Raw genomic sequence first — 114460 nt, 5'->3', positions numbered from 1 at the left:
GCAGGAGGTCGACCCGGAGGCGCTCACCGCCGACCTGGAGCGACTGGCCAGCGAGATCCTGGTCGACATCTCCCTGGTCGACTAGCCCGAACCGGGCACGAAAGAGGGCCCAGGGAGCGGACCAAGCCGCGCCCCGAGCCCCGTCTTCGGGCGGCCTACTTGGCCGCGGTCTCCAGGTGAGCCCGGACGAACCACTGGAACTTCTCCAGCGCCCCGGTCTGCCCGATCAGCAGATCCTGGGTGACCAGATCGGCGTCCTCCAGGGCGTCCATCGCTGCCCGGTTGTCGGCGATGACCCGATCGTACTCGCGGTCGATCGCGGCCAGATGGTCGGGAACCAGCGCGCGGCCCAGCGGGTAGTCGGCCCAATCACGGGTCTTGGTGATGGCACCGACGGTTCCGCGCGGCGAGCCGCCCAGGGTGGCGATCCGCTCAGCCACGGCGTCCGCGCTGAGCCGGACCCGATCGACCTCGGGATCGATCATCTCGTGCACTCCGATGAAGCTCGGGCCGACAACATTCCAATGCACGTGCTTCAAGGTCAGATGCAGATCGTTGTAGGCGTTGAGCCGTTCCTGCAGGATCTCGATCACGGTGGCTGCGTCCTCGGCGCTCAGACCGGACGGACGCTCAGTGCTCTTCGTCTTCGTTGCCATCAACTCTCCTGATTGTGGTGGCCCGGGCTCTGGTTCGCCCGAGCGCTGCGTTCACTTGTGGTGTCACCAGGGACAACCACCTGGCCGTCCGGGGCATTCCGGCCCGAAGCCCGGCCCGGCACTACCCCATTACCCAGTCGGGGCCCAGTTGTGGCTAGGGTGCAGAACGTGAACGGACTTCGCCTGGCCCTGGGTTTGCTGACGCTGATTCCGGTGCCCGCACCGGACGGGGTCGACCGGGACGCGGCTCGGCGCGCCATGCTGCTGGCACCGCTGGCGCTGCTGCCGATCAGCCTGGCGGCCGCACTGGCCGGTTGGGGCTGTCTGCTGCTGGGCCTGCCCGGCTTGGTGGCCGGGATCGTGACCGTGGCGGTCGGGCTGCTGGCCACCGGTGCCCTGCACGCGGACGGCCTGGCCGACACCGCAGACGGACTGGGCAGCCGCCGCGATCCACAGACCTCGCTGGCCATCATGAAGCGCGGCGACGTCGGGCCGATGGGCGCGGTCGCGCTGGCGCTGGTCTACCTGGCCCAGGCGGCTGCGGTGCCGGTGCTGCTGGCGCGTCCCTGGGGCTGGCTGCAGGTCGCGTTGTTGCTGGCCGGCGCCCGGGTGGCGCTGGCCGTGCTCACCCGGCGCGGTCAGGCTCCGGCTCGTCCCGGTGGCCTCGGCGCCCTGGTGCTGGGGACGGTTCCGGTACCGTCCGCCCTGGTCGCGGTCCTGGTGGCCTGGCTGATCACGGCCGCCACCGGCTGGCTGACCGGACATCTGATCGGTGCCATCGTGGCGCTGCCGCTCGCTCTGGCGGCCGTCCTCTGGCTGTCTCGGACGGCTCGGCGCCGACTCGGCGGTCTCACCGGTGACGTCTTGGGCGCCGGGGTGGAACTCGCGGCCACCGTGATGCTGATTGTGGCCTCGATCGCCTGGTAGTCGGCCGGCCGATCGGTGAAACCAGCCCTACGACCTGAACGGCATTGGGGACGGTTCCCGTACCGTCCACCCTTGTCAGGGGAGTTGGCAGGAACCGTCCCCGGGCTGCCCAAGACCGCCTGCGGAACCGGACTCGAAGGTGTGTCCCAAATCGGGGCGCCGGTGCGTTGTATGGGTGTGGGCAGCCGTCCACCTAGACACCGAGGGACGAGGCGTGAGCGAATACGCTGTGCAGGTGGCGGTCACACCGACGACCAGCTTTGAGAGTTTCGTGGCCAGCAACGGTTCGTCGCTGGCCGGCTTCGCGCTCATGGTCACCGGGAATCGCCAGGACGCGCAGGACATCGTCCAAGACGCCCTGATCGCGGTCTACCCGCGCTGGCAACGCCTCAGCGAAAGCGGAGACCCGCTGGCCTACGTCCGTCGTTCCATCGTGAACCGACAGATCTCCCTTCGCCGCAAGTTGTACCGCTTGGTGGCCCTGGGCGATCGCGAGCCGGCCAGCGCTGACCCGACTGTGCGCCTCGCGGACGCCGACTGGGCGCTCAGCCTGGTCGGGCGGTTGCCCGATCGTCAGCGGATCGCGGTGATCCTTCGCGTGATGGAGGACCGCAGCTTCGCCGAGGTCGCCGAACTGCTCGGAGTCAGCGAAGCGAACGCCCGAAAACTCGTCTCCCGTGGAGTGGCTGCCCTGCGGACGCATCTGAGTGAGGGAGAACTGTGATGACCGACCCGATGGACGAGCTTCGACGCAATCTGCAGGACACGGCCGACGCCTTCCGTCCTGCTCTCGATCCGGCCGACCTGGCCGCCACCAGTCGGCGCCGCCGGCGCACATCGGGCGTGGTCAGTGGCGTTGCTGCCGCGGCGGTCCTCGCGTGCGCCGTCTTCGTCGTCCCGGGCTGGACGCATTCGGCCGCGGTGATCGCCACACCGGCGTCGACCCCACCTCGCCCGTACACGTTCGAGCCGATGAACGACTGGAAGCTCTTTGTGTCGAAGGAATACCCGATCACTTTCGGCATCCCCAAGGACTGGTCGATCAGTGGCCTGATCGGGCGCACCGCCGGCTGCTCTATGTCTGGGTGCGAGTTGACCTTGCTGCCGCCGAAGGGGAGTTCGATGACTCCGGTGGTTCTCGCCCGCAACGGTTTCGAAGCCACGGACAGCGTGGCGGATAGCTCACATCGGTCTCCCCGGGTGCTGGTCGACGTCCCGGAGCTGACCGGGTGGGGCGACCCCAAGGATGCCGTCGCGCGCCCGATCTCGGTCGCGCGGTCGGAAGCGGGCGAGCACGGGGAGGACTTCTTCCTGGCCGTCAGGGCGGCCGACGGATCGGTGGGACCGGCAGCGATCGCGGTGGGACCGACGAATCCGCTGAGTACTCATCGGGAGGCGCTGTTTACCTTTGGAACCGCGCTGGACAACCTCGGTGGCTCCACCACCGACGACGAGGAGAGGCGAACGGTGATGATGATCTTGGCCAGCGCTCGGCTCAACCTCGACTACGACCCCACCACGCCGGTGGGCGGCGTGCTGGCCCAGTTCGACTCGATGAGCACGCCGGTGCTCGGAGCCGTCGCTCCCGACGAGAGTTGGCGCACGCTCACCGTCGCCGAGGCCGGGGTTCGGCTGCGGTATCCGGACGGCTGGAAGCTCAGCCACGATGCCGAGTCGCAGAGTTGGGCGATCACGGCCCCGAGCGGATATCAGGTCAAGGTCGGGCTGGCCATGGACGGCAACGAGTACTTCGCCCACAAGACCGACTCGGAGCTGCTCGGACGGTTGACGCAGGTGTCGGCCAAGGCGGCCATGGAGCTGGGCTTCAACGAGACCACGGCCGCAGCGGCCGGACCGGTCGAGGTGCGCTGGGTCAACGGCGGCCAGTTCGCTGCGAGCGCATATCTGGCCTTGTCAAAGGGCGATCGTGAGCAGAGCCTGCTGCACTTCGGGAATCACCGCGGCGTGCAGGTGCTGGGAGTGGGAACCGCCGACAACCCGACTCCGGCCGAACTCGACCAGCTGGTCGCAATCCTGGCCAGCGTGCAGACGGTGGGCTGAGTCGTTCTCGACTAGAGGGTGATCGGGCGTCCCGCGACCAGCAGGACGACCTGATCGCAGGCCGCGGCGATGACCTGGTTCAGCCGTCCGAGGTGGTCGGCGAAGATGCGTCCAGCCGGGTACTCCGAGACCAGACCCCAGCCGACCTCGTTGGTGACCACGATCACGTCGGACGGGTGCGCGCTGATCGCGGACGCTAGCTCGGCGACTTCCCGATTCAGCCGCGGCTCCCAGCTGGCGACCGGGGCCTCCCAGGCCTCCCAGGTGTCGAAGGTGCGAGTCAGCCAGGTGCCCAGGCAGTCGATCAGCACCGGCCTGTCCGCCTCCCGGACGCCCTGCGCCAACTCCAAGGTCTCGACGGTCCGCCACGAGGCGGGGCGATGCAGCTGATGCGCGGCCACCCGGGCGTTCCACTCCGGGTCGTCGCCGGTCGGGTAGCCGGCCGCCAGGTAGGTGACCTGCTCGACATCGGCCAGCAGTTGTTCTGCGTAGCGGGACTTGCCGCTACGCACGCCACCGGTGACCAGGACATGTGCCATGACCTGAACCCTACTAAGGTCGCCGCCATGTCCGAATCGTCCGTGGCCCGCGCACTGGCCGCGACCTACGCCGAGGTGCTGCCCGAGCAGGGCGGCCACAACGCCGCGGTCTACCCGAGCCTGGCCGGTGCCGACCCCGAGCAGTTCGGGCTGAGCGTGACCCTGGTCGACGGATCCCAGGCCGAAGCCGGGGACGCCACCGCAGAGTTCGCCCTGATGAGCGCGGCCAAGCCGTTCACCTTCGCGGTGGTCTGCCAGACGCTGGGCGTTGCGCGCGCCGCCGACGAACTCGGCGTCAACGCCACCGGCGACACGTTCAACGCCGTCGAGCCGGTCCGCAAGCGCCGCGACGGTCGGACCAACCCCATGGTCAACGCCGGCGCCATCGCCACCTGCTCACGGCTGCCCGGGACGTCCCTGGTGGAACGCTGGGACGCGCTACGCAGCGCCCTGTCCGCCTTCGCCGGACGTGAGCTGCGGCTCGACGAGGAGTTGCTGGCCGACGTGGCCGCCACCAACGTCCGCAACCGGGAGCTCACCGAGGCACTCGCGTTGCGCGGCCTGCTGGTCGGGGAGCCGGCCGAGGCGCTCGAGCTGTACTCGCGCCAGTCCTGCCTGAAGGTCTCGGCCCGCGATCTGGGAGTGATGGCCGCCACCCTGGCCCACGCCGGACGCAACCCGCTCACCGGCGTCCAGGTGGTGCCGGCCGTAGTGAGCGCCCCGGTGCTGGCCGTGATGACAACTGCCGGGCTCTACGAGCGAAGCGGCGAGTGGCTCTACCAGGTCGGCCTGCCCGGCAAGTCCGGGCTCGGCGGCGGGATCCTCAGCGTCGTGCCTGGTCGGGCCGGCATCGGCAGCTTCTCACCGCGCCTGGACGAGGCCGGAAACTCGGTCCGCGGACGGGCGGCCACCGCCGCTTTGGCGGCGCGGCTCGGTTGGAGCCTGTTCGGCTGAGGCCGGCTCGGCCAGCCTCGGCGTCCGACCTCAGCGGGCCCGATACTCCTCGGTGGCCAGCCGGACGCAGGCCGCAGCCACGGTCATGGCGGTGCGCACCTCGTCCAGCGGTGGACGGGTCGGCGCCAGCCGGATGTTGCGATTGTCGGGATCGACTCCGCCCGGATAGGTGGCACCGGCCGGGGTCAGGCTCACTCCGGCCGCATCGGCCAACTCGACCACTCGGGCCGCCACCGGCGCGGTGGTGAACAGCGAACTGAAGTAGCCGCCGCGCGGCGTGGTCCAGGTGGCGTAGCTGCCGTCGGTGCCGAGTTCGGTCGACAGCACCTCGTCCACGGCGGCGAACTTGGGGGCGATCAGCGCGGCGTGGGCGCGCATCAGGCCGTCCAGCCCACCCGGGTAGCCCGCGAGGAAGCGGACGTGCCGAGCCTGCTCGACCTTGTTCGGGCCGATGCTCTGGGCGCTGAGCAGCCGGGAGAGCCAGGCCACGTTGGCCGCCGACGTCCCCACGAAGCCCAGGCCGCCGCTGGCGAAAGTGATCTTGCTAGTGCTGCCGAACGCGAACGCCCGGTCCGGATGGCCGGCCGCCGCGCACAGCTCGACGAAGTTCACGGCCGCGTCCGGCTGGCCCAGGTGGTGCACCCGGTAGGCGTCGTCGGCGAAGATCGTGAAGTCGGCCGCAGCCGTCACCATTTCGGCTAGTCGAGCTGCCTTTTCGGCACTGATGGTCTCGCCGCCCGGGTTGGAGTAGGTGGGGACGAACAACACCCCGCGCACGGCCGGGTCGGCAGCTGCGGCCTCGATGGCGGCGACGTCCGGGCCGTCCGGCTCCATCCCCACGCTGATCAGTTCGAAGCCGAGCGTGGTGAGCATCAGGAAGTGCCGGTCATAGCCGGGCGTGGTCACCACGATCTTCGGACGATCGTGCACCCACCCGCCGGTGGAGCCGGGCAGGCCGTGCAGCAGCGCGAAGCCCAGCACCAGCGCCTGGAGTTCGAGGGAGGAGTTGTTCCAGACCACGACGTTGGCCGCATCCAGGCCCAGGTAGCGGCCGAACAGCGCCCGGGCGCTGGGCAGGCCGGCCACCCCGCCGGGGTAGTTGCGCAGGTCGACCCCGTCCATGGTGGTCTCGCCGGGCGTGACCGCGGTCAGCAGCGCGTCGGAGAGGTCGAAGTCGGCGTCGGAGGGTTGCCCGCGCTGCAGGTTCAGCTTCAGCCCGAGCGCAGCGAGCTCGTCGTAGGCGGCCTGCGCGGCGGCCAGCGGTGTGGTCATGACTGTCTCCTTGGCTGGGAGTACGGCGTCCGGGGCGGCGCGAACCGTCCCACCGAGCTGTGGACGGGCGAGCCGTCCCAGAGGTCAGAAGCCGATGGCGTTCAGGGTGGCCCGGATCGCGGCGGCCGACTTGTTCAGCAAGCTGATCTCGTGGGCGTCCATGGGGAACTCGAAGGTGCGCTCGATGCCGGACGGGCCGACCAGGCTGGGCACCGACAGGGCCACGCCGGAGACGCCGCGGTAGTCGGTGAGCACGCTGGACAGCGGCCAGATCTTGCGCTGATCCTTCAGGATCGCCTCCACCAACCGGGCCCCGGCCAGGCCGATGGCGTAGTTGGTCGCACCCTTGCCTTCGATGATCTCGTAGGCGGCGTGGACGGTGTTGTAGGCGACCGTGGCCAGCACCTCTTCGGTGAAGATCCGCTCTCCGGCCGGGTCGGTCCAGCCTCGAATCGGGATCTGGGCGATCGAGGCCGACGACCAGATCGGGAACTCGGTGTCGCCGTGCTCGCCGAGCATGGCCGCGTGCACATTGGACAGCGAGACGCCGGCCCGCTGGGCGATGGCCCAGCGCAGGCGGGAGGTGTCCAGCAGCGTCCCGGTGGACAGCACCCGTCCATAGGGCAGGTCGCTGACCTTCTGGGCGACCACGGTGAGCACGTCGCAGGGGTTGGTGACCAGCACCAGCACCGCGTTCGGCGCCTGCTCGAGCAGGTCGGGGACGAGCTTGGTCATGATCTCGGCGTTCACGCCGGCCAGTTCGAGTCGGGTCTGGCCGGGCTTCTGCCGGGCGCCGGCGGTGATGATGATCACCGAGGAGTCCTTGGCCACGGCAATGTCGGCGCCGCCGGTGACCACCGAGGTCGGGGTGAACTGGGTGCCGTGGGCCAGGTCGTGGACCTCAGCCTCGACCTTCTTGGCATCGATGTCGTAGAGCGCAATCTGACGGGCGGAGCCTCGGATCAGTGCGGCGTAGGCGATGGACGTTCCGACAGAACCCGCGCCGACCACCGTCAGCTTCGAGTTGGCCAGATTGAATGATTCGACGCTGGCTGCGGTCATGCCTTCAGCCTAGTGGGTTCCGCCCTCGGTGGCGCGTTCGGGAAGGACCACGAGGGCCCGAATCAGCTTCTCCATTCCGGCCCGCCAGCTCGCGTGGTCGGCCCGGTCGGAGCCGAGGATCTCCTCCAGCCGCAGTCGCTCCCGGTAGGCGTCCAGCGTCACGATGAACTGCTCCACCGGAATCAGCAGTTGCGCCTGCTGCCGATCGAAGGCCTCCTGGATGGCCTCCCGGAACAGCTCGGAGACCTCATTGGTGGCCGCCTGCAGCGGCGGCCAGAACGACCGGTTGCGGTAGGCGTACAGGCGCAGCTCGTCGCGCACCACCACCCAGTTGTGCTCATGGCCGATCTCGGCGTCCACCAGGGCCACGACTTTGGCCACGATTTCGTCCAGAGAGCCGTCGTCGACGGTGGCCTCCGGGATCGCGGCCAGCGCCTGGCGGGTCGACTCCAGCATCAGTGCACTCTGTTGCCGGACGATGGCCAGGCAGAGCTCTTCTTTGGAGTCGAAGTTGGAGTAGAAGGCACCCCGGGTGAAGCCGGCTCGTTCGCAGATCTCCTCGACGCTGGCCGCCTCGACGCCGCGCTCAGCGAACACGTCGATGGCCGCCGCCACCAGTCGATCGAGAGTCTGCTGACGCCGCCTACTCACCACTTCGCTGGACACCGTCACCCCCATCTTCGCCCGCCGGATACGCCACTGTATCCAACCCGTCCAGCCTAGTCGGGAGTTCGCGCCTCGGCAGGCAACCCGACGGCGCGGGGTGTGGATCCCGGCGTCCGATCGGGCCTCGAGAGGTTCAGTCATCGGGTTCGGACGGGCTCAGCAGGCTGGCCGCATCCGCATATCGGCGTAGTACTGCAGTCGTTTCCGCCTGGGCTCGGGCATTTCTCCCGCTTCCTGCGATTTGGGTACACCGCTGTATCGCATACAGTTGTGTATCGGGCGCACCGACAACGCGGAGACTTGACCTCTCCTCCGGTGACCTCAAGACAGCGCACAGTCACCCGGAAGGTCCTGCATGTCGTCGTTCCTGTATCGCATCGGACGGGCCAGCTACCGTGCCCGCGGCCGCGTCGTCGCCGCCTGGCTGCTGGTGCTGGTGGTGCTCGGCGCGCTCGCCTTCACCATCGGCGGCAAGTTCGACGACAGCTTCCGGGTGCCGAATGCGGCCTCCACGATCGCCCTCGATCAGCTGAAGGCCACCTTCCCCGAAGCCGCGGACGCCACCGCCACCGTGCTGATCACCGTGCCCGAGGGCAGCAAGCTCGAAGACCCGGCGGTGAAGAAGAAGGTCGAGACCTGGCTGAAGAAGTTCGACGACCTCAGCTTCGTCCGCGGCACGGTCAGCCCCTACAACGAGCACGTGGACGGCCTGATCAGCTCCGACGGACGCAGCGGACGGGTGACCGTCCGGGTGAACACCACGGCCTCGCTGGTCACCAACGCCCAGCGCGAGCAGATCACCGAAGTCGCCGACTCGCTGGCGGAGCAGCTGCCGGGCACCAAGGCCTTCGCCGGTGGTGAGATCTTCGGCATCCACGTGCCGCACCTGAGCATCGTCGAGGCGCTCGGTCTGGGCGTGGCCGTCCTGGTCCTGCTGGTGACGCTGGGCTCGTTCGTGGCCTCGATGATGCCGATCGGCAGTGCGATCACCGGGGTGGGCATCGCCGTGATGATCACCCAGATCGCGGCCGGGGTGATCTCGGTCAGCTCGACCACCCTGATGCTGGCCATCATGCTCGGCCTGGCAGTCGGCATCGACTACGCGCTGTTCATCCTGTCCCGGCACCGCGATCAGCTGGCCAGCGGGATGGACGTCGAGGAGTCCGCGGCCCGCGCGGTCGGCACCGCCGGCTCCGCGGTGGTCTTCGCCGGCCTCACCGTGATCATCGCCCTGGTCGGGCTGAGCATCGCCGGGCTGCCATTCCTGTCGGTGATGGGCATCTTCGCCGCGGTCGGGGTGGCCGTCGAGGTGTTGCTGGCGCTGACCATGCTGCCGGCCTTCCTCGGCTTCGCCGGTGACCGGCTGCGGCCCAAGGCGCCCAAACCGAAGAAGAACAAGCGGCCTCGGCGCAGCCTCAACATCGCCGGCGGCTGGGTCAAGGCCGTCACCAAGTGGCCGCTGGTCACGGTGGCCATCGTCCTGGTCGGGCTGGGTGCGCTGGCCATCCCGACCAAGGACCTCTACCTGGCCCTGCCGACTTCGGGACGCTCGCTGCCGGGCACCCAGGACCGGGTCGCCGCCGACGAGATCACCAAGATCTTCGGGGCCGGCGCCAACGGGCCACTGATCGTCACCGCCAACATCGTCGAGTCCGACGACCCCATGAAGGTCATGGACGGGCTGAAGGCCGACATCGAGGCGATGCCCGGGGTGAAGATGGTGGCCACGTCCACCCCGAACGCCAATGCCGACACCGGCATGGTTCAAGTCATTCCGACCACCGGCCCGGACGATCCGGCCACCGCAACCCTCGTCCAGCAACTGCGCGATCACCAGGGGCAATGGAAGTCCGAGTGGGGCGTGGATACCGCCGTCACCGGCTTCACCGCGGTGACCATCGACGTCACCGAGCGACTCCGGGACGCCCTGCTGCCGTTCGGCATCTTCGTGGTCGGGCTGTCCCTGGTCCTGCTGACCATGGTCTTCCGCTCGGTCTGGGTGCCGATCAAGGCGGCCCTGGGCTACCTGCTCAGCCTGGGCGGGGCCTTCGGCGCCACCACCTTGGTGTTCAACCAGGGCTGGTTCCGGCAGGCCATCAACCTGCCCGAGGCCGGGCCGGTGATCAGCTTCCTGCCGATCATCGGGATGGGCATCTTGTTCGGGCTGGCCATGGACTACGAGGTCTTCCTGGTCTCCCGGATGCGGGAGGAGTACGTCCACGGCAGCACCACGACCTGGGTCGAGGACGGCTTCGTCCACTCGGCCAAGGTGGTCGCGGCCGCCGGCGGCATCATGTTCGCGGTCTTCGCCTTCTTCGTCCCCAACGGTGAGGGTGCCATCAAGCCGATCGCCTTCGCCCTGGCCGTCGGGGTGGCCCTGGACGCCTTCGTGGTCCGGATGACCCTGGTGCCGGCAGTGATGAAGTTGCTCGGCCGGCACGCCTGGTGGCTGCCGAAGTGGCTGGATCGCCGGCTGCCGTCCCTCGACATCGAGGGCGAGTCGCTGGCTCGCCAGCTCGAACTGGCCGACTGGCCCGCCCCCGGCGACACCGCGGCCGTGGTCGGCCAGGGCCTCAGCGCCCGGCTCAAGGACCGGATCATTTTCGACCAGCTCGAACTGCGCGTGGAGCCCGGTGAGGTGCTGGTCATCGAAGCCGAGCCGGCCCAGCGCCGGGCCTTGCTGATGGCACTTTCCGGACGACTGAAGCTCACCGAGGGACGGCTGAAGGTGCTCGGCTTGGTGTTGCCGGAGGAGGCGCCGGTGCTGCGTCCGCAGGCCGCCATGCTGTCGGCCGGAACCGCCGACTTCGAGCGGCTGCTCGGCCGCCAACACGGAGGCCTGGTCTGCGTCGACTCCGCCGACGACCTCAGTCAGCGCCGCGACACCCTGCTGACCCAGGCGCTGAGTGCCTCGGCCGACTCGCCAACCCCGATCACCTGGCTGCTGGGGGTCTCCCCCGGCGCCGAGCTGGACGGCTGGTTGCCGGTGCCCTACCGGGTGCTGCATCTGGCCTCCCACCGCGCGCTGGAAGGAGCGAGCAAGTGAAGACCGAACTGGTGAACTCCACCCCGGCCCGTTGGTGGAGCCTGCTCGGACTGGTCCTGGTCCCGCTGCTGGTCGCCGGCGGCTTCCTGATGGCCGGCCTGACCTCTGACCACCGCTTCGGGCAGGTCCGCGCCGCCGTGGTGAACCTCGACGAGCCGATCACTCTCAACGGCAAGTACATCCCGCTGGGCCGTCAGCTCACCGCCAACCTGGTCGACTCCCAGCGGGTCCAGAACCTCGGCTGGCGGCTGGACACCGAGGCCAATGCCAAGGCCGGCCTGGCCAACGGCAGCTATGCGGCCATGGTGGTGATCCCGAAGAACTTCTCTGCGGCAGCCACGTCCTACTCGAAGAACGACGCCGCCACCGCCGAGCGGGCCACCATCGAGCTGTCCACCTCTCCGGTGGCCGGCGTGGCTGACGCGACTCTCGGCAAGGTGGTCGCGCTGGCCGCGGCCGACTCGCTCAACGAGACCCTGACCTCGGGCTACCTCGAGAATATCTACGTGGGCTTCAACGACCTGGGCAAGCAGTTCTCGACGATGGCCGACGGCGCCACCGACCTGGCCAAGGGCGGCGACAAGCTGGTCTCCGGCATCGGCGATGCCGCGGACGGCTCGGCGAAGCTCACCAGCGGCCTGAAGACCATGGCCGACAAGACGTCCTCGATGCCCGGCGACGTGAGCAAGCTCGCCGATGGCACGGCCGGCTACGTGGCCGGCGCCAACCAGCTGGCCCAGTCGACGATCGACTCGCTGCCGCAGCAGGTCGCCCTGATCGGCGGGCTCAAGCAGGCGGCCGACGGAGCGTCCGGACTGAGCGGAGGGTTGAGCACCTACAAGAGCTCGCTGCTCAGCCAGGCCAGCCAGGCCAGCCAGGGCGCCACCAATGTGCAGAACGTGCTGGACGCCGCTGCTGCCGATCCGGGCACCTACGGCGCAGCAGCAATCTCGGCGGTCCACTCCGCCTGTGGCGTGACCACCGACCTCGCCCACCTGGCCACGGCCGGGGCCGGCTGCGTCGGGTCACTGAAGGGGGCCGCGCAGGCCCTTCAGGGGGCGGCCGGCGGGCTCAGCCAGGAAGATCCCTCGACTCACCAGAGCCTGCTCAGCGGGGCGTCGGCGTTGGCGTCCAGTCTGACCGACGCCGCCGATCAGGCGGCCGCCGGGGCTCCGGACGTCAGCACCACCACCGCACAGCTCAAGAAGCTGATCGCCGGCGGCAAGAAGCTGGCCACCGGCACCGACCAGCTCGCCGACGGGATCCCGGCGCTGGCCAGTGGGATCCAGCAGGCCGCGGACGGTTCGGCCCAGCTCAGCTCCGGCCTGGCCCAAGCCAAGACCGGCGGCACCAAGTTCACCGACGGGCTGTGGAAGCTGGCCAACGGGATCACCGAGGGCAAGGACAAGGTGCCCAGCTACTCCAGCTCGGAGCGAACCGATTTGGCCAGTGTGGTCGCCCAGCCGGTGGCCACCGAAGGCCTGGACGGGCTGGCCAACACCAACATCGGCTGGATCAGCCTGTTGCTGATCGTGGCCTTGTGGGTCGGTGCGCTGGCCACCTATGCCGTGGTCAAGGCGATCGGACGCGGCCTGCTCAGCTCGCCGGAGCCGACCGTCCTGCTGATCGCTCGGGCCTTGGTGCCCGGCATCGCCGTGGTCGGCCTGCAAGCCCTGGCATTGGCCGGGCTGGCCCAACCTGGGCTCGGCCTGTCCTGGCAGAAGTGGCTGGAGGTGACCGGCGTCCTGCTGGTCGCTGCCCTGGCCTTCGTGATGGTGAACCATGCACTGGTCGCCTGGCTGGGTGGTCTGGGCCGGCTGATCTCGATCGGCTTCGCCGTGGTGACCACGGCCATCTCGCTCGGGCCGGCCACCGACGGACTGCTCAGCGGACTGCGGGCCTTCTCTCCGTTGACCCCGGCGCTGGATGCGGTGCGGGCGGTCGTTACCGAATCGGGGGCAGCCACCACGTCCACGTTGACCCTGGTCGGGTGGCTGATCATCGCCTTGGCCGCCAGCGCCATCGCGATCACCCGGCGCCGAACCACCAGCCTGGCTGAAGTCGCGGCCACCACCGCGGCCTGAGTCCGGCGGGCCTAGGCCTGGTCTGAGTCGGTCGAGTCCGGTGGTTCCAGTGGGACGACCGGCTCCGGCGGACTGAGCGGGACGATCTCGTCCGGCGGCTCCAGCCGAACCACGGTCTCGTCGGCTGCCAACGGGATCTGCTGGTCTGCCGGCGCTGGGCTGGTCTCCGGCCCGGAGGCTGACTCCGGCTCGGCTCGGACGGCGCCGTCGGCGGCCTGATCGGCGCGGGCGGCTGCGGAACGCAGCGCCACGGCGCGGGCGAAGTCGGCCTGGGTCGGCATCCCGTAGGCGCGTGCCGTGCTGTCGTGGAGTTCGACCACGTAGCGGTGCAGCCGCTCGGCGAAATGGTTCGCGGTCTCGCCAGGAGTGGCCCGCAGCGGGCGTCCGAACACCACGTGGACGTGCGGACGTCCCGGCACCGGAACCGTGGCCCCGTACGGCATGGCCGCATAGGCGCCGACCAGGGCGATCGGCACGATCGGGGCGTTGCGGGAGATGCTCAGCGCGGCCGCGCCCGGAGTGAAGTTCGCCATGGCGCCGGTGCGGGACCGGGTGCCCTCGGGGAAGATCAGGATCGGGACGCCGTCGTTGACCAGCTTGGCGGCCAGACCGCGCTGGCCATTGCGGTTGGCGTGACCCTGCCGGACCACGGGGAACGAGTTGAAGAACAGCTTGGTCGGCAGCGCCTTGTACCAGCTGTTGAAGAAGTAGTCGCCGGCGGTGGCCGCGGCCAGGTTCTGGGAGAGCCGGCGCGGCAGGGAGCCGTAGATCAGCGGGGCGTCCAGGTGGCTGGAGTGGTTCGCGATCACCACGAACGGCGGCTTCAGGTCGTCCAGGTTGCGCAGGCCATGCAGGTTCACAGTGAGGGCCGACCAGATGTACGGCTTCATCACCAAATGCTGGGCGACCAGGCGGGCGAAGGCCGGAGCCGCAGCCGAATACTGGCTCGTCTTTGGGTCGCTCACCGGTTCCTCTCACACGTCGTGCGTCGGCCATTCTCGCACCGCAGGACGGTCGGGACCAGTGAGCTTGAGCCGTGAACCTCCTTTCCGGGTCGGCTCGGACCCGGTCAACCGGCCAGTAAGGCCGCCTGTCGATGGAGGTTTCGCAGTGCCCGGCTGCATCGCCAGCGGACCGCCTCCGCGCTCAACCCGAGCTCTCGGCCAGCCTGTGCGCTGGTCTTCCCGGCCAGATAGACCGAACTCAGCGTGCGATGGGTGAGCGGGTCGATCAGGCCGAGCTCGCGGGCTCTGGCCAGTGTCCGGGCCGGATCGGGCTCCGCCTCGGCGAGGGCAGGGTCGGGCAGCTCGGCGAGGCCGGTTCGCGGCGGGAGGCTGCGTTCGGCGACCCAGCGGCGCAGCGCCCAGGCCAGGTTCGCCACGATCGAGGACGGTCGCCGGGCCAGCGGGTACTCCGCGATCAGCAGCCACGCCTCACCCACGGCTTCCTCGAAGACCTCCGGACGTCCTTTGGCCAGCCGAACGATCAGCCCGAGCATCGCTTGCAGGATCACCCGGCGCGCCAGTCCGCTGCCGTCGGCGCCCAGCCGCAGCAGTGCGGCGAAGACCGGATCAGGGTGCTGCCGGGCCGCGTCCAGGATGGCCGAGAGGTCGCGGCAACTGGCCAACGCCGGCTCGGTCTGAGCCCAGCAGCGCACGGTATCGGGGCTGGTCAGATCGAGGTGTGTCCACTCGCGGTTGAGTGCGATCAGAGTCGGGAAGCTCGTCGTCATGGCCGCAGCTTGGTCGGACGGTGTTGGCGCCGGTGTTGTCCGGATCTGAGGCGTTGTTGGCACTCTGCGCAGAGCGCTAACGATTTAGCAACGATGGCGTCTCAGCTGTCGAAGAGAGAGGTCTCAAAAAGCTATGATTTCCCTAACCATCCGGCAGTCGGCGGCTGCAAGAACCTCCGCCCCACATTCGCCCAGGTGGCCACTCGGATATCCAGTGGCCACCTGGTGCCATGTCTGGGTCCGGTGGGCCTAGCTGGCCGGGTTGTACCGCTGTCGGGCCCGGTCCAGGAACTCCGACAGATCACCGGTCTCGCCATCGCGTCCGCCGCGGCCAATCACCAGGGTCGGTTCGGCCGGGAACACCCGGACGCCGGTCAGCCGAGACAGCGGCGAGCCCGGGCAGATCAGCTGGAAGTAGCGTCCGACCTGGTCGACGGCCAGAGTCTCGGCCCGGTTGAGGTACCAGCCGAGCAGCCCGGTGCGGACCCGGACGCCGTTCAGCAGGGTCGCCCGCAGCGGGTGCGGCGCGATCCCGGCCGCGCGCAACTCGGTGACGAACTCGTCCAGTTGGAGCTGGGCTGCCGCCGCCTCGCGCCGCTGGGCGGCCCGGGCCATTTCCTCGCGGCGTAGCGCGTCGGCCTGACGCTGGTTCTCAGATGGCACCCGGCCAGCCTAAACGGCTCGCGGCCGAGCGGCGGAAACGTCCGGGTTGTCCGGTGACCCTAGGGTTGATGGTGATTACCGAAGGGGTGGCATGCAACCGATCGTCGAGCCCAGGGCCCGCAGTGGCTTTGGCCATCGGCTTGCCCTGACCGCGATCATCGGAGCGTCGGTGCTGTCGGTCGCGGTGGTGGTGCTGCTGTCGATCTATGTGGACCGGATCAGCGACATGGCCACCGGCCTGCGTCGAGTGGACGGGCTGGCCGACTACGACGGCCGTCCGACGCCGGTCCAGGTGGCCGAGAACCCCGCGGTGAACTTTCTGATCTTCGTGGACTCCGGGGATCAGCTCCAGGCTGCGGTGATCGCCAACCTCTCCGGCTCTCGGCGTGATCTGACCTTGGTCGCGCTTCCGGCCGATCTCGTGGCCGGGCCGTCCGGTCAGACGCTGGCCAATGCCTATGCGTCCGGCCCGCTGCCAGCGACCCAGCTGGTCGAGCAGCTGACCGGTGCCCGGATGGATCATCAGGCGCAGCTCGAACTCGACGGCTTTGGTGCAGTGGTGGACGGTCTGGACGGCCTGGCGATCGCCGACCGGCGGCTGACCGGAGCCACCGCGGCCAGCTACCTCACCGAGGCGAGTTCCTCGCCGCAGCGATCGCAGCGGGCGGCGGAGCTGATCCGGCAGACGATGATCCAGGCCGAGGCGGACGGCGGAGTGCTCAACCTGCCGCGCTTCGACCGCGTGATCAGTGCCTTGGGTGGCTGCCTGACCATCGACTCCGGGCTCAGCAATGACGCGATCGAGGGAATCCTGGTCGAGTCCCGGGTGCATCTGGACGACGTGGGGCTGTGGCCTGTGCTCGGCTCGCGGACGGCTGAGGGCACCGTGGCCGATCCACAGGGCTTGGCCGCACTGCGGGCCGGCCTTGCCAGCGACGCCCTGGCCACGGCGCGGCAGCTGGGCGTCGGCGGGCTGACCCGGTCCGGAACGGCGGTGCGCACGCAGGCGACCGACAAGAGTGTGTCGCTCCCGGCCAGTTCGCCCACCGCCACCCTGGTCACCAGCGACGCGACCGAGGCTCCGATGCCGGCCGTCACGACCGGGCCGACGGACGAATCGCTCAGCCCGTCCGATGGTGGCGAGGACGCCCCGTCGCCGTCGGTCACTCAGACGTCCCGCTGACCTAGGCTGGAGCCATGGCCAAGTACTTCAGATTCACCGTCTTGGTGGCGCTGGCCGGCTACGCCGCCTACCGCTACTGGCAGGACCGGCAGTTGCCGGCTCGTCAGCGCTGGGCCGACGGCACCGACCCCGTCGAGTAGGCCGGTCAGTCCAGGTAGTTGTCGTCCGGATCAGCGACGGTCAGGATCTGGTCGAAGGCTTCGGCGACGGCGGCCGCGTGGTCACTCGGATCGTCCAGCGTGTTCAGTCGATTGCGTAGCGCCGCGTCCGTCGATGCCGTCCAAGCCAGCAGATCGACGGTCTCGAACTCGATCCGCAGCGGGTCGAGCCGCTGGTCGAAGTCGAGCACCAACCTCAGCTGCGGCGGCGGCCAGGACTCGCCGTAGGAGAACTCGACCCCGAGTTGCGGGTGCTGCCGGGCAAAGCCCTCCGGGTCGGTGGTGAACGTCAGTTCGGTGAGCCCGCCCGGGAGTTCGTCTGTGCGGCCGTACTCCAGGCCGTAGGGCGCCAGGTTGTCGCTCAAGCTGGCCAGATAGCCGTCCGGTAGTCCCATGCTCCAACGCTAGCGCGCCGGATCGGGGTGAGGCGGGGCCCCAAGGTGTGGTGGATCCCGGCTGCGGGGACTCCCAGCGGCTGGTCCGGAGTGGATACGATCGTCGACATGCCGCATGCGATCAACCGGGCACTGCGCTTCGCGGAGTTCGGCGGGCTTGAGCAGCTCAGCCTGGTCACGTCCGAGCGCCCCGAGCCCGGGCCGGGGCAAATTCGAGTACGGGTCGCGGTGGCCGGGCTGAACCCGGTGGACTGGCAGATCCTCGCCTCCCCGGCGCTGGCCGCCCACTTCGGGGTGCAACCGCCGACCGGCTACGGCAACGACTTCGCCGGCGTGGTGGACGCCGTGGGTGCGGAGGTCACCCGGTGGCGGGTCGGCGATCGGGTCTTCGGGGGAGCCCGGGCCCGGGCGGCCGCCGACTACTTCCTGGCCGCCGCCGACGACCCCAGGGTTCTGGCCACGCCGTCCGGGGTGACCGACCTGGTGGCCGGGGTGATCGACATCGTCGGACGGACGGCCAGCGCCGTCGCCGACCGGCTGCGGCTGGGCCCGGACGACACGGTGCTGATCGGCTCAGCGGCGGGTGGGGTGGGCACCGTGCTCACCCAGTTGGCCGTGGCCACCGGAGCCCGGGTGCTGGGCAGCGGCTCTCCCGACAGTGCCGAGGTGATCCGGTCACTGGGGGCCGAGCCGGTGCGCTACGGCGCCGAGCTGGTTTCCGAGGTGCGCCGGGCGGCCCCGTCCGGGATCACGGCGGCCGCCGATCTGTACGGCGTGACGGCGGCGACTGCCGCGTTGGAGTTGGGCGCTACCCCCGGACGTGTGGTCACCATCGAAGCCGACGACCCGCCGGTGGGTGCAGTGGCGATCAACGGCCGCGACGCGCGTCCCGAGGCTCTGCCGGAGTTGCTGGGCCTGGTGGCGTCCGGACGATTGCGGATTCCAGTCGAGCAGACCTTCCCATTGGCCGACTACCGGGTGGCCATCGAGCGGCAGCAGCAGCGTCACACGCGCGGGAAGCTGGCCCTGGTCATGGCTGAGCCCGGTCGGTGAGGACCGGTTGGCTCTTTTCCTTCCGACGCTTCGGCTGCGCCGGTTCGGTTGTAGCTTCTGATCATGAGGACGCTGCTGGTGCTCGGCGTCGCCGGTCTGGCTCTTGCGCTTACCGGCTGCTCCTTCTTGCCCTGGGAGTCGGACGCCACTGCTCCCGAGCCGAGCTCGTCCGCGCGGGTCAGCTCAGCCGTGGAGACTCCCTCTGGAGCCGGCGGACTCCGGCCGGCGACCAGCCAGGAACGCGTGGCACTGTCATCTCTGGGAATGCTCGAGCTGAAGACGAGCGCCTACGCTTTCGACCTTCCCGAGGGACGTTCGCTGGTGGGAGCCGTCCTCACCTATGAGGGCTCGCCCAACCGCCAACACCCAGGCCTGCTGGTCACCTACGGATCCAAGTTCGCCCTTGTCAGCTGCGACTGGGACGGGAGCAATGCGCTCGGCGTGGACGTCGGTGCTGCCGGCCAAGCCGGTATCGATGCGTTGCGCCCAGTTCTCGGCGACGCGATGTGTGAGCCGTGGATTGTCCCGTCGGAGAGCGGGAATGGCTGACAGGTTGCCTCGAGCCGGCGAGGTCGCGGTCGGTGGTGAGGGGACCTGGCTCGTGCCCGGGCGTCCATCGCGCCCGGTGGCCAGGGACGGGGTGGAGCATAGGGGACTCGAACCCCTGACCCCCTGCTTGCAAAGCAGGTGCTCTACCAACTGAGCTAATGCCCCGTGCGGCGCCCATTGTGGCATCTGCGGCCGGGTGGACACCAACACGCCCGACTGCAGGCCCCGAACTCGGCCGCCACGGGTGGAGTCGTCCCCGGCCGAAGCCCGGCGGAGTCGTCCCCGGATCGCGCCCACCCCCGTCCCCCACTCCGCGTTCGCTACCGAATGGAACTCCCGCTACCGGAATTTCGGCAGCAAGGGTTGCGTTCGGTAGCGGGAACGGAGAGGAAGGGCGGCCGGGAAGGTGAGTGAGGGCCCGCGGGAAGGTGAGTGAGGGCCCGCGGGAGGGCGTGCGAGGGGCCCGCGGGAGGGTGTGTGAGGGGCCCGCGGGAGGGTGCGTGAGAGGCCGCGGGAGAGTACGTGGAGAGCCGCGCGACGTCCAGGCGGACGGGGCGAAATCGACCCCTTTCTGGCCGCCAACTACCCTTGAAGCCATGTGGTCACGGCGAGAGGTGGTGGACTACGCGCTCCAGCGACGCAATCGACTGGCGGCCGCGCGGCGTCCACAACGCTCTTTGGACAGCTCAGAGCTGTGTGATGCCGACCCGCTTCTGCTGCGGGCCGCGCGTCATCACGGCGAAGCTGTCGACCTCGCCTGCCCGATCTGCGCCGCACCCCACCTGGTCAACCTGAACTATGTGTTCGGTGACCAACTCGGCCAGTACTCCGGACGCATCAAGTCCAGCGCTGAGCTGGACGAGATGGAGAACCAGTTCGGCGAGTTCAAGGTCCGAGTGGTCGAGGTCTGCACCGAGTGCGGCTGGAACCAAATGATCAGCTCGTACTTACTCGGGGACGGGGTTACCCGACGTCCGCCACGCCGCCAGCCCACCGTTGAGGACATCTATGGCTAATCCCAAACGCGCCAACTCCGCCACCCGCGCCGCCACTGGCAGCGGGCCGAGCCGGGGGAAGGGTAAGCGCAAGCGCAATCCGTGGCTGCGCGCCCTGATGTGGACGATGATCAGCCTGCTCGGCCTGGGCCTGATCGGGGTGGGTGGCATCGCCTACGCCTACGTCACCATCCAGGTGCCGGACGAGAACGCCGAGTTCCTGACCAACACCACCTCGGTCTACTACGCCGACGGCAAGCAGAAGATCGGCTCCTTCCAGGTGCAGAACCGTCAGTCGATCGCCTACGACCAGATGCCGCAGTACGTGAAGGACGCCATCGTCGCCGGCGAGAACAAGGACTTCTGGACCGACCCCGGCATCTCGCCCACCGGCCTGCTCCGGGCCAGCCTCGGTCTGATCGGTATCGCTCCGCCCGACGCCACGGCCACCGGCGGCGGATCGACGATCACCCAGCAGTACATCAAGGTGATGTACCTGACCCAGGAGAAGACCTTCACCCGCAAGGCGAAGGAGATCCTGCTGGCCGCCAAGATCGGCAACGAGTTGAGCAAGGAAGACATCCTCGGCCGCTACCTCAACACCGTCTACTTCGGACGCGGCGCCTATGGCATCCAGGCTGCGGCCCAGGCCTACTTCAAGAAGAACGCCAGCAAGCTCGACCTGGGTGAGTCGGTGGCGTTGGCCGCCATCGTGAACCTGCCCGGACGGCTCGACCCGGCCACCGGAGACAACGCGGCCGCCGACCTGCTCGAGCGCTACCAGTACATCCTGAACAACATGCTCACCATGGGAAAGATCTCCCAGTCCCAGCACGACGCGATCTACTACACGCTGCCGAAGTTCCCCGAGATCCAGGCCGGCTCCCAGTTCGGCGGCACCAAGGGCTATCTGCTCAAGATGGTCGAGAAGGAGATGCTGGCCAAGGGCTTCACCGATGACCAGATCACCGGCGGTGGCCTGAAGATCGTCACCACCTTCGACGCCAAGGCTCAGGACGCCATGACGGCCTCGGTCGAGAAGGGGATCAAGTGGGTGGCTGCGGGTACCGGCGTGAAGGCCAGCTCGCTGCACCCAGGGATGGCCTCGATCGACAACGCCACGGGCGGGGTCCTGGCCATCTATGGCGGGGCTGACTACGTCAAGAACAACCGGAACTGGGCCACCACCACCACCCGCACCGGGTCCACCTTCAAGCCGTACACGCTGGTGGCCGCGCTTCGGGACGGCTGGACGCTCTCCGACACGGTCAGCGGTAACACGCTGCGGCTGCCCGGCAGCACCAAGCCGATCACCAACGCCGGCGGCGCGAACTACGGACGGGTCAACCTGCTCACCGCCACCACCAAGTCGATCAACACCGCCTTCGTCGACCTGGCCACCAAGCTCACCAGCGGCTACGAGTCGATCCTGCAGGCGGCCAATGATGCCGGCGTGCCGACCGCCGAAGGCTGGGACGCGGTGCCGACGGCCACTCTGGGCGTCCCGGAGGTCAGCCCGCTGTATCAGGCCGCCGGCTACTCCACCTTCGCGAATGAAGGCGTCCGCCGGGCCCCGCACGTTGTGGCCAAGGTGATCGACCTGCAGGGCCGCACCCTGTTCGAGGCCGACACCTCCGGCACCCAGGCGATCGAGGCGGACATCGCCCGAGATGTCACCTACGCCCTCGAGCACGTCGCCCAGGACGGCACCGGATCGCGGGCGGCCGCACTCGGCTACCCGGTCGGTGGCAAGACCGGAACCGTGTACTACACGGTCAACGGCAAGCCGATCACTCCGGCCATCTGGTTCGTGGGCTTCACCAAGCAGATCACCACGGCGATCAACTTCGTCCGCGGCGACAGTGGCACCGAGAGCCTGGGCGCCAAGATCTACGGTTCGAAGTGGCCGGCCATGACCTGGCTGGACTACATGCAGAAGGCCATGGACGGCAAGCCGAAGGTCGACTTCGCCGATCCGTCCGGACGCGTGTCGACCCAGAAGCCGACGCCGGCGAACACGTCCACCTCGGCGAACACCCCGACTGCGCCGCCGACCACGCCGACCCCGACCGTGCCGACGCCGCCGACCACGCCGACGGCTCCGACCACCCCGCCGCCGACCACCCCGACGCCTCCGAAGCCGCCGACCACGCCGACCCCGACAGCAGGCGGAGCCGGCGGAAAGACGGACCCAGGCGCATCCGGTGGCTGAGGACCGTAGGATCGCTGGGTGAGCAATCCGGTGCCGACCATCGACCGCATGCTCGGCGGTCCATTGGGGGGCCACGCCGCGCCGGGTGGGGTCTGGCTTCGTCCGGCGCCGTGGACCTATCTGGTCCTCACTCTGAACTACTTGCTGCTGATGATCCGGCAGCTGCCCTGCATCACCGGCGCGAACAACCTGTGGCCGAGCATGTGCTACTCCGACATCAGCGTCCTGTATTACTGGCGCGGGCTGAAGGACGGCCAGATCCCCTACCTGGACAGCCAGGTCGAGTACCCGGTGCTGACCGGCTACTTCATGGAACTCGGTCGCCGGCTCGTGGTGCTGCTCGGCGGACGCAGTGAGCCCGGCCTGCCCAGTGCGGACGTGTCCACGGCGACTCTGATCTTCTTCGGCTCCACGGCCGTGCTGATCTTCGCCCTGTTCGTCCTGCTGGTGCGTACCCACCTGCGCCTGGGCCGTCCGTGGGACGCCATGATGATCGCGGTCAGCCCGGCGATCGTGACCGCCGGCCTGATCAACTGGGACGCGCTGGTGATCGCCCTGACCGCGCTGGCGCTGCTCTCCTGGGCGAAGGGCAAGCCGATCTGGACCGGCATCTGGCTCGGGTTGGGGATCGCCGCCAAGCTCTACCCGGTGCTGCTGCTCGTCCCGCTGGTGGTGCTCGGCGCCCGCACCGGGAAGTACCGCGAGGTTTCCCAGACCGTCGGGGCGACCGCGGTCGCCTGGGTGCTGGCGAACCTGCCGGTCTATCTGGCCACGCCGGCCGGCTGGTGGCAGTTCTGGAAGTTCAACGCGGAGCGTGGCGGGGATCTCGGCTCGATCTGGTACGTGCTGAAGTTGGCCGGCTGGGAGGTCGACGCCTCCTGGGCCGAGGGTGCCCTGATGGTGCTCGGCACCAGCCTGATCTGTGGCCTGCTGCTGCTCAGCGAGCGTCGCGCGCGGCTCGCCCAGGGAGCCTTCCTGATCGTCGCGCTGTTCCTGGTCCTGAACAAGGTCTACTCGCCGCAGTATGTGCTGTGGCTGCTGCCGTTGCTGGTGCTGGCTCGTCCGAAGTGGCTGGAGTGGGTGGTCTACTCGATCGCCGAGACGCTCTACTGGGTGGCGATCTGGGCGCATCTGGGTGGCGTGCTGGCGTCCGGGACGCCGCAGGACCGGCTGTACTGGGCGGCCGTACTGCTGCGGATCGGCGTCACCTTGTGGATCAGTGCCCGGGTGATCCGCGACATCGTGGCTCCCGAACATGACCCGATCCGGGCCAATGGCGCGGACGAGCCGGACGGCGGTGTCTTCGACAACGCTCCGGACGCACCCTGGGCTCAGTCCCTGCGCGGTGCGTTCGCGCGACGGTGACCTCAGGGAGCGCTCGGCTGGTCGTCCAGACCTGGCTGGGCACCCGGCTGGTGATCCTGCTGGTTGCGTTCTATCTGGCGGTGGTCGAGGGTCGGGCGCTGCCGGACATGTTCGACAACTGGGATGTGTCCCACTTCCTGGCGATCGCCGAACAGGGCTACATCGGTACCGACGTGGCCTTCTTCCCGGGCTGGCCGCTGCTGCTCCGGCTGGTCTCGCTGACCGGCCTGCCGGCCTGGCTGGGCGGCGTGCTCCTGGCCCTGGTGGCGTCCGGGCTGGCCGCGTGGGCGCTGTACCGGCTCGGCGGCCCTCCGGCCGCGATCGCCTGGCTGCTGGCCCCGACGGCCATCTTCACCGTGGTGCCCTACACCGAGTCGCTGTTCTGCGCGGCCGCCTTCTGGGCCTGGGACCGGGCGCTGGCCAAGCAGTGGTGGCCGGCAGCGGCATTGGCCGCGGTGGCCGCCTCGGTGAGGGTCTCCGGGGTCTTCCTGATTCTCGCGCTGGCTGTCCTGGCCTGGAACCAGGGCGGACGCCGCTGGCCACGACTGGCCTGGCTGCTGGTGCCGACGGCCGTCGTGGTCGGCTACGCCAGCTACCTGTGGCAGCTCACCGGCAGCTGGACGGCCTGGTACGACGCCCAGGCCACCGGCTGGGCTCGCGGGCTGACCTGGCCGTGGGTGTCCTTCCAGCACACCCTGGACGCGGCCGCGCCCGGCTCCTACGCCAACTACCCGGAGTGGTCGTGGATGTTCCGCGTCGAGCTGGTCGCCATGGTGATCGGCCTGGTGGTCACCATCTACGCGCTGGCGAAGCGGCGCTGGGCCGAAGGTGCCTGGGTGGGCGTCCAGGTGGCCGCGTTCTCAATCTCGTACTGGTTCATGAGCGTCCCGCGGGCGATGCTGCTGTGGTTCCCGTTGTGGATCGACCTGGGCCGCGGGCTGGCCGGACGCACCAAGCCCCGTCCCTGGCGCGCGGCCATGCTGGGTGCGCTGGCCGTGGTGGCCCTGGCCCTGCAGGCAGTGTGGGCCTGGCTGTTCTTCTCCGGCCGGTGGGCCGGTTAGGCCGCTGACCAGCCCATATGGAGGCCCGGGACGGGCTGAGCTCAGGACACCGAGTTGGCGGACCCGGCGTCCTGGCGGGAGGCTCGCGCCTGAGGGCTAGTTCGTCCGGGCCAGCAGGGCGGCGTTGCCGGCTTCGGTGAGGGCGTGATCGACCGGGATCGGACGTCCATCGACCTCGCAGATCGGCACCAGCATCCGTCCGGACGAGGTGAGCCAGGCGGCGTCGGCGTCCCACAGCTGCTCGGTGCGCAGCAGCACCTGGGCAGTGGCGAAGCCGGCATCGGCGAAGTACTCGAAGGCCGCGCCCTGGGTGGTGCCGGGCAGGATCCCCTGCGCCGTGGCCGGCGTCCAGATCTTGTTGCCGAACTTCAGGATCAGGCTGGCGCTGGGGCCCTCCAGCAGGTAGCCGTCCGAGCTGGTGAAGACCACGTCGTCCGCGCCGCGGCGGGCCGCCTCACGCAGGACGGCCTTGTTCACCGCGTAGGACAGCGTCTTGGCGCCGGCCAACAACCACGGAGCCCGGGCCGCGATGTCGTGCGGGTAGCCCCGATCGAGAAGGACGACCTTGACTCCCTCGGCCCGCTCGGCGGCGAAGTCGTCCGGCGCCTTGAAGGCCAGCACCCACGCCGTGGCCACGCCGGAGCCTTCGATGCCGCGGGTGACGATCACCTTCACCGAGAACTCGTCGTGCTTCTCGGCGAGCTCGACCACCTGGTAGATCGCGGCCCGGATCGCCTCCAGGTCGAGCTTCGGCAGGTCGAGCATGGCCGCGGAGACGCCCAGACGGCGCAGGTGGGCGTCCACGGCCTGCGGCTTGCCGTTGATCACACCGAGCACCTCGAAGATGCCATCACCCCTGGTCACGCCCAGATCGAGGACGGACACCTGGGGCTGGTCGGAGTCGACCACATGCAGTCGGGCGGCCAGTTCGGCTTCCGCGGACGCCTCGACCGGGCTGACGATGATGCAGGCGGACATGCTCATTCCTCTATCTGGCTGGTGGCCAAGGTGTTGGCGGCGACCCATTCGGTGTCGACGTCGAACCCGAGGCCGGGTTGGGTGGGAATCACGACGTAGCCGTCGGCGGTGGTTTCCACCACCGGGACGATGACGTCGCGGGCGTAGTACTTGGCCGAACCGGAGACGTCCGAGGGCAGCTCGAAGCCGGGCAGCGCGCACAGCGCCACGTTGGCCGCGCGGCCGATGCCGAACTCGTGCATGCCGCCGCACCAGACTCTGATGCCGGCGGCGGTGGCCCGGTCGTGGGCCGCCACCGCCGTGGTCAGGCCGCCCATCCGGGAGACCTTGATGTTCAGGATCCGTCCGGCCTGCAGCTCGATCAGGGTGGCCAGATCGTCCAGGGTCTCGACGGCCTCGTCCAGGCAGACCGCGGTGTCGAGTTGGGCTTGGAGCCGGGCGTGGTCGACAAAGTTCCTGGGCGCGAACGGCTGCTCGATCATGGTCAGCCGGTAGCGGTCGAGCTCGCGCATGATGGCGAACGAGGCGTCGTCGGCCGGGTAGGCGCCGTTGGCGTCCACGTGCAGGTCGTGGTCGCCGAAGGTGGCCCGGACGGCCTTGACCGGCTCGACGTCCCAGCCCGGGGCGATCTTCAGCTTCACTCGGCGGTAGCCGGCCTCGATCTGGGCGCCGACCTGTTCGACCAGCGCGTCGATGGTCGGCTCGATGCCCAGCGATACTCCGGTGGCCGCACGATCGCGGACGCCACCCAGCGCCGAGGCCAGCGATTGCCCGCTGACCTGGGCGAACAGCGTCCAGCAGGCCATGTCGACGCCGGCCTTGGCGAACTCGTTGCCGCGCACCTTGGCCCACAGCCGAGCCGCCTCGGACGGATGCGTCCACTCTTTGCCGACCAGCGCCGGCAGCAGGTAGCGCTGCGCGATCAAGGTGGCGGTCTCGACGGTCTCGGATCCGTAGAACGGGTGCGAGGCGGACGCGATCTCGCCCCAGCCGACCGCCCCGGACTCGTCGGTGAGCTGCACCAGGATGTGATCCAGGTGCCGCTTGGCGTGCGAGCTGGTCTGGAACTCGTGCACCAACGGCAGCCGGACGGTGTGCAGCGCGGCAGCGACGACTCTCATTCGGCGGTCTCGCTCTCGTCCAGGTACATGCCCAAGGCCGTCGAGATCCGGTCCCGATCGGCGAACCGGCGCCGGGCGCCCTTGGCGCTGGCCGTGGTCAGGGTGGCCAGGAGGTGAATCGTGGCCGCAACCGCGGTCGGGGAGTCAGCGTAGGAGGCTGAGTCGGTGCCGACCTCGACCACCTCGTGGGCGTAGCGGCCCAGCGGAGCCGAGGCGTCGTCGGTGATGGCGATCACGGTTCCACCGGCTGCGGCGAACTGCTGGGCCACCTCGACCGTGGTGCGCCGGTACCGGCGGAACGAGAAGGCGATCAGCACGTCGGATTCGCGGACGTCGCTGAGCAGGTCGAGCGTGCTCAGGCTGGAGTCGTCCACCAGGCTGACCTGAGCGACCGCCGCGGACAGGTCACTGGCCAGCAGGCTGGCGTAGGCGTGGCTCTTGCCGGCCCCGATCACGAACCGGCGGCGGGCGGCCACGGTCAGCGCGGCTGCTCGGCGCAGGCTGCCGTCGGTGCTCAGCCGCTCGAAGACCTCAGTGAGGTTCTCCAGTTCGGAGGCGATCAGTCGGGCCTGCAGGGTGGCCGAGGAGGTGGACTCCATCCGGGCCTGGTAGCGCTCGCCGGGGCTGCGCAGCGTCCGGTTCTGCTCGTGTTTGGCGTTCTGGACGTGCTGTTTCGGCTGGCTCATCGGTCGGCCTCCGCGAACAGGTAGACCGACGTCTTGTGGTCTTGGCGGTTGCACGCCACGGCGACCAGGCCGTCGGCCAGCAGGGCGCTGAAGGACTCGTCGAGGGCTTGGTTCACCTGCGGAGTCACGAGGTCGCGGTTCACCGGCACCGGGACGGCCGCGAAGGCCCCCTGCCGGTCGGCGCGGCTCCAGTCGTCCGCAGTGTAGCTGGCCCAGGGCTGCGGGCTGGGCGCGGGACGGGCCTGGTCGAGATCCCAATCGACGACCATTCGGGATTCGCCGTCGCCGTAGCAGTCGGGGACGAACCAGCGTCCGACCGCACCCAGGACTGACAGGTTGAAGTGCGCGTTGCGGGACAGCACCGGGTTGTAGGCCCAGCGCATCCGGTGCAGTCCGTCGGCCAGCGCCAGCCGCCGCTGCTCGTTCTTGATCCGGCGGCCCAGCCCGGCGCCCTGCAGGCCGTCCGCGACCACGACGGCCTGAGAGTAGAAGTAGGTTTCGCCGCCGGCGTGGCCGACGAAGCCGTAGCCGAAGGCCACGAGCGCGCCGGTGGCGTCCCAGGCGCCCACCATGGAGCCGCCGTTGGCGGCCAGCGCCTTCAGCAGCCGCGGGTTCAGGCTGGCCTCGGGCTTGGTGTAGCCGAAGACGTCGCGGTACAGCTGCGAGGCGCTGGTCAGATCTGCGGCGGCCGAAAGGGGGCCGACGTGCAGGTCGCCGTGAGTGCTCATGGTTGAACTATAGGTTTCGTATCTTTGCCGGTGTGAGCCTTCTCGCAGGGAGAGACAGTGAGAGTGGTCAGAAGATAGGGTACGTAAGACACAGGAGGTCTTTGATGGCGCAGAGCGTGGCGGATCGGATCCGCGAGCAGCTGGACGAGCAGGCGCTGGTCGCCGAGCTCACCACGCTGATCGAACTGGAGAGCCCGAGCCACGATCTGGCCAGTAGCGCGGAGATTGCCGGGCTGCTTGCGGCGGCCTGGACGACGCTGGGCGAGGCCCGGATCGAGCCGAGCTCGGCGGGCAGCCATCTGATCGTCGACGTTCCTTCCGTCGCCTCGTCAGAGACCTCCCCGGTGCTGCTGCTGGGCCACAGTGACACCGTGTGGCCGATCGGGACGCTGGTCGGCTCGGTGCCCTTCTCAGTTGCTGACGGCGTGCTGCGCGGGCCGGGTGCCTACGACATGAAGTCGGGCCTGGTGGTGATGCTGGCCGCCGTTCGGGCGCTGGCTGCCCTGGACTTGCCGCGTCCGCCGATCCGGGTGCTGATCGCCGCGGACGAGGAGGTCGGCTCTGGTTCGGCGACCGCGCTGGTACGGGAGGCGGCCGCCGGGGTGCAGGCGGTGTTCGGCTTCGAGTCGCCGCATCCGGATGGTGCTCTGAAGGTCGGCCGACTCGGTTCGACCCGAGTGAAGTTGAAGGTGGTTGGGCGCGAGTCGCACGCCGCGCTGGATCCCGACGGCGGGGTGTCGGCCATCGAAGAACTGGTCGATCAGCTGCTGGTGCTGCGCACCGAGGTGGCCCGGGTGTCGGCGGCCCGGCCCGGCGAGGTGCTGGTGAACGTCGGCGGGGTGAGTGGTGGCGGTAGGACCAATGTCGTGCCTGGTGCCGCGGAGGCGCTGATCGGCTTCCGGTTCGCCAGCGCTGCTGCCGAGGCGGACGTGATGGCCGTCCTGGACGGGCTGGCGCCGGTGCGTCCGGGGGCCGTGATCGAGCTTGAGGTGCTCAGCTCGCGTCCGGCGTGGGCGGCGTCGTCCGCCGATCAGGCGCTGCTGGCTCGGGTCGGTGAGCTAGCCGGCCTCGAGGTGCCCGGACGTCCGGCTGCCGGCGCCGCCGATACCAACACCACCGGCTCCCTGGGCATCCCCACCCTGGACGGCTTCGGCCCCCGCGGCGGCGGCGCCCATGCGGTCAGCGAGCACGTCCTGCTCGCCTCGCTCCTCGACCGGATCGTCCTCCTCGGCACCGTCCTCACCGGCCTGGCCTGAGCTGACGTCTGGGGACCACCCGGTCGCGGCTCGCCGACCGCGAGGGCCATGCCGCCGGGCAGGACTGGGTCGCGCCGCTACGCCCACACCGGGCACTGGTTAGCCAGATGAGCCGCACAGCGCGTGCCGAGTCGGCGGCGGGGCTCGAACCCGATTTCCGCCCCCATCTCGAGCGGTGGCGGGACCCGCCGCGGGTGATACCTGAGTTTGGTACCCGATCCGGCCTTCCCGCGGCCCCGGATCGGGACCGAAATCAGGTTCGAGCCAGGAATGCCCGGCGAACCCCGCAGGATCGGGGCCAAACTCGGGTTCGGGCTGGGCGAGCGCACTGATACCGCGGCCACAACGAGCCCGGAGGCGCATTGCTTCCGGCTACCAATGGGTACCTATCGGGGGCGTCCAGTCATTGACACCTATGGTTACGTAACCGTAGGTTAGGCCAGGTCGCGAGCCTCACGATGGGAGTTGCCTTGCCCGAAGCGGTAGCCGCCGAGCTAGCCACCAGAGCCGACGATCATCTGGTTCAGCTGCTCACGCCGTCCGGCGAACTGGTCGCTGACCAGGACTTTCACTACTCCGGCAGTGAGCAGGAGCTGGTCGACGACCTTCGCACCATGTTGCTCACCCGAGCCATCGACATCGAGGCCACGGCGCTGCAGCGCAAGGGTGAACTCGGCCTGTGGGTGCAGTCGCTGGGCCAAGAAGCGGCTCAGGTCGGCTCAGCCCGCGCCTTCGGACGCCACGACCTGATCGTCCCCTCCTACCGCGAACTCGGGGTCTACTTGGCCCTCGGGCTCGATCCGCTGGAGTTCCTCGGCACCTTCCGCGGCACGGCCATGGTCGACTGGCCCACCGGCCCGGCCAACCTGCACCTGCCCAGCTTCGTGATCGGCACCCAGACCCTGCACGCGGTCGGCATGGCCATGGCCCTCCAGCGCGATGGACGCGTGGGCAACCCCGAACCGGCCGACAACGGCGCCGTGGTGGTCTACTTCGGCGACGGCGCCACCAGCCAGGGCGACGTGAATGAGGCCTTCGTCTTCGCCGCGGCGGCCCAGGCGCCGGTGGTCTTCTTCTGCCAGAACAACCAGTGGGCGATCAGCGAGCCGACCACCGTCCAGACCCCGATCCCGCTCTATCGGCGGGCGGCCGGCTTCGGCTTCCCGGGCGTCCGGGTGGACGGCAACGACGTCCTGGCCGTCCGTGCGGTCACCGAGTGGGCGCTGGCCCGGGCCCGCAGCGGCGCCGGACCGGTGCTGATCGAGGCCTTCACCTACCGGATCGGCGCCCACACCACCTCCGACGACCCCACGAAGTACCGGGACGCCGCAGAGGTGGACGAGTGGAAGGCCAAAGATCCGATCGACCGGTTGCGGACGTATCTGCTAGCCAGAGGCCTGATCGACGACGCCTGGTTGGACGGCGTCGCCGCCGAGGCGTCCATCGCGGCCGAGCGGCTGCGGACCGGCTGCGTCCAGCTGGTCGAACCCGACCTGGCCGACAGCTTCGATCTGGTCTACACCGACACCCCCGAGCACCTGCAGCGGCAACGCCAGGAGTTCCAGGCCTACGAGGCGTCCTTCGAGGTGAACGCATGAGCACCCTGACCATGGCCAAGGCGCTCAACGCCGGGCTGCGCCGGGCGCTGGCCGGCGACCCCAAGGTGCTGCTGGCCGGTGAGGACATCGGACGCCTGGGCGGGGTCTTCCGGATCACCGAAGGCCTGCAGGCCGAGTTCGGCCCGACTCGCGTCGTTGATACGCCGCTGGCTGAGGCGGGCATCGTCGGCACCGCGGTCGGAATGGCCCTGCGCGGCTACAAGCCGGTGGTGGAGATCCAGTTCGACGGGTTCGTCTACCCGGCCTTCGATCAGATCGTCTCCCAGGTGTCGCGGCTGCACTTCCGCTCCCACGGACGGCTGTCGGTGCCCATGGTCGTCCGGATCCCCTACGGCGGCGGCATCGGCGCCATCGAGCATCACTCGGAGTCGCCGGAGGCCTACTTCGCGCACACGCCGGGCCTGAAGGTGGTCACCTGCGCCAACCCGTCCGACGCCTACTGGATGATCCAGCAGGCCATCGCCGACCCCGATCCGGTGATCTTCTTCGAGCCCAAGCGCCGCTACCACGACAAGGGCGAGGTCGATCTGGACGCGTCCGCGGCCCCCGACTCGCTCTACCAGGCCCGGATCGCCCGGCATGGGACGGATGCCACCCTGCTCACCTACGGACCGATGGTCCGCACCTGCCTGGACGCCGCTGCCGCCGCCGAAGCCGAGGGACGCAGCCTCGAAGTGATCGACCTGCGCAGCCTGTCGCCGATCGACGACGCCACCGTGTTCGCCTCAGTCCGCCGCACCGGACGGGCCGTCGTCGTTCACGAGGCCGTCCGGACGCTCGGAATGGGCGCCGAACTGGCCGCCCGGATCCAGGCTGAGTGCTTCTATGAACTGCAGGCCCCGGTGTTGCGGGTCACCGGTTACGACCTGCCCTACCCGCCCAGCCGCACCGAGCACAGCTACTTGCCCGACCTCGATCGCGTACTCGACGCGGTCGACCAGAGCTTGGCCCACTGAAAGGCGTAGCCATGGAGTTCCGACTGCCCGACCCGGGCGAAGGCCTGGTGGAGGCCGAGATCGTGGAGTGGAAGGTCGCGGTCGGCGATGTGGTCGCCGTGAACGACGTCCTGCTCGAGATCGAGACGGCCAAGTCGCTGGTGGAGCTGCCCTCGCCGTTCGCCGGTGTGGTGCAGGAGATTCTGGCGCCGGCCGGCCAGGTGGTGCCGGTGGGGACTCCCATCATTCGGATCGGTGCCGACGAAGAAGCTCCGGGGTCGACGACCCCGGCCGCGCCGGACGTCCTCGCGGACGCCTCGGCGAGCCCGTCCGCCGTAGCCACGGCCAAGACCGAAGATTCGGGGGCGGTCTTGGTCGGCTACGGCGCACGTGGTGCCGCGGTGAGCCGCCGGGCCCGCCGGCAGCCGGGTGCGGCCGTGCCGGACGCAGCTGCCGCCGCTGTGGCAGCCGTCCCGCAGGTGTCCGCTCCGGCTCCTGTCCCCACTGCCCCCACTGCTCCGGCTCCGACCAGCACCGAGGTGCCCCGTGCCAAGCCGCCGGTCCGCCGGGTGGCTCGCGACCTCGGTGTCGACCTGAGCACCGTGGTCGGCACCGGCCCGGACGGCACCATCACGGCAGCCGACGTGCTCACCGCAGCCGGACGTCCGCCGCAGAACCCGGCTGTGCAACGGATCCCGCTGCGCGGGGTCCGCCGGGCCATGTTCCAGTCGATGACCGCCTCACTTGCGGTTCCGCAGGCCACGGCCTTCGTCGAGGTGGACGTCACCGCCACCATGCAGCTGATCGACACTCTGCGCCGGCGCCGCGACTTCACCGGACTGAAGGTGTCGCCGCTCGTGATCTTCGCCAAGGCCGCCTGCCTGGCCATCGAGCGGGTGCCCGAGATCAACTCCCGCTACGACGCGGCCGCCGACGAGATGGTGATCCCCACCGACGTGAACCTCGGCATCGCCGCGGCAACCCCGCGCGGCCTGGTGGTGCCCAACATCAAGCGGGCCAACCAGCTGAATCTGCTCGAGCTGACCCGCGGCCTGAACGACATGGTCGCCCTGGCCCGCGAGGGCCGCGTCCAACCGTCCGACCTTGCCGGAGGGACGTTCTCGATCACCAACGTCGGCGTCTTCGGCGTGGACGGCGGCACCCCGATCATGAACAACGGCGAGGCCGCGATCATGTGTCTGGGAACGATCCTGCGCAAGCCGTGGGTGGTCGGCGAGGGCGATCAGGAGCGGATCGAACCGCGCTCGGTCTGCACGGTCTCGCTGACCTTCGACCACCGCCTGGTCGACGGCGAGATGGGCTCGAAGTTCCTGGCCGACGTCTCGACCATCATGGCCGACCCGGCGCTGGCGCTGCTCTTCTGATCGTCGAAGGTCAGTGCGCCTGTGATCCTCTCCCGGTGGCGGGGTCGATGAAAGGGTTCGAGGACGTATCCCTTGAAACCCTTTCGCTGCACCCAACTGCGCCGGCCCGGAGACCTAGCTGTGGTCAGTCTGAGAACCCTTTCCTCGATCTCGCGCTGAGTGGGGCTGCGATGGTGCACCAAGTGGACGGTAATGGAACCGTCCCCGAGGTGGCGGGAGCCGGGTTCTAGGCTGCAGGGGTGAGTTCGCGTAGTGATGTGCTGATCAGCGTCAACGACCTGCCCGATGCGGTGAACGACGGTGCCCAGGTGCTCGACGTCCGCTGGAAGCTCGGCGAGCCGCACGGCGCCGGCTATCAGCGGTTCCTTGAGGGGCACCTGCCGCCGGCCCGATTCCTCGATCTCGAGCAGGTGCTGACCGGTCCGACCGACGACCCCACGCTCGGTCGTCACCCCTTGCCGGACGCCCAACGCCTGGCCGACGGCCTCGGCGCACTGGGCATCGATCCGGCCCGCGAAATCATCGTCTACGACGAGCCGGGCAGCTTCGCAGCCGGCCGCGCCTGGTGGGTGCTGTCCTGGGCCGGGCTGACGGTGCGCGTCCTCGACGGCGGGATCACCGCCTGGCTGGCCGCGGACGCCTTCCTGCGCGAAGGCGAGGCCACGCCGGTCGCGCCCACCCAGCTGCAGCTCACCCTGGGCCACCTGCCCACCCTGACCGCAGACGAGCTGGCCGACTTCGACGGGATCGTGGTCGATGTCCGGGCCGGCGAGCGCTACCGCGGCGAGGTCGAGCCGATCGACGCCAAGGCCGGCCACGTGCCCGGCGCCATCAACCGTCCGGTCGGCAAACTGTGGGATGACAAGGGCCTTCTTCCTGAGCCGGACGCCCTGCTCGAGGCCCTCGACCTGCCGGCCGAGGTCTATGCCGGCACCCGTCCGATCGCGGTCTACTGCGGATCCGGAGTCTCGGCCGCGCAGAGCCTGCTGGCTCTGGCCAGCCTCGGCGTGAACGCCAAGCTCTACCCGCCGTCCTGGTCGGGGTGGTCGGCCGATCCGGGCCGTCCGGTCGCCACCGGAGCGGACGCATGAGCCCCCGTCCCGCGCCCAGCGTCGCCACCACCCGCGGCGACCACATCGTCGCCAATCTGAACGCCATCCGTCAGCACGTCGGCGGCCGTCAGTTGCTGGTCGCGGTCAAGGCGGACGCCTACGGCCACGGCGCCGTCGAGGTGTCCCGGCTCCTGGAGCGCACCGGTGCGGCCGAGTGGCTCGGCGTGGCCACGGTCAGCGAGGGCATCACTCTGCGCGAGGCGGGCATCACGCTGCCGATCCTCAAGCTCTCGATGGCCCGCGGGGACGAGGTGGCCGACGCGGTCGCCGCCGACCTCAGCCTGGTCGTGGTCGACGCCGAGTCGATCGCGGAAGCGTCCGCTGCCGCGTCCGCCCAGGGCAAGACGATCAGCGTCCACCTAAAGGTCGACACCGGCATGCGCCGGATCGGCTGCCCGCCCGAGCAGGCCGTCGAGCTGGCCCAGCAGGCCGTCGCAGCACCCGGGCTGAAGCTGGTAGGCATCATGTCGCACCTGCCGATCTCAGACGTCCCGGTCGGCGAGGAGTTCACTCGCGGCCAGATCGCGCTGTTCGCCACGACCGCGGCCGAGGTGGAGACGGCGGTCGGCCCGCTGATCAAGCACCTGGCCGCGTCCGGTGCCGTCCTGACCTACCCGGAGGCCTGGTTCGACCTGGTCAGGCCCGGAATCATCGCCTACGGCGACTACCCCGACCCGCTGTCGCCCCGAAGCGTCCCGTTGCTGCCGACCCTGGAATGGCGCAGCACGCTGACCTTCGTCAAGAAGATCGCGGCCGGCGAAACGGTCGGTTACAGCCGCGCCTGGACGGCCCCGCATGACACCTGGATCGGCACCGTCCCCATCGGCTATGCCGACGGCTACAACCGCCGCTTCTCCAACAACGCGCGGATGCTGGTCAACGGACGCAGCTGCGAGGTGGCCGGACGGATCTGCATGGATCAGGTGATGATTGATCTCGGCCCGGACGCCACCGATCAGGTCGGTGACGTGGTCACCATCCTCGGCCGCGACGGCGATGAGGAGATCACCACCGCCGAGCTCGCCGTCCGGATGGGGACGATCCCCTACGAGGTCACCTGCCTGATCACGCCTCGGGTGGGACGCGCCTTCGTCAGCTGAGTCGGGGCCGGCGATACCGACCCCGACGTTCGCTCAGCGCCAGCCGAGGGCCGGCGCCACGTGGGTGAGCAGTGACTCCAGGACGTGGGCGTTGTAGTCCACGCCCAGCTGGTTCGGGACGGTCAGCAGCAGCGTGTCCGCCGCGGCGATCGCCTCATCCTCAGCCAGCTCCTCGATCAGCTTGTCCGGCTCGGCCGCGTAGGAGCGTCCGAATCGGGCGCTGCCGCCGTCGAGGTAGCCGACCTGATCCTGGTCGTCGCCCTGGCCACCGAAGTAGGCGTGGTCGCGCTCGTCCACCAGCGGGAAGATGCTGCGGCTGACCGAGACTCGCGGCGTCCAGTCGTGCCCGGCGGACGCCCACGCGTCCCGGAAGCGCTGGATCTGTTCGGCCTGCAGCTGGTGGAACGGCACCCCGGTGTCCTCGGTGAGCAGGGTCGAACTCATCAGGTTCATCCCCTTCTGCGCGGTCCATTCGGCGGTGGCCCGGGTGCCGGCGCCCCACCAGATCCGCTGACGCAGCCCCGGCGAGTGCGGCTCGATGCGCAGCAGGCCCGGCGGGTTCGGGAACATCGGACGCGGGTTGGGCTGGGCGAAGCCCTCGCCCTTCAGCACCTCGAGGAAGACGTCGGTGTGGGTGCGGGCCATCTCGGCGTCCGTGCTGCCCTCGGCCGGCTCGTAGCCGAAGTACCGGTAGCCCTCGACAACCTGCTCGGGCGATCCCCGGCTGATGCCGAGCTGAAGTCGGCCGGCCGAGATCAGGTCGGCTGCGCCGGCGTCCTCGGCCATGTACAGCGGGTTCTCGTAGCGCATGTCGATCACGCCGGTGCCGATTTCGATCTTGGACGTCTTGGCGCCGATCGCGGCCAGCAGCGGGAACGGCGAACCGAGCTGCCGGGCGAAGTGGTGCACCCGGAAGTAGGCGCCGTCCGCGCCGAGCTCCTCAGCGGCGACCGCCAGGTCGATCGACTGCAGCAAGGCGTCCGAGGCCGAGCGCACCTGCGAGTGGACCGACGGCGTCCAGTGACCGAACGATATGAACCCAATGTGCTTCACGCTTCAACCAACTCTCGGTCGGCGGAGTTCATTCCCGGTACGAAATGGGGACGGTTCCTATTCGTACCACCCCGTAGTGGGGTCGAGTTTGGTACGGAATAGGAACCGTCCCCGAGGTTCGGCGGGGGTCACTGTCCCTGCGGTTCAGTGGTGTCTCCACGAATCGTGCCCTCTTCGGCGGCGCTACTCGGCGGTGCCGCGGGTCAGCTGCTGCCGGGCCACGAACTCACGCTTGCTGTAGGCGGCCAGCCCGAAGGTCAGCAGCCCGTCGACGGCCGCGCCGACGCCACCGCCGATCAGCGGGATTCGGCGGACGATCACCACGGCCAGATGCTTGCCGCCCAGGCGTCCGGCCAGTGAGCCCATGACCTTCTCCGAGACCAGGCGATCCAGCGAGGCGTCGAAGACCGGAGCCGTGGCGATGGCCAGCGGACGGGTGGGCAATGCGCCCTTGTCGACCAGCTTGCGGACCTCGTCCTCGCCGAGCAGCAGCAGGGTGATCGCGGTCCGCACGCGCGGGTCGTCCACGTCGTAGCCGCGCAGGTGGGCGATGGCGGCGATCATTCGGACGCTCAGAGTCGCCATCCCCGCGATGTTGGCCGGGAGCCCGACCGGCAGAGTGATCAGCCCGCCGACGCTGGTCACGAAGCCCTGGGCCGAGGCCACTCCGACATGCTGGACGACCAGGGAGTCGATGGCCTGCTCGCGGTCGGTCTTGGCCTCCAGCGCCTTCGCCGCGGCCGCCTTGGCGCCGGGGAAGGAGAAGCTGCCGTCGATCGCGAAATCGACGATGGTGCGCAGCAGACCGCCGGCCACCTCGGGGGTCCGAGTCACCAGTTGCTTTCCGATTTCGGTGGGGGTCGCCATCCGATGCCTTCCGCTAGCCGCTCCACCAGCGTAGGCGCGTTGTGGCGCCGTGCGCCTCGGTTCGATCCCCAGGACGACCCTGAACCCATCCCCGGAGACGAAGTCTGAAGATCGGCCGGCTGAACTCGTCGGAGCTCGGGTGGGGACGGGTTGGTCGCGCTCGCCCGGCCTTGGGGTTCCCCTGGACAGGCTCAGGACTGGCTCGCGCTCAGGGACGGATGGCTGCCCAACCGACGATGAAGCCCAGCAACAGCCCGGCCACCACGACGATGGCGAGCAGCAGGAGTACCCGTCGTCGACTCATGCGAATCAGGTTATGTCAGTGCTGCACTAGATGATGAGGGGAAATGCCGTGTGAACGTCCGCACGGTGAGCGGCTTGGCAACGGAAAGGACTGGCAGAATCGGAACATGGCACGTCTGGGCATGTTCGGACCGCCCAGTGAATGGCCTGCTCAGGACCTGATCGCCTTCTCCAGGGAGTTCGACCAGGAGTTGGTCTTGCAGGCCTATCGCTGTGGGGTCTTCCCGATGGCGCTGCACGCCACCGATTTCGGCAATATGGGCTGGTGGTCGCCCTTGCGCAGGGGGATCCTGCTGCCGGACGGGCTGAGGGTGACCCGCTCGCTGCGGAAGTCCGCGCGGCACTACACGACCACCATCGACCAGGACTTCGAGGCCGTGCTGGCCGGCTGCGCCGACCCGCGGCGTCCCTTCGGCTGGATCGACGAAGACATCCGCCGGGTCTACCTGGAACTGCACCGGAGTGGCTACGTCCATTCGGTCGAGACCTGGGACTCGTCCGGACGCCTGGTCGGCGGCCTCTACGGCATCTCGCTGGGTGGCCTGTTCGCCGGGGAGTCGATGTTCCACGACCCCGAGCTCGGCCGGGACGCGTCCAAGGTGGCCCTGCTTCGGCTGGTCCAGCTGCTGACCGACGGCCACGCCCAGGAGCGGGTGATTGACACCCAGTGGCTGACCCCGCACCTGGCCAGCCTCGGCGTGATCGAGATCGACCGCAACGACTATCTGGAGCTGATCGAGGAGGCTCTGGAGGTGCCCGAGCCGGCCTGGCCGTCCGTCCCGGAGCGTCGCCGTGCCTGAGCTGCCCGAGGTCGAGTCACTGCGGAGGTTCCTCAGTGAGTCCTGCCTCGGCAAGACCATCGCCCGGGTCGAGCCGGTCTCTTTCGCCAGTCTGAAGACCTATGCGCCGCCGCTGACCGCCCTGGCTGGGCTCGAGGTCGAGCAGGTGGCCCGGCACGGCAAGTTCCTGTGCCTGGAGGCCGGCGGCCTGTGGCTGATCTGGCATCTGGCCCGGGCCGGCTGGCTGACGTGGCGCAAGCAACTGCCGGAGACTCCGGCCCGGCCGGGCAAGGGGCCGCTGGCGCTGCGGGTGGCTTTCGCGGACGGCACCGGCTTCGACCTGACCGAGGCCGGCACTCAGAAGCGGCTGGCCGTCTACCTGGTCACCGACCCGGCGCAAGTGCCCGGGATCGCCGGGCTCGGCCCGGATCCGCTGGCCACCGAGTTCGATCAGGACGCCCTCGCGCAGATCCTCGCCACGGCTGGCCGCGCCCAGCTCAAGGGAGTGCTGCGTGACCAGAGAGTGCTGGCCGGCATCGGCAACGCCTACTCCGACGAGATCCTGCATGCCGCCAAGCTCAGCCCCTTCAAGCCGTCCAATGCGCTCAGCCCGGACGAGCTGAGCCGGCTCTACCAAGCGATCAACTCCGAGCTGACGTCGGCGATCGCCCGCAGTGAGGGCCTGGCCGCCTACGAACTCAAGGACGCGAAGCGGACGAACCTGCGGGTCCACGGACGCACCGGCCAGCCCTGCGAGGTCTGCGGGACGACCATCGCCGAGGTGTCCTTCGCCGACTCGTCGCTGCAGTACTGCCCCGGCTGCCAAACCGGTGGGAAACCGCTGGCCGACCGGCGGCTGTCTCGGCTGCTGAAATAACGGTCCGATACCAGGACACCGGCTCGGCTTCGGAGACCTGGAGACAGCCGGTAGCCTGCCTGCAGACCTGATGCGGATGGAGGTGCCGGTGGGCGAGCTGGTGGGTAGGGCCCCGGCCTTCCTTCCCGTACCCGCATTCCTTGACGGACCCTGGTCGCGCAACCATCGGGTCGGGCTCGGTTTGATCGTGGCCAGCTCGCTGCTGGCCATCGGGGTGGCTGCCTGCGGACCGTCCATGGTGGCGCTGCGGCTGGGCCCTCGAGACAACCTGATGCCGCCGTGGTACCTGCCGGCTGGCTGGGTCACGCTGAGCGAGTGGGTGGCCGTCCCGCTGCTGTGGCTCGGGCTGATTCTCGGCCTGGTCGGGCTGTGGGTGTGCTGGCGGGCGATTCACGCCGGTTGGCGTCCGCACAACCGCAAGCTGTTCGCCCTGGGCGCGGTCCTCAGCATCGGCACCAGTCTGGTGCCGCCGATGACCTCGGCGGACGTGCTCATGTACGCCGCCTATGGACGCCTCCAGGTGCTTGGCCTGGATCCATACTCGATCACTCCGGCCGAGATCTTCCGCCAGGAGTTCGACCCGCTGCTGGTCTGGACCGAACGTCCCTGGCAGGACACTCCGAGTGTGTACGGACCGATCGCGTCCGCCTCGCAGTGGCTGGCCGCCTGGCTCGGCAACGGCAATATGCACAACACCGTCTTCTGGCTGCAGATGTGGGCGCTGCTGCCGTTCCTGGTGATCGGCGCCATCGCGGTCAAGCTCGCCCATGACGACAAGGTCACCCAGACCCGCGCCGTGCTGTTCACCGTGCTCAACCCGCTGATGATCTGGTCGGTGCTGTCCGGAGCGCACAACGAGGCGCTCACCCTGGTCTTCGCCATCGTGGGGCTGTGGTTCATTCGGCGAAGCCCGTTCGTGGCCGGCATCGCGATCGGCCTGGCCGGCGCGGTGAAGGTGTCCCTGGTCTTCTACGGGCTGGCCATGATCTGGGGCTATCGCCGCGACTGGCGCAAGCTGCTCCAGCTGGCCATCGGGGCGGCCATCCCGCTGGGTCTGGCCTACGGAGTCTGGGTGCCGCGGGCGCTGACCGCGGCCAGCCGGAACACCGGCTACATCTCGTCCGGCTCCTGGGCGCCGCCGATCCAAGGCGCCCTGTCCTTCGTGATCGGGCACGACGCGTCCTGGGCCGTGACGGTGCTGATCGGCTGGCTGCTGATGGTGGCCATCGGCTGGATGCTCTCCCGGGTGCTGCCCTGGCGGCTGGTCCCCGGTAACCCGGACGACGACGAGCCGCGCCGCGACCCGCTGACCATCACCGTGCGGACGGCGACCATCCTGACCACGGCCTGGCTGGTCTCCTCGCCCTACACGCTGTCCTGGTACGACCTGATCGCCTGGGTGCCGCTCGGCCTGATGACGGCCAGCCGGCTCGACCTGTTGATGATGGGACGCGGCTTCTGGCTGGCCGCCGCCTACGTCACCGGCCGGGCCGTGGAGTTCAGCCCGGCGATGCGGGTGGTATCCAGCGTGGTCCGAGATTGGGCCTGCTCGGCCTTCCAGATCCTGGTGCTGGTGGCGATCGTCCAGTGGTGGTGGTCGTGGGGCCACCAACTGCCGCGCTGGCTGGGACGGATCCTGCCGGCCAAGTTGCGCACGCCGGTCGGCATCGAACCCGGCTAGGCGGGCGAGCCGCGTCGTTCGCCGGGGACGCTCCGGATCGGCGCGGGCGATCAAGGTTTCGGCAGTCTCGGCGGCGGGTTCTGCTGAGCCTGTGCCAGAACCCCGACCGTTAGGCTGAGCAGGTGCTCGGATACTTCGGACCGGCGGGGACCTTCACCCACCAGGCTTTGCTGACCTTCTCCACCGATCCTGCGATGCCGTTTGCCACCGTCGGGGAGGCGCTGGACGCGGTGCGCGAAGGCGTCGTCGAGGCCGCGCTGGTGCCGATCGAGAACTCGGTCGAAGGCGGAGTCACGGTCACCTTGGACACGCTGGCCTCCGGACGTCCGCTGACCATCGTGCGCGAGGTGTTGCTGCCGGTGCAGTTCAACCTGTGCGCCCGGCCGGGGACTCGGCTCGAGGACGTCCGCCGGGTGCTGACCCACCCGCACGCGGCCGCACAGTGCCGCGGCTGGATGCATGAGTTCTTGCCCGCGGCCCGGATCACCGGGGGTGGCTCGACGGCTGCGGCCGCCGAGGAGGTCTCCGATCCGTCCTCGAAGTACGACGCCGCCATCTGTGCGCAGGTGGCCGGTGACTTGTATGGGCTGGAGCCGGTGGCCACCGGCATCGCCGACAACGCCGACGCCGTGACTCGCTTCGTCCTGGCCTCGCGGCCGACCGAGCCGCCGGCCCGGTCCGGGGCCGACAAGACCACCCTGGTGGCCTACATGCGGGCCGACCGCTCCGGTGCGCTGCTGGAGATCCTTGAACAGTTCTCCAGCCGTGGGGTGAACCTGAGCCGGATCGAGTCGCGTCCGACCAAGACCGGGCTGGGCAACTACTGCTTCAGCATCGACGCCGAGGGCCATCTGCGTGATCCGCGGGTCGCCGAGGCCATGCTCGGCCTGCACCGGATCTGCGCGGACGTGGTGTTCCTGGGCTCCTATCCCCGGGCGGACGGGGTGCGTCCGGCCATCGCTGACGGTTTCACCGACGAGGAGTTCGCCGCGGCCCGGGCCTGGTACGCCTCGCTGATTCACCCTGAGGACTGACTCACCGAACAGGGGACTGTCCCCTTTCCTGTGGGGACGGGGGCTAGCCGGCCTGTCCGGGGCCGTTAGTGCGCGGTGTCGATGTTCACCGCCACGACGCCAAGGATGATCAAGGCGATACCGCCCACCTTCAGTGCGCCCATGGCCTCGCCGAGCCAGAAGTAGCCGACGATCGCGATGACGGCGGTGCCAACCCCCGACCAGATGGCGTAGGCGATAGAGACGTCCATCTTCTTCACGACGATGGTGAGCAGCCAGATGGCGAACAGGTAGCCCGCGGCGACGACGGCCGTCCAGACCGGGTTGGTGAAGCCCTCGGCCTTCGGAAGCAGAGCGGTAGCACCCACTTCGACAAGGATCGCAAGCGTGAGCAATGCGAGCGCCATGGGCATGAGGAACTCTCCTGGTCTGATGTAGCGGTCGCTACATACGTCCAGAACTGTAGCAGACGCTACACTCATTGGCGAGATGAGCACCCGACGCGAAGAGCTGACCGAGCGAGCAACCGACTGGGTGCTCGGGCATGGCCTGGTCGGGCTGAGCCTGCGGCCGCTCGCTGCGGCGATCGGCACCAGCGACCGGATGCTGATCTACCACTTCGGCAGCAAGGAACAGCTCATCGTCGACATCATCCGATGCTCGGCGATGCGCTCGGCCCAGGAGTTGCGGTTACTGCCCGCGTCCGCCTCACCGCACGAGGCCGTGCTGGATCAGTGGCGGCTGCGCACCACCGAACGCCAGGCGCAGTGCGAGCGCCTCTACGTCGAGGCCTCCACCCTTGGCCTGTTCGGCCAACAGCCCTACGCGGACGAAGTCGCGGCCATGAATCAGACCTGGCTGGACGCCGTCCGCCAGCACTTGGTGGGCTCAGGGGTAGCCGAGGAGCGCAGCCACGAGATCGCCGAGCTCGTCGAGGCCGCGTTCATGGGCTTCGAGCTCGACTTGCCGCTCAGTACGTCCGAGCCTGCCGGGCTGCCCGCGCTGGCCCGCGCTGTGGCGCTCCTCGCTCGCGCCGACTGACCGGCCAGCAGGGCGTCCGGCGGTCATGAGGACGGGCGATAGGATTTCGGTCGTGATCGACCCGAAGCTGCTGCGTACCGACCCTGACCTGCTCCGCCGCGCCCAGGCTGCGCGCGGGGAGTCTCCCGCCCTGGTGGACGCCCTGGTCGCCAGTGACGAAGCTCGCCGGGCCGCGATCGCGTCCTTCGAGAAGCTGCGCGCCGAGCAGAAGGACCTGGGCAAGGAGGTGGCCAAGGCCACCGGCGAGGCCAAGGCTGCACTGCTGGCCCGCACCAAGGAGCTCTCCGCTGAGGTGAAGCAGGCCCAGGCCGTGGCCGACGCCAACAACGCCACCTTCGACGAGCTGATCAAGCAACTGCCGAACCCGGTCTTCGACGATGTCCCGCGCGGTGGCGAGGACGACTTCGTCGTGGTCGAGACGATCGGCACTCCGCGTGACTTCGCCGCGGAGGGTTTCGTCCCGCGCGATCACCTGGAGCTGGGCGAGATGCTCGGCGCCATCGACATGGAGCGCGGCGCCAAGGTCTCCGGCTCGCGGTTCTACTTCCTGACCGGAGTCGGCGCTCAGCTGGAGTTCGCCCTGCTGAACCTGGCCATGAGCAAGGCCATGAGCTGGGGCTTCACTCCGGTGATCCCGCCGGCGCTGGTCAAGCCGTCGGCCATGGAGGGCACCGGCTTCCTGGGCCAGGCCGCCCAGGACGTCTACTACCTGCCCGCCGACGACCTGTACCTGGTCGGCACCTCGGAGGTGGCCCTGGCCGCGATGCACTCCGAGGAGATCCTGGACGCCGCCACCCTGCCGCGCCACTACGTCGGCTACAGCCCCTGCTATCGGCGTGAGGCCGGCTCGTACGGCAAGGACACCCGCGGCATCTTCCGGGTGCACTGGTTCGACAAGGCCGAGATGTTCATCTACTGCGATCCGGACCAGGCCGAGGCCGAGCACCAGAAGCTGCTCGGCTACGAGAAGGAGTTCATCGAGTCGCTGGAGATCCCGTTCCAGGTGCTCGAGGTGGCCGCCGGCGACCTCGGCCTGAGCGCGGCCCGCAAGTACGACTGCTACGGCTGGCTGCCGACTCAGGGCAAGTATCGCGAGATCACTTCCACCTCGAACTGCACCGAGTTCCAGGCCCGTCGGCTGAACATCCGGATGCGGGACGGCGAGGGCGTCCGCTCGGTGGCCACGCTGAACGGCACCCTGTGCGCCATGACTCGGACGATCATCATGCTGCTGGAGAACCACCAGCAGGCCGATGGCTCGATCTACATTCCGGCCGCCCTGCGTCCGTTCCTGGGTGGGCTGGAGTACCTGCGTCCCTGACACTAGGTTGCGCGCCTAACTAGATCGGCGTACCATCTAGTTATGGACAGTGAACCTTGGCCGGTGGAGTGGCTGCGCGGAGCTCTTGAGCTGTGCGTGCTTGCGGTCATCTCCAGAGGCAGCACCTATGGCTACGCCATTGCCCAAGACCTTCAGGCGGTCGGGCTTGGCACCGTGAAGGGCGGGACGCTCTACCCACTGCTCAGCCGGTTCGAGCAGGCCGGGCTGGTCGACATCGACTGGCGCCAGGGCGACAGCGGACCCGGCCGCAAGTACTACCAGCTCTCGGCCAAGGGCCGCGAGCACTTCGACGCACACGCCGCACGCTGGCTGGCCTTCACAGACCTCGCCGCCGGCGTCATCTCAGCACAGAGGAGTCACGATGAGTAAGACACACACCCCCAGTTGGGCACAGCTGGCCCCGCATGCCGAGCCGGCCTGGGTGGAACGGTTGGTCACCGAGCTGCGGCTGCAGGGTGCCTCCGGACGAGACATCGGATCGGTCTTGGCCGAAGTGGAAGCACACGCCGTGGACAGCGGAGACGCGGTCGCCGATGCCTTCGGGGATCCGGTCGAGTATGCCCGTGGGCTCGGGCTGGCCCAGGCGGAGGAACCGTCCGGCGCTCGGCTGCGCCGCGCGCTGCCGGGTATCGTCCAGTTGCTCGGCGTGATGGTGCTCGGCATCGCCAGCTCTCGAACCGGCGACTCGATGGTCTGGCGGTGGGGCTTCATCCTGGGGGTGATCGTGCTCCTCGCTCTGGTGGCCGCGCTCTCGGTCTGGCTGCTGCGAATGCTTCGGGACGGCTCGAGGGTGGTGGCCGGCATCCTGATCGCCGTGGCTGTCGCCGCGACTCCCGCGCTGATCATCCTTCTGCCGAACCCGGCGCTGGTCACGGAGAAGTGGGTCGGCTGGGTGGTCGGAGTGGGTGCGCTGGTGATCGGCACCATCCCGCAGGTGGTCAAGCCCGGGAATGACCTCGATCCGGTCGTCGCCCCGTGGAGCCCTCGCCGGTCCGGATCCCGCTGGCCGCGGATCGCCGCCGCGCTCGCCCTGCCTGTGATGGGGGTCGTCGTGGTGCTGATCGGGCTGACCCTGGGCGGACGCGTCGGCTGATCCGACTCGTCCCGGCCGCCCCCCGCGGACGCCACCGAAGAGCCACAAGCGCCACCGGAGTCTCGATGGCCGGGTGATCTTCGGTGGCGTCTGTGCTGCGGCGGACGCTCGCTCGCCACGGCCGGGCCGGGCGTCGGGGTGATAATGCCAACATGAAGCCGCTACTGAAGCCCCTGGTCGGAGCGCTGGCCCTCACTCTCGGTCTGGGCCTGGTCGCGCCGAGCCCGGCGCAGGCCGCGTCCACCACGGTCGGCGGCCACACCATCACCGGCAGCACCTACACCGCCTGGAAGGCGGCCGGTGGCACCGCGAAGTTCGGCAAGCCGACCGCGGCCCGGACCTCGGTGACCATCAGTGGACGCACCGGCCACCTGCAGCGCTTCACCAAGGGCCAGGTGTTCACCTCGTCCCTGGGTAACCAGACCTTCACCTACCCGTCCAGCATCAGCCTGTCCGGGGTCACCAACGAGCGCGATGCGCTGGCCCGCTACGGCTTCAAGAAGGGCGCCCTGCTGCGTACCGCCCGACTGGTCGACGCCACCAAACGCGACAAACTGAAGCTGGCCCTCGAACTGCGCGGCGGGTTGATCATCGATCTGCGCACGACCAGCGTCCGCGCCAAGTACCCCGACCCGAAGCTGCCCAAGGTGACCCACCTGAGCATCGGGATCAACTCCGATGCCGTCTACCCCCGCTATGTCACCGACTCCGCGCGGCGGACGGCCTTCGCCAAGGCGCTGCGCGCGGCCGCCAAGACCAAGGGGACGGTGCTGGTGCACTGCACGGCCGGCAAGGACCGCACCGGCTGGATGGTGGCCATGGTGATGTACGCCATCGGCGCCAGCGACTCCCAGGTGATGAGCGAGTACCTGCGCACCTCGGGAACGACGGCGTCCACGCTGCAGGGAGGGCTCGACGCCGCCAAGAAGAAGTACGGCAGCATCTCTGCCTACCTGCGCAGCGGCCTCGGGCTGAGCAGTGCCGACCTGGCTGCGCTGAAGGCGAAGTTCCGCTGATCCCCCCTTGGCAGGGGGCCCGGCTGCCGAGCTAGGGTCTGCTCATGATCCCTAGCCATACGCTGAACGACGGCCACCTCCTGCCCGCGATCGGGCTCGGCACCTATCCGCTGGTCGGACGTCCCGGGGTGGACGCCATCGTCAGCGGGCTGCACGCCGGGTACCGGCTGATCGACTCGGCCGTGAACTACGAGAACGAGGGCGCAGTCGGCGAGGCCGTCCGGCGCTCCGGGATCCCGCGCGAAGAGATCACCATCACCTCGAAGCTGCCCGGCCGGCACCACACCTATGCCAAGGCCATCAACGCCGCGCACGAGTCGGCGTACCGGCTCGGCGTGGAGCAGATCGATCTGTACCTGATCCACTGGCCCAACCCGATCACCGACCGCTACGTCGAGGCCTGGCAGGCGCTGGTCGACCTGCAGCGCGACGGCCTGCTCCGCTCGATCGGAGTCAGCAACTTCCTGCCCGAGCACCTGCAGCGGATCATCGCCGAGACCGGAGTGGTGCCGGCGGTCAACCAGGTCGAGCTGCACCCGCGGTTCGCTCAGGCCGAGCAGCGCCAGGCGGACGCCGACCTCGGCATCATCACCGAGTCGTGGAGCCCGCTGGGTCGCGGCGACGTCCTGGCCAGCCCGGAGATCACCGACATCGCCGCCGCAGTCGGCCGGACGCCGGCCCAGGTCGTCCTGCGCTGGCAGGTGCAGTTGGGTGCGGTGCCGCTGCCCAAGGCGGCCGGCGCCCAGCGGCAGGCGGAGAACCTGGCCGTGTTCGACTTCGAACTGGATGACTCCCAGGTGGCTGCCATCAGCGGCTTGAGCCGCCCGGACGGACGGCTCTTCGACGCCGATCCCACCTACCACGAGGAGATGTAGCCTCGCCGCTGCGATGCCGGCGGCCGGCCGAGCCAGACCGCTCGCGGAGGCAAGATTCATCTGTGGTTCACGGGGGCGTCACAGCCACCAGGTACTCTCGAATCAAGATGAAGAAGAGTGAACTGGCGGCTTGGAGGCCGCGAGTGGTAGCACTCGATATCGACGGGACGCTCGTCGATCACGAGGGAGTGCTACCCGAAAATGTGCGCCGATCGGTTCGGCGAATCACGGCGGCCGGGGTTCCGGTCGTCCTCACCACGGGGCGTAGTTGGCATGCCACGCGCCCGGTGTTCGAACAGCTTGAGCTCCCGACGGGGCCGGCGATCGCGTCGAATGGCGCTGTGATCGTCCAGTTCCCGCCGCTGGAGTTGCTGACAGTACGCACCTTCGATCCGGCTGACGTGATCGAGAAGGTGCTTCGTGAACATCCACGTGCAGCAATCGCGGCCGAGGTGATCGGCGTTGGCTACCGGGTCACCCGACAGTTCCCCGAAGGGGATCTGTCCGGGGAGATCGTCGAAGTCAGCACCGATGAACTGGCCGGGTCGGACGTGACTCGCATCATCGTCCGCGATCCGGAGTCTTCCGATGCCGAGTTCATCGACTTGGCCGGACGGCTCGGGCTGCACGGGGTCAGCTATTCGGTCGGCTGGAGTGCCTGGCTCGACATCGCACCAGCGGGGGTCAATAAGGCCTCGGCGCTGGCCGAAGTCGTCGCCGAGATGGGCTTCACCGCCGCCGATGTGCTGGCCATCGGCGATGGCCGCAATGACATCGAGATGCTCACCTGGGCCGGACGTGGGGTCGCCGTCGGCGACGCGTGCGCGGACGTCCAGGAAGCCGCAGATGGTGTCACCGGCTGCTTCGCCGACGGCGGTACTGCCGCCGAACTGGATCGTTGGTTCGCTCCTCGATTGCGTGGACGAGCCTGGGAACCGGCAGCTCTCGCGTCCTGAGAGCAGCCGAACGCCTGGTCGGCTCCGATAAAGCCGGTCCGACGAGGCGTCTTAGCACAGCGGACGGTCGCGAGACCGTCCGCTTCTGCGTTCCGCAGGAAAAGCGCCGCCCCACAGAAATGGGGACTGTCCCCTTTCTGTGGGGCTGGTCTGTTTCGGTGCCTTCCCCCAAGACTCGCGCTGACAAGGGTGGAAGCCTCCGAACCATCTCCGGGGTCGCGGTGGCTGAGAATGAGGTGAATCAACCCCAAGAACTCAGCGGGGTGTGGGCGACGGGCGGATGATGGCCGCATGCGGAGGCGGTTGCGGACGGTGCTGGGCATCGGGCTGGTTGGGGTGCTGCTGGCCGGTTGTGTAGCCGGGCCGGATCGCGGTTTGGGGCCGACCCCACAGCCGGGAACCGAGCAGCCCGGAGCCACCCCGCTGAGCTCGGCCACGTCCAGCCCGACCACCACTGCGTCCAGCTCGTCCGGCTCGGCCACTGTCGGCCCCTACGACTTCCGGCCGCTGCCTGAGTACACCGGCCCGCAGCCACTGCCGGCCAGCGACGGCAAGCCGATGCTGTGGCCCCTGGAGACCGACGTATCGGTGACCGACTACTCCGGCTACCGGGAGTCCTACCCCCGCTACGGCTTCCTCGATGTCACCGGCAAGCTGGTCATCCCGCAGCGCTACGAGTCCTACCAGTACTGCTCCGACGACTCCGGACGTCCGGTCCTGCTGATCGCCAACCGTGGCGGCGATGCCCGCGGCGAGGTTTTCGACCTGAGCGGCAAGCGGCTGGCGAAGCTGCCCACCGAACGTGGCGACTGCGCGGGGCCGAGCTACGTGATCACCACCAATGACGGCCTGGACGAAGCCTCGACCCAGGCGGACGTCCAGAACGGCCTGCTCGAGCTGGCCACCGGAAAGTGGCTGATCCGGCCGATCAAGGGTCGGCAGCTGACCAGCCTGCGTCCGGGCCTGATCAACGTCACCGAGCCCAAGGGCGAGTACTTCCTCAACCTGAACAGCGGACGGAAGGTCCGACACCCCGGCTGGGTCACGTGGGGGAGCTCGCTGGCTGCCGGGGAGTCCCGATTGCCGGCACGCACGAAGCGTGACGGCGGCAAAGTGGGACTCCTCGACCTCGACGGACACTGGATGGTCGCACCGACGTCCGAGGACGTGCGCGACGACGGTGGAGGCGTGACCGTCCTCCAGCGCGGCGATGAGGACTACGTTCTGATCGACAAGAGCGGACGGCAGCTGCCCGGGACGTGGAGTCAGGTCGACGAGGTCCTCGGCTCGGAGTTCGGCTTTGATTACGGCCCGGTGCTCGGCTACCTCGTGACCGGCGGGACTGGGCAAGCACTGTTCACCGCGGACGGCCGTGAGGTGATCGCGCCAGGACTCGGCGGGATCACCTGCGAATCGGACGCGGGCGGAGCCTGCACCTTCTCCCCGGATGTCGGCGACGATCAACTGGTGAATCTTCCTGAAGGGACCGCTTCGCCGCTGCCGAGTGGCTTCTCGCGGGCGATCAGCGCCGGCTTCCTCGGTTCGGCCCGGCCCAACGACGAGGACTCCGATGACCGGATCCTTGCCCTTACCACCGGGATCACGATCGAGACGATTCCGGGGTCGGTCTGCGCGGGGGCTGGCCCAGCCTTCGTCCACTGCGGGTCCGAGACCGGTCCCGGGGTGGTCATCGACGCCCACGGCCCGACGGCTTTGGCCTCAGTGAGCCCGTTGATCGACCCGGCCGCCGGCGAGACCCGCTACTACCAGGCCACCACGGCGAAGTTCGCCGGCATCGTGGACGCGTCCGGTGCCTGGCTCTATCGGCAAAGCAGCTATCTCAGATTGGAAGACTGACATGCGCACCCGCTCCTTCGCCGCGGCACTGGTTGCCGCCCTGCTCGCAGCGAGCCTGGCTGCCTGCACCCCCGGTTCGGGCGCGGCCTCGTCCGCCGCAACGCCACCGGCTAGTCCGGCCACCGCAGCGGTGAGCTCGCCCGGCGATGATCCGGAGCAGACCGGATCTGCGCCGCCGGCCACTCCGGCGCCCGGCTACCCGTTCGCGCTGGCCGGGCTACCGCGGATCGACGGCTCGACGGCGAACATTCCGCTGATCTCACTGGTGACGCAGCGGCTCACCGGGGTGCCGGCCACGATCGCCGACAACGCAGTGAAGACCACCGGGACTCCGCAGGCCTATCAGAACCTGGTCAACCAGTCGACGGATCTGCTGCTGGTCTACGAGGCTGACACCGAGACCAAGAGGCTGATCGCCGAGTCCGGCACCAAGCTGGAGTACCACCCGATCGGGCGGGACGCCCTGGTCTTCTTCACCAACTCGTCCAACCCGGTGAAGTCTCTGACCACGGCCCAGTACAAGGACATCTACACCGGCAAGCTCACCAACTGGAAGCAGGTCGGCGGCAAGAAGGCGCCGATCATCGGCTACCAGCGTCCGGAGGCGTCCGGCTCGCAGGCGCTGTTCCGCAAGTACGTGGTCGGCGACGCCAAGCTGGCCAAGGCCCCGGCCGATCGGATCTCCGGCGAGATGGGCGAGATCATCGACGGAGTGGCCAGCTACGCCAACTCCGGCAATGCACTGGGCTACAGCGTCTACTACTACCTGGCCAACATGTACGCCGTCGACGGCATCAAGATGCTCGGCGTGGGTGGCGTCCAGCCGACCAAGGAGACCCTCGCCGATGGCAGCTACCCCTACACCAACGACTTCTTCGCGGTGATCCGGGCCAACGAGCCGGCCGACAGCCCGGCCCGCAAGGTGTTGGCCTGGCTGCTCAGCGCCGATGGCAGCAAGGCGGTTGCCGACGCCGGCTACGTCCCGGCCAAGTGAGCCGCCGGTTCCGCGGGACCGTCCAAAAGGCCTAGTCCGGAAGGGCTAAGGCCAACTTCTGGCCGTGCTCTCGTAACCCGGGGGACACCTGTCCGGCCGGTCTCGTACACCCGGCCTTGATTGCCTCAGCAGTGGCGGGGACTTTGCTCCTCGCCTCCCGAAGGCGTCGTCCGGCGAACACCCGGACGCGATGTCGCCCTGCCCTGAGGAGAGATCGCCCATGTCACCTGTGCCTGCTGGCGCCCGGCCCGCCCCGCGTCGGCGCCGCCTGGTCGCGCTCGCGCTGAGCTTCGCCACTGCCCTGACCGTCGGGTCGGCGCTGACCGTCCCGACGCTGGCCCACGCAGAGGTCACCGTGCCGGCCGCGGACGTGCTGAACGTCGACTTCCGCAACGGCTCGCCGGCTGACCGTGCGGCCAACCGCACGGTGATCACCTACGGCACCCCGAAGGTGACGGTCAGTGACGCGGTGAACAAGGTGGTGGCCGGCTTCGACGGCAGCAGCAGCGCCTACGTCTACGACATGGCCAATGTCTGGAACCCGCTGAACAGCCCGAACCTGACCACCGGAGCCACCATCGAGTGCTGGTTCGCCCCGGTCGGCTCGATGCCGTCCGGTGAGCACGAATCGTGCTCGGGCATCCAGACCGGTGGCTATGCCATCCAGGTCAACGGGTCGAAGGTGAAGGCGTCGTTCTACATCGGCGGTGCCTACCGGACCCTGACCTACGCCAAGGATCTGACCCTCAAGACCTGGTACCACGTGGTGGCGACCTACGACGGTGCCGCCATGGTCCTCTACATCAACGGCGCCGAGGTGGGCCGCCTGGCCATCACCGGCCTGGTCGGCGCCCCGGGCGGACGCTACTTCGTCCTCGGTGGTGACACCAACGGCTCCGGTCTGCCGGAGAAGTTCGCCCAGTCGCAGATCGCGCTGTCCCGGATCTGGAGCTCGGCGCTGACCGCCGACCAGGTGGCCGCGGTCTACGCCGCCGACACCGCCGCTCCGGCCACCGTGCCGGCCGCGGACGTCCTGGATGTCGATCTGGCCGGCGGCTCGTTCACCGACAGGGCGTCCGGCGCGACTCCGGACCCGTACGCCGATCCGCAGATCTCCACCGACGTGGCCCTGGGCCGCAAGGCCGCGACCTTCGACGGCGTCGGCCAGGCCGTGGTCTACCCGATCCCGAACGCGTGGGACGCCACCAAGTCCCCCAACGTCTTGAACACCTTCAGCATCGAGTGCGACTTCCGGTTCAACGGCCCGGTGCCGACCCCATCCGAGCTGGACGTGTGCTCGGGCAAGAACACCGGCGGCATCTCGGTCTACGCCACCGGCAACAAGATCGGCACCATGGCCTACATCGACGGCGGCTACCGCAGCGTGGTCAGTCCGGTGCTGACCACCGGCGTCTGGCACACCGTGGTGGCCACCTATGACGGCTCGGTCTACAAGCTCTACATCGACGGCGCTCTGGCCGAGGCCGCGGCGGTCACCGGCACCCTGGGTGCCCCCGACGGCGACGCCAAGTACTTCGTGATCGGCGGCGACACCAAGGTCGGCGGCTACCCCGAGTTCCTGGCTCCGTCCACCGTCGCCGGCGCCCGGGTCTGGAGCACCGCGCTCACCGCGGCCCAGGTCGAGGCGCTGAACTACCAGGTCAGCGGCGCCCGCCAGGTGGACGTCTCGCTGAAGGCGACCGTGCCGGCCAAGGGCGCAACGATCACCGAGCCGGTCACCTTCAACGCCACGATCACCAACCAGGGCTCGGCCACCGGCTGGAGCTACGCCCTGGACGGCGTCCCGATCACCGTCGGTCAGGAGATCGGCGCCGGGCTGGCTGCAGGCAGCCACAACCTGACGGTCACCGCCACCGACAACTTCGGCCACCCGATCTCGTGGACGGTGCCGTTCAGCTCGGCGGCGATCCCGCTGGCCTCGGGAACCGACACCACCCAGGCCAAGGGCTCGGTGACTCTGTCCGCGCTGGCCGCCAGCGCCACCAAGGGTCAGCTGAGCACCACCTTCCGGCAGGCGATCCCGAACCTGCCGACCGGTGGCTTCACCGGTTCGATCGCCACCGTTCCGGCCACCTTGGACTTCAGCTACAGCGACGGCACCAACTTCACCGGTGACCAGCTGTCCGCCGGTCAGCCGGTGGCCAGCCCGTCCAGCCACAACCTGATGCCGTTCCAGCGCTTCGATGTGGAGGTCGGCACCGCCGACGCCGACCGGATGATCCGGTGGAGCGGTGTGGTCGATCCGCAGCGGGCGGTCACCCTGTACGTGTGGAACGCCGCCTCGGCCAAGTGGCTGAAGCTGGACGGCGCGTCCGGCCTGGCCGACGGCGAGGTGGTGCTGTCCGGCACCGCGCCGTCCGATGCCGTCGATGCCGGCAAGGTGCACGTCCTGGTGGTCGGCAATGACCCGTTCGCCGACAACCTGTCCGCGCACGACTCCTCGGCCGGTACCCCCGACGAGAAGAACCACTTCGAGAAGCCGGAGAGCTACGACTTCTCCTTCGTCCACTGGACCGATCCGCAGTTCATCGCCGAAGGCGCCACCGGCGGCTCCGGCAAGTGGCCGGCCAGCCCGACCTACACCTCCTCGTCCGGCGTGCAGACCGCCGACGAGCAGGCGGTGTGGGCGCTGGCCTACTCGCAGGCCCTGCAGTGGACCGCTGACAACGCCAAGGACAAGAAGATCGTGTACGCCGCCAACACCGGCGACATCATCAACAACGACCTGGTGAACCCGGACGCCACCAACCCCGACGGCAGCCCGATGTACCCCGGCCTGAACGCGCACGTGGATGAGGAGAACGCCTTCGCCTCGAAGGAGTTCAAGCGCCTGGAAGGCTCCGGAGTGGTCAACCAGACCATCGCCGGCAACCACGACAACCAGGTCGGCGTCGAGACCGGCCCGACCTCGCGGTTCAGTAAGGCGTTCAGTGCGGCCAACTACTACGCGCAGGCGCAGGGCTGGCCGGCCGGAGCGTCCTACCACGCGTGGGACGAGACCGCCGATGCCGATGGCAAGACCACCAGCCAGGGCGGCGACAACCAGAACAACTACGTGCTGTTCTCGGCCGGCGGCCTCGACTTCGTCGCGGTCGGCCTGTCCTATGGCGTCACCAAGGCCGAAGCCGACTGGGCCAACCAGGTCTTCGCCCGCTACCGCGACCGCAACGGGATCCTGATCACCCACTCCTACCTGGCGGCAGCCACCGCGTCCCACCCGGACGGCCGTGACGTGGCCACCACCGGCGACGGCTCCCGGCTCTACCAGCAGGTGGCCGCGGCCAACCCGAACGTCTTCCTGGTCCTGGCCGGCCACATCCATGGGGTGGGGACGAACCTGAAGACCTACCAGACCAACACCACCCAGATCACCCACCACACCGTGGAAATGCTGGCTGACTACCAGAACTACACGCTGCCGGCGAGCAAGATCTTCACCAAGCAGACCTGCCCGACCTGTGTGATCGCTCCGGACGGCTCGGTCGACACCAACGGCGACGGCACCGTCGACCACAAGGCCACCGACCAGCTCTACTTCGGGGCGGCCTACCAGCGAGTGCTGCAGTTCAACGTCAAGGACTCGACGATGTCGGTGGACACCTACTCGCCGTTCTTCGACGCCTTCGGCAACACCGCCAACGATCCGGCCGCCCGCTACAACGGGTCCGAGGACAACTTCACGGTCCCGGTCGATCTGACCAGCCGGAAGACCTCGTTCGCCACTTCGGCGCTGAGCGTGTTCAGCCCGACCGATCAGGTGATCGGCACGGCCACCGCCAAGTCGGGCTTCCCGGCCTCGGTGACCTGGACCGGGTTGGAGGCCGGCAAGACCTACGCCTGGACCGCGACCACCACCAATGCCGACGGCAATGTGGTGGGCAGCGTGAACCAGTTCGGTGGGGTCTTCGAGGCCACCGCGAAGGGCACCGACGTCACCGCGCCGAAGATCAGCTTCCCGACCGACACCATCGTCGATCAGGATGCTGGCTTCGACGCCCTGGCCCAGGTGACCGCCACCGACAACGCCGACGGCGATGTCTCCGGCAGCCTGCAGGTGGTCGGCTCGGTCGACACCAGCAAGCCGGGCAGCTACGCCCTGGTCTACTCCGCAGTGGATGCCAACCAGAACCAGGCTCAGGCCGTCCGGCAGGTGACGGTGAAGGCCACTCCGGTCCCGGATCGCACGGCCACCAAGCTCAGCGCCAGCAACGTGAGCGTGGTCTTCGGCACCTCCCCGGTGCTGTCGGCAACGATCAGCCCGGCATCGGCCAGCGGCACCGTCCAGTTCGCCAGCGGTGAGGACGAGCTGTGCCGGGGCACCATCGGCAACGGCTCGGTCTCGTGCACAGTGAACTCGCTGCCTCCGGTCGGCACCTACCCGGTGACCGTGGACTACGCCGGTGACGCCACCCACGACCCGTCGCACACGGCGATCGCTGTGAAGGTCACCGAGCCGAGCGTGGCCAAGGCCGACACCGTGGTCAGCGCACTCCCGCTGACCGTCAACGGCAATGCCACGGCCACCCTGAAGCTGAAGGTGACCGGCGGGGCCAGCCTGCCCACCGGCACGGTGGACGTCCGCGAAGGCAAGACGCTGCTCGGTCGTCCGGGGCTGATCGACGGCACCGGGACGCTCACCTTCACCGGTGGCCGGTTCTCGGTCGGCACCCACACGCTCACCCTGGAGTACACCGGTGATGCACTGCACAACGGCTCCCGGGCCACCGTGCAGGTGACGGTGGTCAAGGCTCCGGTGAAGACCTCCACCAAGGTGAGCACCGCGCTGACCGATAAGAAGCTGCGGGTGACCGTCACGGTGAGCCCCAGCAATGCGGTCGGCAAGGTGATCATCCAGGTCGGTTCGAAGAGCTACACGATCACCGTGAAGAAGGGCGTGGCGGTCAAGACCGTCGATCGGCCGAAGACCAAGAAGGTCACCATCAAGGCCACCTTCGTGCCGTCCGACAAGGCCAAGTACACCGGCTCGACGACCACCAAGCCGCTGGCGGTGCGGTGACGGGTCGACCCGAGCGGTTGGCGGGGGTGGGTGATCACCTCCGCCAACCGGCGTTGTGGCGGTGGCTGCTGCTGCCGCTGGCCGCAGTGCTGGCCCTGGCCGGGCCGGCCGGGGCGGCTCAGGCCCATCCGATGGGGCCGCCGCAGCAGGCGAGCCTCAGCCTGGCCGCGCCCGATCAGGTTCGGGTGACCTGGAAGGTCGGCGCCCCCGACGACCTGAGCTGGCTGGCCTACGATCTGGGTCTGCTGCCGGCCGACCGGATCATGCTGGACGGAGCGATCACGCCGCAGGCCGACGACGTCCGGCTGCTGCAGGACTCCCCAGCCTTGGCGAAGTACCTGACCTCCCGAGTCCGGGTGGTCAGCGGTGGCCAAGAGTGCCAGCCGGGCCGTCCCGAGCTCGGCGACTTGGGCACAGCCGGAGCCAGCGTGGTGTTCACCTGCGCGGCCCCGGTGCACCAGGCCAGCATCGAGCTGGGCCTGCTCACCGATCTGGAGGCGTCCTACGCCACGGTCGCGACCGGGGCGGACGGCACTCAGGCGGTCTACAACGGCCACGTCACCAGCCACGATTGGACCTTCGACCCGGCGACCGCGCCGCGCCCGGAACCGGCGATGGCCGGGTTGACCGGCAACTGGCTTCCGGCGGTCGGCCTCGGTGCGGCGTTGGTGCTCGGCATCGGCGGGCTCACCTGGTGGCTGGCCGGCCGCAAGCGAAAGCAGGCGGTCTCGTGAAGCGAGTGGTTCGGGTGCTGCTGGCAGCACTGGTCCTGGCGGTGGTGGCTCCGGCCGGTACCGCCTGGGCGCATCCGATCGGAGCCAGTGCGGTCTACCTGACCGTCCGCGCCGACCGGGTGGACGTGGAGCTGGCCATCCCGCTGGACAAGCTCAACCAGGCCGCCGGCCAGCACCTGGACGGCACTGCCGAGGCCGTGGCCGCGGCTCGTCCGGCGCTCACGGCCTGGGTGCTCGGCGGGGTGCGGCTCACCGATGCCGCGGCGCTGCCCTACCAACTCGCGGTGACGTCACTGGAGCCGCAGGAGGTGAACGGCACCCGGGCTCTGGACGTCCGGCTGAGCGCGACGCCGCCCTCGGGCCACTTGGACGGCGATCTGCAGCTGGACTACTCGCTGGTGCTCAACGAACTGCCCGGCCACAAGGCCTTCGTCTTCCTGGTCTCGGATCTGGAGGCCGGCCAGGTCGGTGAGGGCGGTCCGGCTCCGCTGGGCAGTCTGGACGCGGCCAACCCCCACTTGAGCATCGAGCGTGGCACGGCGTCGGCCTGGACCGGCTTCGCGGCCATGGTCGGCCTGGGTGCAAAACACATCGCCGACGGCACCGATCACCTGCTGTTCCTGATCACCTTGCTGCTGGCCGCGCCATTGGTGGCCGTCGGTGGCCGGTGGGCAGGGCGGCGTCCGGTGCGCTCGGCGCTGGGCCGGACGCTCGGCATCGTCACGGCCTTCACCACCGGCCACACCACCTCGTTGGCGCTGGTCTCGTTCGGGCTGATCCAGTTCCCGAGCACGCCGGTGGAGGTGGCGGTGGCCGGGTCGATCCTGGTGGCCGCCATCCACGCGCTGCGGCCGCTGACCGGGCGCGGCGAGATCGTGGTGGGCGGGGTCTTCGGCCTGGTGCACGGGACGGCCTTCGCCACGGCCATCCTCGACCTGGGCCTGGACACCCGGGCCACCGTGATCGCCGTGCTGGGTTTCAATGTCGGGGTCGAGCTGGCCCAGCTGGTGGTGGTGGCCCTGGTGCTGCCGGTGCTGCTGCTGTTGGCCACCCGCAGTGGCTACCGCTGGCTGCGGATCGGGCTGGCCAGCTTCTCGGCGCTGGCCTCGGTCTGCTGGGCGGTAGCGGTGCTCACCGACACGTCCACCATCCTGCAGCCGCTATTCGACCTGATCACCGCCCACCCGCTGGTCAGCTACCTGAGCTTCGTGGCCGCCGCGGTCGCTGGCTGGCTGGCCACCCGTCCGCGTCCATTGGTCACGGATCCCTCGGACGGGCTGGCCACCTAGCCGACAGCGATCAGCTCCGGCGCCGCAGCGCCACCCCAGCACCCAGCACGGCCAGCACGCACCATCCGGTGAGGACCAGCCAGGCCCGGGCATCGGTCTGGAACGCCTGCGGAGCCAGCGCGGCCCGCATCACCTGAGCCATCGGCTCCAGCGGCAGCCACTGATGGACGGTCTGGGCCCACTCCGGCAGTCGCTCGGCCGGGTAGCTGATCGGGGTGAACAGCATCACCGTGAAGATCAGCACCTGGGAGATCAGGTGGGCCAGCATCGGCTGGAGCAGGGTCCCGATCGCGTAGCCCAGCGACGCCGAGGTGAGCGAGATCAACAGCGCGGCCGGCACCAACCACCAGGTCACGGTCAGACTGACGTGGAAGGCCACGGCACCGGCGATCACGCCGATCACGGTCCCGGGTAGGGCGATCAGGGTCCACATGGCCAGGTCGGCCAGCAGGAAGATCTCCCGGGGCAGGGGCAGAGTCCGCAGCCAGTCGAGGCTGCCTTCGGTCCGCGCCTGCACGGTGGACTGCGGCGTCATCACCAGACCGACGGTGATCAAAGTGATGGTCGGCGCGCCGGTGGCCAAGTACAGCCCGATCGACTCGCTGACCTCGCCGGCCAGCAGGCCGTAGCCGATCACGGTGGCCACTGCCAGCATGGTCTGGACGACGATCAGCAGCGGGAGGTACTGGCCGCTGCGGCGCAGCTGCCACTGCAGCATCAGTCCGAACTGCCGCACGGAACGCGGCAGCCGTGGTTGCCGAGCCTCGACCCGGGTCGGGCTGATCGGGTCGGCGATCATCGTGCTCATGCTGCGCTCCGTTCGGGTGAGACCAGTTCGATGTAGACGTCCTCGAGGGAACGCGGGCTGATCGCAAAGCTGTCGATCCGGCCGAGTTGCCGCTCCTGGCTTGCCCAAGCGATCGCTTCGGCGGCCCGGGCGGACGCCACCCGGAGCTGCCAGTGGGTGGGGCCGTGTGAGGTGCTGTCCAGCGCGAGCGGGCAGTGCGGGGTGATCTGCGGAGGCGTCTCGAGTTCCAGGTTGAGGGTGTCGCCCAGGCTGCTGGTCAGTTGGGCGGTGGTCCCCGATGCCAGGACGCGGCCGTTGTCGAGGATCACCAGGTGATCGACGGCGTGCTCGGCTTCGCGGACGTTGTGGGTGACCAGCAGGACGGCGGCGCCGTCATCGGCCAGGCGCCGCAGCTGCTCCCACAGCAGCCGCCGGCGGACCGGGTCGACGTCGTTGGTCGGCTCGTCCAGCACCACCAGGCGGCCCGGGGTGACTGCGGCCATGGCGAACGCGGTCAGCCGGGCGATGCCGCCGGAGACCTTCTCGGCCGGGGTGTTCGCCCACGGGCCCAGATCGAGGGCGTCGATCAGTTCGCGGGAGCGGCGGCGGACCTCGGTCGGGTTGCCGCCGCGGATCCGTCCGACCAACTCGATGGCGATCAGTGGGGTCAGGCCGGTGATCGGGACATTGGCTTGGGCCTGGACGCTGGCCAGCCTACGAGCCACGTCCGGGTGGGCGATGGCGTCCACGCTGGCCAGGGTGATCCGGCCGCGGTCCGGACGCAGCAGTCCGACTACCTGGTTGACCAGGGTGGACTTGCCCGCTCCGTTGTGGCCGAGGAGGCCGAGTACGGCTCCGGCTTCGACGCTGAGATCGATGCCGGCATTGGCGTCCACAGCCTTCGGTGCCTTCCCGAACCGCTTGTGCAGCCCCTCGATCCTCAAGATCTCCTCCACGACATTCCTCTCGGTAGATTCCGTACGGCATGGAACATACCACACGGTATGTCATACCGAACGGTGTACGATTCACAGGTGAGCAACGAGGACATCGGAGCGGCCACCAAGGCGCTCGCCGAGGCGGTCAGTGCCCTGACCAGGTCGGTGACCAAGAACCTGGGTGAGGTCGGCATGGATGTGAACGCCCAAGTGGCGGGCTCCTTGCGGGCTGCCTCCGAGGAGCTCTCGGCGGCTTCGGCTCGGATCAGCAAGGCGGGGTCGTCCTCGGCGCGGAAGCGTTCGGAACAGACCCGGGCTCGGCTGATCGAGGCCGCCGCCAAGCTGTTCGCCGAGCGGGGCTACGAGGCGGCCAGCCTGGGTGATGTGGCCGCGGAGGCCGGCTTCACCAAGGGAGCGGTCTATGCCAACTTCGCCAGCAAGGAGGACCTGCTGCTCGCCGTGGCCGCCGAGGTCGGCGAGTGCAACCGGGTCTGGCTGGCCGAGAATCACGACAACCCGGACGCGCTGCGCGTCCTGGAGGCCAGCGAGTCGCTCAAGCTCACCCAGGTGCTGGCCATTGAGATCGCCCTCTACGCGGCCCGGCACCCCGAACTGCAGGCCACCATCGTCGAGCTGATGGGCCCCGGCCTGTCCGGCGTGGCCGAGCTGGTCGCCGTCTCCCGGGGACGGGACCGGTCGCAGCCCACCGAGGCTGACCAGGACGACGCCATGGGCATCCTGGCCATCCGGTCCTACGTGCAGCTGATGGCCCCGACCACGGCGGATCCACGCGCCTGGGACGCGGCGTCCCGGCTGATCGGACGGATCCTGGACGGTCGCTGACCACGGCCGAGGATCGCCAGGTGCCGGTGGCTGGGCGCGACGGCGCCGCGCGACTACCCTGATCGCGACAACTACTCGCAATGGGTGAAGGGTTTCTACCGTGGTGCAGCCGTATCTCCGTGATCCGGAGTTCTTGACGCAACTCAAGGACGGCACCACCAAGCAACTCAATCCGTTCAGCGGCACCGAGGTGTGGACCGTGGCCGGCCGCGGGAACCGTCCACTCGGGGTGAGCCTGCCCGATCCGGTCCCGCTGGACGCCGCCCAACACGACCGTCACTGCGCCTTCTGTAACGGCCGCAAGCTCGAGACCCCGCCGGAGAAGTCGCGGGTGGTGCGCCGTCCGGACGGTGCCTGGGAGACCCGCTATCGGACCCCGGCCGAGGAGTTGGACGCCACGGTGGCCGAGTTCCGCCGCATTCCGAACCTGTTCGAGATCCTCAGCTACGACTACTGGCACCTGAACTACGGCTACCAGCTGCCCGACCGGATCCGCGAGCGCCGTGACGCCTACCTGGCTTCGCCGGCCGGCAAGGCCCACGTGCTCTCGGTGGTCGCGGCCAAGCTGGCCGCCAGCGGGCGTACCCCCGACGAGATCGCAGCTCTCGGCGAGGACGAGCGGTTGGAGTACGCGTCCGGGTTCTTCGGCGGTGGCCACGACGTGATCGTGGCCCGCCGGCATTTCGTGGACGGCGCCACCGATAACACTCAGCTGGCTTCGTCGGGCACCCTGACTCCGGACGAGCATCACCAGTTCCAGAAGTTCACCGTGGAGTCGGCAGCCGGGCTGTTCGAGTCGAATCGCTACGCCCGCTACGTGGCGGTGTTCCAGAACTGGCTGCGTCCGGCCGGGGCGTCGTTCGACCATCTGCACAAGCAGCTCGTGGCCATCGACGAGCGTGGCGTCCAGCATGAGCTGGCCATGCAGCGGCTGCGCGCCAACCCGAACATCTACAACGAGTTCGGCCCCAACTACGCCGCCTACAAGAATCTGATCCTGGCCGAGAACGAGTTCGCCATCGCGTTCGCCGGCTTCGGACATCGCTACCCGACCGTGGAGATCTACTCCAAGTCCGAGGCCTGCGACCCGTGGAACCACACCGAGGACGAGCTGCGCGCGGTCTCGGACCTGGTGCACGCCATGCACGCCGCCACCGGGGTGGCCGTGCCCTGCAATGAGGAGTGGCACTACCGTCCGATCGACACCGATCTGCCGATGCCCTGGCGCGTGATGCTGAAGTGGCGGACGTCCACGCTGGCCGGCTTCGAAGGTGCCACCAAGATCTACCTGAACACCATCGACCCTTATGGGCTGCGGGATCGCCTGGTCCCCAAGCTCTGGCAGCTGCGGGACGCCGGTCTGATCGCCGGCTCCCTGCAGATCGCCACCGAGGCCCCCTGCAAGCCCAACCCGCTGCGCTACCGCACCAACCGCTCCTGACCGCTGGGGACGGTTCCGTCGCCGTCCACTCGTTGTGGCCTCTGGGTGCCCGGTGGGGCGGACCATTCTTGAACGTGGTGGTCGGGTCTTCGGGTCGGTTGTGGGTTGTCGGGGGTTGGGTGAGGAAGGGATAGGTTCTGCGAACGGTCCGCCCCACCAGGCTGTCGTTCAGGGATGCCGCCTGAGGTGCGTCTCGGTGGGGACGGTTCCGTTGCCCTCCACTTGTTGTGGCCTCTGGGTGCCCGGTGGGGCGGACCGTTCTTGAACGTGGTGGTTGGGTCTTCGGGTCGGCTGTGGGTTGTTGGGGGTTGGGTGAGGAAGGGATAGGTTCTGCGAACGGTCCGCCCCACCAGGCTGTCGTTCAGGGATGCCGCCTGAGGTGCGTCTCGGTGGGGACGGTTCCGTTGTCGTCCGCTCCGTCGAGCTTCTGGGTGTCCGGTGGGGCGGACCATTCTTGAACGTGGTGGTCGGGTCTTCTGGTCGGTTGTGGGTTGTCGGGGGTTGGGTGAGGAAGGGATAGGTTCTGCGAACGGTCCGCCCCACCAGGCTGTCGTAGCGCCAGGAGCGACCCGGGCAGACCATTCGAAAAACGTATCCTTGTGCCCCGAGTGGCACCTCGGCCGTAGCCGAACGACGTGCCCGGCCACGGAGTTCGAGAATGGTCTGCCCGGGTCGCGACCAGCGGTCGCCTGCGCCGGTCGCCTCAGCGAGGCAGGTCGACCACCCGATCGGCGCCAGGATCGAGGCGCAGCGAGCCGGCCGAGAAGGCGGCCAGATCATCGGCGAACGGGCCGAGTTGAGCCGGGGGGACCAGCACGGTGAAGCGGGCGAACTCGCTCCAAGTGGGCGCCTCCAGCACCCCGCCATGCCCGGACGCCCACTCGCGCAGCCAGTTGTCGGCACGTCCGGCCTCGGCCGCGGGGACGTCCACGCCGACCTCGGTGAGCACGGCCCGACGGACCAGCGAGGCGGCGTCCAATGCCTCGGACACGGCGGATGAGTAGGCCCGGACCAGCCCGCCGGCGCCCAGCAGCACTCCGCCGAAGTAGCGGGTGACAACGGCGACCAGGTCGGTCAGGTGCCGCTGCCGGAGGACTTCCAGCATCGGGACGCCGGCCGTCCCGGACGGCTCGCCGTCGTCGGAGGAACGCTGCTGGTCGGCGTTGCGGCCGACGATCAGCGCCACGCAGTTGTGCCGGGCGTCCCAGTAGTGGCGGCGCAGAGCGGCGATCTCGGCATCGGCCTCGGCCACGCTGAGCACCGGGACGATGGTGGCGATGAACCGGGACTTCTTGATCACCAGCTCGTGCTCGACCCGGGCCGCAATCGTGGACGGCAGCTCGACACTCACTGCGGCAGCGTAACGCGACCGGGCCTGAACGGAGTCGGCGAGCCGGGGCCCGGCACGGCAGGATATGCGCCATGGCATTCACTCCCGGTGTGCTCGGCACTCCCCTGTCTGATTCGGCGACCAAGGTGCTGTTGCTCGGCGCCGGCGAGCTCGGCAAGGAAGTCGCCATCGAGCTCCAGCGGCTGGGCGCCGAAGTGATCGCCGTCGATCGCTACCCGAACGCGCCGGCCATGCAGGTGGCCCATCGCAGCCACGTGGTCGACATGCTGGACGCCGCCGCGCTGCGGGCCGTCCTGGCCGCCGAAGCTCCGGACGTGGTGATCCCCGAGATCGAGGCCATCGCCACGGCCGTCCTGGCTGAGGTGGAGGCCGGCGGCGTCCGGGTGGTGCCCACGGCGCGGGCCACCCAGCTGACCATGGACCGGGAAGGGATCCGCCGGCTGGCCGCCGAGGAGCTCGGCATCCCGACCTCGCCCTATCGATTTGTCGACACGCTGGACGAGCTGACCGAGGCTGTGGACGTCCTCGGCCTGCCCTGCGTGCTGAAGCCGGTGATGTCGTCCTCGGGCAAGGGTCAGTCGGTGCTGCGGACGCCGGAAGACCTGGTCACGGCCTGGGACTACGCACAGTCCGGTTCTCGTACCGGCACCGCGGCCCGGTGCATCGTCGAGGGCTTCGTCCGCTTCGACTCGGAGATCACCCTGCTCACCGTCCGCCACGTCGGCGGCACCGACTTCTGCGACCCGATCGGGCACATCCAGGTGGACGGCGACTACCGCGAGTCCTGGCAGCCGGCTGCGCTGCCGCCTGCCGCGCTGGCCAAGGCCAAGGAGGTGGCTGCGAAGGTCACCGACGCGCTGGGTGGCTGGGGCCTGTTCGGGGTGGAGCTGTTCATCGTCGGTGAGGACGTGCTGTTCTCCGAAGTCAGCCCACGTCCGCACGACACCGGGCTGGTCACCCTGGTCTCCCAGGATCTGTCCGAGTTCGCTCTGCACGCCCGGGCCGTGCTCGGCCTGCCGGCCGGGGGTGGAACCCGCTTGGGCGGGCCGGACGCTCCGGCGGCCGCCTCCTGCGCGGTGCTGGCCGAAGGCACCGGCGTCCCTCGGTTCACCGGCGTGGACGCCGCTCTGGCCGGCCCGACCGCTCAGCTGCGGCTGTTCGGCAAGCCCGCAGTGGCCGGACGACGCCGAGTGGCGGTCACGCTGGCCCGCGGCGCCGACGTCGAGCAGGCCCGGCAGCGAGCCCGGGACTCGGCCGCTGCGCTGAGCGTCCATCTCGACTGAGGTGGCCGGGCAGTTGGTTGAGCCCTGACCAAGGAGTTCCTGGGCTTGGGTGGAGACTGTCGGACCTGATCGATACGGTGATCCGGTGCCTGTCATCGAAGCCCACGCCCTCACCAAAACCTACGGCGAGCTGAACGCGGTCGACGGGATCGACTTCGAGGTCGCGCCGGGGGAGTCGTTCGGCCTGCTCGGGCCCAACGGTGCCGGCAAGTCCACGGCCATGCGAATGATCGGCGGCACCAGCCTGCGCACGTCCGGGACGCTGCTGGTCAACGGCCTCGACCCGGAGGTGCACGGCCCCGAGGTGCGGGCCAGTCTGGGCGTGGTTCCGCAGACCGACAACCTCGATCCCGAGCTCAAGGCCCGGGACAACCTGCTGATGTATGGACGCTACTTCGGCCTGCCCTACTCCTACCTGCGGCCCAAGGCGGCCGAGCTGCTTGAGTTCGCCCAGCTCACCGACAAGGCCAATGAGAAGGTGGACAACCTCTCCGGCGGTATGAAGCGGCGGCTCACCATCGCCCGCTCGCTGATCAACGACCCCAGCGTGCTGCTGCTGGACGAGCCGACCACCGGCCTGGATCCGCAGGCCCGGCACATCCTGTGGGATCGGTTGTTTCGGCTGAAGGAGACCGGGGTCACCTTGATCGTGACCACGCACTTCATGGACGAGGCCGAACAGCTTTGCGATCGCCTGGTGGTGATGGACCACGGCCGGATCGTGGCCGAGGGCAGCCCGGCCTCGCTGATCCGGCAGTACTCCACCCGCGAGGTGCTGGAGCTGCGCTTCGGCTCGGAGCGCAACGCGGCCCTCGTCGACCGGCTGCGCGGCTTCGCCACCCGGATCGAGGCGCTGCCTGATCGCGTCCTGCTGTACACCGAGGACGGTGAGGAGACCCTGGCTGCGGTCCGTCATGACGGGCTGGAGCCGGTGACCTCGCTGGTCCGCCGTTCATCGCTGGAGGACGTGTTCCTGCGGCTGACCGGACGGAGCCTCGTTGAGTGAGTTGACTCTGTCCGTCACGCCGCCCGGCACCGATCGGGTGGCGCGTGCCGCCCGGCAGGCGGCCAAGGTGCGTCGCTGGGGCTGGTGGTACCAGGCCGAATGGCGGCTGTTCAGCATGAAGGCCTACCTGAGTTCGATCTTCGGCTGGGCAGTCCTGGTGCCGCTGCTGTACGTGCTGGCCATGGGTGTCGGTCTGGGTGCCCTGGTGGACGGACGCAGTGGCGGCATCGACGGTGTCCCTTATCTGATCTTCGTGGCGCCCGGGCTGCTGGTCTCCACGGCGGTGATGTCGTTCAGCAACGAGATGATGTTCCCGGTGATGAGCGGCTTCAAGTGGCAGGAGCTGTACTTCGCCCGGGCCGCGACCTCGGGCAGTGCCGGCCAAGTGGCGATCGCCGAGCTGGTCGCCGTGACCATTCGCTCACTAGGTGAATCGGCCATCTTCTGGGTGGTGCTGATCAGTCTGGGGGCCACCAGTGGCGGCTTGTCGGCGCTGATGATCCCGATCGGCGCGCTGTCCGGGCTGGCCCTGGGCGCCCCGATCGCGGCGTACTCGGCGACCCTGGCCAACGAGGGCTTCCAGTTCTCGATGATCCAGCGGTTCGTGCTGAACCCGATGTTCCTGTTCGCCGGCACCTTCTACCCGCTGGCCACGATGCCGATCTACCTGCAGTGGATCGGCTGGATCTCCCCGATGTGGCACGGGACGCAGCTGGCCCGGGCGCTGAGCTTCGGGCTGCCGTTGTCCGGGGCTGAGATCGGGTTCCACCTGGGCTTCCTGGTCCTGGCCGCCACGATCGGCTGCGTCCTGACTGTCCGCAACTTCCGACGGAGGCTGACCAAGTGAGTGCCACCTCTGTGCGTCCGGACGGCGGCGTCCGCGGCTGGTTCGCCGCCAACTCCTCTGGCAACGTTCGCGCTGTCGTCGAGCGCGGCTTCCGGGTGGTCGGCAGCCAGAACTGGGCCATCATCGTGTCCGGCTTCTTCGAGCCGGTGTTGTACCTGCTCAGCATGGGCTACGGGGTCGGTGCCCTGGTCGGTGACGTGACCGGGCCGGGCGGGCGTCCGATCGCCTACGCCGCCTTCATCGCGCCGGCGCTGCTGGCCACGTCCGCCATGAACGGGGCGCTGTACGACTCCACCTGGAATGTGTTCTTCAAGCTGCGCTTCGCCAAGCTCTACCAAGGGATGCTGGCCACCTCGCTCGGCCCGTTGGACGTGGCCGCCGGCGAGATCTTCATGGCCCTGTTCCGCGGCCTGCTTTACGCGTTGGGCTTCACGGCGGTGATCGCCGCGCTGGGCCTGGCCACCAGCTGGTGGGCGCTGGCCATGATCCCGGTGGCGCTGCTGATCGCACTCGGCTTCGCGTCCCTGGGGATGGCGGTGACCAGCTACTTCACCACCTTCCAGCAGATGGATTGGATCAACATCGTGCTGCTGCCGATGTTCCTGTTCTCGGCCACTCTGTTCCCGATCTCGGCGTTCCCGCAGGCCGTGCAGTGGTTCATCATGGCGCTGCCGCTGTGGCACGGCGTCGAGCTGATGCGCCAGCTGTCGGTGGGCCACTTCGAGGCGTCCACTGCCGTCCACCTGAGCTACTTCGTGGCCTTGTCAGTGCTGGGTATCGCCTTCACCACGCGCCGGCTCCGCTCGCTGTTCCTGCGCTGAACCGCACCGGCTGCGCAGTCGCCTATCGGAACTCGATCTCGGGTTCGCCACCGGCGGGCAGTGCCTGGTGGTCCTGCTCTGCGGCGGCAGTCATCGCAGCTCGGAGCGCAGCCAGCTCGGCGCGCTGCTGTGCCAGTTCGTCCTTCAGGCTGCGCTGCCCCTCGAGAACCGCGCTCGCCGCCAACCAGGCGATGATCAGTGCGACCGCGCAGACGGGTAGCGCCAGCTGTGTGATCTCGGCGAGCCCGACGGGGTTCTGCTCGCTGAAGATCGCGCCGTAGTCGGTGTGCCTCAGGAACGCGCCTGCTGCGACCCCGGCGGCAACGACAACAACCACCAAGGTGGTGAGTCCGAGGGCGTCGGCCTTCTTGTTCCGCATGGTCGGAGCGTAGGACACCCTCATCCTTCGCGCCGGAGCACTGCGGCTTTGGCCGCGTTTTGTCACGGCGAGGTTAGCCTCCTGGACCGGCTCAGGGATCGGTCGGGTGGCTCGGCTGGATCGCGCCTTAGCGGTACTCGATCTCGGGTTCGCCCTGGTCAGGCAGCGCATCGTGCTCGGGCGGCGCGCTGGGCCGGTCCTTGATCTCGAGCCGGAGAGCTGCCACTTCGGCGCGCTGCTGCTCGAGTTCTGCCTTCAGGCTGCGTTGCCCCTCAAGGACGGCGATGACCGCGAACCAGGCGGCAACCAACATGATCGCCCCGACGTAGAGGAGAGGCTCGAGCAGGCCGAGGGGGCTCCAAACTGGCGGCTCCGGGTTGAAGAATCTCCTCAGCGGTTGGGTGGCCTCCATTACCCAGCCCAGAATGATGCCGACGGCGATGACGGTGACCAACAGCGTGGTGAGTCCGAGGGCGTCGGCCTTCTTGTTCGGCATGAACGGAGCGTAGGTGTGCAAGACCGCTGGGCGCTGGAGGTTTGCCGAGTTCGGCCGCGATCTGGCCGCTTTCAGGGCGACGAGCTGGACGCGCCCGCGCCGCCGAAGGCTCTCCTGACCGCGGGCCTAGCGGTCGCCCGCGGGCTCGGTGTGCCCGTCCGAGCGTGAGTCACGCAGGGTCGGCCTGAGGAGCCGGCCCCGGCCTCCCGGGTGCACGACGAGCAGCTCCTGGCGTCCCTGCCTAAGGTCAATCTCGACGGTGGAGCCGATGCCGACCTGGCGTCCGCGCCTGGTCTCGACCTCGCCGTCGACCCGGACGGCGCCGTCGATGATCAGCGTCTTGGCCTCTGCGCCGTCGGCGACCAGGTTGGCGAACTTGAGCAGCTGACCTAGGCGAATGGTCTCCTCGCCGATTTCGATCTCCATGCCGCCAGTGTGGACCACTCGCAAGGTTCGCGCCCAGCGGACAGTCCTGGGCCAGACACGGGACCGACCTCTTCGTCTCGCAGGTTGTGCCGATCAGGCGTCCATCGGTCGACCACCACTGGCGATGAGATCGACTAGCGCTTGACTTAGAGCGCGCTCTAGCTTCTAGCCTGCTGGTGTGGCAGAGGACGAGGCAGGGCTCACGATTGCGCAGATGAGCGCGGCGACCGGAGTGACCGCGTACACACTGCGGTACTACGAACGTGCCGAGCTGATCCAGTCGGTTGCGCGGAACTCCGGACGGCAGCGCCGCTACTCGGCGGCGGACGTGGAGTGGGTGAAGTTCCTGCTGCGGCTTCGGGAGACCGGCATGCCGATCGCCCAGATGCGCGAGTACGCGGTGTTGCGGGCACAAGGTCCGATCACGACCGAGCCTCGTCTGCGACTACTCCAGGCGCATCAGGCGAACCTGCACGAGAAGATCGCGCGGTTGCATGCTCACGAGCTGGCATTGGCCAACAAGCTCACGGCCTACCAAGCCGAGCTAGACGCACAACAAGCACACGCGCAGAACGGAGCAGGGGATGACTGAGATGACCGAACGACAGCGGCGCTTCGAGCACGGCAAGGAGGTGCTCGAGGCGATCGACGGGACCGCCGGGGTGAAGGTCATCGACGCGCTCGGGGACATCTCCCCGGAACTGGCCCATCAGGTCGTCGCCTGGGGCTTCGGAGAGATCTACTCTCGTCCGGGCCTCGAACCGCGAGACCGTCAGCTCGTCACTCTCGGGATGCTCACCGCGCTCGGCGGCTGTGAACCGCAGCTGGAGGTACACATCAACGCGTCGCTGAATGTCGGGCTCACCCCGCAGCAGATCGTCGAGGCGCTCCTGCACTCCGCGGTCTATTGCGGCTTCCCGCGGGCCTTGAACGCGACCTTCATCGCCAAGAAGGTCTTCGCCGAGCGCGGTCTGCTGCCAGCCGACGAGCCGGCGGGCAGTCGTTGACGTTCAGTCGTTGATGGCTTCGACGCCTTGGGCCTTGAGTTCGGCCACGTGGTCGAGCATGTGCTGCAGGACCTCCGGTGGGTGTGGCTGCCAGTCGACCACCTCGCCGACCACCTTCAGTGGCTCGCGGGTGCGGTAGGAGCGGGTCGGGTTGCCCTCGAAGCGGGTGTTGGTCAGGTTCGGGTCGTCCTCGAAGGCTCCGACCGGCTCGACTTGGTAGATCCGGCCAGCGCCCTCACCGGCGGCCAGCTCGGCACCCCAGACGGCGGCGTCCATGGTGGCCGTGAAGTAGACGAAGTTGGCGCGGTCACCGCGTCCGAAGTTGGACGCGAAGCCGGGCTCGATGGTGGCGCCGAGCCCGAGGTCGGCTTTCGTGCCGTGGAAGAAGGGTCCTGGGTCCAGCGGTGCGGATGCGTCCATACGGCTCCGATCAGGGTGGAACTGCCAATGTAGTTCGCCGGTGCGGCGTCGTCACGAGGTCTTCGGCGAACCGAGCGGGCCAGGGGGCACAAGCGCGTACCGTGGCCGACCGCCGGGACGCGGTGCGGACGTAACTCGCAACCGACAGCGCGTGTGGCCGAGGGACGGCTCAGGCCACGACGGCCAGAGCGAACGGCAGCACCTCGTCGGCCCCGGCCTCACGCAGCAGCTTCGCGGCCACGGTCAGGGTCCATCGCGAGTCGGCCAGGTCGTCCACCAGCAGCACCGGGCCGTCGAGGCCGGCCAGCGCAGAAGCCAACTCGGGGCTGATCGCGAACCGGCCCCAGACGTCCGCGAGCCGGAAGGCGCTGTTGCCGCCCGGGCCGGACGACTCCGTCCGCACCAGATCGATTGCCCCCAGGTACTGCAGCCGGCCGACCTGGGCCAGCCCGCGGGCCAGGCTGTCCAGGAGCTGTGGACGGCCTGCGGACGGCATGGCCACCACCGCCACCGGCCGACGGTCCCACGGCCACGCCTTGAGTACCTCCACACAGGCGGCGGCGAGCTTCGTCGGCAGCGGGGCGTCCGGTGCGGCGAACAGCGCGCGCAGCTCCGAGCCCCAGCCCAGATCGGTCAGCCGGGCCACCGCACGCCCGGACGCGGCCGACGCATCCGGTGCGATCCGCCCCTTGATGCGGATCCCAAGCCGGTCCATCCCGGTGGGCCACATGGAGCGAGGCTCGATCTCCACGCCGAGCTGGGCGAGCTGTTCCTCGGCCAGCGCCACCTTCGACTCGTCGATGTAGGCGTCGAACCACGACGGCTGCCCGGCCGCGGCCAGGCAGGTGTCGCAGCGCCCGCAGTCGGCGGCGGACGGATCGTCCAACGCCTCCTGGAGGAACCGCATCCGGCACTGGCTGGTCGTCTCGTAGGCGACCATCAGCTGCTGCTCCCGGTCCCGCGCCGCGGCGACCCTTTCGTACCGCTCGGCGTCGTAGCTCCATGGACGCCCCGTCGCCACCCAGCCGCCGGTGACCCGCTGCACCGCGCCTTCGACGTCGAGCACCTTGAGCAGCAACTCCAGCCGCGAGCGGCGAATGTCGACGACGGCCTCCAGCGCCGCCGTCGACAGCGGACGCCCGGCCTCGGCCAGCGCCCCGATCACGGCCTCGGCGCGCTCCTGCTGCGGCATCGACGAGGTGGCGAAGTAGTGCCAGATCTCCGCGTCCTCCCGACCGGGCAGCAGGACCACGTCGGCCCGCTCGGTGGCACGGCCGGCGCGTCCGACCTGCTGGTAGTAGGCGACCGGAGAGGACGGTGCCCCCAGGTGCAGGACGAAGCCGAGATCAGGCTTGTCGAATCCCATTCCCAGGGCGCTGGTGGCGACCAGCGCCTTCACCTCGTTGGCCCGCAGCCTGCCTTCGAGCAGCTCCCGCTCGGCGGTGTCGGTGCGGCCGGTGTAGGCGGCGACCTCGTGGCCGGCCGACCGCAGCGACCGGGCCAGATCCTCTGCGCCGGCCACAGTGAGGGTGTAGATGATGCCGCTGCCCGGCAACTCGGCCAGGTGAGTGTGCAGCCAGGCCAGCCGCTGGACGGGGCTGGCCATCGGCAGCACCCCTAGTCGCAGCGAGTCCCGGGCCAGGCCGCCGCGGAGAGTGAGCACCTCGTGGGGCGAGCCGTCCGCCCCGACGCTCAGCTGCTCGGCCACGTCGGCGACCACCCGGGCATTGGCCGTGGCCGTGGTGGCGAGCACCGGCGTCGACGCCGGGAGGTCGGCCAGCAGATCCTTGATTCGCCGGTAGTCCGGACGGAAGTCGTGGCCCCAGTCGCTGATGCAGTGGGCTTCATCGATGACCAGCAGGCCGCATCTCTCGGCCAGGTCCGGCAGCTGATGCTCGCGGAAGCCCGGGTTGTTCAGCCGCTCCGGGCTGACCAGCAGCAGATCCACGGCATCGGCGCGCAGCGCCTCGCGGACCTCGTCCCACTGGGTCGCGTTCGAGGAGTTCAGGGTCACCGCGCGGATCCCAGCGCGTTCGGCCGCACCGATCTGATCTCGCATCAGCGCGAGCAGCGGGGAGACGATCAGCGTCGGCCCGGCGCCCTCGGCGCGGCGCAGCATGGTGGTCACGAAGTAGACCGCCGACTTGCCCCAGCCGGTGCGCTGGACGACCAGGGCCCGCCGCCGGTCGGCCACCAGCGCCTGGATCGCTTCGGCTTGGCCGTCGCGGAAATCGGCGTCGGGGTTCCCGACCAGCCGCCGCAGCGCGGCGAGGGCATCCAACATCACCGGTCCACCGTACGGGGCATGGCGGACAGTCGCGCATTCAGGCGCGAGCCGGGCTACCGCGTCCGCGTGCGTTGCGGCGATCCGGCGGAGCCGGCCAGTCGGTCGAGGCTGTTGGCCAGGGTGGAGGTCAGGACGTCCTGTTCGGGCCAGACCGAGCGATCCAGCCGGGCGGTGATCCGCAGGGTTCCGGCGTAGCTGACCGCCGCGAAGACCACGGTGACGTTGCCCAGTGCCGGGCTCAGCGCGGTGAGCGAGGTCACCTCGGCGCCCAGCAGGTTCAGCGGCTCGGCCGGGCCGCGCAGGTTGGTGAGCAGGCTGGTGATGGCTCGCTGCCGGCTGAACAGCGGACGGTACCAGCCCAGTCGACCCAGCAGCGCCAGCACGCCGGCGAAGGCGCCGGCACTGGGGAAGCCGTGGGCCAGCAGCTTGCGCCAGCGGGTCCGGCCGGCGATCCGGACGAGCTGAGCGGCGTCATCACGTCCGGCGGGATCGGGGATGGCGACCGCCATGGCGGCCACTTCGTTGCGTCCGACCTGACGACCGGGGTGCGCTTGGCCGGTCACCGGCACGCTGAACACCACCCGTCCCAGCTGTTCGCCGCGGGCGGCGGCCACCGCGCGCAGCGCTTCGGCGGCGGCCAGCAGCAGCGCATCGTTCACCGTTGCGCCGCAGCGTCGGGCCGCGGCCTGCACCGGAGCCAGCGGAGCGTCCACCGTCGCCAGCCGGAAGCCGGCCGTGATCGGGGTGAGCAGGGACGTCTTGGCTACCCCGGCGTTGGCCCCGGCCAGCAGGCCCAGGAAGCCCAGGAACCGGCGGCGCCGGGCGGGCGGCATCGGGACGGTCAGGTCGGCGCCGAGCAATGAGCCGACCACCCCCACGGCAGTCGCGCCGTCGAGCAGGACATGATGGGCGGCGAACAGCAGCGCCGAGGTCTGCGGTCCGCGCAGCAGGATCAGTCGCCAGGCCGGAACTCGGTGGCCGAAGTCGGTGCTGACCAGGTCGGTCGCCGTGCGCAGCGGGTCGGAGGTGGGCACCTCGTAGACGTGATCCTCGACCCGGAGCTCGACGGTCTCCCAGCAGGCCTTCCAGGTGGCCGGTCCGTCGCGGACCACCCGTCGGGCCAGGATCGGCTGGTCGGGCAGCCGTTCGGCGATGAGCGCGCGCAGGGCGTCCAGCTCGATCGGACGATCCAGTTCGGCCACCACGCCGATCAGTCGCGGGTCCGGACCGACGTCGCCGGCCAGTTCGGCGGCGTCCCCGAGGCTGAAGCGCTCCACGGCCGGCTACTCGGATCCAGGCAGGTGGAGGTCGAGCTGGGTCGCGGCGGCGTCCATAGTGAAGCCGGCGGACGCCGCCGCGCCGCTGAGCTGAGCTCGATACTCGCCCAGGAAGCCGCGCACCGCGAGGTAGCCGTCGGTGTCGGTGACCACCCGGGTCGGGGCCAGCCACCACTGGCCCTTGATCAGCTCGTGCAGCGCGTCGAACGACGGCTTCGGGCTGCCGTCGGCCCGGAGCAGTCCGATCGGGGCGCCCAGCCAGGCGTCCGCGTCGGTGATCCCCCAGTAGGTGATCGCGGCCACCGCCGGATGGGCGACCAGCATCCGGTAGTGCCGGACGAGCTCGTCGGCCTGCCGGGCTTCTCCCTCGGCGGTACTCGGCCAGGAGTCGACCACGTAGTCGTTGAGATCGACGATGTGTGCGGGCATCAGCTCGCCGGAGACCAGCGAGGTCTCGGTGAAGTGCAGCGGCAAGCCGAACCGGGAGAACCGCTCCAGGATGTCGGCGAGGTCGTCCTCGCCGCGGAAGCCCTGGTGCATGTGGGTTTGCAGGCCGATGGCGTCGAGCCGCAGTCCGGCACGGAGCAACTCGTCGAGAAGGGCCTCGTAGTCGGCGGACAGGTTGAAGTCATTGATCAGCAAGGTGGCATCCGGGTTGGCCGCTCGGGCCTCATCGAAGGCCAGCCGAGCCATGGCCAGCCGTCCGTTCTGCCTGGCCAGTGGCGTGATCGCGTTGTCCTCGGCGGTGAAGACCGGCATGATCACCAGCTCGTTGATGGCATCCCAGGTGTCGATCAGGCCGGCGAAATCGGAGACCTCGCGCCGGATCCGTCCGCGCAGCCGCTGTTCGACCTCGGCCGGCTCGGCGCCCAGCAGCCACTGCGGAGCCAAGGTGTGCCAGGCCAGCGGATGGCCCTTCACCCGGACGCCGCGGTCGGCGAACCACTGTGCGGCGGCGCGCAGTTCGGCCGTCCGCGGAGCACCCGGCGTCGGCTCGAAATCGCGCCAGTAGAACGGCAGGGTGGCGGTGTTGAACAGGGACAGCCAGCGTTCGGCGAGCTCGGCGTCCCCGGGGCGCGGACGCCCATTGGCCAGCTCGACGAAGTCGAAGCCGAGGTTGCCAAAGCTGAACGCGTGGCTCTGCTGAGCGACGATCAGCTCGGTATCGGCCAGCGGACGCCCGTCCGCGCCAAGCACGCGGAGCCGGACCTCACCCACCCGGTGGGCCAGCGAGGTGTCCGGTGCGGCCACGGTCTCCATCGGCGAACTCAGGCCTGACTAGGCGCAGCCCAGAGGTTGACGCCCCCGTCGACGGCGTGGACGTCGATCGCGGCGAGCTCATCGGCGGTGAAGCCGAGGTTGGCCACGGCACCGACGCTGTCTTCGAGCTGGGCTGGGCTGGAGGCGCCGATCAGCGCCGAGGCGACCCGCGGATCGCGCAGCACCCAGGCGATCGCCAGCTGGGCCAGGCTCTGACCGCGTCCGGCGGCGATCTCGTTCAGCGCCCGGATGTGGGCCAGGTTCTCCTCGGTGAGCAGGTCGGAGCCCAGCGACTTGCCCTGGGTCAGTCGGGAGCCGGCCGGCACCCCGCCCAGGTACTTGTTGGTGAGCATGCCCTGGGCCAGCGGTGAGAAGGCGATCGCGCCCATCCCGGTCTCGGCCAGAGCGTCCAGCAGATCGGCCTCGACCCAGCGGTTCAGCATCGAGTAGGACGGCTGGTGGATCACCAGCGGCGTCCCCAGATCGCGGGCGATCGCCGCGGCCTGACGGGTCCGCTCGCCGGAGTAGGACGAGATGCCGACGTAGCGAGCTTTGCCGCTGCGGACGGCGGTATCCAGTGCACCGATCGTCTCCTCCAGCGGGGTGTCCGGGTCGAACCGGTGGTGGTAGAAGAGATCGACGTAGTCAAGGCCCATTCGCGCCAGCGAGGCGTCCAGCGAGGCCAGCAGGTACTTGCGCGAGCCGAAGTCGCCGTACGGGCCGGGCCACATGTCCCAGCCGGCCTTGGTCGAGATGATCAGCTCATCGCGGAACGGCGCGAAGTCCTCGCGGAAGTGGCGTCCGAAGTTCGTCTCGGCCGAGCCGTAGGGCGGGCCGTAGTTGTTGGCCAGGTCGAAGTGAGTGATCCCCAGCTCGAAGGCCCGGCGCAGGATGGCCCGCTGGTTGGCGAAGGGGACGTCGTCGCCGAAGTTGTGCCACAGCCCCAGCGAGATGGCCGGCAGCTTCAGCCCGCTGTGGCCCAGCTTGCGGTAGGGCATCCGTCCGTCGTAGCGGTTCGGATCGGGGGCATATGGCTCGAGCAGCGGCATCGCGGACGTCCTTTCAGGCGGAGCCCCAATCTATCGCCGCCGAGTTGCTCGGCCCACTGCCTCAGGGCCGGCAATGAGGTGTCGTCGCACGGCCCTTGTGATCGGGTCCGACCCGGGGCGAGCCGTCCCCTCCTGCAGTGACAGCTTCAGCACTCGATGACGTTGAGGGCGAGGCCGCCGCGGGCGGTCTCCTTGTACTTCACGCTCATGTCGGCGCCGGTCTGGCGCATGGTCTTCAGCACCGAATCCAGGCTGACGATGTGGTGCCCGTCGCCGCGCAGCGCCGTCCGGGCGGCCGTGACCGCCTTCACCGCGGCGATCGCGTTGCGCTCGATGCAGGGGATCTGGACGAGTCCGCCGACCGGGTCGCAGGTCAGACCGAGGTTGTGCTCCATCCCGATCTCGGCGGCATTCTCAATCTGACCAGGGGTTCCGCCAAGGACGGACGCCATTCCCGCGGCCGCCATAGAACAGGCCGCGCCGATCTCGCCCTGGCAGCCGACCTCGGCGCCGCTGATCGAGGCCAGCTCCTTGATCACCACGCCGACCGCCCCGGCGGTGAGTAGGAAGCGGATCACTCCGGCGTCGTCGGAGCCGCCCATGAAGCGCCGGTAGTACATCAGGACGGCCGGGACGACCCCGGCTGCGCCGTTGGTGGGGGCGGTGACCACTCGTCCGCCGGCGGCGTTCTCTTCGTTCACGGCCAGCGCGTAGAGGGTGATCCAGTCCATGCCGCGCAGCGGGTCGGTGGTGTCGGTCTCCACCTGCAGCCGGTGCAGCAGCTCCGGGGCCCGGCGCCGCACCTTGAGCCCGCCGGGCAGGACGCCTTCGGTCTGCAGGCCGTGATGGATGCACTCGGACATCACCTGCCACAGCTGCAACAACCCGGCATCGATCTCGGCGTCGGTGCGCCACACCCGCTCGTTCTCGCGCATCAGCCGGGCCGGCGAGAAACCGGTCTCCTGGCAGTGCGCCAGCAACTCGACGCCACTGCTGAATGGGTAGGGAACCACGGTCTGATCAGGGGCGATGGACGCTCCCGCCTCGGTCTCGGTGCGGACGAAGCCGCCCCCGATCGAGTAGTAGTCGCGGCTGACCAGCAGCTCGCCGGACGCGTCCAGGGCGGTGAACCGCATCCCGTTGGAGTGCAGCGGCAGCGACTTGCGGCGGTGCAGCACGACGTCGGCATCCGGGTCGAAGCCGATCGTGGCGCCGCAGGAGAGGCTGAGCTGCCGACGATCCCGACAGCCGGCCAGCAGCGGAGCCGCCGAGGCCGGGTCGACGGTCTGTGGGTCGGCGCCGGTCAGGCCCAGCAGGACGGCCGGGACGCTGCCGTGGCCGTGCCCGGTCGCGCCCAAGGAGCCGAACAGCTCGACCCGCACCGAGGCGACCTGGGTGGCCAGGCCGTCCGTCCCCAGCGAGGCGGCGAACGCGGACGCGGCCTTCATCGGGCCGACGGTGTGCGAGGAGGACGGGCCGATGCCGACCCGGAACAAGTCAAAGACGCTCAGCGCCATGGCTTGACCATAGCCGCCCGGGGCCTGTCTTCCGCTATCGCGAGGGGGTCGGGCATTACCGACTGCTTCCGGGATCGGGCGTGAGCCAGCACCGCCTGGCCAGGTGCGCGATGATGAAGCCATGGATGTCGTGCTTGCGGCAATGGTGGTGCTGGCTTCGACGATCGCGGCAGTGCTGACCCGCAGCCAGGCTCGTGATCAGAGTTATCAAGGGATCCCTGCCGGCGAACTGCCTGCGCCCGGGGCGTCGACCGCGGTTCAGTTCGTGGATCGGATCGCGGTGCCGGAGCGGCCTCGTCCGATTCCGCCGGACGACCTGAGCCCGGCCCTGACCGGCGTTGTCGTGGACGGACGCGCCGACCCGATCGAGGTGGCCGCCACTCTGATCGACCTGGCCGGTCGCGGCCGACTGACCGTCACCGAGCGTCCGGCCGGGCCGGACAGTGAACTGAGTTCGGACTGGCTGTTCAGCCGGGTCGGGCCCGGGCCGGAGCCGACCGAGGACGAGTCCGTCGAGCACGTCCCTGCTTCCGCGGACGATGCGCTGCTCGAGGTGCTGTTCAGCACAGGCGGCGAGGTGGCCCTCAGTGAGCTGTCGCTCGACCAGCGCCGGGAGCTGAACCAGGTGACCGACCAGTTGCTGCGCGAGGCCGAGCGGCGACGCTGGTTCCGTCGGCTGACCCACTCGGCCGACACCTCGTTGCGGTTGGCCGGGCCGGTCCTGCTGCTGCTCGGTGCGGTCGCCATCGTGATGCTCGGCCTGCCCTGGTTCGGGGCCGGGCTGATGGTGTCCGGGGTGGTCTTCTGGGTGCTCACCCAGGGGTTGCCCAACCCTCCGGTGACCGCGGACGGCTACGCGCTGCGGGTCCAGGCCATCGGCTTCCGGAACTGGCTGAACCGGGTGGAGGCCGACCTCCAGGCCGAGGTTCCGGTCGAGGACCAGGTGGGCTATCTGCCCTATGCCATGGTGTTGGACGCTGTCGAGCCGTGGCGGACCGGCCTGGCTCAGGCCGCCGGGACGTCGACACCGGACGGTTTCGGCTGGTTGACCCCGCTCGCCACGGACGGACGGCTGCTGGCCGCCGACGGTGCCATCCCGCGGCTGATCGCCGACCTGGCCACGCAGCTGGTCGCCCCCCGCTCGATCTCGTCGGTCGCCACCGGGGCCAACCTGATTCCGCAGGAGCCGTCGCCGGCCGCCTCGGATCGTCCCCGTTCCTGATCGTCCGACCGGTCCGCAGACCGATCGCACCCCGGCCGGCTGAGACCGGGGAGGTAGTGGTCGTCGGGTGATATCTCGTCCCTGCGGACGAGCCGCTGTGCCGACCGGGAGGACGCGTCGCGCCGGGCCTCACACCTAGCGTGAAGGCATGCTCACAACCATCCCGACAAGGTCGGCGTCGCGCCGGCCTGCTCGTTCCGATGCCCTCATCGTTGGCCAAGGGGCCCAGCGATGACCGCAACCGTCGCCGTCGACCACGTGGTCGCCGCGCAGTCCCTGACCAAGGTCTATCGCAGCGGTGAGGCCGCCGTGCACGCGCTGGACGGTGTCGATCTCGGCTTCGTCCGCGGCTCGTTCGCCGCCATCATGGGCCCGTCCGGCTCCGGCAAGTCGACCCTGATGCACTGCCTGGCCGGGCTGGACCGTCCCACCTCCGGCGAAGTGCTGATCGATGGACGCCGACTGTCCGGCCTCAGCGATCGCGAGCTGACCCGGGTCCGCCGCGATCAGGTCGGCTTCGTCTTCCAGGCCTTCAACCTGCTGCCCACCCTCACCGCTGAGCAGAACATCATGCTGCCGCTGGAGCTGTCCGGACGCCGGGCCGATCCGGAGACCTTCGCCAACCTGGTCGACTCGCTGCGACTGGGCGACCGGCTGAACCACCTGCCGTCCCAGCTGTCCGGCGGCCAGCAGCAGCGGGTGGCGATCGCCCGCGCGCTGATCGGCGCACCCTCAGTTGTCTTCGCCGACGAGCCCACCGGGGCTTTGGACTCCCGAGCCAGCCAGCAGCTGCTGGACTACCTGCGGCACACCAGCCAGGTGCTGGGCCAGACCATCGTGATGGTCACCCACGACCCGAACGCGGCCGCGTACGCCGACCGCACCGTCCTGCTCTCGGACGGCCGGGTGGTGGACGATCTGTCCGCGCCGAGCGCGGACACCATCTTGGCCACCATGAAGCGCTGGGGGTCCTGATGTTGCGTCAGGCCTGGTCAGAGGTGCGTCGTCACCCTGGCCGGTTCATCTCCACGATGCTGGCCATTGCGATCAGCGTGGCGTTCTTGGCCGGCTCGTCGGTCCTGGTCGCCACCGAAGCACAGGCCCAGGGCAAGGCCGCCAACTTGGCGATCGCCAAGGCCGACCTCGTGGTGAGCGCCAAGGACGAGCCGGTCCCCGGACTGGCCGCCGTGATCGCCCGGGTGCCCGGGGTGGGCATCGTCAACCCGGTCGCGGCGTCCAGCGAGGTGGTCACCAACGGTGCGGTCTCCCAGCTGCTGCAGCTGTTCGTCCCGCCGCCGGAGCCGCTGCGCTGGTCGAAGCTGGTGGACGGCCGCTGGCCGACCGGCGCCGACGACATCGCGCTCAGCTCGGCCGTGGCCCGCTCACTGAACGTCGGGATCGGCCAGAGCATCCGGGTGGCTGGACGAGACACCAAGCTGACCGTGGTCGGCCTGACCGATGAGCCGGCCGGCATGTTCGTCAAGACCGGCTACACCTCGATGGCCCGGCTGTCCCAGGACGGCTGGACCGAGGACAGCGCCGTGGAGTGGGCGATCAGCCTGGTGCCCGGAGCGAACCTCGATCAGGTGCTGGACGCACTGAACGCCGAGCTGGCCACCGCCGCACCGAAGGCCAAGGCCGAGTCGGCGCAGGTGGTTCGGGATCGACAGGCCTCCCGCGTGGCCGGCGACATGGACGCCTTCAATGTGGTGCTCTGGGTGGGCGCGGCGGCGTCCGTGGTGGTCGGGATGATCACCATCGCCAACACCTTCACGATCACCTTGGCCCAGCGGCGTCGCCAGATCGGGCTGCTCCGCGCCGTCGGGGCCAGTGCCGCCCAGGTGCGGACGCGGTTCCTGGCCGAGGCCGCGCTACTCGGTGTGATCGGCTCGCTGATCGGCACCCTGGCCGGGATCGGGATCGCCGTCGGGATCACCGCCTGGTCGACCGCCCTCTACTGGGGGCTGGCCCTGCCCTGGCCGCGGATGGCCCTGGCCTTCGGGATCGGCGTACTGGTGGCGGTGGTGGCAGCCATCGTGCCGGTGATGCGTGGCACCAAGGTGGCCCCGGTCGAAGCGCTGCAGCCGGAGCTGTCGGTGGACGAGCGGAAGCGCGCCGGAGTGGTCCGCGCCGTGATCTGTGGGCTGCTGTTCGTGGCCGGGCTCGGCCTCGCGGCCTTCTCGGTCAGCCGTTCGGATCCGAACGCCCTGATCTACGCCATCGGGGCGGCAACCCTGATCTCGCTAGGGGTGTTGTTCGGTGGGTCGCTGTTCGTTCCGGGGCTGCTGCGGCTGCTCGGACGCGGCGTCCGCCGGTTCGGCACCGTGCCGCTGTTGGCCGCGAACAACACCGAGCGCAACCCGCGCCGGGCGACCGCCACGGCGACCGCGCTGATGCTGGCGGTCGGCCTGGTGGTCACCATGCAGGTCACCACGGCGAGCCTCCGGGCCAGCGTGCTGGGCGAACTCGAAGTGCGGTTCCCGGTGGATCTCCAAGTGGCCTGGCGGGATGGCGACGGGAACCCGACCACGGTCCCGGCGGACGTTCGGCAGCAGCTGGCCGCAGTCTCCGGGGTCACCGACACCGTCGAACTGTCCGCCGGACTGGCCCAGCTGGGCCAGAACGACGGTCGGCAGGTCACCTTGCTGGGCGCTGCACCGAAGGTGCCGTCGGTGGTCGGGGTTCCGGTGGCCGTCGACGATCAGCGGGTCCTGGTTCCCCCGTCGATGGCCAAGGAGTTGCCGGCCAACCTCGAGGTCAAGGGATCGTCCGGTTCGGTCAAGCTGCAAGTGGTCGGCTCGAAGGTGGTCGCCGACGGTCAGGCCATGGTCTCGGCCGCGAACTTGACCAAGATCACCAAGGCCGCTCCGGCCGCCGTCGTCTGGTTGTCGGTGCCCGATCGCAGTCAGGCGCTGAGCGTCCTGGTCGGGGTCAATGAGGCGGCCGGTGATCAGAACCGGGTGACCGGCTCGCTGGTCGAAGCGTCGGCTTACGAGTCGGTGATGAACCTGCTGGTGGCGATCACCACCGGGCTGCTCGGGGTGGCGGTCGTGATTGCGCTGATCGGGGTCTCGAACACGCTGGGGCTGTCGGTGCTGGAACGCACCCGGGAGTCCGGGCTGCTCCGAGCGCTGGGGCTGCAGGCAACCTCGCTACGGGCCATGCTCACCATCGAGGCGCTCGAGGTGGCCGTGATCGGGGTGCTGGTCGGGACGGTGGCCGGGGCCGGCTTCGGCTGGCTGGCGATCGCTGCGCTGGGCCGCGCGTCCGGGATCGACGAGATCAGCTACGCGATCGACGGCCCGCAGACCCTCGGCATGCTGGCTATCGCGGTGCTGGCCGCCGCCTTGGCCTCCTACCTGCCCGGACGCCGGGCGGCCAAGACCGCGCCGACCGAGGCGCTGGCCGAGTTGTAGGACTCCGGGCCCCGTGTCTGGACGGGCGTTGACCAGGCCGGACGGCGCCCGTCAGGGGCCCGAGGTGGATGGTGGCGGCGCCGGGGAGACCCGGCGCCGCTGCTGCGTCCGCCCGGGTGGGGACGGTTCCATGACCGCTGGCGAGCCGGACGATCAGCGCTGGCTGAGCCGCTGGCAGGCCTCCAGCAGAGCAAAGGTGGCCGTCGAGTCCTGCCCGGAGCGCAGTTGCTGCGCAGCGGCGATCACCATGGACGCCTGGGTCGGCAGCAGCAGGCTCGGCCACGGGTCCCCGTCGGCCGGGATCGCCGGACCGCCGGCCTCCCGGTAGGCGGCGATGAACTCGTCCCAGTCCTGGTCAGGCAGCAGCCCGGCGGCATTGAAGCCGGCTGCCCGGGACAGGTCCCAGGCCGGATCTCCGACGCCGAAGTCATCGACGTCGAGCAGCTTCCAGCTGCTGCGCAGCGGGGTGTGCCCGAGTTGGCCGAGGTGGAAGTCGCCGTGCGCCAAGGTGGTCATGGCCGGGGTGGCCAGCCGCTCGGCGAGCGCCTCACCGAGTTCGGCCAGCCAGGCCAACTCGGTGGGCCCCTCGCTGGTCAGCCAGCGAACCGTCCGGGCCAGCCGGTTGTGGCCGCCGAGCCGCGGCGGGTCGTCGGCGATCGGCATAGCGTGCAACTTGGCCAGCAGCCGGCCGGCGTCCTGCCACGGCGGACGATCGATGCTGGCCAGCACCGTCACCCGAGGCCAGACCGTCGCCAGCCGTCCGTTCGGGGCGTCGATCGGACGGTAGATCAGCGGCTGGATCCAGAGCCGGTCGATGTCCGGCCCGCCGATGCAGTGCAACCGCCGGATGAGCCGCTCGCGGTCGGTGAACCGTCCGTGCACCTTCACGATCACTCCGGCGCAGATGTAGACCTGGGCCGGCTCCGGCGCGACCGGACGGGTGGGCAGGCCGCGGGTGATCAGAGGCACCACCGGAGTGGTGCTGGTGACCCGCGGATCCTGAGCATTGGAGACTTCCCGGATCCAGCTGGCCAGCGCTTCGGACGGGCGGTTCGGCTCGCTCGTCGGCATGGGCGCCAGCCTTCCGGTCGGTCAGGGAACGGCCGCGACCGCGGCGCCGAACCAGATTAGCGCGCAGGGCCGTCCGCGCCGAGGGGTCAATTGCTGACGCGGACCGGCGGGGCAGCGACGATCAGTCGGCGACCAGCGGGTCGGTGGCCAGCGGAGCCGAGGGCAGCGGCGCGATCTCGTCCGATGCGGCCGGGGCGAGCCGGGAGCGCAGCTGGCGCACCTCGGGGAAGGCCAGCGCGAAGCTCATGGTCCCGAGGGCCAGCAGGCCGGTGACCAGCAGCGGCAGATGGACCCCGAAAGCCAGCGTGGCCGGGCCGGCCAGCAGCAGACCGACCGGGCCGAGCATCAGCGAGCCGAGCGCGTCGTAGGACGCCACCCGAGACAGCGCCTCCGGCGGCACCTCGTTCTGCATGGTGGTCAGCCAGAGCACACCGAACAGCTCGAAGCCGATCCCCTGCAGCCCCATGGCTCCGGTGACCATCCACAGCGGGGCCGAGACGGCCAACAGGATCGGGGGCAGCGCGGCGGTTCCGGTGAGTAGCGTCCCGACCAGGATCGGACGCTGCGGGTGCCAGGCCAGCGAGATGGCCACGCCGATCATGGCGCCGACCGCTTCGCCGGCCAGGATCACCGTCCAGGCGGCCGCCCCACCGAGTTCCTGCTCAGCAACGACCGGGCCGAGCACGCCGTGCGCAGCCTGCAGGGCCAGGATCAGCACCGACCACTGGACGACGCAGACCCACAGCCACTGCCGGGACTTGAACTCCCCCCAGCCCTCGACCAGCTGCCGGATCGGGTGATCCTCGGCGCCGGCCAGGGTGCCAGTGAGCCGGGGCAGCCGCATCATCAGCAGGCCGGACAGGGCGAATAGGCTGCCGGCGGTGACCATGGCCCAGCCGCCGCCCAGCCAAACCACCACGGCACCGGCGGCGACCAGCCCGGCCAGCCGGGCCACCGAGGCGCCCATGGCCAGCCACGAGTTGGCCGGCTGCAGCATGTCCTCGCTGACCAGGTCGGGAATGATCCCGCTGAGCGCGGGGTAGATCAGGGCACTGGACATGCCGGCGATCGCTGCCGCCAGACTGAGCAGGGCGATCGGGGCGAAGCCGGTGAGCAGCATCACGCCGATGGCACCCCAGCCGAGGGCGGCCAGCAGTTCGCCGGTGAGCAGCACCAGCCGACGCGGGTAGCGGTCGGCGATCACGCCACCGACCAGCATGAACACCACCATCGGCAACGTCTGCGCGGCCAGCACGATCGAGAGCGTCGCCGGACCACCGTCGGGCAGCTGCAACAGGCCGAACGCGAGCGCCACCGGCGAGAAGGCCATCCCCAGCATCGAGGTGGTGCGGCCAGCCAGCAGCATCACGAACGGACGGTTCGCGAGCAGCGTGGTTGCCTGCTGGCTGGGGGACATGATTCCTCGACTCGGTGAATGGGCAGCCTTCCATGCTGGCACCAGTCGTCTTCGCTGGCAAATCCCCTGGTTGCGGTGGCTGACTAGGGGTTGAATGGAGCCATGTTGATCGTGCAGGTGCAAGTACAGGTCGTTCCCGACGGAGTGGACGCCTTCATCGAGGCCACCAAGGCCAACGCCGCCGGCTCTCGGCAGGAGCCCGGAGTCGTCCGATTCGATGCGATCCAGGAGGTGGACGACCCGTCCCGCTTCGTCCTGATTGAGGCCTACCGGGACGAGCAGGCGGCCGCCGACCACAAGCTCACCGCGCACTACGCCACCTGGCGCGATGCCGTGGCTCCACTGATGGCGGCGCCGCGAACCTCGGTGAAGTACACCGACATCGACTACCCCGGCTGAGTCATCAAACGCCCGCTCTGAGGGCCGTCCCGGGCGGATCGTTCTCGACCTCCGTGGTCGGGTGTGGTGTTCGGGTTCGGCCTGGGTGGGGTTCGGGGTGAAGGGATACGGTCTTCGAACCATCCGCCCGAGCCGGCTTGCTGTCGGAGCGTGAGCCCGGGCCGTCCCGGGCGGATCGTTCTCGACCTCCGTGGTCGGGTGTGGTGTTCGGGTTTGGTCTGGGTGGGGCTTGGGGTGAAGGGATACGGTTTTCGAACCATCCGCCCGAGCCGGCTTGCTGTTGGATCCAGGTCCCTGAGCTTGTCGAAGGGGCCGTGTGCAGGCTTCGCTCAGCCGGCGGGTGGCACGGCGATCGGGTGGGATCCACGAACTCGAACCCGGTTTTGGTCCCGATCCCAGCCGGTCTTAAGAGCCGTGACAGCTCGAACCGGAGTTTGGTCCCGATATCGTCCGACGCAACGGACGTTGTGGGTACCCAACTCAGGTTCGAGCCGACGACCCCGTGATGACCGGCCCAGATCGGGGCCTTTCTCGGGTCTGATTTCGTCTGGGGGGAGAGCGAACCTCCCTGGGCTCGGATCAGGCCTCGAAGAGGGCCTGGCCGACGTACTGGCCCTCGCGGGCGCCGGGCGGCACCAGGAAGACCGACGACGAGGTGGTCTTCAGGTACTCCACGAACATGTCGTCACGGGCCATGTTGGTGTGCACGGCCGCGAACCGCTCGGGTGCCTTCACGAAGCCGATGAAGAACAGTCCGGCATCCAGGCGTCCGGTGCCATCATTGCCGTCGACGTAGTTGTAGCCGCGGCGCAGCATGGCAATCCCGCCGTTGTTCTCCGGAGCGGCCCGAGCCACGTGCGAGCGCGGGTCGATCAGCGGACGCCCGGTCGGCCCGGTCTTGGCGAAGTCCGGCTCGGTGAACTCGGTGCCGCCCGACAGCGGAGCGCCGCTCTTCTTGTCCCGGCCCAGCACCCGATCCTGTTCGGAGAGTTGCAGCCCGTCCCAGACCTCGATGGTCATGGCGATCCGGCGGGCCACCAGGTAGGACCCGCCGCGCGCCCAGGCCGGGCCGTCGGAGATCCAGACGTGCTCGGCCAGCCGCTCGGGCTGCTCGGCCTTGAGGTTGCGGGTGCCGTCCTTCTGGCCGAACAGGTTGCGCGGGGTGGTCTGCGCCGACGAGGTGGACGAGGTCCGGCCGAAGCCCAGCTGCGACCAGCGCAGGGTGGCCCGGCCGAACGCGATTCGGGTCAGGTTCCGGATGGCGTGGACGGCCACCTGCGGGTCGTTCGCGCAGGCCTGGACGCACAGGTCGCCACCGGAGCGCTCCGGCGAGATGAAGTCGTTGGCCATCTTCGGCAGTGGCGTGAAGTCCGGCGGCAGCTGGCCGGCCAGCCCGAAGCGGTCCTTGCCGGCGGCGTCGCGGAACAGCGAGGAGCCGAAGCCGAAAGTGATGGTCAGCCCGGCCGCGTCCAGCCCGGCCGCCTCACCGGTGTCGTCCGGTGGCAGGTAGGGGCCGCCGTCGAACGCGCCGCGGGCGGAGACGTCCAGGCCAAGGGTCAGTCGGCTGGCGGCATACGTCCACTCCTTCAGCAGGGCGATCAGGTCGTCCCGGGTGGCGTCGGAGCGCAGGTCGAAGGCCGCGAAATGCAGGCGATCCTGGGCCGGAGTGATGATCCCGGCCTGGTGTTCGCCGAAGAAGCCGTACTCCAGGTGGCCGCCGGACGTCTTGGGCGCCAGCGCCGCCCCGCCGAAGCCACCGGCGATCGCGCCGGCGGCCAGGCCGAGCCCACCGCCGAGGCCGAACAGGCCGCGCCGGGACATCCCCTTGCGCGCCTCCGGCTCGGCCAGGGAGGAGTCGGCCGTCTCCGGGCTCAGCGAGGCCTCCGGCTGCGGGGAGTCGATCGGATCGGACATCAGGCGATCCCGAGCACGGCATTGGTGAGCTTCGACAGCGGCGTCCGGGTGGCGTCGATCTGGTCGACCAGCTCCTTCTGCTGCTTGCGATTCACCTTGTCGTAGCCGACGAAGCCGTCCTTGAGGTTGCCGTAGGTGGCCAGCAGGGCGGCCAGCTTGTCGAACTCACCACGGATCTGAGTGACCAGGGCCTTGCCGTCGGCCCCCTTGCGCTCGGCGATCGGTGCCACCAGGTCGAAGGCGATCCGAGAGCCCTCCAGGTTGGCCTGGAAGTCGTACAGGTCGGTGTGCGACCACCAGTCCTCCTCGCCGGTCACCTTGCCGACCGCGATCTCCTCGAGCAGGCCGGACGCGCCGTTGGAGACGGTGGCGATGTCGACGCCCTGCTTGGCGACGAAGTCGGCGGCGTGGACGGTGTCGTACAGCGTGGCCACATCCTTGATCAGGGCGCCGGCCACCTGCTTGCGCTGGGACGGGGTGGACGGCGTCCAGCCGTCCCAGGCCGAGCTGCCGTCGGGCTGGACGGCGTCCTTGGCCGGCACCCACAGGTCCTTCTCGATCCGGTGGAAGCCCAGCCAGCTGGTGAAGGTCGGGTCGTCGGTGGCCAGCGCCTTGGCCTCGGCCAGGTAGTCGATCTCGCGGTAGTCGATCCGCGGATCCAGCGAGCCCAGCGCCTCGGCGATCGGCTCGATCCGCTCGTAGTTGACCCGGGTCGGCGCGTACAGGCTGCGCGCGGTCTCGTCGTCCCCGGCGGCGTAGGCCTTGGCGAACTTCTCCACCTTGGGCTGCAGCTCGGCGACCTCGTTCTTCACGAAGTTCACGTAGTCGGTGACCACTCCGCTGAACAGCTCGGCGTCCGCACCGGTCACGGCGAGGGCTTCGCCGGTGACCGTGAAGGCGGTCTCGCCGATGTTCTCGCCGCGCATGCCCGGCTTGCAGGCCGTGAAGTAGCTGCCCGGCTGCAGCGAGACCGACAAGTCGCTGGTCGACCCCGGGGCGATGTTCTCCTTCTCGGCCACGATCCGCAGCCGGTCGCCGGCCAGCAGGTAGAACTCGGTGGTCCGGGAGCCGGTGTTGGTGATGCTGAAGGTGACCGGGCCGCTGCCGGTGGTGGCGGACGAGACCGTGCAGGCGTCGTCGGTGGAGGTCACGGTGAGCCGGCCGGAGGCTGCACCGGACGAGCTGGGCTGGGCTGCCGGGTTGGCCACGCAGCCGGTCAGCAGCAGAGCACCGGACGTGATCAGGGCGGCCAACGATGAACGGTTCGACAAGGTGGTTCCTTTCAGGCGCCGGTCAGGCGGCGCGTCCGGCCGGGGCCGGGGCGGTTTCGACAGGGGTGGGCTTGTGGGTGGGCGTCCGGCGGGCCCGGCGCTGTTCGCGGACTCGGCGCAGGAACTTCGGCAGGACGACGGCCAGGTAGGTGATCCAGGCGATCACTTCGAGCCAGCTCATCTGCGGGGTGAGCCCGATCGTCCCCTTGGCCAGGGCGGCCAGCGCCCCGCTCGGATCGACCGTGGCGCTCACGTCGAAGGCCCAGCCGAACGGGAAGGATGCCATCCAGAACGGGCCGTCGGTGAAGCCGGTGAGCACCTCGCCGGTGCGCAGGTCGGTCGGCGTGATCGGGTGCCCGGAGAACGGGCCGGGCAGCAGGGCGGCCTCCTGTAGGTCGTGGATGCCGTAGGCCAGGATGCCGGCGGCCACCACGATCAGGAAGGCGCCGGTCCACTGGAAGAAGGTGGCGTAGCTGATCTTGGCCAGCCCGCGGTAGGCCAGGTAGCCCAGCACGACCGCGGCCGTGATCCCGGCCAGCGCGCCGAGCAGTGCCTCCGGCTGGAGCGCCCAGCCCCACAGCATCAAGGTGGTCTCCAGGCCCTCGCGGCCGACCGAGACGAAGGCGATCCAGGCGATCGCCGCGCCGGTGCCGACGGCCAATGCCTTGTCAGCGCCGGTTTCGAGCTCGGCCTTGATCCGGTGGCCGGTGGCCATCATCCAGAACACCATCCAGGTCACCATTGCCACGGCGAGCAGCGACATCAGGCCGCCGACCATCTCCTGGGCCTCGAAGCTGAGCGTGTAGCTGCCAAAGGTGAAGGCGGCGCCCAGGGCCGCAGAGAGGGTGATGGCCGCAGCCACGCCCCACCAGAGCCGAGGCAGGACGTCCCGGCGATCGCGGCGAATCAGGTAGGCGATCAGGATGCCGACGATCAGCGCGGCTTCCAGGCCTTCGCGCAGGCCGATCAGGAACGAGCCGAGGAACAAGACGGTCTCCGATGCTTAGGTAAGGCTGCCCTTACTTCTTTTGGCAACAGGAACCTTAGCAAAATAGAGGGACGTTCTGTCCAGTGGCCCGTTTTGCCCAGGGCCGGACGCGCAACAGCCCCGGACCTCAGTCCGGGGCTGTTGCGCCTTGCTCAGTGGTGGGCGGCGATCCGCTCGCGGGTCAGCCGGACGCGTCCGCGCCGCAGGCTGGGCTGGACCACCTCGAGGTCGCTTCCGAGCGCTTCGGCCAGAGCGCCGGTCAGCTGGTCACGGATGGTCCGAGCCTGTCCGGCCAACTGGCTGCCGCGCGGGGTCAGCCGGATCAGGACGGTGTCGCCGGTGCCCGAACCTCTGCTGGCCAGGCCGTCCCGCTCCAGTCGGGAGACCAGCCGGCTCGGATGCCCGGACTCGGCGACCAGATGAGTGGCCAGCTGCTTGAGTCGGACCGGCCCCTGATCGTCCAGGGCGATCAAGGCCTCGGCCTGCAGGGTGGTCAGCCCGAGCGGACGAAGGTGGGCGGCGAAGGCCGCGTTGTACTCAGTGACGACTCGCTTCAGTTCGAAGGCGACCTCAACCCCGGATGCTGCCATGCGGCTAGCCTACGCCCACTCAGGTGACATGTCACGGCTCTTTCGATGATGCCGCCGGATCGGGTCAGCGGCGGCGAGTGGGGTCGGAGTGGCCGGGGCAGTACCAGGTGACCGGGAGGGCGCTGAGCCGGGCCAGCTCGGCCGGTGAGCGCTTCAGGTCGGACATCTGCCACGACGGGCTGGGCACCAGTCGACCTTGCCGGGCCCGAGCGGCGTCCCCGACGAAGAGGACGTCACGCCAGCGGAAGCTGTGGTGGCCGGCGGTGTGGGCGGGGGTGTGCAGAGCGATCAGGCCCGGCCACAGTTCGGCGTCCCCCACGATCGGCTGGAGGCGTTCGGGCAGATCGACCCGGACCAGCTTGGAGGACAGCCGCCGCATGCGGCTGGACGGGTCCGCGGCGCCGGCCAGCACCGCGATGTCGTCGGCGCCGAGCCAGACCCGGGCCCCGTTGCGCTTCTGCCAGATGGCCGCGGTCTGCGCGTGGTCGAAGTCATGATGGGTGAGCAGGATGTCGGTGACCTGGTTAGGGGAGCGTCCGGCCTGCCGCAACTCGTCACTCAGCCGGCTGAGCCCGGGAAGCATGCCGGGGTCGACGATGGCGACCCGATCGTCGGCCTCGAGCCAGTAGCACCGCGCGCCGACGGCACTGCGAAGCCAGTACACCGACTCCGTGAGTTGCTTCACCTCGGCCTCCGCAGGGGGTGGACTGCTGCGTTCGGACGGCCCGGCCGTCACCACCCGATGTCACCAGGGTAGGTCCGCTGTCCAGAGCGGGCGCGGCCCGCGGCGAGGGTGGCCGCTGACGTGGGAACGCCGGCCCCGCCCCGGTGGGGCGAGGCCGGCGCTGTGGGCTGGATCAGATCAGGCGCAGCCGGATCAGCTTGAGGACGGCGTCCTTAGTGGTCGCCGAGCTCGTCAGGTTCGCCTTGATGGTCACAGAAGAGCCACGTCCGTAGCGGGCCAGGTACTTGGCCGCCACGGTCACCTTCTTGGTGCCCCGATCAGCCTTGGTCAGCTTCACGGTCGTCACCACCTTGCCGTGGAGGTAGACCTTCACGGTGCCGGTGGCCCAGACGCCCGTGCCGAGCGCCTTGGTGGCGATGGTGAAGCGGAACGGTTTCTGCGCGCTCACCGTGGCGAAAGCGACCTTGTTGATCACCTTCACGCTGGCCTTGGTGACCTTGATTGTCACCGGGGCGGACGAGCTGGCGGCAGCGACCTGGTCAGCCACGAAGCTGGCCACCACCCGATGCTTGCCGACGGCCAGATCGGCCGGCAGCGTGGCGGTGGCGACTCCACCGACCAGGTTGGCCTCCACCGAGCGGGAGCCGGCGGTGAACCGGACCTTGCCGGTAGAGGCGCCGGTGACCTTCGCGGTGGCGCGCACCGAGGTGCCGTAGCTGACCGTGGTCTTGGCGAGCTTCAGCGTGGTGCTGGTGGCCAGCGCCTCGGTGGTCACCGGGACGCGCACGACCGTCTTGGACGGCAGTGCAGTCAGCGTGACCGCGCCGGTGCTCGGCATGGTGAAGGTGGCCGTGGCCGCACCGCTGGAGACCGGGACCCTGGTCACCAGAGTGTCTCCGACCCGCACCTCGACAGAGGTGTTGAGCGGCGAACCCAAGGAGGTCAGGTCGAGGTCGGAGACGGTGACGCTGTAGGGCTGGCCGACCTTCGCGGTGCTGGCCGCGGACAGCACGGCACTGGACTTGGCGAAGTTCGGCGCGACCGGCTTGTGGGCCTTCAGGTAGTCGATCCAGGCTTCGTAGTCGACCAGGCCGGAGTCCTTGGCGGCACTGCCCTTGGCCATGGTGGCGAAGTTATCGCCGCCGGTGGTCAGGAAGTTGAAGGTGCCGACCCGGATCTCGTCGGTCGGCAACACCAGCTTGCCGTTGATCCAGATGCTGGTGATCCGCGAGTTGCGAGCCGCCGCCGGGTCGTAGGTGTAGCTGACGTTCTTCGACAGCCCCAGAGCCAGGTAGGCGCGCGAGGCGCCGTCCGGCTGCCACTGCTCCTCCAGGACCTGCTTGAGCTGGGCTCCGGTGAGCGTCGTGGTCCACAGGTTGTTCACGAACGGAAGCACCGAGTTGGCCTCGGAGTAGCTGATCACGCCGTCGTTGGTCTCCACGCCCGACTTGGCGTAGTACAGCTCCGCGCGCAGGCCGCCGGGGTTCACCACACCGATCTCGGCGCCGCCGCGGCTCGGGTCGGACAAGGTGGCCAGCAGTGAGTCGGCCACCAGGGTGCCCATGGTGGACGGCTTGGCCCGGTTGTCGCGGCCGCCGCCGGTCCAGACACCGTCGGTGTAGGCGCCGCCGCCGAAGGCCGTGGTGATGTTGGCGGTGAGCTCGCCGATCGGCTGGTTGCCGACGATGGCGGCATGAGCCAGGGCGTCCGACACGATGGACGACACCGCGGCCACCCGCGGGTAGCTCGTGTCGGCGGTCTCGGCCCGGAGGAGCACGGACGCGTCGACGCTGGTGATCGCCTTGGTGGCGGTGTTGTAGTCGATCACGACCTTGCCGAGCTTGGTGCCATAGGAGGCCGCCTGGACGATCGGACGTCCGGAATGGCTGGCATCGGTCCAGGCGTAGGTCATGTGGGTGTGGCCGTTGAACAGGACGTCCACCTTGGGCGAGGTGTTGTCGACCAGGTCGGCGAAGTCGGGGCTGTCGGCCTTGGCTGCGGCCAGGTCGACGCTCGGCGAGGCGCTCAGATTGGCGCCATCGTGGAACTCGGCGACGACGATGTCGGCTTCACCGTTGGCCTCGTTGCCGTCCTTGAGCTGGGTCGCCACCCGGTTCATCGCAGCGACCTCGTCGCCGAAGTCCAGCGTGCTCACTCCGGCTGGAGAGACCAGGCTCGGAGTCTCCTGAGTGACGACGCCGACGACGCCGACCTTGATGCCGCCGACCGTCTGAATCGAGTACTCCGGCAGTGCCGGGGTGTTCGTCCCCTTGTGGTAGACGTTCGCGCCCAGGTAGGCCCACTTGGCATTGGTCCCGCCGTTGATGACCCGGCCGGTCAGGTCGCTGAAGCCCTTGTCGAACTCGTGGTTGCCGACGGCGGACGCCTTCAGGTCCAGCGCGTTGAGCACGTCGATGGTCGGCTGGTCGGCCTGCGTGGCCGACGCGAACAGGGAGGCGCCGATGCTGTCACCGCCGCTGAGCAGCAGCGTGTTGGCATCGCCGTAGGTGTTCCGCTGCGCCTCGATGGTGGTGGCGAACTTGGTCGTGTCGGCATCGATACGACCGTGGAAGTCGTTGAAGTTCAGGATCGCGATGGTGGTACCGCTCGGCTGGGCGTTGGCCGGCAGGGCGGGCACGGTCAGCCCGAGCAGGCCGGTGCCGACCGCAGTCGCCAGGAGCACCCGGAGGCTCCGCTTCTGGAATGTCACAGTCTTCTTCCTTGTGGGTTGGTGGATGGGACGTTCTGCGGAGCACCTGCTCCGCATTTCGCGGCGGCCTGCCTGGTTCGGCAGATCAGCGCCGTCGGTTCCCTCCGGCAGGCGGACGCGGCTCGGCGCGCGGCCGTGCGAGGCGATGGCGTAGCCAGGGCCTGCATTGCCATGTCGAGGTTGCGCTCCTGAGGAGGGGGTCACGCGGTACTGCCAACCTAAGGTCCAGGGCTGACAGTGGTCTACCCCGAGAGAGTGACTGCGCAGTGAACTTCCGGCGAACCAGCTCGCGGCGGCACCGAGGCGCGTCCGGCCCGTGAGCAGGCGAGTGGGTCCGCCCGTGCTCAGCGGCGCAGGCCGCTGGGGGTGAGCGCGAAACCGGCCGCGAGAAGGGCGTCCGGCAGCGGCCCGGTGGCGCCGATGGCCGCGGCGCCGTCCAGCTTGGTCAGGGTCAGCCGGCCGACTCCGGGACCTCCGGACGCCTCGGCCAGCGCCGATGCCGCGGCGGCCAGTTCGTCGGGGTCGGTGCGGAATGAGAGCAGGCTGCGCCCGGACAGGTAGGCCACCAGCCGTCCACCGACCAGGACGACCAGGGCACCGGCCTTGCGAGTGGGCTGATGGCCGGCCACCACTGGAGCCGGCCAGGGCAGCGTGGCCCCAAAGGCATTGGCCGGATCGGACGCGGCCAGCACCAGCACCTGATCGTCCGCTGCATTCGCACGCAGCGCGTCGATGGCACCGGCCGTGCCGAACTGGGCTGCCCCCAGGCCTTCGATGAAGTAGCCGCGGCGCACCCGGCCGGCCTCCTCGGCGGCGGCCAGGACTCGGTAGAGCCCGGCGAAGCCGCCAGGCAGATCCTCACCGGCCACGGCCGCCCGGCTGACCACTCCGTAGCGATCCAGCACGGCCTCGGCGCGGGCCAGCGTCCGTCGGGTCGGGTCGGACGGCCCGGCCGGCAACACCGACCAGCGTCCGGCCACCTCCGGTGGGGCCAGCTGCCGACTGATGGCCGCCGTGCTCAGCGAGGGACGATGCCGCGCCCGCGGCGCCGTCCGCTGCCGTCCGCTGCGCGGGCTGGAGCCCAGCAAGGCCCGCAGCGGAGTCAGCGAGTCGTTGCTCAGCCAGCCGGCCCAGACCAGCTCCCAGATCGCGTCGCGCAGCTGATCGCGCGGAACGTCCAGCCGGTTGACCAGGTCGGCGAAGAAGTGGCCGCCGCTGCCCAACGTCTCCAACAGACGCTGGGCAAGGGGCGACTCGACCACAGTCGGCTCGGCCAGGGTGAACTCGGCCGCCGCGGACGGGTGCAGGCTGACCCAGCCGTCGGCCCCGCTCAGAGAACCGGCTCCCTGCCAGCGCACCTCCCCGGCGGTGGTCAGCTCGTCCAACATGGCCGGGGCGTAGTCGATCACCCGGGCCGGCAGGATCAGGCTCTCCAGCGCGCTGGCCGGCACCGGCAGCCCGGCCAGCTGCTCGATCACGCGCAGCACGCCGTCGGTCCCGCGCAGCTGGCCGACCTGCTGCCAGCCGGGCAGGAAGCGCGCATAGGCCTGCCCGGTGACCGGCTCGACGGCCTCGCGCAGCGCGGCCAGCGAGCGGCGGCGCAGCAGCCGGAGCATCTCCGGGTCGCAGTAGCAGTGCCCGCCCGGATCGCCGGTGGCCGGGGCTGCGTCGACCGGCTCCCAGCCGGGTGGACGCAGCTCGCCGGCGACCAGTCGTCCGGCCGCCACCAGGCGTTGCAGCTGCTCACGGACCACGGTCGCGCCCAATCCCAACCAGTCGGCCGCCTCGCCGGCGGTGAACGGGGCATGGCCGCGGGCGTAGCGGGCCAACAAGTCGCCGAGCGGATCGGCCACCGGGGCCAGCAGGGCGTCCGGCAGCCCGGCCGGCGGACGAACGCCGAGCCCGTCGCGCAGGCGTCCGGCGTCCTCGGCGGCCGCCCAACGCTGATCGGGCAACGCGAAGGCGCGGGCCTGGGCAGCCAGGTTCGCCAGGGCATCCGGCACCCAGGACGGCTCGACGCAGCGGGCGGCCAGCTGGTCCGGACGCAGCGGCCCGAGCCGGCGCAACAGGTCGGACAGCTCGTCGGCGTCGCGGGCCTGCCGCTCAGGGACGAGCTGCTGCAGTTCGGCCTCGGTGCGGGTCAGGACGTCCGGGTCGAGCAGCTCGGACAGCGCGGTGGCCTCGGTGCTGCCCAGCAGATCGGCCAGGAGGCCTGGATCCACAGCCAGGGCCGCGGCCCGGCGCTCAGCCAGCGGTGAGTCGTTCTCGTAGAGGAACTGGGCCACGTAGCCGAACAGCAGGGACGAGGCGAACGGCGACGGCGCAGGAGTCTCGACGCTGCGCACCGCCACTCGTCGGGCCCGGACGTCACCGAGCAGCCCGATCAGGGCCGGGACGTCGTAGACATCGTGCAGGCACTCCCGGACCGCCTCGGCCACGATCGGGAACTCCGGGTAGCCCGACGCGATCTGCAAGAGCTGGGACGAACGGAGCCGCTGCTGCCACAGGGCCTGGCGGCGTCCGGGACGTTGCCGGGGCAGCAGCAGGGAGCGTCCGGCGCACTCGCGGAACCGGGCCGCGAACAGGGCTGAGTTGCCCAACTCGGCCGTGACCAGGGAGGTCACTTCTTCCGGCTCGGGGAAGATCAGCTCCGTCAGTTCGGCCAGGTCGGCCGCACCGATACCCGCACTCGAACCCGCACCATGCGGACGTCCCTGCCGCCAGCGCTGCGTGTGCGGGTCGTAGGGAGCCTCGGACTGATCGCCGGCCGGCAGCCGGAACAGCAGGCCGTCGTCGGCGTGCATGGCCTGGACGTCCACCCCGTAGCGCTCGCGCAGCCGGGCTGCGGCGATCAGCGCCCAGGGTGCGTGCACCTGCGCCCCGAACGGCGAGTGGACGACCACTCGCCAGTCGCCCAGTTCGTCGCGGAACCGCTCGATCAGCAGCTGCCGGTCGTGTGGCAGCGCACCGGTGACCGCCGACTGATCGTCCAGATAGGCCAGCAGGTTGTCGATGGCCCATTCGTCCAGGCCGGACGCCGCCAGCCGAGCCCGGGCCTGATCGGCACCCAGGGCCGAGATCTCCCGGACGAAGCCGCCCACGGCCCGGCCCAGCTCGGCCGGACGCCCCAGCGCATCGCCCTTCCAGAACGGCAGCCGGGCCGCCTGGCCCGGGGCCGGGGAGACCTCGACCTGCTGCTGGCTGATCGACTCGATCCGCCAACTGGTGGTGCCCAGGGCGATCACGTCGCCGACCCGGGACTCGTAGACCATCTCTTCGTCGAGCTCGCCGACTCGGCGCCCGCCGGCCTCGGCGCCGGCCAGGTACACCGGGTACAGGCCGCGATCGGGGATCGTTCCGCCCGAGATCACCGCCAGCCGCTGGGCGCTGCGCCGTCCGGTGAGGGTGTCGTTGGCCCGATCCCAGACCAGTCGCGGACGCAACTCGGCGAACTCCTCGGCCGGGTAGCGGCCGGCCAGCATGTCGAGGACGGCCTCGAGCACCGTCCGGGTCAGCCCGGCGAACGGTGCGGCCCGGCGGACCAGGGCCTCGACGTCATCGACCTGCCAGGAGTCCAGCGCGACCATGGCCACCAGTTGCTGGGCCAGGACGTCCAGTGGGTTGGCCGGCAGCCGCAACTGCTCGATCTCGCCGGCCAGCATCCGCTCGACCGCGACCGCGGTCTGGACCAGATCGCCGCGGAACTTGGGGAACAGGACGCCCTTGGACACGGCACCGACCTGGTGCCCGGCCCGTCCGACTCGCTGTAGGCCGGCCGCCACCGACGGCGGCGCCTCCACCTGAATGACCAGGTCGATGGCGCCCATGTCGATGCCGAGTTCCAGGGACGAGGTGGCCACCACTGCGGCCAGCCGGCCGGCCTTGAGGTCGGTTTCGATCTGCTCGCGCTCCTCGCGACTGACCGAGCCGTGGTGGGCTCGAGCCAGCACCGGCGGAGCACCCTCACTGATCGCCGACTGGGCCATCACCTCGGCCGGAGCCCGCCGGCCGGCCGTGGCATGACTGCCCCAGCCGCGCAGCAGTTCGGGGGCGGTGCCGGCCTCGGTGCGCTCCAGCCACAATTCGTTCAGCCGGGCGGTGAGCCGTTCGGCCAGCCGCCGGGAGTTCACGAAGACCAGGGTCGAGGTGTGTGCGGCGATCTCGTCGACGATCCGCTCCTCGATCCGAGGCCACGTGGACGACCGAAGTTCGGGCGAGGCGGACGTGGCAGTCTCGGTGCCGCGATCCAGATCGGCCAGATCCGGGAACGGGACCACCACCGACAGCTCCCAGCGCTTGGCCAGTGGTGGATCGACGACCCGCACCGGACGTCCGCCGGCCAGGAACCGGGCCACTTCCGCCACCGGGCGAACCGTCGCCGACAAGCCGATTCGCTGCGCCGGATGCTCCAGCAGGGCGTCCAGCCGTTCCAGGCTCAGCGCCAGATGGGCGCCACGCTTAGTGCCGGCCACGGCGTGGATCTCGTCGACGATCACCGTCTCGATGCCGGCCAGCGCGCTGCGCGCGGCCGAGGTGAGCAGCAGGAACAGCGACTCCGGGGTGGTGATCAGGATGTCCGGCGGCTGCCGGGTGAACGAGCGGCGCTCGGCGCTGGGCGTGTCCCCGGAGCGGACGGCCACCCGCACCGACGGCTCGGGCAGCCCGCGTTCGGCGGCCGCGGCGGCGATCCCGGCCAGAGGACGCTGCAGGTTTCGCTCCACATCGTTGGCCAGGGCCTTCAGCGGCGAGATGTAGAGCACCCGGCAGCGCTTGGTCGGCTCCGGGGCCGGGCCTGTGGACAGCCGATCCAGCGCCCACAGAAAGGCGGCCAACGTCTTGCCGGAGCCGGTCGGGGCGACCACCAGTGCATGCTCACCGGACGAGATGGCCGTCCAGGCGCCGGCTTGGGCCGCGGTGGGCGCGGCGTAGCTCCCGGTGAACCACGCTTTTGTGGCCTCGGAGAAGCGGTCGATTGCCCGGGCGTCCATGGTGGCTCAACTCTGCCACGCGGCTCTGACGCCGGTCGGGGGTTGGCCTAGCGGTGCGGGGACGTGCTCAGCCCGTACCTCGCATAGATCGGGCAGAACCCGATCGCTCCGGTCACGATCAATGCCGCGCCCAGCAGTGCGACCAGGAGTAACCAGCCACCGAGGAGCCAACCCAGAACCAACAACACAGAGCCGGCGGCAACCCTGGTGATGCGGTCAAGGGAACCTAAGTTCACCTTCATGTCGCGAAACGTATCGCGAATCCGGAGTTGCCGTGCGGCGTCCTATCAAATCTCCTAGTCAGGCTTCCGTCGCAGCGGCGTCCTGCTGGGCGGCCACCGCGTCGGCCAGTCGAGCCGCCCGGCGCGCGTCCCGCTTGGTCTCCCGCCGTTCCCGCCAGGTCTCCAGCAGGTCGTACAGCACCGGCACCAGGATCAGGGTCAGCAGTGTGGACGACACCAGGCCGCCGATCACCACGATGGCCAGCGGCTTGGAGATGAACACGCCACCGCCGGTCAGCCCCAGACTCATCGGAACCAGCGCGAACACCGTGGCCAGTGCGGTCATGATGATCGGACGGACGCGCAGTCGCGCCCCCGCGGCGATCGAGGCGTCCACACTCAGTCCGGCCTTGCGCTTCTGGTTGATCAGGTCGATCAGCACGATGGCGTTGGTGACCACGATGCCGATCAGCATCAGCAGGCCGATCATGCTGGGTAGGCCGAGCGCAGTGTCGCTGATCAGCGAGAAGGCCAGCGCTCCGGTGGCCGCGAACGGGATCGAGACCAGCAGGATCAGCGGCTGCAGCAGCGAACCGAAGGTCGCCACCATGATCAGGTAGACCACCGCGATCGCCACCAGCATGGCCAGCCCCAGCTGGGCGAACGACTCGGCCTGCTGGGCCGAGACGCCGCCGATCCGGTAGCTGATCCCGTCCGGCAGGTTGAGCGCGGCCAAGCCCTTCTGGATCTGGGCCGTGGTGGCGCCGAGGTCGGCGGACTCCGAGCTGGCACTGATCGTGGCCGAGCGGACGCCGTCCACCCGGGTCACCGTTGCCGGTGCCTGGACCACCTCGACCTTGGCCACCGCGGACAGGGTCACCGGCTTGGCGGTGGCGTCCTGGGCGTCCTTGGACGCGTCCTGGATCGCCTGCTGCTTGTCCTGGGCCTCGAGCGACTTCTCCCGCTGAGTGGCCAGGGCGTCCAGCTGCTTGTCGACGCTGGACGTGCCGGACTTCGCCTGGGCCAGCGCGCCGCCCAGTTGAGCGACCTGCATGCTCATTCCGGAGACCGCCTGAGTGAGCTGGAACACCGCCGCCGAGGTTCCCACCGGGCTACAAGCCGGCGGGGTGAGATCGGGACGATCCGAGCAGAGCGGGATCGCCAACGCGGCATTCAGCTGCTTCTGCAGGCTGGCCAGGTTCTTCTTGGCCTTGGACAGCTGCGAGGCAAGGGACGCTTGGGCGGACTTGGCCTGAGACCGCGCCTTCTTCAGCGCCTTCACCTGGTCGTTGTAGGCCTTGTCGGACGCGTCCTTGGACTCGTCCTGCAGCGCCTTGGAGTCGTCGGAGACCTTCTCGGCGGCGTCCTTCTTGGCGTTGCCGCTCATCAGCTGGGTCACCGGCAGCTCGGCGTCGCGCAGCTGCTCGATGCTCTTGGCCGGCGACTTCACGCGCAGGTAGACCTTCAAGGTGTCGTCGCCGACGGCGATCGAGCCGACCTGCTGGCCGGCCACTGCGCGGGAGACGGCCTGGCCGATCGACAGCTGGGTCATCCCCAGGTCGGCGGCCTTGCGGTCGTCCACCTTCACCGAGAGCTGGTCACGCGCCTCGCTCAGGTCGGAGGTCACATTCACCAGGTCGGGGACGTCCTTCATCATGGCCACGACCTGGTCGTTGGCGGCCTTGAGGGCGACCTGGTCGGAGCCCTCGACATAGACCACCACCGAGGAGCTGGAGTTACCGACGCTGACCTCGACAGTGCCCATCGACGAGCCGAGCGCGCCGATCTGGTCGCGGATCCGGCCAACCACGTCCTTGGCCGAGTAGCCGGCCTTCAGCGGCACGGTGTAGTTGGCCTGGTTGGTGTCGGCCTGGGTGCCCAGGAAGGAGCTACCGCTGCCACCGATGCTGGTCGAGTAGGTCTGGACGGCCTGGTCGCTGGACAGCAGCTGCTCGATCTTGCGGGCGGCCGCGTCGGTCTCGGCCAGCGAGGTGCCGGCCGGCAGCTTCTGGCTGATCATCAGCGACTCGTTGCCCTGCTCACCGAGGAAGTCGGTCTTCAGCAGCGGGGTCAGCGCCATGGTCCCGGCGAACAGGACGAAGGCCAGCGTCGCCGTGATCCAGCGGTGGGCCAGGCTCCAGTTCAACACCGGCAGGTAGGCCTTCTGCAGCCAGGTGTCCTTCTCGGCCTCGGGCTCGACGACCTGCTGGCGGGCCTGCTGCTTGGCGGTGGGCCGCATGAACCAGGAGGCCAGCACCGGCACCAGAGTCAGCGAGACGAACAGGGACGCGGCCAGCGCAATGGTCACGGTCAGAGCGAACGGACGGAAGATCTCGCCGGCCTGACCACCGACTAGGCCGATCGGCAGGAAGACAGCGACCGTGGTCAGCGTCGAGCTGGTCACCGCCCCGGCCACCTCCCGGACGGCGTTCAGGATCGACTTGCGTCCGAACTCGCCATAGCCCTGGTGACGTTTGATGTTCTCGATCACCACGATCGAGTCGTCGACCACGCGTCCGATCGCGACGGTGAGTGCGGCCAGGGTGAGGATGTTCAGCGAGTAGCCGCCCACCCACAGTCCGATCAGGGCGATCAGCAGCGACAGCGGGATCGAGATGGCCGTGATGACGGTTGGACGCAGCGAGCCCAGGAAGATCAGGATCACCAGGACGGCCATGGCCAGGCCGATCCCGCCCTCGACCGAGAGATCGTGGATCGACTGCTCGATGTAGGGCGCCTGGTCGAAGACCGTGGTGAAGGTGGCATTGCCACCCAGCTGCTGCTCCAGCTGCGGGAGCATGGCACCGACCGCCTTGGCCACCGAGACGGTGTTGGCACCGGCTTCCTTGGTCACCTGCAGGGTGAGCGCGGTCTTGCCGCCGACCCGGGAGATGCTGGTGGTCTCGACCGGCTGCTCGGTGACCTTGGCCACGTCGCCGAGCTTGATCGGACCGTCCGCGGTGGGCAGCTGTAGGCCGGCGATCTGCTCGGCCGTGGAGTAGGTGCGTCCGGTCTGGACGTCCAGGTTGGCGTTGTCGGTGCGCATGGTGCCCGACGGGAAGGCGGTTGCGTTCGCCGCGAACAGCTGGCCGATCAGCGACGGATCGATGTTCTTCTTGTTCAGCTCGGCCGGGGAGTAGCTGATCATGATCTCGCGGGTCTCCTGGCCGCCCACGGCGACGTCACGGACGCCGTCGATGGTCTTCAGGCCGGGGACGACGATCTGGTTGACCTTGCTGGTCAGCATCGTGGAGTCATCGGAGGAGGACAGCGCAAGGACCACGATCGGGATGTCGTCGAAGCTGCCGGTGATCACCTTCGGGTTCACCGAGGACGGCAGGCCGGTGGAGATCGAGTCGATGGCGCTGCGAATCTTGTTGGCCATGTCGTCGGGCTTCAGGCCGTAGTCCCACTGGACACTCACCTGGGAGACGCCGGACGAGCTCTTCGAGGTGACGCTGGTCACCCCGGCGACAGCTTTCACCGCCGACTCGATCGGCTTGGAGAGCTGAGCCTCGACCACCTCAGGGGATGCCCCCGGGTAAATGGTCAGGACGCTGCCGCGGGGCAGATCGATCGAGGGGATGAGTTCTTGCTTGAGGGCACCTGCGGCGTAGACGCCGAGGGCGATCACGAGCAGGCTGAGCAGCAGCACCACGCTGCGCTGGGCCAAGCTGGCCTTGCTGAGTCGAACCATCGTCTCTCTCTCGTCCGGGCGGGGGCAGCGCAATTCTTGGGGCTGCACAGCCTCCACACATCGGTTAGCCTAACCCTAACCATTTGACCCAAACGAAGGCTTCCTCGTGGCTTATTCCATCAAGGGCCTGGATCCGGAGAGATCGGCCATTCTGGCCGAGATCTTCGAGTTGAACTCCCAGGTTCACGACCGTGCCATGGGTCTGGTCGGGCCGATGCCGATGCCGCCCGATCTGACCATGCAGCAAGTGCGCGTGCTCGGTCAGATCGTGAAGAAACCCGGGATCGCCGGCCATGAGCTGGGTGAGCTGATGCAGATCAGCGCTCCGACGGCCAGTGGATTGATCGATCGTCTCGTCGAGAAGGGCCTGGTCACCCGCTTCGATGATCCCGACGACCGCCGGGTGCGCCGGCTGCGTCCGACCAGTGACGGGATCGAGGTGATCCGGCAGATGGATTCGATGTTCGGACGGGCCATGGGAGTCACCATCGGCCTGCTCAGCCTGGAGGAACTCGACATCATCCGGCAGGGCACAGTGGTGATGTTGCGGGCTCTGGAGCGGGCAGTCACCGAGCAGCCGCCGGAGGCCTGAGACCGTCTTGTCGCTTTTGTATCGTCTGTCACTCGACACGCCGACGACACGCCGATTTCGTCCAAATTGCCAGAAATCGTCTCCATAATCTCTTGCGGTGGTGTGGGCCGCAGACTAGAAATATCCCTACCAAACCACCTCGGTGGGGCGGGGATTGGGAGCAGGAAGTCAGCTTTCCGGTCGGGGTGAAAGCCCTGGTCCGGGCGGTCCGGTGATGCGGGTCGGGTTGGCTGGTAGCTTTCGGTCGGCACCGAGCATCACGACGGTCCCACCTAGAAGGCCCCGGAGACTCATACTCGCCGGGGCCTTCGCCCATGTCGGGGCGGTGGGCCGTATCGTCGGCCCGGTTCGGACTAGATCAGAGCCCCGCTGAACCACATGGCGCCCAAGAGCATGGCCTGCACCGTGCAGGCCGCAATCAGTACGGCCCAGGCCCACCGCGGCAGCCGCAGCACCGGTAGCGCCACCAGCATCAAGGCATCGTGGCGATACCAGGCCGACCAGGCGCCACTGATCACCGGGACGGCCAGCGCACCCAGCGCGATCAGGGCCGCCGCGGCCTCCCAGGCGGGCAGGTCCCGGCGCCACAGCCGCCACCCGAGGGTGCCGGCCACCAGGATCGCGAAGATCAGGTTCACCACCAGCTGCAGGTGCTGGGCGTCGACGGAGTGGACGACCAGCCAGGGATCGCCGGCGGCGATCGGATGCCATTGGGCGAAGGACAGCGACCAGAACCGCTCGAGCTGTTCCAGCGGGTTGTGCAGGCCGGTGTTGCCGTAGTCGGCCTGGTGTTGCCAGTAGATGGTCCAGCTGCCGGTGTCGGCGTGCATCAGCCACAGCATCCACGGGTAGGCCAGGCTGCCCAGGCCGGCGGCGGCCGCTACCCGCCAGAGCCGTCCGGGCCAGGGACGTCCACGCCAGCCGAAGGCCAGGGACACGACCACCCCGATCACGCCGATCACCCCGACGAAGTGGGTGGCGAAGGCCACGAAGGCGCCGATGCCGGCGATCAGCCACGATTCCCGACGGATGCCGAGGACGACCAGGGCCAACCCGAGCAGGCACAGCGAGACCGGGAACACCGAGTGGAAGTAGATGCTGCCCGGGAAGACTGCGGCCAGGGCCATGGCCGGTCCGCTGTTGCGGTTCAGTTGGGTGCCGAGCAGCTGCCAGACCACCAGCATCACGCCCAGCAGGCTCGCCTCACTGACGATGATGCCGGCCAGCTCCGGAGTCGGCCCGAGCGCGCTGACCAGGCGAATCGCCATCGGATAGCCAGGGAACCAGGCGGTGTTGCCGCACCACACGTCCGGGAACCACGAGTACCGCTCGATGCAGCGGTACGACTCGTAGCCGTGCTCGGCGATCGACAGATACCACTGCGAGTCCCAGCGCTGGTGGGCGCTGGGTTGCAGGTAGTCCTGGCCGCTGAGGGCCGCGGTGACCCAGGCCACCAGGTTGGAGGCCAGCCAGGTGAGCAGCGGGACGGCCAGAGCCCGCCGCAGCCGCGTCCGGCGGTTCGTCGGCTCAGGCCTGCTGGAAGCTGACCGGGGTCGGCAGCTGCACCGTCCGCGAGACCGTGCACAGCCGATCGCGGGACTTGGCGATGGCCACCGGCAGCATCTCGCGGGCACGGTCGCCGTCGGGACCCTCCGGGAAGCGGACCGTGAAGGTCACCTCGACCGGGCCCAGATGATTGCCGTCGTCGTCGCTGAGCTTGTCAGCATGCACCTCAACGTCGAACTGGGTCGGCTCGGCGCGACGGGCGGTCAGGTAGTCCACATCGATGGACGAGCAGCCGGCCAGGGCGACCAGGAGCAGCTCCACCGGAGTGAAGTCGGTGGTGTCGCCCTCGCCCAGGCGCAAGGTGCCGCCGCGGACGTTGGTGGCTTCGTAGCTGCGGGCGCTCAGCCGGGTCAGGGAAGCCGTGCGCAGGTTCGTCTCATCGCTCATGGATGCAGTATCGCTCGTCGGAACCGGCTCTCCACTGCGGCTGCCCGATAGCTGGGCAAAGGCGAAGGCCCCGGCGAGTATGAGTCTCCGGGGCCTTCTAGGTGGAACCGTCGTGATGCTCGGCACCGATCAAGAACTACCAGCCAACCCGACCCGCATCACCGGGCCGCCCGAACTGAAGCTTTCACTTCGCTCGGAAAGCTGACTTCCTGCTCCCGATCCCCGCCCCACCGAGGTGGTTTGGTAGGAGCATTTCTAGTCCGATGCCCACCCCTCCGCAAGAGGATTTCGCGGGTCAGTTCCGACAGTTTCGGCGAACTCGGCGTGTCGTCGGCGTGTCGAGTGACAGAAGGGACGACGGCGGTGCGGAGCTCAGCTCAGCAGCCACTGCGTGACCGCCAGATACTCCTCGCCGGGGCGCAGCACGGCGCTGGGGAAGTTCGGGTGGTTCGGTGCGTCCGGGAAGCCCTGGGTCTCCAGGGCGACGCCAGCCCGGCGCGGGTAAGTCCGCCCGGACGTCCCCGGCTCGCCGGCGAAGTGCTCGCCGCCGTAGACCTGGATCGCCACCTGGTCGCTGCAGATGGTCAGGGTCAGCCCATTGCTGCCGACCAGCCGGCAGTGCTCGCGCATGCCGGTCCCGTCCACCACGAAGTTGTGATCGAAGCCGCCGTTGCGGGTGATCCCCTCGGCCTCGGCGCGTTCCCGGGCCGCCCCGAACAGTGGGCCGGACCGGAAGTCGGCTGCCGAACCGGTCACGTCGCGGATCTCGCCGGTGGGAATGCCGTCGTCGTGGTTGGGGGTGTAGGCGCTGGCGTGGACGAACAGCCGGTGTCCGTTGGTGTCGCCGGCACCCTCGCCGTCCAGGTTGAAGTACGGGTGGGTGGTCAGGTTGATCACGGTCGGGGCGTCGGTGGTGGCCCGGTAGGTGATCTGGGCACCGCCGGGGACCAGCTCGTAGCGGGCGGTGATGGTGGCCTCGCCCGGGTAGCCCTGGTCGCCGTCGACGCTGGTCAACGAGAACTCGACGAAGTCGTCGCCGGTGGCAGCGATGTCCCACAACCGGGTGCCGAAACCGTCCGGCCCGCCGTGCAGCTGGTTGACCCCTTCATTGGCGACCAGTCGGTAGTCCACCCCGTCCAGGCTGAACTGCGACTTGGCCAGCCGGTTCGCGAAGCGGCCGACGCTCGCCCCCAGGTATCCCGGGTTATGGGTGTAGTCGTCCAGGTTCGGGTGGCCCAACAGGATGTTGCGCCAGCCGCCATCGACGGCGACCTCGAAGCGGCGGATGGTGGCTCCCAGTGGGAGTAACTCGAGCCGTACGTCGTCGTTGGCGAGCAGGATCGGAGCAGCAGCGGACATCATGGCCGCAACGCTACGCCGACCGGCGTCGGCCTTCGGTCACAACTCGTCGGTCGGTTCGAAAGCCGCAGCATCGGACGAACTGTGCGGCTCGACCAGCGCACCGCGGACGTGACCGCGCCACAGCCACCAGGCCACCAGGGTGGCGACCAATGCACTGGCCGCCAGCGACCACAGCGAGAAGCCGAGCAGCGGGGCCAGGACTCCGGCGATGGCGGCATTGGCCAGCAGTGCCACGAAGGACTGCACCGACGAGGCCGCACCGCGGGCCGTCGGGAACAGATCGAGCATGGCCAAGGTGATGATCGGGAAGGTCAGGGCCACCCCGAAGGTGTACAGCGGCAGCGGCAGGATCGCCCAGGGCAGCCCCTGGGTGCCCGGGATCAGGGCCAGAGTCAGGTTCAGCAGGCCGGCGCCGGTGCTGACCAGGTAGCCGGCCTTGGCCAGCTGGGCGCCGGTGACCCGTCCGGCCATGCGTCCGTTCACCCAGGAGCCGATCATCATGCCGCCGATCAGCGGGACGAACAGGATCCAGAAGTCCTGGGCGCCCAGCCCGAGCAGCTTCACCACGAACAGCTGGGCCGCCGAGATGTAGAGGAACTGGCCGGCGAAGTTGGCCATGCCGGCGAAGGCCAGCCGGCGTCCGTCCCGGTTGCGCCAGACGCCGGAGACTCCGGCCAGCAGCGCCTGGGCGTTGAAGGCGGTGCGGCGCTCGCGGGGGTGGGTCTCCGGCATGGCGAACAGCACCAGGGCCAGGATGGCGACCCCGAAGGCGGCCAGGAACCAGAAGATCAGTCGCCAGTTGCCGACGCCGAGCAGCAGGCCGCCAATCACCGGTGCCAGGGCCGGGGCCAAGGCGAAGATCATGGCGATCTGGCTCATGGTCCGCTGGGCCTGGGCGTCGGAGAAGACGTCGCGCACCATGGCTCGGCTGACGATCTGGCCGGCACCGGCGCTGAACCCCTGGATCACCCGGAAGAAGAGCAGGACGCCGAGTCCCGGGGCGAGCGCCGAACCGACCGCGGCCAGCACGTAGACGATCATCCCGACCACAATCACCGGCTTGCGGCCCAGCGCGTCCGAGAGGGGGCCGTGCAGCAGGCTCATCAGGGCGTAGGACAGCAGGTAGACGCTGATGATCTGCTGCAGCGCGAACTCCGAGGCACCCCACTCGGTCTCCAGGGCGGAGAATGCCGGAAAGATGGTGTCGATCGAGAACGGCCCGATCATGCCCAGGCCGCCGAGAATCGTGAGGAAGATCCACTTCGGGCCGGTCAGTTTGGTCAGTGCCGGAGCCGGCTGTGAAGTGGACATCACGCCATTCTCCCACCGTTGCCCGCGCTGCTTTGCACGGGTCACCCGCGCTCGGGCTGGCCGAGCTCGCCCGGCTGCTGACGTGATCCGGCAGGGCCGGGCAGACCATTCTCGAACTCCGTGGCCGGGCCGGGCGCTCGGGTGCGGGTGGGTTTCGGCGTAGGGCTCAGGGATACGTTCTTCGAACGGTCTGCCCGGGTCGGCTGCTCCGTGCGCTCCGTGGTCGGGTCAGGTGGCCGCTGATCACGGCGTCCTATGCTCGTCGGGTGACGGCACCCCTCGACATCTGCTTCGTGTCCATGCACACCTCGCCGGCGAACCTGCCGGGCTCTGGTGATGCCGGTGGAATGAACGTCGTCGAGCGCGCCCAGGCGCAGGCACTGGCCGAACTCGGCCACCGGGTCCGGCTGGTCACCCGCCGCGCCGCCCCGGACGAACCGGACGAGCGGGAGCTGTTCCCCGGCGTCACCTTGCACCACCTGGACGCCGGTCCGCCCACGGTGCTGCCGAAGAGCCGGATCGACGATCACCTCGACGAGTTCTCGGCCAACCTGGCCCGGCTGGCGCCAGCCTCCATCGTCCACTCGCACCACTGGATGTCCGGAGTGGCTGCGCTGCCGGTGGCCCGGGCCTGGGGCGTCCCGCACGTGCAGAGCTATCACTCGGTGGCCGCGCTGCCCGGCTCGGAGCTGGCCGCCGGGGAGCCGCCCGAGTCGCCGCGCCGGATCCCCGGCGAGGTGCTGGTCGCGGCCGAGTCGGACGCCGTGGTGGCCATCTCCGCGGCCGAGGCGCGGACCGTGATCGAGCGCTGCGGAGCCGTGCCGCAGCAGGTGCACATCGTCTCTCCCGGGGTCGACCAGGAGCTGTTCCGGCCGCTGGCTGCCGGCGAGCCCCGCTGGCTTCCCGAGGACGCCGGGCCGGACTTCGTCGAGCGCGGCTTCCTGCTGTTCGCGGCCCGGTTCCAGCCGTTGAAGGGCCCGGACTTGGCGATTCGCGCGCTGGCCGAGCTGGAGCCGGAACTGCGTCCGCATCTGCTGGTGGCCGGCGACACCTCGCCGGATTTCGCCAGCTACGACGCCGAACTGCACGACCTGGTCGCCCGGCTCGGTCTGGACGGGCTGGTCCACTTCATCGGGCCGCAGCCGCGTCCGGCCCTGGCCGAGCTGATGCGCTCGGCGCGGGTGGTCCTGGTGCCGTCCCACTCGGAGACCTTCGGGCTGGTGGCTCTGGAGGCCGCAGCCAGTGGCACTCCGGTGATCGCCGCGGCAGCCGGTGGCCTGCGCGAGGCGGTGGCCCACGGCGAGACCGGCCAGCTGATGGATTCCCGCGAGCCCGAGGACTGGGGACGAGCGCTGCGCCGGCTGCTGACCGAGCCCGGTCTGCTGGACCGGATGGGCACCGTGGCCAGGGTGCATGCGCGGCGCTTCGAATGGCGCTGGTCGGCGCATCGGCTTGCGGCGCTGTACGCCGAACTTGTCGAGCGGTGAGCCGGCCATGAGGATCGCGCCGGGCGTCCGAGTGGCTCTCCTGCACGCCCACCCCGACGATGAGACGCTGGCCACCGGGGCGCTGGTGGCCGAGTTGGTCGGCACCAACCCGGTGCTGGTGGTGACCGCCACTCGCGGCGAGCGGGGCGAGATCGTCCCCGGCGTGCTGCCGACCTCGACGACGCCCGCGCAGCTGACCACGGTTCGGCAGGCCGAGCTGGCCTCCGCGCTGGCCGCCCTCGGGGTGGCCGAGCACTGCTTCCTGGGCACCGCGCCGGCCCGGACGCCCGGACGCCCGCCGCGGGAGTACCGCGACTCCGGGATGGCCTGGGTCCGTCCGGGGGTGGCCGGTCCGGCCGCCGATGCCGAGCCGTCCAGCCTCGCCCTGGCCGGGACGGACGAGCCCGCGGCCGATCTGGCCGCCCTGCTGATCCAGTGGCGCGCCGACCTGCTGCTCAGCTACGCCGTCGACGGCGGCTACGGCCACCCCGACCACGTGGCCTGCCATCTGATCGCCGGCCGCGCCGCGTCGCTGGCCGGTATTCGGTGCGGCGAGTTCGGCACCGGTCCGGCCCCCGCGGGTGCGGTTGGCTACGACTACCCGCAGCGGCGCGGTGCCGTCCGGGCCGCGTTGGACGGCTACCGCACCCAGCTGACCCGCGACGGCGACCAGGTGGTCCACGTCGGCGGCCAGCGGGAGCCGGTGACCACTGCCGGCTGGCTGCGCGAACTGAGATAGCGGCCGCGACCCGGAAGGGTGATCCGGCTAGGCTTCCGGCCGTGATCAAGCACATCGTGATGTGGCGCTTCGCTGACCAGGCCGAAGGCGCCGACAAGGTAACGAACCTGCAGATCGTTCGCGATCGGCTCGCCGCGCTGGACGGGCTGGTGCCCGGCCTGCGGAAGCTCGAGCCGGTGATCCCGGACGAACTCGAGCACGACTACGACCTGGTCCTGTACTCCGAGTTCGACTCGGTCGAGGCGCTGCGCGCCTACGCCGTCCACCCCGATCACCAGGCCGTGGCCGGGCTGATCGCCAAGGTCCGCACCGAGCGGGTCTGCGTCGACTACGAGGTCTAGCCCACCCTCGGCCGGGAGCTGCGGAACCGCTCCTGGGTAGGTCAACGGCCAGTTCTCGGCCATTCTCCGGCACCCGAAAGCCAAGCCTTGGCCGCCGGGTGTCGGTGGCGGTTCTACCATGGGGCGAGTGCACCGCGCGGCCTCACCGGCGGGCCTGTTCTGATCTGGAGGAAGTAATGGAACCGGTTAGCCGTCGCGCCGCCCTGCTGGGCACCGCCGGAGTCGTAGGAGCGGTCGTTGTCGGCTGCGCCGTGGATCAGCCGAAGCCGAACCCCGCACCGTCCGCAACGGGCACCGGTGCCGCTCCGGGGACGCCGAGTTCCACTCCGACTGCACCGGTCGACACCACTCCGCGCTGGCCGCTGACCGGCAAGCCGCTGGAGAACCCGGACGATGCCAAGAAGATCGTCGTGGCCGTGAAGGTTCCCGACAACAAGAACGAGCACCCGCAGGACGGCATCAACGATGCCGACATCGTCTATGTGCAGATGGACGGCTACCCGGCCGTCGTCGGCCAGACCAGCACCCGGCTGGTGCCGGTCTACCACACCACCTACGCCAAGAACGTGGCCCCGGTTCGCTCGATGCGTCCGGTGGACGTCCCGATGCTCAGCCCGATGACCGCGATCATCGGCAGCACCGGCGCCTTCCCGTGGGTGATCAAGTACCTCGGCTCATTCGGCCAGTACCTGATCAGCAAGAAGCAGTACATGACCACCAAGGGCACCGGCGCTTTCTCGATCGACCCCAAGCGGGTCCGCAAGTGGCAGGGCACGACCTACTACGACCGCGCCGTGGTCTGCCACCCGGCCGCTCTGGCCAAGCTGGCCAACAAGTTCACCGACGGCCCGCAGCAGAACTACTTCCCGTGGGCGGCCACCGACGACGAGGTGAGCACCCTCAACGGCAAGCCGGCCACGTCCATCACCGTGCCCTGGAAGAAGGGCGACACCTACTCGATGAGCTACTCCTGGAGCGCGAAGGACAAGCGCTACCTGCGCAGCATGCCGTGGGGTAAGCACGTCCAGTCCGACGGCCAGCGGGTGTGGTGCGACAACGTCCTGGTGATCCGGGCCAAGCAGGTCTTCGGCAAGATCAACACCGCCGGCAAGATCTCGTTCACCGGCCACCTCGAGCCGATCCACGAGATCATCAACACCACCGGCACCTTCTTCTACGCCGCGGGCGGGAAGTACGTCCAGGGCACCTGGACCAAGGGCGCGGTGAACGAGGTCTTCCAGTTCACCCTCGAGGACGGCACGCCGCTGAAGATGGCGCCGGGCCGGACCTTCATCGAGCTGCCCAACCTGAACGCGAACGTTCGCATCAAGGGCTGATGTCGCTGGCACCCATACCGGGGCGCGACCGCGTCCCGGTATGCCATGCTCTTGGCAGCGAAGGGAGGGCGCATGGACGAGCCCGGCACGGCCGTTGAGGCCAAGAAGCGGATCTTGTTCCTGTTCTCTGACACCGGCGGCGGGCATCGCTCGGCCACCGAGGCGATGATCGAGGCGCTGGAGCTGGAGTTCCCCGGCCGGTTCGAGCCGAAGATGGTCGACTTCTTCCGCGAGTACTACCCGCGTCCGCTGAGTTACGCGCCGGAGATGTACCCGCCGATCTCGCGGCTGCCGCAAGCCTGGGGCTTCTCCTTCAAGGCATCGGACGGACGGGCCCGCTCCGACGCGGTCAATCAGATCGCCTACCCCTACGTCCGCCGGGCCGCTCAGCGGCTGATTCGGGACAACCCGGCCGACCTGATCGTCTCGGTGCATCCCCTGGTCAACACCACTTTGGCGCGGGCGATGAAGGACTCGCCGCGTCCCTACATCACCGTGGTGACCGATCTGGTGTCCACCCATGCCTTCTGGTTCGATCGGCGATCCGACCTGGTCGTGGTCGGCACCGAGCAGGCCAAGGCCAAGGCCATCGGCTACGGCATCCCGGAGGGCAACCTGCGAGTGATCGGGCTGCCCGTGGCCGAGCGGTTCAACCAGCCGCTGGTCGACCGGGCCGGCTGGCGGGACGAGCGTGGCTGGGGCAACGACCGTCCGGTGATCCTGCTGGTCGGTGGCGGGGACGGGATGGGCCCGCTGAAGCGAGTGGCCAAAGCCATCAATGACGCCGAGCTCAACGCGTCCCTGGTGGTGGTGTGTGGCCGCAACGCCGAACTGAAAGCCGACCTGGAGGCCATCGACTGGAAGATCCCGGCGCACATGTACGGGTTCACCACCGAGATGCCGCAGTTCATGGCCGCCGCCGACATGCTGGTCACCAAGGCCGGCCCCGGGACGATCAGCGAGGCCTTCATCTCCAAGCTGCCGCTGGTCTTGTACTCCCGGCTGCCCGGCCAGGAGGACGGCAATGTCACCTACGTCGAGCAGTTGCAGGCCGGGGTCTGGGCCCCGCACCCGGCCGAGGTCGTCGAAGCCCTGCGCACGTGGGTGGACGATCCCGCGGCGCGGGAGGCAGCGTCCGCGGCCAGTGCCCGCGCGGCAAGGCCGCAGGCGGCCCGGGAGATCGCCCGGCTGATCGCCGATCAGGTCGGCATCGACTGAGGATTGGATCGCCCGGGCTAACCTCGGAAGCTGGAGGTTGAACAGGTGGACCAGAGCAAGACCGATAGCCAGGCCAACGGCAAGCCGCGCCGCGAGCCGATCGAACTGACCTTCTCGCTGCCCCAGCTGGCCGGCGGGGCGCTGGCCGCGGCCACCGCGGCCGCAATCGGCGCCCAACTCGGAGTGGCCGGCACCATCGTGGGCGCAGCGGTGGCCAGCCTGGTCGGTGGCATCGCCGGAACTCTGTACAGCGCGGGCCTGGATCGGACTCACCGCAAGGTCAGTACCGTGATCTCCCAGCGCCGGGCCGTCGTGGTCCAGCCCGAGGTGTCCCCGGAGGATCAGGCCCTGCTGCTTCCGGCCGAGGATGCCGGCGACACCTTGGTGGATCTGCCCGCCGTTCCCGAGGCTCCGGCCGGGCGTCCCCGGCGCCGGATCGGCGTCTGGGGAATGGTGGCGATCAGCACGGTGGCCATCTTCGTCCTGGCCATCGCGGCGGTCAGCCTGATCGAGCTGGGCCTGGGCCGCGCCTTCGACGGCGGCTCCGGAACCACCGTGGGCCAGGTCGTCCGTCCGCCCAAGCCGAGCGCCTCTCCTTCGACCACGGTGCCGTCCGACTCGCCGACGCCGACTCCGACCGTGACGGTCACCCACACCGCCACCATGCCGGCCACGCCGACCCCGCCCGACCCGTCCCCGACGCCGACCGCCTCGCCTACGGCGCCGCAGCCGACCCCGACCCCGACCGCTGACCCGACCAACACTCCGAGCGGGTAGCAACGGTTCGCCGACGCGCCGGGGCGGCGGTTGAGCTGCGCTGATCAGCGCCTATGGTGGCTGGGTGAGGATAGGTCTGCTGGTCGTTGGTGTCGTGAGTTCGCTGCTTCTCGGAGTTCAGGCGCCGATTGCGCGATCGCAGACCCAGGTCGTGTCGGCAGCGCCGCAGCCCTCCGCAACCACCCCCGTCCTGGACAGCTTGCTGGCCGCTCAGGCCGCCGTCCTGCCCGGTGAGGTCGGTCGGCCGATTCCTCCGGTGGATGGCGCCCCGCAGCCGCCGCTGGCCGGTGCGCCGCAGCCAGGCTCGGGCTCATCGTTGCCGAAGGTGGACTGCCGCAAGCACAAGTGCATTGCGTTGACTCTGGACGACGGGCCCAGCCCGCAGACCGCGCGGATTCTCGACCAGCTGGCCGCTCTGAAGGCGCCGGCCACATTCTTCGTTGTCGGACGCCAGGTCGGCCACTACCGCGGAGTGCTGCGCCGGATGGCTGCCGAGGGCCACACCATCGGCAACCACTCCTGGAGCCATCCGTGGTTCTGGAAGCTGAGCCCGGCCGGAATGCGGACCGAACTCGACAAGACCAATCGGGCGATCCGCAAGCTCACCGGCGTCCAGCCGCGCTACGTCCGTCCGCCCTACGGCAACGTCAACGCCGCCGTGAAGAAGGCCGCCAAGAGCCGCGGTCTGGCCGTGGTCGACTGGAGCATCGACCCGGAGGACTGGAAGGTGCGTGACACCACGTCGGTGATCAAGCGCGTCGTCGGCGCGGCCCGTCCCGGGGCGATCATCCTCAGCCACGACCTCTACCCGACCACCCGCAAGGCGATCGGGCCGATCATCACCAAGCTCCGGGCTAAGGGCTATGTGTTCGTCTCTCTGGACGATCTTCTCGGACAGACCCGGCCCGGAAAGGTCTACCGGCAGCGCGGCTAGGAGGCGGTCGCCGGACTCGAGGGC

Annotated in this window: 101 protein-coding genes, 1 tRNA gene and 1 pseudogene (2 of these 103 cut by a window edge); 57 read left to right on the top strand and 46 right to left on the bottom strand. The window is 69.3% G+C overall.

What is annotated here, in order from left to right:
• Positions 1 to 85: the final stretch of a glycine cleavage system transcriptional repressor gene (locus ATK74_RS13460; protein WP_098461521.1), read on the top strand. Its footprint begins 425 nt before the window's first position; the window shows 85 of its 510 coding nt (coding positions 426-510); its start codon lies beyond the left edge, outside the window; the stop codon is at positions 83 to 85.
• 70 nt (positions 86 to 155) lie between these two features.
• Here ATK74_RS13460 and ATK74_RS13455 read toward each other — a convergent pair whose 3' ends face one another.
• A complete protein-coding gene (locus ATK74_RS13455) occupies positions 156 to 656 on the bottom strand; it encodes a Dps family protein (RefSeq protein ID WP_098461520.1) in 501 nt (166 codons plus the stop codon).
• Positions 657 to 824: 168 nt separating this feature from the next.
• Between ATK74_RS13455 and ATK74_RS13450 the strand changes: the two genes are divergently transcribed.
• The 3 genes from ATK74_RS13450 to ATK74_RS13440 all read left to right on the top strand — a co-directional run bounded on the left by ATK74_RS13450 (position 825) and on the right by ATK74_RS13440 (position 3644).
• Complete coding sequence (locus ATK74_RS13450) at positions 825 to 1583, top strand: adenosylcobinamide-GDP ribazoletransferase (protein WP_169923863.1); 759 nt, start codon at positions 825 to 827, stop codon at positions 1581 to 1583.
• Positions 1584 to 1797: 214 nt separating this feature from the next.
• Positions 1798 to 2307: a sigma-70 family RNA polymerase sigma factor gene (locus ATK74_RS13445; RefSeq protein ID WP_169923862.1), complete on the top strand. Its 510-nt coding sequence runs from the start codon at positions 1798 to 1800 to the stop codon at positions 2305 to 2307.
• On the top strand, positions 2307 to 3644 hold the full coding sequence (locus ATK74_RS13440; RefSeq protein ID WP_143483679.1) for a hypothetical protein: 1338 nt from the start codon (positions 2307 to 2309) through the stop codon (positions 3642 to 3644). The genes ATK74_RS13445 and ATK74_RS13440 overlap by 1 nt, the downstream gene beginning before the upstream one ends.
• An 11-nt stretch (positions 3645 to 3655) precedes the next feature.
• Here the strand turns inward: ATK74_RS13440 and cobU are convergent, their stop codons facing one another.
• Positions 3656 to 4183 (bottom strand): bifunctional adenosylcobinamide kinase/adenosylcobinamide-phosphate guanylyltransferase, encoded by a 528-nt coding sequence (cobU, locus tag ATK74_RS13435; protein ID WP_098461516.1) that lies wholly within the window; start codon positions 4181 to 4183, stop codon positions 3656 to 3658.
• A 27-nt stretch (positions 4184 to 4210) separates the two neighbouring features.
• On the opposite strand from cobU, the gene glsA reads away from it, so the two are divergent.
• Complete coding sequence (gene glsA / locus ATK74_RS13430; RefSeq protein WP_211283385.1) at positions 4211 to 5137, top strand: glutaminase A; 927 nt, start codon at positions 4211 to 4213, stop codon at positions 5135 to 5137.
• 30 nt (positions 5138 to 5167) lie between these two features.
• Here the strand turns inward: glsA and ATK74_RS13425 are convergent, their stop codons facing one another.
• The 3 genes from ATK74_RS13425 to ATK74_RS15540 all read right to left on the bottom strand — a co-directional run bounded on the left by ATK74_RS13425 (position 5168) and on the right by ATK74_RS15540 (position 8137).
• Positions 5168 to 6409, bottom strand: a complete 1242-nt coding sequence (locus ATK74_RS13425) for an aspartate aminotransferase type Ic (RefSeq protein ID WP_098461514.1) — start codon at positions 6407 to 6409, stop codon at positions 5168 to 5170.
• Positions 6410 to 6493: 84 nt separating this feature from the next.
• On the bottom strand, positions 6494 to 7471 hold the full coding sequence (locus ATK74_RS13420) for an L-lactate dehydrogenase (protein ID WP_098461513.1): 978 nt from the start codon (positions 7469 to 7471) through the stop codon (positions 6494 to 6496).
• 9 nt (positions 7472 to 7480) lie between these two features.
• Positions 7481 to 8137, bottom strand: coding sequence for a TetR/AcrR family transcriptional regulator (locus tag ATK74_RS15540; protein WP_211283384.1), 657 nt, complete (start codon positions 8135 to 8137; stop codon positions 7481 to 7483).
• Between the two features lie 355 nt (positions 8138 to 8492).
• Between ATK74_RS15540 and ATK74_RS13410 the strand changes: the two genes are divergently transcribed.
• Together ATK74_RS13410 and ATK74_RS13405 are read left to right on the top strand one after the other, a co-directional pair.
• Positions 8493 to 11183 carry an MMPL family transporter gene (locus tag ATK74_RS13410; RefSeq protein WP_098461512.1) on the top strand — a complete coding sequence of 897 codons (2691 nt, stop codon included), beginning with the start codon at positions 8493 to 8495 and terminating at the stop codon, positions 11181 to 11183.
• Positions 11180 to 13267, top strand: coding sequence for a YhgE/Pip domain-containing protein (locus ATK74_RS13405; protein WP_098461511.1), 2088 nt, complete (start codon positions 11180 to 11182; stop codon positions 13265 to 13267). The genes ATK74_RS13410 and ATK74_RS13405 overlap by 4 nt, the downstream gene beginning before the upstream one ends.
• Positions 13268 to 13278: 11 nt before the next feature.
• Here the strand turns inward: ATK74_RS13405 and ATK74_RS13400 are convergent, their stop codons facing one another.
• From ATK74_RS13400 to ATK74_RS13390, 3 genes are all read right to left on the bottom strand, one after another.
• Positions 13279 to 14232, bottom strand: a complete 954-nt coding sequence (locus ATK74_RS13400) for a lysophospholipid acyltransferase family protein (RefSeq protein WP_098461510.1) — start codon at positions 14230 to 14232, stop codon at positions 13279 to 13281.
• A gap of 104 nt (positions 14233 to 14336) precedes the next feature.
• A complete protein-coding gene (locus ATK74_RS13395; protein ID WP_098461509.1) occupies positions 14337 to 14999 on the bottom strand; it encodes an RNA polymerase sigma factor in 663 nt (220 codons plus the stop codon).
• Positions 15000 to 15248: 249 nt separating this feature from the next.
• Positions 15249 to 15662, bottom strand: a complete 414-nt coding sequence (locus ATK74_RS13390; RefSeq protein WP_245840944.1) for a hypothetical protein — start codon at positions 15660 to 15662, stop codon at positions 15249 to 15251.
• 91 nt (positions 15663 to 15753) lie between these two features.
• Between ATK74_RS13390 and ATK74_RS13385 the strand changes: the two genes are divergently transcribed.
• Together ATK74_RS13385 and ATK74_RS15705 are read left to right on the top strand one after the other, a co-directional pair.
• On the top strand, positions 15754 to 16845 hold the full coding sequence (locus ATK74_RS13385; protein ID WP_098461507.1) for an LCP family glycopolymer transferase: 1092 nt from the start codon (positions 15754 to 15756) through the stop codon (positions 16843 to 16845).
• Between the two features lie 14 nt (positions 16846 to 16859).
• Complete coding sequence (locus ATK74_RS15705) at positions 16860 to 16985, top strand: hypothetical protein (RefSeq protein WP_281255381.1); 126 nt, start codon at positions 16860 to 16862, stop codon at positions 16983 to 16985.
• A gap of 5 nt (positions 16986 to 16990) precedes the next feature.
• Here the strand turns inward: ATK74_RS15705 and ATK74_RS13380 are convergent, their stop codons facing one another.
• Complete coding sequence (locus ATK74_RS13380; protein WP_098461506.1) at positions 16991 to 17398, bottom strand: hypothetical protein; 408 nt, start codon at positions 17396 to 17398, stop codon at positions 16991 to 16993.
• Positions 17399 to 17506: 108 nt separating this feature from the next.
• Between ATK74_RS13380 and ATK74_RS13375 the strand changes: the two genes are divergently transcribed.
• A complete protein-coding gene (locus ATK74_RS13375; RefSeq protein ID WP_098461505.1) occupies positions 17507 to 18451 on the top strand; it encodes an NADP-dependent oxidoreductase in 945 nt (314 codons plus the stop codon).
• Between the two features lie 63 nt (positions 18452 to 18514).
• Positions 18515 to 19000, top strand: coding sequence for a hypothetical protein (locus ATK74_RS13370; protein WP_098461504.1), 486 nt, complete (start codon positions 18515 to 18517; stop codon positions 18998 to 19000).
• Between the two features lie 92 nt (positions 19001 to 19092).
• On the opposite strand, the gene ATK74_RS13365 is transcribed toward ATK74_RS13370, so the two are convergent.
• Positions 19093 to 19165 (bottom strand) — tRNA-Ala (locus ATK74_RS13365).
• A gap of 431 nt (positions 19166 to 19596) precedes the next feature.
• On the opposite strand from ATK74_RS13365, the gene ATK74_RS13360 reads away from it, so the two are divergent.
• The 4 genes from ATK74_RS13360 to ATK74_RS13345 are packed head-to-tail and all read left to right on the top strand — an operon-like array spanning position 19597 to position 24633.
• On the top strand, positions 19597 to 20016 hold the full coding sequence (locus ATK74_RS13360; protein WP_098461503.1) for a DUF5318 family protein: 420 nt from the start codon (positions 19597 to 19599) through the stop codon (positions 20014 to 20016).
• Entirely contained in the window at positions 20009 to 22207 is a 2199-nt protein-coding gene (locus tag ATK74_RS13355; RefSeq protein ID WP_098461502.1) for a transglycosylase domain-containing protein, read from the top strand. The genes ATK74_RS13360 and ATK74_RS13355 overlap by 8 nt, the downstream gene beginning before the upstream one ends.
• An 18-nt stretch (positions 22208 to 22225) precedes the next feature.
• Positions 22226 to 23572, top strand: a complete 1347-nt coding sequence (locus ATK74_RS13350; RefSeq protein ID WP_098461501.1) for a glycosyltransferase family 87 protein — start codon at positions 22226 to 22228, stop codon at positions 23570 to 23572.
• Positions 23533 to 24633, top strand: coding sequence for a glycosyltransferase family protein (locus ATK74_RS13345; protein ID WP_098461500.1), 1101 nt, complete (start codon positions 23533 to 23535; stop codon positions 24631 to 24633). The genes ATK74_RS13350 and ATK74_RS13345 overlap by 40 nt, the downstream gene beginning before the upstream one ends.
• A gap of 96 nt (positions 24634 to 24729) precedes the next feature.
• On the opposite strand, the gene ATK74_RS13340 is transcribed toward ATK74_RS13345, so the two are convergent.
• Genes ATK74_RS13340 through ATK74_RS13325 form a run of 4 tightly spaced genes read right to left on the bottom strand, consistent with a single transcriptional unit; the run spans position 24730 to position 28146 of the window.
• Positions 24730 to 25611: an aminodeoxychorismate lyase gene (locus ATK74_RS13340; protein ID WP_098461499.1), complete on the bottom strand. Its 882-nt coding sequence runs from the start codon at positions 25609 to 25611 to the stop codon at positions 24730 to 24732.
• Between the two features lie 2 nt (positions 25612 to 25613).
• Positions 25614 to 26732 (bottom strand): o-succinylbenzoate synthase, encoded by a 1119-nt coding sequence (menC, locus tag ATK74_RS13335; RefSeq protein ID WP_098461498.1) that lies wholly within the window; start codon positions 26730 to 26732, stop codon positions 25614 to 25616.
• The gene (locus ATK74_RS13330) at positions 26729 to 27418 is read right to left on the bottom strand and encodes a MurR/RpiR family transcriptional regulator (RefSeq protein WP_098461497.1); all 690 of its coding nucleotides are present in this window, start codon (positions 27416 to 27418) and stop codon (positions 26729 to 26731) included. The genes menC and ATK74_RS13330 overlap by 4 nt, the downstream gene beginning before the upstream one ends.
• Positions 27415 to 28146, bottom strand: coding sequence for a hypothetical protein (locus ATK74_RS13325; protein ID WP_098461496.1), 732 nt, complete (start codon positions 28144 to 28146; stop codon positions 27415 to 27417). The genes ATK74_RS13330 and ATK74_RS13325 overlap by 4 nt, the downstream gene beginning before the upstream one ends.
• Positions 28147 to 28250: 104 nt before the next feature.
• Here ATK74_RS13325 and ATK74_RS13320 point away from each other — a divergent pair, with 104 nt between their 5' ends.
• From ATK74_RS13320 to alr, 6 genes are all read left to right on the top strand, one after another.
• Complete coding sequence (locus ATK74_RS13320) at positions 28251 to 29402, top strand: M20/M25/M40 family metallo-hydrolase (protein ID WP_098461495.1); 1152 nt, start codon at positions 28251 to 28253, stop codon at positions 29400 to 29402.
• A gap of 470 nt (positions 29403 to 29872) precedes the next feature.
• On the top strand, positions 29873 to 31000 hold the full coding sequence (locus tag ATK74_RS13315) for a thiamine pyrophosphate-dependent enzyme (protein WP_245840940.1): 1128 nt from the start codon (positions 29873 to 29875) through the stop codon (positions 30998 to 31000).
• Entirely contained in the window at positions 30997 to 31977 is a 981-nt protein-coding gene (locus ATK74_RS13310; RefSeq protein ID WP_098461493.1) for an alpha-ketoacid dehydrogenase subunit beta, read from the top strand. Before ATK74_RS13315 ends, ATK74_RS13310 begins: the two co-directional genes overlap by 4 nt.
• 11 nt (positions 31978 to 31988) lie before the next feature.
• Positions 31989 to 33341 carry a dihydrolipoamide acetyltransferase family protein gene (locus ATK74_RS13305; protein WP_098461492.1) on the top strand — a complete coding sequence of 451 codons (1353 nt, stop codon included), beginning with the start codon at positions 31989 to 31991 and terminating at the stop codon, positions 33339 to 33341.
• 239 nt (positions 33342 to 33580) lie between these two features.
• Positions 33581 to 34432 carry a sulfurtransferase gene (locus ATK74_RS13300; protein WP_098461491.1) on the top strand — a complete coding sequence of 284 codons (852 nt, stop codon included), beginning with the start codon at positions 33581 to 33583 and terminating at the stop codon, positions 34430 to 34432.
• Positions 34429 to 35553, top strand: a complete 1125-nt coding sequence (alr, locus tag ATK74_RS13295) for an alanine racemase (protein WP_098461490.1) — start codon at positions 34429 to 34431, stop codon at positions 35551 to 35553. Before ATK74_RS13300 ends, alr begins: the two co-directional genes overlap by 4 nt.
• Before the next feature lie 33 nt (positions 35554 to 35586).
• On the opposite strand, the gene ATK74_RS13290 is transcribed toward alr, so the two are convergent.
• Entirely contained in the window at positions 35587 to 36606 is a 1020-nt protein-coding gene (locus tag ATK74_RS13290; RefSeq protein ID WP_098461489.1) for an LLM class flavin-dependent oxidoreductase, read from the bottom strand.
• A 183-nt stretch (positions 36607 to 36789) separates the two neighbouring features.
• Positions 36790 to 37473 carry an EcsC family protein gene (locus ATK74_RS13285; RefSeq protein ID WP_098461488.1) on the bottom strand — a complete coding sequence of 228 codons (684 nt, stop codon included), beginning with the start codon at positions 37471 to 37473 and terminating at the stop codon, positions 36790 to 36792.
• 410 nt (positions 37474 to 37883) lie between these two features.
• Here ATK74_RS13285 and aat point away from each other — a divergent pair, with 410 nt between their 5' ends.
• The 4 genes from aat (at position 37884) to pheA (ending at position 42147) form a co-directional block, all read left to right on the top strand.
• A complete protein-coding gene (gene aat, locus ATK74_RS13280) occupies positions 37884 to 38576 on the top strand; it encodes a leucyl/phenylalanyl-tRNA--protein transferase (protein ID WP_098461487.1) in 693 nt (230 codons plus the stop codon).
• The gene (locus ATK74_RS13275) at positions 38569 to 39432 is read left to right on the top strand and encodes an Fpg/Nei family DNA glycosylase (RefSeq protein ID WP_098461486.1); all 864 of its coding nucleotides are present in this window, start codon (positions 38569 to 38571) and stop codon (positions 39430 to 39432) included. The genes aat and ATK74_RS13275 overlap by 8 nt, the downstream gene beginning before the upstream one ends.
• Positions 39433 to 39502: 70 nt before the next feature.
• Complete coding sequence (mptB, locus tag ATK74_RS13270) at positions 39503 to 41113, top strand: polyprenol phosphomannose-dependent alpha 1,6 mannosyltransferase MptB (protein WP_211283383.1); 1611 nt, start codon at positions 39503 to 39505, stop codon at positions 41111 to 41113.
• Between the two features lie 122 nt (positions 41114 to 41235).
• The gene (gene pheA, locus ATK74_RS13265) at positions 41236 to 42147 is read left to right on the top strand and encodes a prephenate dehydratase (RefSeq protein WP_098461485.1); all 912 of its coding nucleotides are present in this window, start codon (positions 41236 to 41238) and stop codon (positions 42145 to 42147) included.
• Between the two features lie 65 nt (positions 42148 to 42212).
• Here the strand turns inward: pheA and ATK74_RS13260 are convergent, their stop codons facing one another.
• On the bottom strand, positions 42213 to 42539 hold the full coding sequence (locus ATK74_RS13260; protein WP_245840938.1) for a DMT family transporter: 327 nt from the start codon (positions 42537 to 42539) through the stop codon (positions 42213 to 42215).
• A 76-nt stretch (positions 42540 to 42615) separates the two neighbouring features.
• On the opposite strand from ATK74_RS13260, the gene ATK74_RS13255 reads away from it, so the two are divergent.
• From ATK74_RS13255 to ATK74_RS13200, 12 genes are all read left to right on the top strand, one after another.
• Positions 42616 to 43167 carry a TetR/AcrR family transcriptional regulator gene (locus ATK74_RS13255; protein ID WP_098461484.1) on the top strand — a complete coding sequence of 184 codons (552 nt, stop codon included), beginning with the start codon at positions 42616 to 42618 and terminating at the stop codon, positions 43165 to 43167.
• Positions 43168 to 43219: 52 nt separating this feature from the next.
• Positions 43220 to 44488: a serine--tRNA ligase gene (gene serS, locus ATK74_RS13250; RefSeq protein ID WP_098461483.1), complete on the top strand. Its 1269-nt coding sequence runs from the start codon at positions 43220 to 43222 to the stop codon at positions 44486 to 44488.
• Positions 44489 to 44530: 42 nt separating this feature from the next.
• On the top strand, positions 44531 to 44878 hold the full coding sequence (locus tag ATK74_RS13245; RefSeq protein WP_098461482.1) for a PadR family transcriptional regulator: 348 nt from the start codon (positions 44531 to 44533) through the stop codon (positions 44876 to 44878).
• Positions 44871 to 45602 (top strand): hypothetical protein, encoded by a 732-nt coding sequence (locus ATK74_RS13240; RefSeq protein WP_098461481.1) that lies wholly within the window; start codon positions 44871 to 44873, stop codon positions 45600 to 45602. The genes ATK74_RS13245 and ATK74_RS13240 overlap by 8 nt, the downstream gene beginning before the upstream one ends.
• 152 nt (positions 45603 to 45754) lie before the next feature.
• A complete protein-coding gene (locus ATK74_RS13235) occupies positions 45755 to 46618 on the top strand; it encodes a tyrosine-protein phosphatase (protein WP_098461480.1) in 864 nt (287 codons plus the stop codon).
• A 44-nt stretch (positions 46619 to 46662) separates the two neighbouring features.
• Complete coding sequence (locus ATK74_RS13230) at positions 46663 to 47493, top strand: aldo/keto reductase (protein WP_098461479.1); 831 nt, start codon at positions 46663 to 46665, stop codon at positions 47491 to 47493.
• Between the two features lie 143 nt (positions 47494 to 47636).
• Positions 47637 to 48449, top strand: a complete 813-nt coding sequence (locus ATK74_RS13225; RefSeq protein ID WP_211283382.1) for an HAD family hydrolase — start codon at positions 47637 to 47639, stop codon at positions 48447 to 48449.
• Between the two features lie 291 nt (positions 48450 to 48740).
• Entirely contained in the window at positions 48741 to 50306 is a 1566-nt protein-coding gene (locus tag ATK74_RS13220; protein ID WP_143483678.1) for a hypothetical protein, read from the top strand.
• A 1-nt stretch (position 50307) separates the two neighbouring features.
• Positions 50308 to 51300, top strand: a complete 993-nt coding sequence (locus tag ATK74_RS13215; RefSeq protein WP_098461476.1) for a PstS family phosphate ABC transporter substrate-binding protein — start codon at positions 50308 to 50310, stop codon at positions 51298 to 51300.
• Positions 51301 to 51520: 220 nt separating this feature from the next.
• Positions 51521 to 56338 (top strand): LamG-like jellyroll fold domain-containing protein, encoded by a 4818-nt coding sequence (locus ATK74_RS13210; RefSeq protein WP_169923861.1) that lies wholly within the window; start codon positions 51521 to 51523, stop codon positions 56336 to 56338.
• Between the two features lie 26 nt (positions 56339 to 56364).
• Complete coding sequence (locus ATK74_RS13205) at positions 56365 to 57072, top strand: hypothetical protein (RefSeq protein ID WP_098461474.1); 708 nt, start codon at positions 56365 to 56367, stop codon at positions 57070 to 57072.
• Positions 57069 to 58361 (top strand): HupE/UreJ family protein, encoded by a 1293-nt coding sequence (locus ATK74_RS13200; protein WP_098461473.1) that lies wholly within the window; start codon positions 57069 to 57071, stop codon positions 58359 to 58361. Before ATK74_RS13205 ends, ATK74_RS13200 begins: the two co-directional genes overlap by 4 nt.
• Positions 58362 to 58371: 10 nt before the next feature.
• Here the strand turns inward: ATK74_RS13200 and ATK74_RS13195 are convergent, their stop codons facing one another.
• Both ATK74_RS13195 and ATK74_RS13190 read right to left on the bottom strand, forming a co-directional pair.
• The gene (locus ATK74_RS13195) at positions 58372 to 59169 is read right to left on the bottom strand and encodes an ABC transporter permease (protein ID WP_098461472.1); all 798 of its coding nucleotides are present in this window, start codon (positions 59167 to 59169) and stop codon (positions 58372 to 58374) included.
• On the bottom strand, positions 59166 to 60104 hold the full coding sequence (locus ATK74_RS13190; protein WP_098461471.1) for an ABC transporter ATP-binding protein: 939 nt from the start codon (positions 60102 to 60104) through the stop codon (positions 59166 to 59168). The genes ATK74_RS13195 and ATK74_RS13190 overlap by 4 nt, the downstream gene beginning before the upstream one ends.
• Before the next feature lie 78 nt (positions 60105 to 60182).
• Between ATK74_RS13190 and ATK74_RS13185 the strand changes: the two genes are divergently transcribed.
• Positions 60183 to 60929: a helix-turn-helix domain-containing protein gene (locus tag ATK74_RS13185; RefSeq protein WP_169923860.1), complete on the top strand. Its 747-nt coding sequence runs from the start codon at positions 60183 to 60185 to the stop codon at positions 60927 to 60929.
• 103 nt (positions 60930 to 61032) lie between these two features.
• Positions 61033 to 62370 carry a DUF4921 family protein gene (locus ATK74_RS13180; RefSeq protein ID WP_245840936.1) on the top strand — a complete coding sequence of 446 codons (1338 nt, stop codon included), beginning with the start codon at positions 61033 to 61035 and terminating at the stop codon, positions 62368 to 62370.
• A 703-nt stretch (positions 62371 to 63073) separates the two neighbouring features.
• Here the strand turns inward: ATK74_RS13180 and ATK74_RS13175 are convergent.
• The gene (locus ATK74_RS13175; protein WP_245840934.1) at positions 63074 to 63721 is read right to left on the bottom strand and encodes an IMPACT family protein; all 648 of its coding nucleotides are present in this window, start codon (positions 63719 to 63721) and stop codon (positions 63074 to 63076) included.
• Between the two features lie 71 nt (positions 63722 to 63792).
• Here ATK74_RS13175 and purT point away from each other — a divergent pair, with 71 nt between their 5' ends.
• From purT to ATK74_RS13155, 4 genes are all read left to right on the top strand, one after another.
• Positions 63793 to 65004 carry a formate-dependent phosphoribosylglycinamide formyltransferase gene (gene purT, locus ATK74_RS13170; protein ID WP_098461468.1) on the top strand — a complete coding sequence of 404 codons (1212 nt, stop codon included), beginning with the start codon at positions 63793 to 63795 and terminating at the stop codon, positions 65002 to 65004.
• 85 nt (positions 65005 to 65089) lie between these two features.
• Positions 65090 to 66010 (top strand): ABC transporter ATP-binding protein, encoded by a 921-nt coding sequence (locus ATK74_RS13165; protein WP_098462275.1) that lies wholly within the window; start codon positions 65090 to 65092, stop codon positions 66008 to 66010.
• Positions 66003 to 66857: an ABC transporter permease gene (locus tag ATK74_RS13160; protein WP_211283381.1), complete on the top strand. Its 855-nt coding sequence runs from the start codon at positions 66003 to 66005 to the stop codon at positions 66855 to 66857. The genes ATK74_RS13165 and ATK74_RS13160 overlap by 8 nt, the downstream gene beginning before the upstream one ends.
• A complete protein-coding gene (locus ATK74_RS13155; protein ID WP_098461467.1) occupies positions 66854 to 67678 on the top strand; it encodes an ABC transporter permease in 825 nt (274 codons plus the stop codon). The genes ATK74_RS13160 and ATK74_RS13155 overlap by 4 nt, the downstream gene beginning before the upstream one ends.
• Before the next feature lie 22 nt (positions 67679 to 67700).
• Here ATK74_RS13155 and ATK74_RS13150 read toward each other — a convergent pair whose 3' ends face one another.
• From ATK74_RS13150 to ATK74_RS15770, 3 genes are all read right to left on the bottom strand, one after another.
• A complete protein-coding gene (locus ATK74_RS13150) occupies positions 67701 to 68057 on the bottom strand; it encodes a hypothetical protein (RefSeq protein WP_143483677.1) in 357 nt (118 codons plus the stop codon).
• A 127-nt stretch (positions 68058 to 68184) separates the two neighbouring features.
• Positions 68185 to 68553 (bottom strand): DUF1129 domain-containing protein, encoded by a 369-nt coding sequence (locus tag ATK74_RS13145; protein WP_098461465.1) that lies wholly within the window; start codon positions 68551 to 68553, stop codon positions 68185 to 68187.
• Positions 68554 to 68679: 126 nt separating this feature from the next.
• Positions 68680 to 68979 carry an RNA-binding S4 domain-containing protein gene (locus ATK74_RS15770; protein ID WP_098461464.1) on the bottom strand — a complete coding sequence of 100 codons (300 nt, stop codon included), beginning with the start codon at positions 68977 to 68979 and terminating at the stop codon, positions 68680 to 68682.
• Positions 68980 to 69157: 178 nt separating this feature from the next.
• On the opposite strand from ATK74_RS15770, the gene ATK74_RS13135 reads away from it, so the two are divergent.
• Both ATK74_RS13135 and ATK74_RS13130 read left to right on the top strand, forming a co-directional pair.
• Positions 69158 to 69571, top strand: a complete 414-nt coding sequence (locus ATK74_RS13135; RefSeq protein WP_098461463.1) for a MerR family transcriptional regulator — start codon at positions 69158 to 69160, stop codon at positions 69569 to 69571.
• Positions 69564 to 69986, top strand: a complete 423-nt coding sequence (locus tag ATK74_RS13130) for a carboxymuconolactone decarboxylase family protein (protein ID WP_098461462.1) — start codon at positions 69564 to 69566, stop codon at positions 69984 to 69986. Before ATK74_RS13135 ends, ATK74_RS13130 begins: the two co-directional genes overlap by 8 nt.
• Before the next feature lie 3 nt (positions 69987 to 69989).
• On the opposite strand, the gene arr is transcribed toward ATK74_RS13130, so the two are convergent.
• The 6 genes from arr to ATK74_RS13100 form a co-directional block, all read right to left on the bottom strand.
• Positions 69990 to 70406, bottom strand: a complete 417-nt coding sequence (gene arr, locus ATK74_RS13125) for an NAD(+)--rifampin ADP-ribosyltransferase (protein WP_098461461.1) — start codon at positions 70404 to 70406, stop codon at positions 69990 to 69992.
• A gap of 169 nt (positions 70407 to 70575) precedes the next feature.
• The gene (locus ATK74_RS13120) at positions 70576 to 72690 is read right to left on the bottom strand and encodes a RecQ family ATP-dependent DNA helicase (protein ID WP_211283464.1); all 2115 of its coding nucleotides are present in this window, start codon (positions 72688 to 72690) and stop codon (positions 70576 to 70578) included.
• Between the two features lie 56 nt (positions 72691 to 72746).
• Positions 72747 to 73970 (bottom strand): WS/DGAT domain-containing protein, encoded by a 1224-nt coding sequence (locus ATK74_RS13115; RefSeq protein WP_098461459.1) that lies wholly within the window; start codon positions 73968 to 73970, stop codon positions 72747 to 72749.
• Between the two features lie 6 nt (positions 73971 to 73976).
• Entirely contained in the window at positions 73977 to 75230 is a 1254-nt protein-coding gene (locus ATK74_RS13110) for an endo-1,4-beta-xylanase (RefSeq protein WP_098461458.1), read from the bottom strand.
• An 8-nt stretch (positions 75231 to 75238) separates the two neighbouring features.
• Positions 75239 to 76279, bottom strand: a complete 1041-nt coding sequence (mgrA, locus tag ATK74_RS13105) for an L-glyceraldehyde 3-phosphate reductase (RefSeq protein WP_098461457.1) — start codon at positions 76277 to 76279, stop codon at positions 75239 to 75241.
• A gap of 146 nt (positions 76280 to 76425) precedes the next feature.
• The gene (locus ATK74_RS13100) at positions 76426 to 77796 is read right to left on the bottom strand and encodes an L-serine ammonia-lyase (RefSeq protein WP_098461456.1); all 1371 of its coding nucleotides are present in this window, start codon (positions 77794 to 77796) and stop codon (positions 76426 to 76428) included.
• Between the two features lie 121 nt (positions 77797 to 77917).
• On the opposite strand from ATK74_RS13100, the gene ATK74_RS13095 reads away from it, so the two are divergent.
• The 3 genes from ATK74_RS13095 to ATK74_RS13085 all read left to right on the top strand — a co-directional run bounded on the left by ATK74_RS13095 (position 77918) and on the right by ATK74_RS13085 (position 82434).
• The gene (locus tag ATK74_RS13095; RefSeq protein ID WP_098461455.1) at positions 77918 to 79018 is read left to right on the top strand and encodes a DUF2207 family protein; all 1101 of its coding nucleotides are present in this window, start codon (positions 77918 to 77920) and stop codon (positions 79016 to 79018) included.
• Between the two features lie 231 nt (positions 79019 to 79249).
• The gene (locus tag ATK74_RS13090; protein WP_098461454.1) at positions 79250 to 79993 is read left to right on the top strand and encodes an ABC transporter ATP-binding protein; all 744 of its coding nucleotides are present in this window, start codon (positions 79250 to 79252) and stop codon (positions 79991 to 79993) included.
• Positions 79993 to 82434 carry an ABC transporter permease gene (locus ATK74_RS13085; RefSeq protein ID WP_098461453.1) on the top strand — a complete coding sequence of 814 codons (2442 nt, stop codon included), beginning with the start codon at positions 79993 to 79995 and terminating at the stop codon, positions 82432 to 82434. Before ATK74_RS13090 ends, ATK74_RS13085 begins: the two co-directional genes overlap by 1 nt.
• A gap of 153 nt (positions 82435 to 82587) precedes the next feature.
• Here the strand turns inward: ATK74_RS13085 and ATK74_RS13080 are convergent, their stop codons facing one another.
• Together ATK74_RS13080 and ATK74_RS13075 are read right to left on the bottom strand one after the other, a co-directional pair.
• Positions 82588 to 83505, bottom strand: coding sequence for a phosphotransferase family protein (locus ATK74_RS13080; protein WP_098461452.1), 918 nt, complete (start codon positions 83503 to 83505; stop codon positions 82588 to 82590).
• A 121-nt stretch (positions 83506 to 83626) separates the two neighbouring features.
• Positions 83627 to 84922 carry an MFS transporter gene (locus tag ATK74_RS13075; RefSeq protein ID WP_098461451.1) on the bottom strand — a complete coding sequence of 432 codons (1296 nt, stop codon included), beginning with the start codon at positions 84920 to 84922 and terminating at the stop codon, positions 83627 to 83629.
• A 102-nt stretch (positions 84923 to 85024) separates the two neighbouring features.
• On the opposite strand from ATK74_RS13075, the gene ATK74_RS13070 reads away from it, so the two are divergent.
• On the top strand, positions 85025 to 85321 hold the full coding sequence (locus ATK74_RS13070; protein WP_211283380.1) for an antibiotic biosynthesis monooxygenase: 297 nt from the start codon (positions 85025 to 85027) through the stop codon (positions 85319 to 85321).
• Positions 85322 to 85900: 579 nt separating this feature from the next.
• Here ATK74_RS13070 and efeB read toward each other — a convergent pair.
• From efeB to ATK74_RS15760, 10 genes and pseudogenes are all read right to left on the bottom strand, one after another.
• Positions 85901 to 87235, bottom strand: coding sequence for an iron uptake transporter deferrochelatase/peroxidase subunit (gene efeB, locus ATK74_RS13065; RefSeq protein WP_098461449.1), 1335 nt, complete (start codon positions 87233 to 87235; stop codon positions 85901 to 85903).
• Positions 87235 to 88506 carry an iron uptake system protein EfeO gene (gene efeO / locus ATK74_RS13060; protein ID WP_098462272.1) on the bottom strand — a complete coding sequence of 424 codons (1272 nt, stop codon included), beginning with the start codon at positions 88504 to 88506 and terminating at the stop codon, positions 87235 to 87237. Before efeO ends, efeB begins: the two co-directional genes overlap by 1 nt.
• A gap of 22 nt (positions 88507 to 88528) precedes the next feature.
• Complete coding sequence (efeU, locus tag ATK74_RS13055; RefSeq protein ID WP_143483676.1) at positions 88529 to 89494, bottom strand: iron uptake transporter permease EfeU; 966 nt, start codon at positions 89492 to 89494, stop codon at positions 88529 to 88531.
• A gap of 152 nt (positions 89495 to 89646) precedes the next feature.
• Complete coding sequence (locus ATK74_RS13050; protein ID WP_098461448.1) at positions 89647 to 90084, bottom strand: MarR family winged helix-turn-helix transcriptional regulator; 438 nt, start codon at positions 90082 to 90084, stop codon at positions 89647 to 89649.
• Positions 90085 to 90148: 64 nt separating this feature from the next.
• Positions 90149 to 90769, bottom strand: coding sequence for an MBL fold metallo-hydrolase (locus ATK74_RS13045; RefSeq protein ID WP_169923859.1), 621 nt, complete (start codon positions 90767 to 90769; stop codon positions 90149 to 90151).
• A 172-nt stretch (positions 90770 to 90941) separates the two neighbouring features.
• Positions 90942 to 93479, bottom strand: coding sequence for a 5'-nucleotidase C-terminal domain-containing protein (locus tag ATK74_RS13040; protein ID WP_169923858.1), 2538 nt, complete (start codon positions 93477 to 93479; stop codon positions 90942 to 90944).
• A gap of 344 nt (positions 93480 to 93823) precedes the next feature.
• Complete coding sequence (locus tag ATK74_RS13035) at positions 93824 to 98467, bottom strand: Lhr family ATP-dependent helicase (protein WP_098461445.1); 4644 nt, start codon at positions 98465 to 98467, stop codon at positions 93824 to 93826.
• 47 nt (positions 98468 to 98514) lie between these two features.
• Entirely contained in the window at positions 98515 to 98709 is a 195-nt protein-coding gene (locus ATK74_RS13030; RefSeq protein ID WP_098461444.1) for a YgaP family membrane protein, read from the bottom strand.
• Positions 98710 to 98767: 58 nt separating this feature from the next.
• Entirely contained in the window at positions 98768 to 99742 is a 975-nt protein-coding gene (locus ATK74_RS15765) for an efflux RND transporter permease subunit (RefSeq protein WP_425440118.1), read from the bottom strand.
• Between the two features lie 366 nt (positions 99743 to 100108).
• A pseudogene (locus ATK74_RS15760) lies at positions 100109 to 102385 on the bottom strand (efflux RND transporter permease subunit); the annotation flags it as partial.
• Between the two features lie 106 nt (positions 102386 to 102491).
• Between ATK74_RS15760 and ATK74_RS13020 the strand changes: the two are divergent.
• Entirely contained in the window at positions 102492 to 102977 is a 486-nt protein-coding gene (locus ATK74_RS13020) for a MarR family winged helix-turn-helix transcriptional regulator (protein ID WP_098461442.1), read from the top strand.
• A 353-nt stretch (positions 102978 to 103330) separates the two neighbouring features.
• Here the strand turns inward: ATK74_RS13020 and ATK74_RS13015 are convergent, their stop codons facing one another.
• From ATK74_RS13015 to ATK74_RS13000, 4 genes are all read right to left on the bottom strand, one after another.
• Entirely contained in the window at positions 103331 to 104431 is a 1101-nt protein-coding gene (locus ATK74_RS13015; RefSeq protein ID WP_098461441.1) for a hypothetical protein, read from the bottom strand.
• Between the two features lie 73 nt (positions 104432 to 104504).
• Positions 104505 to 104930: an OsmC family protein gene (locus ATK74_RS13010; RefSeq protein ID WP_098461440.1), complete on the bottom strand. Its 426-nt coding sequence runs from the start codon at positions 104928 to 104930 to the stop codon at positions 104505 to 104507.
• Positions 104931 to 105302: 372 nt separating this feature from the next.
• Positions 105303 to 106292 (bottom strand): aldose epimerase family protein, encoded by a 990-nt coding sequence (locus ATK74_RS13005; RefSeq protein WP_098461439.1) that lies wholly within the window; start codon positions 106290 to 106292, stop codon positions 105303 to 105305.
• A 36-nt stretch (positions 106293 to 106328) separates the two neighbouring features.
• The gene (locus ATK74_RS13000) at positions 106329 to 107603 is read right to left on the bottom strand and encodes a multidrug effflux MFS transporter (protein WP_098461438.1); all 1275 of its coding nucleotides are present in this window, start codon (positions 107601 to 107603) and stop codon (positions 106329 to 106331) included.
• Positions 107604 to 107869: 266 nt separating this feature from the next.
• Between ATK74_RS13000 and ATK74_RS12995 the strand changes: the two genes are divergently transcribed.
• From ATK74_RS12995 to ATK74_RS12965, 7 genes are all read left to right on the top strand, one after another.
• On the top strand, positions 107870 to 109090 hold the full coding sequence (locus tag ATK74_RS12995; RefSeq protein WP_211283379.1) for a glycosyltransferase: 1221 nt from the start codon (positions 107870 to 107872) through the stop codon (positions 109088 to 109090).
• Between the two features lie 7 nt (positions 109091 to 109097).
• A complete protein-coding gene (locus ATK74_RS12990; RefSeq protein WP_169923857.1) occupies positions 109098 to 109829 on the top strand; it encodes a PIG-L family deacetylase in 732 nt (243 codons plus the stop codon).
• 41 nt (positions 109830 to 109870) lie between these two features.
• Positions 109871 to 110170, top strand: a complete 300-nt coding sequence (locus ATK74_RS12985; RefSeq protein WP_098461436.1) for a Dabb family protein — start codon at positions 109871 to 109873, stop codon at positions 110168 to 110170.
• Between the two features lie 176 nt (positions 110171 to 110346).
• Positions 110347 to 111507, top strand: coding sequence for a DUF3048 domain-containing protein (locus tag ATK74_RS12980; RefSeq protein ID WP_098461435.1), 1161 nt, complete (start codon positions 110347 to 110349; stop codon positions 111505 to 111507).
• Between the two features lie 72 nt (positions 111508 to 111579).
• Positions 111580 to 112725 (top strand): MGDG synthase family glycosyltransferase, encoded by a 1146-nt coding sequence (locus tag ATK74_RS12975; protein WP_098461434.1) that lies wholly within the window; start codon positions 111580 to 111582, stop codon positions 112723 to 112725.
• 45 nt (positions 112726 to 112770) lie between these two features.
• Positions 112771 to 113502: a hypothetical protein gene (locus ATK74_RS12970; protein WP_098461433.1), complete on the top strand. Its 732-nt coding sequence runs from the start codon at positions 112771 to 112773 to the stop codon at positions 113500 to 113502.
• A gap of 64 nt (positions 113503 to 113566) precedes the next feature.
• Positions 113567 to 114436: a polysaccharide deacetylase family protein gene (locus ATK74_RS12965; protein ID WP_169923856.1), complete on the top strand. Its 870-nt coding sequence runs from the start codon at positions 113567 to 113569 to the stop codon at positions 114434 to 114436.
• On the opposite strand, the gene ATK74_RS12960 is transcribed toward ATK74_RS12965, so the two are convergent.
• Positions 114433 to 114460, bottom strand: partial view of a Crp/Fnr family transcriptional regulator gene (locus tag ATK74_RS12960; protein ID WP_098461431.1) — the final stretch only. Its footprint extends 686 nt past the window's final position; the window shows 28 of its 714 coding nt (coding positions 687-714); the start codon falls outside the window, past its right edge; it ends in the stop codon at positions 114433 to 114435. The genes ATK74_RS12965 and ATK74_RS12960 overlap by 4 nt on opposite strands.

This window comes from Propionicimonas paludicola (assembly GCF_002563675.1).
Classification (GTDB): Bacteria; Actinomycetota; Actinomycetes; order Propionibacteriales; family Propionibacteriaceae; genus Propionicimonas; species Propionicimonas paludicola.
This window is presented reverse-complemented; position numbering and strand designations above follow the sequence as displayed.

Excerpts from the sequence above, each read along its gene's own strand:
- ATK74_RS13455 (WP_098461520.1), bottom strand. The coding sequence starts at position 656 with ATGGCAACGAAGACGAAGAGCACTGAGCGTCCGTCCGGTCTGAGCGCC.
- ATK74_RS13440 (WP_143483679.1), top strand. The coding sequence starts at position 2,307 with ATGACCGACCCGATGGACGAGCTTCGACGCAATCTGCAGGACACGGCC.
- cobU (WP_098461516.1), bottom strand. The coding sequence starts at position 4,183 with ATGGCACATGTCCTGGTCACCGGTGGCGTGCGTAGCGGCAAGTCCCGC.
- glsA (WP_211283385.1), top strand. The coding sequence starts at position 4,211 with ATGTCCGAATCGTCCGTGGCCCGCGCACTGGCCGCGACCTACGCCGAG.
- ATK74_RS13425 (WP_098461514.1), bottom strand. The coding sequence starts at position 6,409 with ATGACCACACCGCTGGCCGCCGCGCAGGCCGCCTACGACGAGCTCGCT.
- ATK74_RS13420 (WP_098461513.1), bottom strand. The coding sequence starts at position 7,471 with ATGACCGCAGCCAGCGTCGAATCATTCAATCTGGCCAACTCGAAGCTG.
- ATK74_RS13410 (WP_098461512.1), top strand. The coding sequence starts at position 8,493 with ATGTCGTCGTTCCTGTATCGCATCGGACGGGCCAGCTACCGTGCCCGC.
- ATK74_RS13395 (WP_098461509.1), bottom strand. The coding sequence starts at position 14,999 with ATGACGACGAGCTTCCCGACTCTGATCGCACTCAACCGCGAGTGGACA.
- ATK74_RS13385 (WP_098461507.1), top strand. The coding sequence starts at position 15,754 with ATGCAACCGATCGTCGAGCCCAGGGCCCGCAGTGGCTTTGGCCATCGG.
- ATK74_RS15705 (WP_281255381.1), top strand. The coding sequence starts at position 16,860 with ATGGCCAAGTACTTCAGATTCACCGTCTTGGTGGCGCTGGCCGGCTAC.
- ATK74_RS13380 (WP_098461506.1), bottom strand. The coding sequence starts at position 17,398 with ATGGGACTACCGGACGGCTATCTGGCCAGCTTGAGCGACAACCTGGCG.
- ATK74_RS13375 (WP_098461505.1), top strand. The coding sequence starts at position 17,507 with ATGCCGCATGCGATCAACCGGGCACTGCGCTTCGCGGAGTTCGGCGGG.
- ATK74_RS13370 (WP_098461504.1), top strand. The coding sequence starts at position 18,515 with ATGAGGACGCTGCTGGTGCTCGGCGTCGCCGGTCTGGCTCTTGCGCTT.
- ATK74_RS13360 (WP_098461503.1), top strand. The coding sequence starts at position 19,597 with ATGTGGTCACGGCGAGAGGTGGTGGACTACGCGCTCCAGCGACGCAAT.
- ATK74_RS13355 (WP_098461502.1), top strand. The coding sequence starts at position 20,009 with ATGGCTAATCCCAAACGCGCCAACTCCGCCACCCGCGCCGCCACTGGC.
- ATK74_RS13340 (WP_098461499.1), bottom strand. The coding sequence starts at position 25,611 with ATGTCCGCCTGCATCATCGTCAGCCCGGTCGAGGCGTCCGCGGAAGCC.
- menC (WP_098461498.1), bottom strand. The coding sequence starts at position 26,732 with ATGAGAGTCGTCGCTGCCGCGCTGCACACCGTCCGGCTGCCGTTGGTG.
- ATK74_RS13330 (WP_098461497.1), bottom strand. The coding sequence starts at position 27,418 with ATGAGCCAGCCGAAACAGCACGTCCAGAACGCCAAACACGAGCAGAAC.
- ATK74_RS13325 (WP_098461496.1), bottom strand. The coding sequence starts at position 28,146 with ATGAGCACTCACGGCGACCTGCACGTCGGCCCCCTTTCGGCCGCCGCA.
- ATK74_RS13320 (WP_098461495.1), top strand. The coding sequence starts at position 28,251 with ATGGCGCAGAGCGTGGCGGATCGGATCCGCGAGCAGCTGGACGAGCAG.
- ATK74_RS13310 (WP_098461493.1), top strand. The coding sequence starts at position 30,997 with ATGAGCACCCTGACCATGGCCAAGGCGCTCAACGCCGGGCTGCGCCGG.
- ATK74_RS13305 (WP_098461492.1), top strand. The coding sequence starts at position 31,989 with ATGGAGTTCCGACTGCCCGACCCGGGCGAAGGCCTGGTGGAGGCCGAG.
- alr (WP_098461490.1), top strand. The coding sequence starts at position 34,429 with ATGAGCCCCCGTCCCGCGCCCAGCGTCGCCACCACCCGCGGCGACCAC.
- ATK74_RS13285 (WP_098461488.1), bottom strand. The coding sequence starts at position 37,473 with ATGGCGACCCCCACCGAAATCGGAAAGCAACTGGTGACTCGGACCCCC.
- aat (WP_098461487.1), top strand. The coding sequence starts at position 37,884 with ATGGCACGTCTGGGCATGTTCGGACCGCCCAGTGAATGGCCTGCTCAG.
- mptB (WP_211283383.1), top strand. The coding sequence starts at position 39,503 with ATGCGGATGGAGGTGCCGGTGGGCGAGCTGGTGGGTAGGGCCCCGGCC.
- ATK74_RS13260 (WP_245840938.1), bottom strand. The coding sequence starts at position 42,539 with ATGCCCATGGCGCTCGCATTGCTCACGCTTGCGATCCTTGTCGAAGTG.
- ATK74_RS13255 (WP_098461484.1), top strand. The coding sequence starts at position 42,616 with ATGAGCACCCGACGCGAAGAGCTGACCGAGCGAGCAACCGACTGGGTG.
- ATK74_RS13245 (WP_098461482.1), top strand. The coding sequence starts at position 44,531 with ATGGACAGTGAACCTTGGCCGGTGGAGTGGCTGCGCGGAGCTCTTGAG.
- ATK74_RS13240 (WP_098461481.1), top strand. The coding sequence starts at position 44,871 with ATGAGTAAGACACACACCCCCAGTTGGGCACAGCTGGCCCCGCATGCC.
- ATK74_RS13235 (WP_098461480.1), top strand. The coding sequence starts at position 45,755 with ATGAAGCCGCTACTGAAGCCCCTGGTCGGAGCGCTGGCCCTCACTCTC.
- ATK74_RS13230 (WP_098461479.1), top strand. The coding sequence starts at position 46,663 with ATGATCCCTAGCCATACGCTGAACGACGGCCACCTCCTGCCCGCGATC.
- ATK74_RS13220 (WP_143483678.1), top strand. The coding sequence starts at position 48,741 with ATGCGGAGGCGGTTGCGGACGGTGCTGGGCATCGGGCTGGTTGGGGTG.
- ATK74_RS13215 (WP_098461476.1), top strand. The coding sequence starts at position 50,308 with ATGCGCACCCGCTCCTTCGCCGCGGCACTGGTTGCCGCCCTGCTCGCA.
- ATK74_RS13210 (WP_169923861.1), top strand. The coding sequence starts at position 51,521 with ATGTCACCTGTGCCTGCTGGCGCCCGGCCCGCCCCGCGTCGGCGCCGC.
- ATK74_RS13195 (WP_098461472.1), bottom strand. The coding sequence starts at position 59,169 with ATGAGCACGATGATCGCCGACCCGATCAGCCCGACCCGGGTCGAGGCT.
- purT (WP_098461468.1), top strand. The coding sequence starts at position 63,793 with ATGGCATTCACTCCCGGTGTGCTCGGCACTCCCCTGTCTGATTCGGCG.
- ATK74_RS13150 (WP_143483677.1), bottom strand. The coding sequence starts at position 68,057 with ATGCGGAACAAGAAGGCCGACGCCCTCGGACTCACCACCTTGGTGGTT.
- ATK74_RS13145 (WP_098461465.1), bottom strand. The coding sequence starts at position 68,553 with ATGCCGAACAAGAAGGCCGACGCCCTCGGACTCACCACGCTGTTGGTC.
- ATK74_RS15770 (WP_098461464.1), bottom strand. The coding sequence starts at position 68,979 with ATGGAGATCGAAATCGGCGAGGAGACCATTCGCCTAGGTCAGCTGCTC.
- ATK74_RS13130 (WP_098461462.1), top strand. The coding sequence starts at position 69,564 with ATGACTGAGATGACCGAACGACAGCGGCGCTTCGAGCACGGCAAGGAG.
- arr (WP_098461461.1), bottom strand. The coding sequence starts at position 70,406 with ATGGACGCATCCGCACCGCTGGACCCAGGACCCTTCTTCCACGGCACG.
- ATK74_RS13120 (WP_211283464.1), bottom strand. The coding sequence starts at position 72,690 with ATGTTGGATGCCCTCGCCGCGCTGCGGCGGCTGGTCGGGAACCCCGAC.
- ATK74_RS13110 (WP_098461458.1), bottom strand. The coding sequence starts at position 75,230 with ATGGAGACCGTGGCCGCACCGGACACCTCGCTGGCCCACCGGGTGGGT.
- mgrA (WP_098461457.1), bottom strand. The coding sequence starts at position 76,279 with ATGCCGCTGCTCGAGCCATATGCCCCCGATCCGAACCGCTACGACGGA.
- ATK74_RS13100 (WP_098461456.1), bottom strand. The coding sequence starts at position 77,796 with ATGGCGCTGAGCGTCTTTGACTTGTTCCGGGTCGGCATCGGCCCGTCC.
- ATK74_RS13095 (WP_098461455.1), top strand. The coding sequence starts at position 77,918 with ATGGATGTCGTGCTTGCGGCAATGGTGGTGCTGGCTTCGACGATCGCG.
- ATK74_RS13090 (WP_098461454.1), top strand. The coding sequence starts at position 79,250 with ATGACCGCAACCGTCGCCGTCGACCACGTGGTCGCCGCGCAGTCCCTG.
- ATK74_RS13085 (WP_098461453.1), top strand. The coding sequence starts at position 79,993 with ATGTTGCGTCAGGCCTGGTCAGAGGTGCGTCGTCACCCTGGCCGGTTC.
- ATK74_RS13080 (WP_098461452.1), bottom strand. The coding sequence starts at position 83,505 with ATGCCGACGAGCGAGCCGAACCGCCCGTCCGAAGCGCTGGCCAGCTGG.
- ATK74_RS13075 (WP_098461451.1), bottom strand. The coding sequence starts at position 84,922 with ATGTCCCCCAGCCAGCAGGCAACCACGCTGCTCGCGAACCGTCCGTTC.
- ATK74_RS13070 (WP_211283380.1), top strand. The coding sequence starts at position 85,025 with ATGTTGATCGTGCAGGTGCAAGTACAGGTCGTTCCCGACGGAGTGGAC.
- efeB (WP_098461449.1), bottom strand. The coding sequence starts at position 87,235 with ATGTCCGATCCGATCGACTCCCCGCAGCCGGAGGCCTCGCTGAGCCCG.
- ATK74_RS13050 (WP_098461448.1), bottom strand. The coding sequence starts at position 90,084 with ATGGCAGCATCCGGGGTTGAGGTCGCCTTCGAACTGAAGCGAGTCGTC.
- ATK74_RS13035 (WP_098461445.1), bottom strand. The coding sequence starts at position 98,467 with ATGGACGCCCGGGCAATCGACCGCTTCTCCGAGGCCACAAAAGCGTGG.
- ATK74_RS13030 (WP_098461444.1), bottom strand. The coding sequence starts at position 98,709 with ATGAAGGTGAACTTAGGTTCCCTTGACCGCATCACCAGGGTTGCCGCC.
- ATK74_RS15765 (WP_425440118.1), bottom strand. The coding sequence starts at position 99,742 with ATGCAGGTCGCTCAACTGGGCGGCGCGCTGGCCCAGGCGAAGTCCGGC.
- ATK74_RS13010 (WP_098461440.1), bottom strand. The coding sequence starts at position 104,930 with ATGAGCGATGAGACGAACCTGCGCACGGCTTCCCTGACCCGGCTGAGC.
- ATK74_RS13005 (WP_098461439.1), bottom strand. The coding sequence starts at position 106,292 with ATGATGTCCGCTGCTGCTCCGATCCTGCTCGCCAACGACGACGTACGG.
- ATK74_RS13000 (WP_098461438.1), bottom strand. The coding sequence starts at position 107,603 with ATGTCCACTTCACAGCCGGCTCCGGCACTGACCAAACTGACCGGCCCG.
- ATK74_RS12990 (WP_169923857.1), top strand. The coding sequence starts at position 109,098 with ATGAGGATCGCGCCGGGCGTCCGAGTGGCTCTCCTGCACGCCCACCCC.
- ATK74_RS12980 (WP_098461435.1), top strand. The coding sequence starts at position 110,347 with ATGGAACCGGTTAGCCGTCGCGCCGCCCTGCTGGGCACCGCCGGAGTC.
- ATK74_RS12975 (WP_098461434.1), top strand. The coding sequence starts at position 111,580 with ATGGACGAGCCCGGCACGGCCGTTGAGGCCAAGAAGCGGATCTTGTTC.